Source organism: Microcystis sp. (assembly GCF_048564745.1).
GTDB classification, from domain to species: domain Bacteria; phylum Cyanobacteriota; class Cyanobacteriia; order Cyanobacteriales; family Microcystaceae; genus Microcystis; species Microcystis ichthyoblabe_A.
Map to the genome: position 1 here is coordinate 1 of NZ_JBLZRT010000030.1, position 81,923 is coordinate 81,923.

Annotated in this window: 84 protein-coding genes and 3 pseudogenes; 34 read left to right on the plus strand and 53 right to left on the minus strand. The window is 43.7% G+C overall.

The window, feature by feature from the left end; all coding sequences use genetic code 11:
* Window positions 1-689 precede the first annotated feature (689 nt).
* The 4 genes from ACOCD9_RS04695 to ACOCD9_RS04710 form a co-directional block, all read right to left on the minus strand.
* Window positions 690-1,676, minus strand: coding sequence for an NAD-dependent epimerase/dehydratase family protein (locus tag ACOCD9_RS04695; RefSeq protein ID WP_419546567.1), 987 nt, complete (start codon window positions 1,674-1,676; stop codon window positions 690-692).
* Window positions 1,669-2,781 carry a glycosyltransferase family 4 protein gene (locus ACOCD9_RS04700; RefSeq protein WP_287699865.1) on the minus strand — a complete coding sequence of 371 codons (1,113 nt, stop codon included), beginning with the start codon at window positions 2,779-2,781 and terminating at the stop codon, window positions 1,669-1,671. The genes ACOCD9_RS04695 and ACOCD9_RS04700 overlap by 8 nt, the downstream gene beginning before the upstream one ends.
* A gap of 51 nt (window positions 2,782-2,832) precedes the next feature.
* A complete protein-coding gene (locus ACOCD9_RS04705; protein ID WP_287699864.1) occupies window positions 2,833-3,909 on the minus strand; it encodes a glycosyltransferase family 4 protein in 1,077 nt (358 codons plus the stop codon).
* Window positions 3,910-4,084: 175 nt separating this feature from the next.
* A complete protein-coding gene (locus ACOCD9_RS04710) occupies window positions 4,085-5,047 on the minus strand; it encodes a glycosyltransferase family 2 protein (protein WP_287699863.1) in 963 nt (320 codons plus the stop codon).
* A 519-nt stretch (window positions 5,048-5,566) separates the two neighbouring features.
* On the opposite strand from ACOCD9_RS04710, the gene ACOCD9_RS04715 reads away from it, so the two are divergent.
* Both ACOCD9_RS04715 and ACOCD9_RS04720 read left to right on the plus strand, forming a co-directional pair.
* Window positions 5,567-6,235, plus strand: a complete 669-nt coding sequence (locus ACOCD9_RS04715) for a lysophospholipid acyltransferase family protein (RefSeq protein WP_287699862.1) — start codon at window positions 5,567-5,569, stop codon at window positions 6,233-6,235.
* Window positions 6,236-6,388: 153 nt separating this feature from the next.
* Complete coding sequence (locus ACOCD9_RS04720; protein ID WP_002783765.1) at window positions 6,389-6,733, plus strand: hypothetical protein; 345 nt, start codon at window positions 6,389-6,391, stop codon at window positions 6,731-6,733.
* Here ACOCD9_RS04720 and cbiB read toward each other — a convergent pair.
* Genes cbiB through ACOCD9_RS04735 form a run of 3 tightly spaced genes read right to left on the minus strand, consistent with a single transcriptional unit; the run spans window position 6,704 to window position 8,551 of the window.
* Window positions 6,704-7,684 (minus strand): adenosylcobinamide-phosphate synthase CbiB, encoded by a 981-nt coding sequence (gene cbiB, locus ACOCD9_RS04725; RefSeq protein ID WP_287715218.1) that lies wholly within the window; start codon window positions 7,682-7,684, stop codon window positions 6,704-6,706. The two genes, ACOCD9_RS04720 and cbiB, sit on opposite strands and share 30 nt — an antisense overlap.
* Window positions 7,685-7,686: 2 nt before the next feature.
* Entirely contained in the window at window positions 7,687-8,160 is a 474-nt protein-coding gene (locus ACOCD9_RS04730; protein WP_104395972.1) for a GFA family protein, read from the minus strand.
* Window positions 8,108-8,551: an Rrf2 family transcriptional regulator gene (locus ACOCD9_RS04735; protein ID WP_002738021.1), complete on the minus strand. Its 444-nt coding sequence runs from the start codon at window positions 8,549-8,551 to the stop codon at window positions 8,108-8,110. The genes ACOCD9_RS04730 and ACOCD9_RS04735 overlap by 53 nt, the downstream gene beginning before the upstream one ends.
* A 300-nt stretch (window positions 8,552-8,851) precedes the next feature.
* Here ACOCD9_RS04735 and ACOCD9_RS04740 point away from each other — a divergent pair, with 300 nt between their 5' ends.
* On the plus strand, window positions 8,852-9,241 hold the full coding sequence (locus tag ACOCD9_RS04740) for an AbrB family transcriptional regulator (RefSeq protein ID WP_002737568.1): 390 nt from the start codon (window positions 8,852-8,854) through the stop codon (window positions 9,239-9,241).
* A gap of 163 nt (window positions 9,242-9,404) precedes the next feature.
* Here the strand turns inward: ACOCD9_RS04740 and ACOCD9_RS04745 are convergent.
* The 5 genes and pseudogenes from ACOCD9_RS04745 to glgX form a co-directional block, all read right to left on the minus strand.
* Window positions 9,405-9,585: pseudogene (locus ACOCD9_RS04745) on the minus strand (transposase); the annotation flags it as partial.
* 236 nt (window positions 9,586-9,821) lie between these two features.
* A complete protein-coding gene (locus tag ACOCD9_RS04750; protein WP_419546570.1) occupies window positions 9,822-10,571 on the minus strand; it encodes an SIMPL domain-containing protein in 750 nt (249 codons plus the stop codon).
* 462 nt (window positions 10,572-11,033) lie between these two features.
* Window positions 11,034-12,332: a phosphopyruvate hydratase gene (gene eno / locus ACOCD9_RS04755; protein ID WP_287740792.1), complete on the minus strand. Its 1,299-nt coding sequence runs from the start codon at window positions 12,330-12,332 to the stop codon at window positions 11,034-11,036.
* A 46-nt stretch (window positions 12,333-12,378) separates the two neighbouring features.
* Entirely contained in the window at window positions 12,379-13,140 is a 762-nt protein-coding gene (locus tag ACOCD9_RS04760) for a DUF3887 domain-containing protein (protein ID WP_287699860.1), read from the minus strand.
* A gap of 115 nt (window positions 13,141-13,255) precedes the next feature.
* Window positions 13,256-15,334, minus strand: a complete 2,079-nt coding sequence (glgX, locus tag ACOCD9_RS04765) for a glycogen debranching protein GlgX (protein ID WP_419546571.1) — start codon at window positions 15,332-15,334, stop codon at window positions 13,256-13,258.
* Between the two features lie 178 nt (window positions 15,335-15,512).
* Between glgX and ACOCD9_RS04770 the strand changes: the two genes are divergently transcribed.
* Entirely contained in the window at window positions 15,513-16,292 is a 780-nt protein-coding gene (locus ACOCD9_RS04770; RefSeq protein ID WP_419546573.1) for a hypothetical protein, read from the plus strand.
* Window positions 16,293-16,504: 212 nt separating this feature from the next.
* Here ACOCD9_RS04770 and ACOCD9_RS04775 read toward each other — a convergent pair.
* The 5 genes and pseudogenes from ACOCD9_RS04775 to ACOCD9_RS04795 all read right to left on the minus strand — a co-directional run.
* Window positions 16,505-17,416: pseudogene (locus ACOCD9_RS04775) on the minus strand (formylglycine-generating enzyme family protein); the annotation flags it as partial.
* A 105-nt stretch (window positions 17,417-17,521) separates the two neighbouring features.
* Window positions 17,522-18,481: a caspase family protein gene (locus tag ACOCD9_RS04780; protein ID WP_419546574.1), complete on the minus strand. Its 960-nt coding sequence runs from the start codon at window positions 18,479-18,481 to the stop codon at window positions 17,522-17,524.
* Window positions 18,474-18,851: a Pepco domain-containing protein gene (locus ACOCD9_RS04785; protein ID WP_419546575.1), complete on the minus strand. Its 378-nt coding sequence runs from the start codon at window positions 18,849-18,851 to the stop codon at window positions 18,474-18,476. The genes ACOCD9_RS04780 and ACOCD9_RS04785 overlap by 8 nt, the downstream gene beginning before the upstream one ends.
* Window positions 18,852-19,589: 738 nt before the next feature.
* On the minus strand, window positions 19,590-19,775 hold the full coding sequence (locus ACOCD9_RS04790) for a hypothetical protein (protein WP_002757942.1): 186 nt from the start codon (window positions 19,773-19,775) through the stop codon (window positions 19,590-19,592).
* Between the two features lie 2 nt (window positions 19,776-19,777).
* The gene (locus ACOCD9_RS04795) at window positions 19,778-20,245 is read right to left on the minus strand and encodes a type II toxin-antitoxin system VapC family toxin (protein WP_149988197.1); all 468 of its coding nucleotides are present in this window, start codon (window positions 20,243-20,245) and stop codon (window positions 19,778-19,780) included.
* Between the two features lie 168 nt (window positions 20,246-20,413).
* Between ACOCD9_RS04795 and ACOCD9_RS04800 the strand changes: the two genes are divergently transcribed.
* A complete protein-coding gene (locus ACOCD9_RS04800; protein ID WP_353737337.1) occupies window positions 20,414-20,596 on the plus strand; it encodes a hypothetical protein in 183 nt (60 codons plus the stop codon).
* A gap of 19 nt (window positions 20,597-20,615) precedes the next feature.
* Here the strand turns inward: ACOCD9_RS04800 and ACOCD9_RS04805 are convergent.
* Window positions 20,616-20,774: pseudogene (locus tag ACOCD9_RS04805) on the minus strand (phage tail protein); the annotation flags it as partial.
* Window positions 20,775-21,101: 327 nt separating this feature from the next.
* Between ACOCD9_RS04805 and cobS the strand changes: the two are divergent.
* The gene (gene cobS, locus ACOCD9_RS04810; RefSeq protein WP_419546577.1) at window positions 21,102-21,860 is read left to right on the plus strand and encodes an adenosylcobinamide-GDP ribazoletransferase; all 759 of its coding nucleotides are present in this window, start codon (window positions 21,102-21,104) and stop codon (window positions 21,858-21,860) included.
* On the opposite strand, the gene ACOCD9_RS04815 is transcribed toward cobS, so the two are convergent.
* The 9 genes from ACOCD9_RS04815 to ACOCD9_RS04855 form a co-directional block, all read right to left on the minus strand.
* A complete protein-coding gene (locus ACOCD9_RS04815) occupies window positions 21,857-22,318 on the minus strand; it encodes a PPC domain-containing protein (RefSeq protein WP_287699853.1) in 462 nt (153 codons plus the stop codon). The two genes, cobS and ACOCD9_RS04815, sit on opposite strands and share 4 nt — an antisense overlap.
* 294 nt (window positions 22,319-22,612) lie before the next feature.
* On the minus strand, window positions 22,613-22,834 hold the full coding sequence (locus tag ACOCD9_RS04820; protein WP_287699852.1) for a DUF4278 domain-containing protein: 222 nt from the start codon (window positions 22,832-22,834) through the stop codon (window positions 22,613-22,615).
* A gap of 93 nt (window positions 22,835-22,927) precedes the next feature.
* A complete protein-coding gene (locus tag ACOCD9_RS04825; protein ID WP_104396596.1) occupies window positions 22,928-23,983 on the minus strand; it encodes a potassium channel family protein in 1,056 nt (351 codons plus the stop codon).
* A gap of 33 nt (window positions 23,984-24,016) precedes the next feature.
* On the minus strand, window positions 24,017-24,874 hold the full coding sequence (locus tag ACOCD9_RS04830; RefSeq protein WP_419546580.1) for a DNA-formamidopyrimidine glycosylase: 858 nt from the start codon (window positions 24,872-24,874) through the stop codon (window positions 24,017-24,019).
* Window positions 24,875-24,978: 104 nt separating this feature from the next.
* Complete coding sequence (locus ACOCD9_RS04835) at window positions 24,979-26,322, minus strand: cytochrome c biogenesis protein (RefSeq protein WP_419546582.1); 1,344 nt, start codon at window positions 26,320-26,322, stop codon at window positions 24,979-24,981.
* Window positions 26,323-26,372: 50 nt separating this feature from the next.
* Window positions 26,373-27,101 carry a cytochrome c biogenesis protein CcdA gene (locus ACOCD9_RS04840; RefSeq protein WP_287699849.1) on the minus strand — a complete coding sequence of 243 codons (729 nt, stop codon included), beginning with the start codon at window positions 27,099-27,101 and terminating at the stop codon, window positions 26,373-26,375.
* An 18-nt stretch (window positions 27,102-27,119) separates the two neighbouring features.
* A complete protein-coding gene (locus ACOCD9_RS04845; RefSeq protein WP_110579853.1) occupies window positions 27,120-27,482 on the minus strand; it encodes a VOC family protein in 363 nt (120 codons plus the stop codon).
* A gap of 2 nt (window positions 27,483-27,484) precedes the next feature.
* Window positions 27,485-28,441 (minus strand): ABC transporter permease, encoded by a 957-nt coding sequence (locus ACOCD9_RS04850; RefSeq protein WP_419546584.1) that lies wholly within the window; start codon window positions 28,439-28,441, stop codon window positions 27,485-27,487.
* Window positions 28,442-30,175 carry a peptide ABC transporter substrate-binding protein gene (locus ACOCD9_RS04855; protein WP_419546586.1) on the minus strand — a complete coding sequence of 578 codons (1,734 nt, stop codon included), beginning with the start codon at window positions 30,173-30,175 and terminating at the stop codon, window positions 28,442-28,444.
* A 581-nt stretch (window positions 30,176-30,756) separates the two neighbouring features.
* Here ACOCD9_RS04855 and ACOCD9_RS04860 point away from each other — a divergent pair.
* The 11 genes from ACOCD9_RS04860 to ACOCD9_RS04910 all read left to right on the plus strand — a co-directional run bounded on the left by ACOCD9_RS04860 (window position 30,757) and on the right by ACOCD9_RS04910 (window position 36,672).
* The gene (locus ACOCD9_RS04860) at window positions 30,757-31,587 is read left to right on the plus strand and encodes a hypothetical protein (protein WP_002803245.1); all 831 of its coding nucleotides are present in this window, start codon (window positions 30,757-30,759) and stop codon (window positions 31,585-31,587) included.
* Window positions 31,588-31,900: 313 nt separating this feature from the next.
* The gene (locus tag ACOCD9_RS04865) at window positions 31,901-32,161 is read left to right on the plus strand and encodes a hypothetical protein (RefSeq protein WP_002803247.1); all 261 of its coding nucleotides are present in this window, start codon (window positions 31,901-31,903) and stop codon (window positions 32,159-32,161) included.
* Entirely contained in the window at window positions 32,158-32,568 is a 411-nt protein-coding gene (locus ACOCD9_RS04870; protein ID WP_002803249.1) for a type II toxin-antitoxin system VapC family toxin, read from the plus strand. Before ACOCD9_RS04865 ends, ACOCD9_RS04870 begins: the two co-directional genes overlap by 4 nt.
* Window positions 32,569-33,125: 557 nt before the next feature.
* On the plus strand, window positions 33,126-33,503 hold the full coding sequence (locus tag ACOCD9_RS04875) for a DUF433 domain-containing protein (protein ID WP_287699845.1): 378 nt from the start codon (window positions 33,126-33,128) through the stop codon (window positions 33,501-33,503).
* A complete protein-coding gene (locus ACOCD9_RS04880) occupies window positions 33,500-33,892 on the plus strand; it encodes a hypothetical protein (RefSeq protein ID WP_002791850.1) in 393 nt (130 codons plus the stop codon). Before ACOCD9_RS04875 ends, ACOCD9_RS04880 begins: the two co-directional genes overlap by 4 nt.
* Window positions 33,893-34,195: 303 nt before the next feature.
* Window positions 34,196-34,474 carry a type II toxin-antitoxin system RelE/ParE family toxin gene (locus tag ACOCD9_RS04885; RefSeq protein WP_002791849.1) on the plus strand — a complete coding sequence of 93 codons (279 nt, stop codon included), beginning with the start codon at window positions 34,196-34,198 and terminating at the stop codon, window positions 34,472-34,474.
* Window positions 34,475-34,479: 5 nt separating this feature from the next.
* Window positions 34,480-34,761 carry a HigA family addiction module antitoxin gene (locus tag ACOCD9_RS04890; protein ID WP_238141989.1) on the plus strand — a complete coding sequence of 94 codons (282 nt, stop codon included), beginning with the start codon at window positions 34,480-34,482 and terminating at the stop codon, window positions 34,759-34,761.
* Between the two features lie 301 nt (window positions 34,762-35,062).
* Window positions 35,063-35,326: a hypothetical protein gene (locus ACOCD9_RS04895; protein WP_419546587.1), complete on the plus strand. Its 264-nt coding sequence runs from the start codon at window positions 35,063-35,065 to the stop codon at window positions 35,324-35,326.
* A gap of 30 nt (window positions 35,327-35,356) precedes the next feature.
* Entirely contained in the window at window positions 35,357-35,779 is a 423-nt protein-coding gene (locus ACOCD9_RS04900) for a hypothetical protein (protein WP_287699843.1), read from the plus strand.
* A 29-nt stretch (window positions 35,780-35,808) separates the two neighbouring features.
* Entirely contained in the window at window positions 35,809-36,354 is a 546-nt protein-coding gene (locus ACOCD9_RS04905; RefSeq protein ID WP_419546589.1) for a hypothetical protein, read from the plus strand.
* 63 nt (window positions 36,355-36,417) lie between these two features.
* Window positions 36,418-36,672 (plus strand): hypothetical protein, encoded by a 255-nt coding sequence (locus ACOCD9_RS04910; RefSeq protein WP_104396587.1) that lies wholly within the window; start codon window positions 36,418-36,420, stop codon window positions 36,670-36,672.
* A 126-nt stretch (window positions 36,673-36,798) separates the two neighbouring features.
* Here the strand turns inward: ACOCD9_RS04910 and murB are convergent, their stop codons facing one another.
* The 3 genes from murB to ACOCD9_RS04925 form a co-directional block, all read right to left on the minus strand.
* Entirely contained in the window at window positions 36,799-37,677 is an 879-nt protein-coding gene (murB, locus tag ACOCD9_RS04915) for a UDP-N-acetylmuramate dehydrogenase (RefSeq protein WP_287699842.1), read from the minus strand.
* 98 nt (window positions 37,678-37,775) lie between these two features.
* The gene (gene murC / locus ACOCD9_RS04920; RefSeq protein ID WP_287699841.1) at window positions 37,776-39,203 is read right to left on the minus strand and encodes a UDP-N-acetylmuramate--L-alanine ligase; all 1,428 of its coding nucleotides are present in this window, start codon (window positions 39,201-39,203) and stop codon (window positions 37,776-37,778) included.
* Window positions 39,204-39,436: 233 nt separating this feature from the next.
* Complete coding sequence (locus ACOCD9_RS04925; RefSeq protein ID WP_104396584.1) at window positions 39,437-40,123, minus strand: hypothetical protein; 687 nt, start codon at window positions 40,121-40,123, stop codon at window positions 39,437-39,439.
* A gap of 194 nt (window positions 40,124-40,317) precedes the next feature.
* Here ACOCD9_RS04925 and hisD point away from each other — a divergent pair, with 194 nt between their 5' ends.
* Window positions 40,318-41,622: a histidinol dehydrogenase gene (gene hisD, locus ACOCD9_RS04930; protein WP_288136587.1), complete on the plus strand. Its 1,305-nt coding sequence runs from the start codon at window positions 40,318-40,320 to the stop codon at window positions 41,620-41,622.
* 297 nt (window positions 41,623-41,919) lie between these two features.
* On the opposite strand, the gene ACOCD9_RS04935 is transcribed toward hisD, so the two are convergent.
* Complete coding sequence (locus ACOCD9_RS04935) at window positions 41,920-42,324, minus strand: type II toxin-antitoxin system VapC family toxin (RefSeq protein WP_185241568.1); 405 nt, start codon at window positions 42,322-42,324, stop codon at window positions 41,920-41,922.
* Complete coding sequence (locus tag ACOCD9_RS04940) at window positions 42,321-42,545, minus strand: AbrB/MazE/SpoVT family DNA-binding domain-containing protein (protein WP_223212298.1); 225 nt, start codon at window positions 42,543-42,545, stop codon at window positions 42,321-42,323. The genes ACOCD9_RS04935 and ACOCD9_RS04940 overlap by 4 nt, the downstream gene beginning before the upstream one ends.
* 154 nt (window positions 42,546-42,699) lie before the next feature.
* Between ACOCD9_RS04940 and ACOCD9_RS04945 the strand changes: the two genes are divergently transcribed.
* Window positions 42,700-43,035, plus strand: coding sequence for an excalibur calcium-binding domain-containing protein (locus ACOCD9_RS04945; RefSeq protein ID WP_419546591.1), 336 nt, complete (start codon window positions 42,700-42,702; stop codon window positions 43,033-43,035).
* Window positions 43,036-43,086: 51 nt separating this feature from the next.
* On the opposite strand, the gene ACOCD9_RS04950 is transcribed toward ACOCD9_RS04945, so the two are convergent.
* Window positions 43,087-44,160, minus strand: coding sequence for a Gfo/Idh/MocA family oxidoreductase (locus tag ACOCD9_RS04950; RefSeq protein ID WP_419546593.1), 1,074 nt, complete (start codon window positions 44,158-44,160; stop codon window positions 43,087-43,089).
* Window positions 44,161-44,393: 233 nt separating this feature from the next.
* Here ACOCD9_RS04950 and ACOCD9_RS04955 point away from each other — a divergent pair, with 233 nt between their 5' ends.
* Both ACOCD9_RS04955 and ACOCD9_RS04960 read left to right on the plus strand, forming a co-directional pair.
* Window positions 44,394-44,966: a shikimate kinase gene (locus tag ACOCD9_RS04955; protein ID WP_419546594.1), complete on the plus strand. Its 573-nt coding sequence runs from the start codon at window positions 44,394-44,396 to the stop codon at window positions 44,964-44,966.
* Entirely contained in the window at window positions 44,966-45,286 is a 321-nt protein-coding gene (locus tag ACOCD9_RS04960; RefSeq protein WP_419546596.1) for a cupin domain-containing protein, read from the plus strand. The genes ACOCD9_RS04955 and ACOCD9_RS04960 overlap by 1 nt, the downstream gene beginning before the upstream one ends.
* 185 nt (window positions 45,287-45,471) lie before the next feature.
* Here ACOCD9_RS04960 and hemW read toward each other — a convergent pair whose 3' ends face one another.
* Window positions 45,472-46,644, minus strand: coding sequence for a radical SAM family heme chaperone HemW (gene hemW / locus ACOCD9_RS04965; protein ID WP_419546597.1), 1,173 nt, complete (start codon window positions 46,642-46,644; stop codon window positions 45,472-45,474).
* Between the two features lie 352 nt (window positions 46,645-46,996).
* On the opposite strand from hemW, the gene ACOCD9_RS04970 reads away from it, so the two are divergent.
* The gene (locus ACOCD9_RS04970; protein ID WP_194018187.1) at window positions 46,997-48,076 is read left to right on the plus strand and encodes a PIN/TRAM domain-containing protein; all 1,080 of its coding nucleotides are present in this window, start codon (window positions 46,997-46,999) and stop codon (window positions 48,074-48,076) included.
* Window positions 48,077-48,194: 118 nt separating this feature from the next.
* Here the strand turns inward: ACOCD9_RS04970 and ACOCD9_RS04975 are convergent, their stop codons facing one another.
* Window positions 48,195-48,473, minus strand: a complete 279-nt coding sequence (locus ACOCD9_RS04975) for a hypothetical protein (protein WP_002736942.1) — start codon at window positions 48,471-48,473, stop codon at window positions 48,195-48,197.
* A gap of 244 nt (window positions 48,474-48,717) precedes the next feature.
* Between ACOCD9_RS04975 and trmFO the strand changes: the two genes are divergently transcribed.
* Both trmFO and ACOCD9_RS04985 read left to right on the plus strand, forming a co-directional pair.
* Complete coding sequence (trmFO, locus tag ACOCD9_RS04980) at window positions 48,718-50,055, plus strand: FADH(2)-oxidizing methylenetetrahydrofolate--tRNA-(uracil(54)-C(5))-methyltransferase TrmFO (RefSeq protein ID WP_024969897.1); 1,338 nt, start codon at window positions 48,718-48,720, stop codon at window positions 50,053-50,055.
* Window positions 50,056-50,115: 60 nt separating this feature from the next.
* Entirely contained in the window at window positions 50,116-50,613 is a 498-nt protein-coding gene (locus ACOCD9_RS04985) for a 2TM domain-containing protein (protein WP_061433123.1), read from the plus strand.
* 333 nt (window positions 50,614-50,946) lie between these two features.
* Here ACOCD9_RS04985 and mutS read toward each other — a convergent pair whose 3' ends face one another.
* Together mutS and ACOCD9_RS04995 are read right to left on the minus strand one after the other, a co-directional pair.
* Entirely contained in the window at window positions 50,947-53,595 is a 2,649-nt protein-coding gene (gene mutS / locus ACOCD9_RS04990) for a DNA mismatch repair protein MutS (RefSeq protein WP_419546598.1), read from the minus strand.
* 337 nt (window positions 53,596-53,932) lie between these two features.
* On the minus strand, window positions 53,933-54,679 hold the full coding sequence (locus ACOCD9_RS04995; RefSeq protein WP_419546600.1) for a metallophosphoesterase family protein: 747 nt from the start codon (window positions 54,677-54,679) through the stop codon (window positions 53,933-53,935).
* Between the two features lie 281 nt (window positions 54,680-54,960).
* On the opposite strand from ACOCD9_RS04995, the gene hemF reads away from it, so the two are divergent.
* The 3 genes from hemF (at window position 54,961) to ACOCD9_RS05010 (ending at window position 59,814) form a co-directional block, all read left to right on the plus strand.
* Entirely contained in the window at window positions 54,961-55,983 is a 1,023-nt protein-coding gene (gene hemF, locus ACOCD9_RS05000; RefSeq protein WP_419546601.1) for an oxygen-dependent coproporphyrinogen oxidase, read from the plus strand.
* 215 nt (window positions 55,984-56,198) lie between these two features.
* Window positions 56,199-57,173, plus strand: a complete 975-nt coding sequence (tilS, locus tag ACOCD9_RS05005; protein ID WP_419546603.1) for a tRNA lysidine(34) synthetase TilS — start codon at window positions 56,199-56,201, stop codon at window positions 57,171-57,173.
* Window positions 57,174-57,513: 340 nt separating this feature from the next.
* Window positions 57,514-59,814, plus strand: coding sequence for an ATP-dependent helicase (locus tag ACOCD9_RS05010; protein WP_419546604.1), 2,301 nt, complete (start codon window positions 57,514-57,516; stop codon window positions 59,812-59,814).
* On the opposite strand, the gene ACOCD9_RS05015 is transcribed toward ACOCD9_RS05010, so the two are convergent.
* On the minus strand, window positions 59,779-60,018 hold the full coding sequence (locus ACOCD9_RS05015) for a DUF6737 family protein (RefSeq protein WP_016514583.1): 240 nt from the start codon (window positions 60,016-60,018) through the stop codon (window positions 59,779-59,781). The two genes, ACOCD9_RS05010 and ACOCD9_RS05015, sit on opposite strands and share 36 nt — an antisense overlap.
* A 126-nt stretch (window positions 60,019-60,144) precedes the next feature.
* On the opposite strand from ACOCD9_RS05015, the gene ACOCD9_RS05020 reads away from it, so the two are divergent.
* The gene (locus ACOCD9_RS05020) at window positions 60,145-60,711 is read left to right on the plus strand and encodes a hypothetical protein (protein WP_287699830.1); all 567 of its coding nucleotides are present in this window, start codon (window positions 60,145-60,147) and stop codon (window positions 60,709-60,711) included.
* Window positions 60,712-60,745: 34 nt separating this feature from the next.
* Here the strand turns inward: ACOCD9_RS05020 and ACOCD9_RS05025 are convergent, their stop codons facing one another.
* The 3 genes from ACOCD9_RS05025 to ACOCD9_RS05035 form a co-directional block, all read right to left on the minus strand.
* The gene (locus ACOCD9_RS05025) at window positions 60,746-61,627 is read right to left on the minus strand and encodes a 4-hydroxybenzoate solanesyltransferase (RefSeq protein ID WP_287699829.1); all 882 of its coding nucleotides are present in this window, start codon (window positions 61,625-61,627) and stop codon (window positions 60,746-60,748) included.
* 227 nt (window positions 61,628-61,854) lie between these two features.
* Complete coding sequence (locus tag ACOCD9_RS05030; protein WP_004163102.1) at window positions 61,855-62,352, minus strand: DUF427 domain-containing protein; 498 nt, start codon at window positions 62,350-62,352, stop codon at window positions 61,855-61,857.
* Between the two features lie 264 nt (window positions 62,353-62,616).
* Window positions 62,617-63,132: a DUF1499 domain-containing protein gene (locus ACOCD9_RS05035; protein WP_419546607.1), complete on the minus strand. Its 516-nt coding sequence runs from the start codon at window positions 63,130-63,132 to the stop codon at window positions 62,617-62,619.
* 70 nt (window positions 63,133-63,202) lie between these two features.
* Between ACOCD9_RS05035 and ACOCD9_RS05040 the strand changes: the two genes are divergently transcribed.
* A complete protein-coding gene (locus ACOCD9_RS05040) occupies window positions 63,203-63,406 on the plus strand; it encodes a hypothetical protein (protein WP_002791803.1) in 204 nt (67 codons plus the stop codon).
* Between the two features lie 72 nt (window positions 63,407-63,478).
* On the opposite strand, the gene ACOCD9_RS05045 is transcribed toward ACOCD9_RS05040, so the two are convergent.
* Entirely contained in the window at window positions 63,479-63,943 is a 465-nt protein-coding gene (locus ACOCD9_RS05045; RefSeq protein ID WP_002778570.1) for an SRPBCC family protein, read from the minus strand.
* A 250-nt stretch (window positions 63,944-64,193) separates the two neighbouring features.
* Here ACOCD9_RS05045 and ACOCD9_RS05050 point away from each other — a divergent pair, with 250 nt between their 5' ends.
* Window positions 64,194-64,403, plus strand: a complete 210-nt coding sequence (locus ACOCD9_RS05050; protein ID WP_419546609.1) for a hypothetical protein — start codon at window positions 64,194-64,196, stop codon at window positions 64,401-64,403.
* Between the two features lie 81 nt (window positions 64,404-64,484).
* Here the strand turns inward: ACOCD9_RS05050 and ACOCD9_RS05055 are convergent, their stop codons facing one another.
* The 3 genes from ACOCD9_RS05055 to ACOCD9_RS05065 form a co-directional block, all read right to left on the minus strand.
* Window positions 64,485-67,103, minus strand: a complete 2,619-nt coding sequence (locus ACOCD9_RS05055; RefSeq protein WP_419546611.1) for a formylglycine-generating enzyme family protein — start codon at window positions 67,101-67,103, stop codon at window positions 64,485-64,487.
* A 72-nt stretch (window positions 67,104-67,175) separates the two neighbouring features.
* Window positions 67,176-67,814, minus strand: coding sequence for a hypothetical protein (locus ACOCD9_RS05060; protein ID WP_123230537.1), 639 nt, complete (start codon window positions 67,812-67,814; stop codon window positions 67,176-67,178).
* Window positions 67,815-68,048: 234 nt separating this feature from the next.
* Window positions 68,049-70,361: a transglutaminase TgpA family protein gene (locus ACOCD9_RS05065; RefSeq protein ID WP_419546613.1), complete on the minus strand. Its 2,313-nt coding sequence runs from the start codon at window positions 70,359-70,361 to the stop codon at window positions 68,049-68,051.
* 163 nt (window positions 70,362-70,524) lie between these two features.
* Between ACOCD9_RS05065 and ACOCD9_RS05070 the strand changes: the two genes are divergently transcribed.
* Together ACOCD9_RS05070 and ndhD1 are read left to right on the plus strand one after the other, a co-directional pair.
* Window positions 70,525-71,262: a phycocyanobilin:ferredoxin oxidoreductase gene (locus ACOCD9_RS05070; protein ID WP_287699825.1), complete on the plus strand. Its 738-nt coding sequence runs from the start codon at window positions 70,525-70,527 to the stop codon at window positions 71,260-71,262.
* Window positions 71,263-71,673: 411 nt separating this feature from the next.
* Window positions 71,674-73,257 (plus strand): photosynthetic/respiratory NAD(P)H-quinone oxidoreductase subunit D1, encoded by a 1,584-nt coding sequence (ndhD1, locus tag ACOCD9_RS05075; RefSeq protein WP_016516375.1) that lies wholly within the window; start codon window positions 71,674-71,676, stop codon window positions 73,255-73,257.
* A gap of 139 nt (window positions 73,258-73,396) precedes the next feature.
* Here the strand turns inward: ndhD1 and ACOCD9_RS05080 are convergent, their stop codons facing one another.
* The gene (locus ACOCD9_RS05080) at window positions 73,397-74,161 is read right to left on the minus strand and encodes an ABC transporter ATP-binding protein (protein WP_287699824.1); all 765 of its coding nucleotides are present in this window, start codon (window positions 74,159-74,161) and stop codon (window positions 73,397-73,399) included.
* A gap of 256 nt (window positions 74,162-74,417) precedes the next feature.
* Window positions 74,418-75,230 carry an inositol monophosphatase family protein gene (locus ACOCD9_RS05085; RefSeq protein WP_287699823.1) on the minus strand — a complete coding sequence of 271 codons (813 nt, stop codon included), beginning with the start codon at window positions 75,228-75,230 and terminating at the stop codon, window positions 74,418-74,420.
* 61 nt (window positions 75,231-75,291) lie between these two features.
* Here ACOCD9_RS05085 and scpB point away from each other — a divergent pair, with 61 nt between their 5' ends.
* Together scpB and ACOCD9_RS05095 are read left to right on the plus strand one after the other, a co-directional pair.
* Window positions 75,292-75,810 carry an SMC-Scp complex subunit ScpB gene (gene scpB, locus ACOCD9_RS05090; protein WP_287658883.1) on the plus strand — a complete coding sequence of 173 codons (519 nt, stop codon included), beginning with the start codon at window positions 75,292-75,294 and terminating at the stop codon, window positions 75,808-75,810.
* Between the two features lie 135 nt (window positions 75,811-75,945).
* A complete protein-coding gene (locus ACOCD9_RS05095; RefSeq protein WP_287699822.1) occupies window positions 75,946-76,296 on the plus strand; it encodes a DUF760 domain-containing protein in 351 nt (116 codons plus the stop codon).
* Between the two features lie 296 nt (window positions 76,297-76,592).
* Here the strand turns inward: ACOCD9_RS05095 and ACOCD9_RS05100 are convergent, their stop codons facing one another.
* The 6 genes from ACOCD9_RS05100 to ACOCD9_RS05125 all read right to left on the minus strand — a co-directional run bounded on the left by ACOCD9_RS05100 (window position 76,593) and on the right by ACOCD9_RS05125 (window position 81,694).
* Complete coding sequence (locus tag ACOCD9_RS05100) at window positions 76,593-77,456, minus strand: NAD(P)-dependent oxidoreductase (RefSeq protein ID WP_419546617.1); 864 nt, start codon at window positions 77,454-77,456, stop codon at window positions 76,593-76,595.
* Between the two features lie 25 nt (window positions 77,457-77,481).
* Entirely contained in the window at window positions 77,482-78,141 is a 660-nt protein-coding gene (locus tag ACOCD9_RS05105; RefSeq protein WP_419546622.1) for a class I SAM-dependent methyltransferase, read from the minus strand.
* 13 nt (window positions 78,142-78,154) lie between these two features.
* The gene (locus ACOCD9_RS05110) at window positions 78,155-78,997 is read right to left on the minus strand and encodes a DUF6671 family protein (RefSeq protein ID WP_419546619.1); all 843 of its coding nucleotides are present in this window, start codon (window positions 78,995-78,997) and stop codon (window positions 78,155-78,157) included.
* A gap of 117 nt (window positions 78,998-79,114) precedes the next feature.
* The gene (locus tag ACOCD9_RS05115; RefSeq protein ID WP_287699867.1) at window positions 79,115-79,972 is read right to left on the minus strand and encodes a S1 RNA-binding domain-containing protein; all 858 of its coding nucleotides are present in this window, start codon (window positions 79,970-79,972) and stop codon (window positions 79,115-79,117) included.
* Between the two features lie 96 nt (window positions 79,973-80,068).
* Window positions 80,069-80,803, minus strand: a complete 735-nt coding sequence (locus ACOCD9_RS05120) for a dienelactone hydrolase family protein (RefSeq protein WP_287699818.1) — start codon at window positions 80,801-80,803, stop codon at window positions 80,069-80,071.
* A 75-nt stretch (window positions 80,804-80,878) separates the two neighbouring features.
* Entirely contained in the window at window positions 80,879-81,694 is an 816-nt protein-coding gene (locus ACOCD9_RS05125) for a Cof-type HAD-IIB family hydrolase (protein WP_287699817.1), read from the minus strand.
* Window positions 81,695-81,923: the final 229 nt, after the last annotated feature.

The following is an 81,923-nucleotide window of genomic DNA, read 5'->3' on the forward strand; positions in this document are numbered from 1 at the left end:
TTAAGAGGGGATTGAAGATTTTTCTGGCTAGGGCAAATTTAATATTTCTTCTACCCTGCTCGGTTTGCATACGGTTAAGTAATTTTTTTCAACATTGTCAACCTTTACACTACTAATATTTACTGTCATGTTTTGTCGTCAAAGCCAACTGGGAACTGGCCTCCTTGATCAAACTATTACTAGCTGGTTGTTGCCTATTAAATCTTGACAAAATACTGATGCGGCAGCCTGTCACCCATAATGGGCAATTTAATTAACCGACCAGTTCAAGACCAGATTCAATGGGCATATTGGGTACATCCTACCCGATGATCAACTTCTTGTAAAGGTAATTAGTCAGTGCAATAATAACCGTTAATTGAGAATGGACAAAAACCTGACAGGGACTCTATTATAGAGTCCGCCACAGTAAGCCAGTCGCGGAGGAGAGCCGGAGCTGCGGAGCCGGGGGAAACAATCCATAACTGGGTTTTTAAAGTTGGATTGAGAGTTAATCATACTATCAAAAACGGATTTGGTATGAATTTATCATAAAAACACTATCAACCATGGATTTGGCATTAAGTAGCTAGACACAATTAACTACAGATATCTAACCACTTCTTGCATGAGTGCCTTTTGCCTTTTGCCTATCTTAACCAAGAAGTTAATTTTGTCCTATTGCTTATTGTCCCTATCTGAGCTTATCACTAATTTTCTGGCTGAATGGTTCGAGCTAATCCTTGCTCTAAAGTAAAGGGAGGTTGCCAATCCAGGGTTTTTTGAATATGGCTAGAGTCAACGGTAAGAGAACCAAGCAAGCGATCGATACTATAGGTGTTAAAAGGGAGGTTTTTCCCTGTTATGGATTCTATGCTATCACCCAGATAACCTAAGAATCTAAGTAGGGTAGTGGGGACGGGCAGCAATTGACAGGGTTGTTGAATTTGTTGAGCAATGAGTCGAATTAATTGGGGAGTAGAAACAGCTTGGTTATCGCTAATTAAAAAAATTTGATTAGCGGCATTAGGATGATCTAAACAGGTAATAATGGCAGCAACTAAGTTACCCACAAAGACAAAACTACGACGATTTTTTATTGCACCAAAAGGTAAGGGTAATCCCCGTTTAATTAGTTTCATCAAGCGCTCCATATTACCCGGATTACCAGGACCGTAAACTAGAGTAGGACGAAGGATCGTCCAAGTCATGTCACTATCTTTGGCAAGGTTAATTAAAGCTTGTTCTGCTTGCAATTTACTACGACCATAGGGACTATCAGGGTGACAGGGAGAATTTTCTGTGAGTATCCTATCGCTTTGAGTTGTCATCGCACCGATAGAACTGATAAAAATAAAGTGTTTAACTCCTGCTTGAATTGACTGTTGAACCAAGTTAGCTGTACCTTGAGTATTAACCTTAATAAACTCCGCTTCTGGATTGGGAATAGTTTCGTTGATAATATGAGCGCGAGCCGCTAGATGGATGACTATATCAATTCCCTCAAGAGCCTCTTGCCAATTAGTTTTTTCATCGATATGGCCAACTTTGATAGTTTTAATTGGGATAGATAAGGACTGAGACAAATTCTTTCGTACTGCTGCAGTAATCTGGAATTTCTGCTGAGACAAAATTGGCAGAAGATAGCTACCGATAAAACCTGTTGCACCCGTAATTAATACTTTATTCTCAATCATCATGTTTTGTGTTTTCTGCTAAAACTTGTTCATAAACCTGAAAGGTTTTTTCAAACATCTTCTCAAAAGTATATTCTGTTTCGTAGCGTTTGCGTCCTGCCGCTCCCATTTTAGCTCTGAATTGTTGATCAAGAACTAATTGTAATAGTCTCTGGTGTAACGTGTTAACATCTCCCCTCGCTACGGTGTATCCGGTTATTCCTTCCACAATGGCTTCCGATGCTCCACCCACATCTGATACAATTACTGGTAATCCCGCTCTCATGGCTTCGATTGTAGTGCGAGGAAACCCTTCCCAATTAGATATTAAAGTAAATACTTGGGCTTGAGCTAAGACTTCAGCTACATTATTGCGAAAACCTAAAAAGTTAACTCTGTCGATAATTTTTAGCTCCTTGGCTAAGGTTTTAATTTTTTCTAAATCCAGACCGTCTCCGACTAAATCTAAATGGGCTTCGGGAACATTTTGAAAGGCTTTCAGTAAGGTTACATGGTCTTTTTGCTGATCAAATCTTGCCACCATGACAACACGAACAGGGTTAGCATTACTAGGATTAGCTCTCAATTCTGCTGGTAGATCTGGCATCCCATTATGAATGGTCAATAATCGCTGCGGTTGCATACCAGTTTTTATTCCAATTAATCGATCTTGTTCCGAAACACAGATAATTTTATTAGCTAAAGGTTCTGTGATTTTTTCTGACCACTGATAGATAGTTCGACTCGGCTCTGGTACACCTCCTGTAAAAGCCCAACCATGGACGGTAAAAATGCAAGGAGTCTTGCTTTTTCTGGCCGCTAATCGTCCTAAAATTCCCGCTTTACTAGAGTGAGTGCTGATAATATCTGGTTGGAATTCTGCAATAATTTGTTTGATAAAATTCAAGGTTTGCCAGTCTTTAATTAAGTTAATTTTTTTGCCAAAGTGTTGACAAGATACATTGGTTATGCGATGACTGATCAGATCGTCATTATAAATGCCTTTTATTCCAGTAACAACTAAGACTTGATGGTGAGAATCTTGCAAAAATCTCGCTAAATCCCGTACATGAACCTGTGCGCCTGCAACGGTATCTGCTCTAGTAATAACAAAAAGTATTTTCATTTCATGTATGGTTTCGATTCTTGATTTATGGATAATTTTAGAAAAACAGTTTTAGGTTTTTAAAACTTGATTAGCTTTTTGCAATAGCTGCAACATTTTAGGGGCGGTTATTTGAATATTATACTTATCTTCGACAATTTTTCTGCCAGTCCATCCCATGGTTTCTCTTAAATCTCGATCATTTTTCAGCTTTTGAAAAGCTTGCAGCCATTCAGCTTGACTACTAGCTTGAAAGCCGTTGATACCCTCCTTAATAATCTCTGCGTTAACCCCCACTGGTGAACCAATAACTGGGCGAGTAGATGCCATATATTGGATTAGTTTAAATCCGCATTTTCCTCGCTCAAATGGCGTATCGGTAAGGGGCATAATCCCCACATCAAATTGTTGCATCTCTTTCACCTCGGTTGCCTCAGACCAAGGCTTAATTTCTAAAGGTATATCCTCTAGATTTATCTCTTTGGCACCGATAGCAACGACTTTGGCAGCACCATCTCGACAAATCTCTTTTAAAACAGGATAAAGTTCTTGTATATAATCGACAAACTTCAATGGACTTCCTATCCAGCCGATGGTAAAGACTTCATTTTGAGGAGCTTTTGATAAGGGATAGCGATCAAGATCGACGACGGTGGGTAATATTTCTACCCATTTAGCTCCTGCTTGTGTTGCTCTGTTAGCTAAGTAATCATTTCCCGCAATCACTAACCGAGCATTCTGCATTACTCGATCGATTTTCTGTGCCAATAGCCATCTAACTATAGGAGCAGAATGTTGATCGTAACGGTGGAATACTGCGTCATCATAATCAACTAAATAAGGTGTTCTTCCTCTGAGCAACAGTAATTCTAGCCAAGCTGGTAGCCAAGGTAATGCTTCCTTTTCCAACCAGATTAAATCGTATTTTTGAGATTTCAACAGCAGCGAAATTCTCTGTTGATAAGCAGATAATAATCTCGATAAAGGGTATTTTTTCCCTAAGTAGCGAGTTCTAAGATAATCATTATCTAATAAAGGAGCGGTCTCAACCGCTATTCCCTCTTTTTTCAAATAAGGCAAATATTGGTAGGTACGATAGCGGCTACTAGCACCTAAAGTATCATAGCGACTGAATAACAAAATTTTCATTATCATTGGGAATTAGGGTGATGGACTTTACCATGTATGTCCCTAGACAATTGAACGCCTGATTAGACTAGCTGCTGCCTAGTACATTCATTGTTGACACTACATTATCAATTTATTTACTTGCTCACAAGTATCATTTCATACATTTATCTGTCTTTGATTTTTCAATAATTATTTATTGGCGACTATACCAGTATAAAAAAAGCAAATATTCTTTAATCATTTGTAAAATAAAATTAGGAGCCTTGCTCTTATTACTTCTTTTTAAAGCAATTGAAGCACAATGTAAATAGACCATAGACAAAGCCCTATGCTTGAGTTTTTTCGTCTCTATATTGTTGTCATAATTATTTTCAAAAAAATCATTGTACATTATTGGAAGTTCTTGTATCCAGTGCTTTGCCTGCGCCCTTGATACGGATTTAGAATCCAGATGATGCCGAAAAAAGGCAATAACACCGGTTATATATTTTAAATTATATTTGGTGGCAACACGGAGAAAAAATTCTCGATCAAGAACAAAGTTCCATCTGGGATTGAGACCTCCTATGTCACTGATAACAGTACGTCTCCACATACTGCCCTGTTGAGGAATTGGTACTGTGTAGTTTTTGAGCATTTCATCTATAGTAGAATTTTTCCCATAAAGTCTAGATTTATTATTTTCTGAACCTTGGTCTATATCTCCATAAACAAAACTGACATCGGGATGATTTTCTAATTCTTTGGCCATTTTAGCTATAGCTCCTGGATACAAATAATCATCCGAGTTTAGCCAGCCGAGAAATTCTCCAGTGGCCTTCTTAAAACCTTTGTTAATGGCATCTGCCTGTCCCTTATCCACTTCACTAACCCAATAGGCAATCCATGGCCCATATTTGCGAATGATATCTACACTGCCATCCTTGCTGCCGCCATCAATAACGATATATTCCAAATTAGGATAGTCCTGCAATAAAACAGAACGTATTGTTTCCTCCAAAAACTGTGCCTGATTGTAGGAAGGAGTAACTATTGTCACCTTGGGATAGGCAGAACTATCAATGCTATTTGATGGTATATCTTCTGTTGTCCAAGGCCAACCAGTTTTGTTAGGTGGCGGTGGTGGCAGTTCAATTAACCTAGAACAATTGGTCATTCTCGTAACTATCTTAAGGTTTATGAGGCTTTATTATAACAAACTTTGTCAATAAAAGAGTGATTTCCTCTCAAGAAATTACCAGAGGATCAATTATCTGCTGTCAGAGCTTGGCATTGTTAAACTCTGCCGAAGGTAAATTTGTTCTCGGAAATCACCTAATAATTATATGCTTACCCTGCTGGCGGCGGACTTACCGGCTCCTACTCAAGAGCTACAATCTAGCTGTCAATAGCCTTTGAGATGCGCTTACCCTGTGTTGTCTTGGCATCTTGTCTGTTAATTTAGCATAAAGAGTAACGAAGAGCCCTTTTTTCAGTACCCAAGCAAAATTAATTACACACCTTGCTAATCCTTTTGCCGCTCTCAACCCTAGATAAGTAATTATGCCAGTTAAGAAAGCGGCACGCTTAACCTTTCCCTAACCCATAAATTGCTATACATTTTAATTGTGTGAGGAGTGAGAAGAAAGCAAAGTCCTTGGGGTCGAAACACGGCAAGACTCCCAAGGGCTTTTCCATGTCTAGGGAAAAATTGTCAGTCATGAACCAGCCTCAAGAGCGAGAACCTTTTGCCAGTTTAGTTTTATATCATCTCTTTAAATGGTCGTTCGTTAGCCCAACCCTACACGGCTATTTTCGCGGTCGCGTTTACGGAGTGGAAAATGTCCCCCGTCGTCATCCTCTGATTATCGTCTCCAATCACGCCAGTTACTTCGATCCACCCCTATTATCCTGTGCCGTGCGTCGTCCCGTAGCTTATATGGCTAAAGAGGAATTATTTACCATCCCGATTTTAAAACAGGCGATCGCTCTTTACGGGGCCTATCCCGTCAAACGCAGCAGTGGTGATCGCGGGGCAATTCGGGCGGCGATGGCAGCCTTAGCAGCGGGCTGGGCAGTGGGAGTGTTTCTGGAGGGAACCCGCACCGAGGACGGATTAATCCATCAACCAAAACTAGGCGCGGCGATGATTGCCGCTAAAGCGGGCGTTCCCCTGTTACCCGTCAGTTTGTGGGGGACAGAAAAGATTTTTCAAAAAGGGTCTTCTTTTCCCCATAGTATCCCCTTAACCATTCGCATCGGGGAAGTGCTGCCGCCACCGATTTCTAGCAAAAGAGAGGCTTTACAGGCAGTTACCGAGCGCTGTGCCGAAATTATTAACGGATTACACGCTCTCGGACGCTAAATCTTTGCCTTTTGCATGAGTAGAAAACGGGTTTCTCGGAGAAACCCGTTTTCTGTGCGTTACTCAACGGATTTAGTCTTAGATTTCTTTCTCCTACACTTTCAAGTCGGGAATCTAGGCTAAAATTGGCATAACTCGACCATCGCCTCGACCATGTTCTTTTTTGTCCTCGGCTTCAATCTAGGCTTAACTTTATTTAATTGCTTTCTAGTCTGGAAATTGTGGCAATTGCGGCGGATTTTAGGGCGAGTGACCAAAATTTTAAACCGGGTGGAACGACGTTTACACCACATTTTTTACCCCGCCCCCGAATATATTCTCATCGCCGGGGCGAAAACCTATTATCTCCGACAAAACTATCAACGCCTCTGCGGACAGATACAGATACTGCAATCCCTATTCTTGACCTTCTCCCTGATTATCCGTTACTGGCAGCGTCAATCCCGTCAACGCCGTCGCCTGTGGTCGCTAAAATTGAGCAAAATCTCTAGCAACTAAGCAGCTAACAGCGATCGCCAACCAAAGTAATACACAAGTACGAGTTAAATGCAAAGCCTGTTCGACGGTTTTAACGGTAATCGGGTTGAGGTCATCGCCCAATAAAGGTTTTTCCACAATCTGGCCCCGATATTGATTTTTACCCCCCAATTGCACCCCCAAAATCGCCCCATAGACGCATTCACTCCAACCGGAATTAGGACTAGGATCCCGACGGGCATCGCGCCAACAAATGCTTAAAACCCGCCCCGGCTGGCCCGAAATTAGGGCGAGAGTTAATACCGTCAAACGACAGGGTAGCCATGTCAAAACATCCTCGCTTTTGGCACTAAACCAACCCATATGGGTGTAGGGTGGCCGACGATAGCCAATCATCGAATCGAGGGTACTAGCGGCTTTATAAGCGCAAGCGAGGGGCACTGGTCCCACCCCCAGAAAAGCACCGAGAAGGGCATAAAAAAGCGGCGCGGTAACTCCATCCACACCATTTTCACTGACAGTTTCTAATAGGGCGCGGAGGATTTCTTCCTGGCTGAGATTATCTGTGTCGCGACCAACGTATAAACTTAGTTGGCAACGAGCTAGGGTGATATTTTCAGCTTGTAAAGGTGCGATGACGGTTTCGGCAGCCCTGCGTAAACTTCTACCGGCTAAACAACTAGCCAAGAGAATCATTTGTACTAGGCAACTCAGCAGCAAATTGACCTGACCTAACCATTGGATTCCTAGCCAAGTTAAGACCCCAGCCAAGATAATTAAACTCAGTCCCAGAATTATGCCCGCTAAACGTTGGCAAATTTTTTCCCGCGTCCAATTAAGGATAACTTTTGTGGCAACGGCAATAATCGCCCCCATCACCTGCACTGGATGAATCCATCCCCAGGGATCGCCGATCAGATAATCTAAAACTGCCCCTAATACTAAAATGATCGCCGTTGCCGTTTCCTTCACAATTACTCCCTTTTGCCATCGATATCCCGAATTTTCTCAATATTGTCTTCCCAGTTAGCCCCATCAAAGAACTGGATCTGAAAATCGCCTAAGACATTGCCATCCAAACAGCGCAGGTTTATATCTATAGCGTCAGGATGGGAGCGGGGACGATAGAAAGGATGAATACCACAAACACGACAAAAATAATGTTGGGCTGTGTGGGTATTAAATGTATAGGTACTTAAAAAATCTTCACCGCTTAGGAGGGTAAATTGTGCTGAAGGAACAATCAGATGCAGAAAACCTTTTTTCTGACAAATCGAACAATTACAGTCTAGAGCTTGATCATGCTTGATCGCCACTTGAAAACGGATCGCTCCACAGTGACAACCTCCCCCATAAATCTTTGCTTGTTTTGTTGCTGTCATAACTTCTAAACTACTAAACGATAAAGCTGGTTTCCTCTCCCCTAGCGGCGATCCAGCTACGCGCATCGTAGTATAAATCCGCTAAGGTAATCTTCCCTAGGGCTTCTTTTAATTTCTCGTGGAGGTGTTTCCAGATAGTAAATGTCACCCAATCTTCTGCCTGTTCGTCCCTGGGATGATAACCTGATAATGGCTCGATCGTCTCTCCCACTGCCTCCAAAATTTGCCCCAACGAGATACGATTTGCCGGCCTAGCCAATTGATAACCCCCTTGCGATCCCCGAAAGGAACGAACTAACCCCGCTCGTCGCATTTCTATCAGCAATTTCTCTAGATAAGCAGCCGGTATATCTTGACGCAGGGCGATCGATTTTACCGATACGGGAGTTCCCCTCGGTTGTAAACTAAGATCCAGCAAGGCTTTAACACTATAGTGACCCCTAGTTGTTAGCTTCATTATCCCTCATTTTTACCTCTTTATCTCTATCCTAGCCCCTGCTCTCATTGATGACAGAAAGGCTAACCTCCCTTACCCCGGCATCTCGATCAACATTGATAAATTCTGTTAAGATTTTGATCGAGAGATAGAGTCTAATCAATTACAATCAATTTCCCCAAGCAAGTGACAATTTTTAGTTTATACCGTGTAAGATAAGTGTAGAGATCAATCGTAACCCGATTGTTTCTGGTCAGGGGGAGCAATTCTCCTCGACTAGCCTTGATGACCCTAACCTTTACTTATCTACTGCAAACTTAAATGAACACAACTACTAATCCAGAACCCCTGACCGGCCTCGAACTAATTGAGAAAGTTAAACAGCTAGGCAACCTCAGCAAAGAAGAAAAAGCCCGGGAATGCGGCTACTATACCATGACAAAAAATGGTATTGAACGCGTTAATATGATGAAATTTCTCAATGCTTTAATCGATGCTGAGGGAATTGACTTAGATAGCAGTGCCAATGGTCATGGACGAGGTGGGCGCTCGGCCAGCTACCGGATCAGTGTCCAATCAAATAATAATCTCCTGATCGGTTCGGCCTACACCAAAAAAATGGGACTCAAACCGGGAGATGAATTTGAAATTACTTTGGGGAGAAAACATATTCATCTCAAGCAAGTTGGCGCCAGCGACGACGACGAATAGCCATAATTAAGGAGAGAGCCGTTTCACTCTCTCCTTGCAGATAGGGTCTGCTGAAAAATTCACTCCAGAAATCATGCTATTGAATGCCACTGATTTGTCGCCCAATTGATAAGTTTTACTTAGGCAAAACAAATTTAAACATGATTTTTATTAAAGAGAAAGACTATCTTAGTTCATTTGTTCGCAAAAAAGCCAGAAAGACAAAAAAAGCCCAAAAAAACTGCCGAAGCAGTTGGGAAAGATTGACAACCAAAAAGATAATAGCAAGGACAGTTCCTGAAGTTTCAGGTAGTTTTGTCATGACCAGATTGAAACTAAAATCTTCTCTTAGCTTGTCCGGACTTTCTGGGAGCATCTCAGATGTGCAGAAATAACGACAATCAACAATGATCAGTCATCCTTAAATTAGTACGAATGTATGAACAACCGCATCTAAGCATCCCACTGCAAAAGCTAATCTGCGGCGGGATTGAGGAAAAAATCGCCATTAAGCGCGAATTTTAGAAGATAGTTTTCTTGGAAAAATCCCCACTGGGTAGATTGACAAAAATCAGATGCACCCCTAGGTAAAGACTCTAATTCACTCGATCCCGAACGTCACCGAAACCACTGCGGTAATATCTTTGTCGATCGAGGAAGTGTCGTAAATTCCCGAATCGCTCACGTCAGTGGAATTGCGCGAGGTGATCTGAAAAACTCCCGTTTTCGCATCGCGCACCCTTCCCACCCGACTGCCGGTACTACTAGCGATCGCCTCAGCCCTCGCTCTCGCATCTTTGGTCGCTGCCGCCACCATTTCCACCCGCAGCTTATCCAGTTGGGTGTAAAGATATTGGGGAGGTTCAGAGACGAGGTTAATTCCCTCCTCAATCAATTCCGTTACCTGCCTAGAAAGTTCCGTGTAACGGGCCACATCGCTCGCTCGGATCTCGAAGCGTTGGGTGAGACGATAGGCGAGAATTTGTCCGGTTTCCTGGCCGTTAACTGTTACTTCGGGAATCGCCATCGTCTCGATCGCGTTGGTGGTGATTGCGTCTTCGGGAACTTGTTTTTCTTTGAGATAAGCTCGTATCCGCTGGGTTTGCCGGATCAGATCGCGGTAGGCATCCTGAGCGCTGGGTTGTTGACTGGAAATCGATAAACGCCAGAGAAGATAATCGGATGTAATCGCCCTTTTGGCCGAACCAGTGACGACAAAAACATCGCTCGCCCGTTTCACCGCCAAGAACGAGCGTGCCGCTATCCACGAACTCAAGACGAGAGCGATCGATAGCACCGATAAACCCGCGAACACCTGTGGGAAACGTCGAAATATAGAACTGTCTTTCATCATCCCCATCCTAGAAATCCGACGTTTCTATCCTATGCTAGTAGCAAGTGCCTTGAAATTATTATTTACAAAAATCAATGGAAGTCGCAATCTGACGCGATGCTTTCCCTTCCCCAAAAACTCCCTAGCGCTGACGGCGACAACGCCCGATAAGTTCAGCTTGACCATGGAATGGGCTTTATCCCCCTCTGTTTAACCCGAACTGTGGTTAAATAAATACTTCGCCGAAAAAGGTTCCAGCGAAGTACCACAATAGTCAGTGACCAGTTATCAGTTATCAGTACCTTTACTATAACACCTTTGATCCAAAAATCATAGCTTGGTGCAAAAAAAAGGCCACAAATAAATACTTCGCCGAAAAAGGTTTCAGCGAAGTACCACAATAGTCAGTGACCAGTTATCAGTTATCAGTACCTTTACTATAACACCCTTTTTCGATCACTGCAAGACTTTTTGCAAATTTTAGGCCAAGAATTTTGGACCCAGGCCGACTTTCGGCGCGTACACCGCCCGATCGCCCAATTCTTCTTCGATGCGTAATAAGCGATTATACTTAGCCACCCGTTCACTGCGACTGAGAGAACCAGTTTTAATCTGTCCGGCATTAGTAGCCACCGCCAGATCCGCGATCGTGGTGTCTTCCGTTTCTCCAGAGCGATGACTAATTACAGAACGATAACCGTGACGGGTAGCTAGGGCGATCGTTTGTAGGGTTTCCGTCAAAGAACCGATCTGATTGAGTTTAATCAGGATCGAGTTAGCAATACCCAGATCGATCGCTTTTTGCAGACGGATGGGATTAGTCACCATCAAATCATCGCCCACCAACTGAATCCGCGCCCCCAGTTTATCGGTCAATAATTTCCAGTTATCCCAATCTTCCTCGTGTAAACCGTCTTCAATAGAAATAATCGGATAGCGATCGACTAAACTGGCCAAAAAATCCACCATTTCGGCGGGAGAATGGGCCGAACCATCGTAGAGGTATTGACCATCCTTATAGAATTCACTGGCGGCCACATCCATAGCTAAAGCCACCTCCGACCCCGGTTTATAACCAGCACGTTCGATCGATTCGATTAAAATATCCAAAGCTTCCTGATTTGAAGCCAAATTAGGAGCATAACCGCCCTCATCGCCCACACCGGTCAGTAATTTGCGTTCGTGCAAGGCCTTACCCAAAGCGGCGAATACTTCCGCTCCCCAACGCAAACCTTCCTTAAAAGAATCGGCCCCGATGGGGAAGATCATAAACTCCTGAAAATCGACGTTATTATCAGCGTGAGAACCACCATTGATCACGTTCATCATCGGGACGGGTAGTACATTGGCCATCGGACCGCCGAGATAACGATAGAGAGGCAAGCCCAGATCCGCCGCCGCCGCTTTGGCCGTGGCTAGAGAGACGGCTAGGATAGCATTAGCCCCTAATTCTCGTTTATTGGCCGTGCCATCGCGATCGATCATAGCTAAATCGATACTAGCTTGGTCGAAAGCATTCATCCCCTCCAAAACCGGGACAATTTTTTCGTGGACATTGCGAACCGCTTTCAGGACACCCTTACCACCGTAACGCTGGGGATCATCATCGCGTAATTCGTGGGCCTCAAAACTACCCGTAGAAGCGCCACTGGGAACCTGGGCCAAACCGAGCGCCCCCGATTCTAACAGCACTTCCGCTTCGATCGTGGGACGGCCGCGGGAATCTAGAATCTCCCTAGCTGCGATCGCTTCGATGGGAACTTCGATTTTATCTAACATAACTTATCGTCTCCAACTCAATTTACGGGGTAATTTCGGCTGATTACTAATTGCCTAAAGGGAAATCCACGTTGACAATCTGCTTTTGATCATCAAAAACGAGGATTAAAGTATCCGTCAGTTTTTCAAATTGAATCGTCACCAACACCAAATCCACGCCGTCCGTATCCGAACCTTTTCTGACCTGAGTTCCCACAACCCGACGCACAGGGCCGGTACGCTTAAGTAAATTTTCCCAAGCGCCTTGCACTCTGGTGGGGAAAACCTCAGCTTTGAGAAAAGGGTGTAGATAGCCTCTGGCCAGGCCGTAGTCTTTATTGACCAAAGCCTTGACAAAAGCATCGCCAATCTCAGAAATACTACGAAATTCGGGAAAATCGGCGGCAATTACCTGACCAGCTCGGTTAAAGGTAACTATCACATCGTCGGTAACTTTCTCAAATTCAACGGTGACAATCACCAGATTGGCATTGATAGCATCGAGTAGCCTGCTTTTGACAATGCGCTTAAACGGTCCAGTATGGTCAGTGACTTGGCTTTCCCAGACCTTTTGCAGTTTTTCGGCAGTCCAGAGGGGTTTTAGTTGGGGTGACAAAGCTGCGATCACCTTGTCGTATTGTTTAGTTCCCAACCATTCCACTATCTGCCGAGCTTGCTTTTCTTCCCGAACGGGATCACCAAGAGTGATCGCAGTCGGTTCTAGGTTCGCCTGTACTGGTGAAACGCTGAACGGAGTCCAAGGCAGGGAAAAACCAATTAAACACAAAGAGAGAATCGATACCCGTTTCGCTAATGAAAGCCGCATCATTTCAGCTATTGCTCCGCAAATAAATAACGTTTTTCCACTTGACGATTGAATTGATGCCATTGTTCATTAGTTAAAGCATTCAACATCGGTCGATCGAGCAATATCTCTCCTCTTGTTATACTGATTTAACGATTAAAACTACCGCCGAACGCGCTTGCACCCGATAATTTTCCGATTCAATAGCGGCGGCGGCATCTAAATCACAGGCTGCCTCGGACAATTGCCCAGCAGTATCAATGACGCGATGCCATTTTTCCCCTTGTCCCAAGGGTGGTAACTGGAAGTTGAGAGATTCCCAGTAAGCGTTGAGCATAATGTGTAAATACTCGTTTGCCTTAGGATGACGCAGGGAAAAAGCTAAACTGCGGGAATCTTCCGACCAATCGGGTTTACTCAACTGTACACCATGCCAACTGAGATGGGGTTCAAGACTGGTATAGGTGACTTCTAGCAATTTTTCTTGACGGAAAAGAGCTAATTTTTTATTAAAATCGATCAGTCTCCTTACGAAACACCAAAGATCGAACTCTTGCTCTACCGCACTCCAATCGAACCAACTTAACTGGTTATCCTGACAATAGGCGTTATTGTTGCCCTTTTGGGTGCGTCGCACTTCGTCCCCCATCAACAGCATAGGTGTTCCTTGGGAAATGAACAGGATCGTTAAGAGATTTTTTATTTGTTGCAGTCGCAGGGTTTTAATCGCCTCGTTATTGGTTTCCCCTTCTATCCCACAATTCCAGCTAAAATTATCGTTGCAACCGTCCCGATTCTCCTCGCCGTTAGCCTCGTTGTGTTTCTCGTCGTAGGACACTAGATCGTTAAGGGTAAAGCCATCGTGACAGGTAACAAAATTTATACTTCTATTGACATCAGTGTTAGGTCTGTGGTATATGTCGGGGCTTCCTAAAATCCGCGCCGCTAATTTGCTGACTATGCCGGTATCTCCCCGGACAAAAGCGCGCACATCATCGCGAAAAGGACCATTCCACTCGGAAAACCAATCGGCAAATTCGACAAATTGACCGACACTATACAATCCTGCTGCGTCCCAAGCTTCGGCGATTAATTTTGTGCCAGCTAAGACCGGATCCGATTCGATCGCCCAGATAATGTTATAACCTTTTTGCAGGATCGGTTCCCCGTCCACATTGCGCGATAATACGGCCGCTAGGTCAAAGCGAAAACCATCGACGTGCATTTCCGACACCCAATAGCGCAAACAATCGAGAATCATTTTGCCAACAATGGGATGACTGCCCTTGAGGGTGTTACCACAGCCGGTATAGTTGCTATAGAGGCTTTTATCGACCGCATCGAGGATGTAGTAGGTGCGATTATCGATACCTTTCAAGGAAAGAGTCGGCCCGATTTCGTCCCCCTCGGCGGTATGATTGAAAACCACATCGAGAATCACTTCGATCCCCGCTTTGTGTAACGCTTTCACCAGATCCCGAAATTCATTCAAAGGACCGATCGGTGAGCGATCGCTACTGTAACCGGCATGGGGCGCAAAAAAGCTGATCGTGCTATAACCCCAATAGTTAGTTAACCCCGGCATAGCGGCAGCGGGATCAAAGTAATGAATCGGTAACAATTCCACGGCAGTAATGCCTAGGTTTTTCAAATAGGGTATTTTTTCGATTAATCCCGCAAAAGTACCTCTTTTTTCCTCGCTAACGCCGGAATTCGGGTTACGGGTAAAGCCACCGACGTGCATTTCGTAGATAAAACTGGCAGAGTAGGGAGTGCGTAGCGGTTTGTCATCTTCCCAATCGTAGCGGCCCGGATCCACTACCAGACCCCGCAAAGCTCGATGACAATTATCGCCTTTTTCGCTGGCAGCTTGTCGATCATAAATTTCCGCACCGACAATCGCTTTCGCATAGGGATCGAGAACTACTTTATCAGGATCGAAGCGATGACCCTGGGCCGGATTATCCGGACCATAGACTCGATAAGCATACACTTGACCGACTCCAATGCCGTGAACGAAAATATGCCAATAGAAAAAGGTGCGGTTTGTTTGCGGGGTGAGGAGAATAGTCTGGCTAGGTACGGGAGAATTAGCATCATCAAATAATAATAATTCGATCGCAGTAGCATACTTAGAAAATAGTGAGAAGTTGACACCATCGGCCAAGACAGTCGCACCGACGGGATGGCTTTTACCGTGATCGGTTTCTAAGGTCATTGTCAAGAGATAAGAAGTGATTAGGAGTAGTATAAGATTATTCGGCGTTGCTGAATCAAGGGATGAATGCTAACTGTGTATCGCATCCAAAAGTTAGTTGGAGTCTAGGTTTTAAAAATTTCACCAAAGAAGATTAAGATATCCAATCAGCAACGCTGGCGTTATACCGATTAGAGCCATGACCACAGAAAGACAAAAACTTTACGAGCTAAACGTAGTCAAGCTATTTCGTGATGCAGGAGGATTGAGCCACTACGCAGAACTGCACGTGCCAGATCACCTGGAAAGACCCGATATCATAGCAAGAATTGATTCTATTACGATTGGAATCGAAATCAGGAATCTATTCAATGACGAGAAAGATAGGTCTGGCAGTCGCGACCGTAAACGTCGTGGCATATATGAATCTGTAGTTAAAACTTGTTCCCATATTCATTCAAGGCGTAGCGACAAATGGATTGATGTCCAGGTATCCTTTAGCAGTTATGTTGATGCTGACCTGATCGCAAGGCGAAAAAGAAAAGAGAAAATAGCTGAGATGCTAGTGAAATTGGTTGAGAAGTATGATCCTAAAATTGGAGATTATTTCACCTTGCGTGCTGAAAAGTTGTGGGGGCCGGATTGGCCTGAAGAAATCAACTATGTTCGCGTAATGCGACTTGAAGGGGATAACCCCCCTCATTGGAGTTACACAGATAGCTTTTGGGTCGGTGAAACAACAGACGAACTAATACAAAATGCGCTTGACGACAAAGAACCAAATATTCTGAAATGGCGTGATGGATTTGATGAGGCATTGCTTTTACTTGTTTTAGATGGCAGCGTCGGCGCAAGTACGCTTCGCCCGCATGAGCAGTTGATGAATAATGAGTATCTAAGCTCTTTTGATCGAGCCTGCGTCATGGAGTTCGATGGGAAGAGTTACAGAGAACTGCGTCTGCGAAGAGCTAAGGTATAACGCAGTGCGATCGCCGATCTTGTCTGGTGCGTTCCCTAACCTGGCCCCCACTGCTCCAGCGATCGATTTTGGGTAGCGCACCCCGCACATTCTATCCCCTAATAGCGATCGCTAAATAAATTTCTCAAAAAAATCGACCCGCCTAAGGGCGGGAAAGAAAAGAAAAAAGAAAAAATAGGGAATGAGGGTAAAAGGGGAAAAAGGGAAAAGGGTTAGAGAGTTCTCCCGAATACGCAGACTACCCGAAAACCGAGAAAGTTGTAGCGGTAGCCGCGGCGGAAGACGTCGCTGCGAATCGCGGAACGGCAGATAACAGGACCGTAGCCCCAGGAACCGCCCCGCAGAGGAGAACGATTATCATTACCATTTTCTATCCAGACACTGCCATCCGTCGGCGCAACATGATAATTATCGTGCCAAGTATCGGCGCACCATTCCCAGACATTGCCGTGCATATCGTACAGCCCAAAAGCATTGGGCGGAAACTGCCCCACGGGAGTCGTTTGTTCTCGATATTCTCCCTTCGGTTCCCCGGCATAGGCATTGCTGGCACGGTAGTTAGCCAATTCCCCCGTAATGGTTTCCCCAAAGTAGAACGGGGTAGTCGTCCCAGCGCGACAAGCATACTCCCATTCCGCCTCACTGGGAAGCCGATATTCCCTTCCTGTCAGCTTGGATAATCTCCCACAGAACTCGACCGCATCGTACCAACTGACTTGTTCGACGGGACGGCGATCGCTATCGGGACGGTCTTTAAAATGGGCCGGGTTGAGATCAAGGTTGACCCTTCGGCTTCGCTCAGGGTCAACTTTTAAGTCGGTAAGGGAGGCGATCGCTTTCCACTGGGCCTGGGTGATGGGGTATTTACCCATGAAGAAGGGTTTAATCGTTACTTCATGTTGTGGTCTTTCCCTTCTATATCCTTCCCAATCAAATTTTTTCACCAGTCTTTCGATTTCCTCGTCTTCCGTTCCCATCGTGAATGTACCCCCCGGGATGGCGACCATTTCTAGGGTGATGCCGTTGCCCAAATCTTGGGCGAAATATTGGGACTGCTTCGACTCTTTTTTGATTTGCTCACCCTTCGCATTTACTCCCACGATCTCAAAGTTAAATACCTTGAGTCCAGTTTCTTGAGAAGGTTTAGGGGTCGATGACCTATTTCCCTCAGACCCCTTGACGTATTCGCGACCCCTAAAAGGAATCGAAAGCGACTGTAACATATTTTTTTACCACTCTATAGTCTCCCAATTAATTTTGGGAGCAGTAGAAGGAATCGAAGACTGTCTTAGAGCGATGCGCTTGATAGCTTCGATCGCCTCTAAATCGCCACGAGATGCTCCTAAGACACGAATCCATAACTGTTCAGCTAAGTCAAGATCGCCCCTATTTTCTGCTAAGGAAGCCTCATGCTTTAGGGGTTGCACGTCCCTAAGCGTGGCAACTTGTTCTAACAAAATAAAATAGAGCTTGTGGGGCGGTTCTGCTTTTAGATAGGGATTCTGTCTCGGTTTCCCATATCTAGCGTTAGTTTGCTCGACTTGACGGCGCAGATATTCGTATAGACGCTCGACCGTAGCACAATTGGCTTCTCCTTGCCGCCGCAATCCTTCCAGCAGCGTATGAGTAAATGAGCCTTGTTGTAACTCATCGATCTCCCAAGATTGCTGATTGGCAGTACAGGAATAAAAGGTTATGACTCCCTGATGCTCCTCCTCTCCAATGCCCAGACCGCCTCGGCTGTCTTCATCTCGACAGGCATCTAAAAATAGTACGACGTTATCGGCCCCAGACCGCCGCAGCCGCTCGGTGACATAATCCACCGATACAGCCGTTTCTCTTACATTACCCGGATCACTATCCGGCAGCATCAGATAGTCTTTGTCTTGATAGCGCCTGCCATGACCAGCAAAGAAAAACCAGAGATTGTCTCCAGACTTAAGCAGGGGAGTCTCGAACTGCTTCTGAAGAAACCGCTTGAGACGACCGTAGGTTGGCTGCGTGGGAATGGGGGGACTAGCAGGAATGGGTGGAGAATCTTCGGTAAAGAGAAATATCCCACTGCGATCGAATCCTCCCTCCCCTTCACACCAAGCTTTGATCGCTTCCGCGTCTTGCTTGGCGTATTTCAGCGGCTTGAGGTTGTCATACTCGTTGATGCCGATCGCTATCACCCAGTTTTTAGCCATCTTTTCTCTTGAACTTAAACGTCATCGCTCCTTTACCTCCTGCTTTGCCCCCGATCCCAAACAGGCTAACTTGTCCTTCCCCATTAATTTCTACAGACAGTTCCACTTCATCGAGCCGGATTTTAGCGCTCGGAGGATCGGCTTCATCGAGCATTTCCCGCATCGCTTTGAGAAAGCCCTGCATTTCTAGCTTCAGTTTGGACACATCCACTTGACTTCTTTCGGTGGCCGCAACTTCGGGCGATTTTTCCTTTTCACCGAGCCGTCCCCCGATATCACTGCTACTTCTAGCGCCGGTGGGCGTTTCTCGAACATCAGATTCACCCGTAATGATCCATATTTTGCTGGGAGTCGCAATATCTTCGGTCATTGTGTTGATTTCCCCTAAATGTTATCTCACTTGCCTTTAAGCAAACTTTCTAAGTAGGTAGGCGTTAAAAATTATCAGATGCCCCCCTTATCAAGGGGGGACTAAGGGGGGATCGGCACCCCCCTTATCAAGGGGGATCCCCCCGCCTATCGGCACCCCCCTTATCAAGGGGGGCAGGGGGGATCGGCACTAAAATTCATTTTTAATTTAATTATAACCAGCTACTTAACTCTATTATATTTCTCTCGACCTCCGCTACTCGCTGACTCAACGGTACAGTGTCGGCACAGCCTCAATAAGCGACGATCGCAATACAGCGACAGCGATCGCACTGAATATTACTCTCAAATGGAATGATCGCAAGAAGTTTTCCTATAACATTACAATAAGCGTGTTATGCCGAATTATTATAGGCGTTCTCATGTTTTGATAATCCCACAGGGTCGCCGATACAAAATTAAGTTATACTTCATCTTTATGAGAAACGATGCCAGACTGGGAGCAAATTTGGGGGGGATTTACTACCATATTTAACTTCATTTGTCAAGAAATTCGCTCATTTTTAGGTGCGGCATCGCACTTAAACCCACAGCTGCAATTAATGTGCATGGTGCGTTCCCCAAAATCGATCGCTGGATCAGTAGGAACCACATTAGGGAACGCACCCTAGGGAGATAGCGTACTGCTACGCAGTGCCTTCGCCATCGCACTATAGATTTAGCGGTTCCATTGAATGCTTTAGCCGGCGGTCGGGTGCAGTGATTTATTAGACGCTCGCTTAATTGGCAACCTAACTAATCTATCTTTATGAGCCAGTTGCTTCTGCTTTAAGTCATTAAAAATAGCTCTTAAGTCATATTGAAACGATTGAGCGTATTCTTCTCTATACTTGTGAATTTCATCGAGAATTTCATTTTTATACATGACTAAACCTCTAGGTTATATCCAATAAGCTCATAAGGAGTGCAAATAACTGGCAATATATATCCGAGATCAGAACTAATCTGAGCCAGCTTACGCTGAATTTGGGCATTTGCCATGTGCTTGCAGTTCCATGTTAGCAAATAATCTAAGTTATAGACGGTTGCTAATGCCATATGTAAAGCGTCGTTAGATGCCTTTAGGGGCAGATTGCTTTGAGTCAGAAACGCTTGCGAAAGTTCAAACGCATCTTCTGTAAGTTCGAGAAGCATTAGGGATTGTAACAAGTTTAACCGTTGAGCGGCGATTATCGGATCTCCCTTAGCTGCCTCATCTTCAACGATCTCTGATGCGTAAAGCGTAAATGAGCTACTATGTTCGTTCCACCAATCTTGGGTGATCTTGATATTAGCAGCAACGATCAGATTGTCAGTGGGTCTGGCGGTTAAATGCCCAAAAATACTTGTTTCAATATAGACGCTTCCATTAACGGCAACCTAGAATATCTTTTCGCTCTCTATCCTACCTTATTTAATCTTGGTTTTGAGGGTGTTGGGTAACAGCCGCCAACCCAACCGACAGGATCAGCGTACTGCCACGTAGTGCCTTTGGCATCGCACTTAGACTCACAGCTGCAATCAATCTGCATGGTGTGTTCCCCAAAATCTATTGGTGGAGCAGTAGGAGCCACATTAGGGAACGCACCCTACAAGATCGGCGATCGCACTGAATTTATTTTTCCCGAATTGGATTTTCCGGAAATGGATATATACCCTCCAGACAAATTATATATCGTGATTCTCCGTCGCCATCAACATCCTTGACAGTAGGCAATTTAGGCAACGCAAAACTCTTGGATCCATCACCTCCGTATTTGGTCCTAAGTATGGAGTACAGCGCCTGATAGCCAGATATCGGTAGCTTAGATCCGTCACAAAATGCCCAGCCTGCTGGCGCAAAATCCCCTGCAAAAAGCAGAATCTGTCCGATCAAAAAATCCATGTTTTCTTCTTTCTCCAAACAGTGTTGACTTTTTTAGGTTGTGATCGTCTTTCTTATTTCAACTCGACCTCATCCCTTGAGCCAACTACATATTATACAGAAACTTTCCGTATCTCACGCCAAATACACATTTTTTAATAAATCTTTCCGTATATTCCTCTCCTATAGAGCGATCGCAAGAACTCTTCCTATAAAATTACAAGTAACCGTATTATACCGAATTATTATAGGTGTTCTCAGATGTTTTGAAAATCCCACAGGGTCGCCGATACAAAATTAAGTTATACTTCATCTTTATGAGAAAAGCTGCCATACCGGAATCTAATTTTGGGGAGATTGAGTACCATATTTAACTTCATTTGTCAAGAAATTCGCTCATTTTTAGGTGCGATCGCTTTTTACACGATTATTCCGGTTCCGATTGCCTGGCCGGATTTTGGTAGAATTGCCCGATGGATTCCCTTAGTGGGCTTATTTTTGGGTTTAATTTTGGTTTTGCTCGATATAACTCTAGCTGGTCTGGGAATGCCACCCCTGACTCGTGCGGTTGTCCTTGTGGGGGTTTGGGTTTATCTAACGGGAGGACTACACCTTGATGGAGTTAGTGACACGGCCGATGGTTTAGCTGTCACCGACCCCCAGCGTCGTTTATTGGTCATGGCCGATAGTGTTACCGGGGCCTTTGGAGTCATGGCCGTGACCATGGTTTTGCTGCTAAAAATCGCCGCTTTGACTGATTTAAGCGATAATCGAGCCTTAGCTCTAATTTTAGCACCAATTTGGGGACGTTGGGGGCAAGTAATGGCGATCGCTCTTTATCCCTACCTCAAACCCACCGGTAAGGGAGCCTTTCATAAAGTGGCTTTTTGTCTGCCCTGGGACTGTGGGGGAGTAATTTGGGGGTTAATCGCCCTATTTGGTGGTCTAAGCTGGGGAAGAATCGCCATTAGTGCCGGAATCGCCCTCGCTCTGCTTACTGGTTACTGGTTATATCGTCGTCTTCGCGGTCACACCGGCGATACCTACGGTGCGGTGGTGGAGTGGACAGAGGCTCTATTCTTGGTTTTTTTGACAATAATTAGCTAATTTTTGCCCTCCACGGCCCGTAAACGGGTTAATTTCAGGGTAAATTTTCCCCCACCGGTTTCTCCGAAAGCTCTCACCCGAATAATATATTTACCCGACTCGGTAATGCGCGCAAAGAGGAGAGCATTAGTGCCACCATCGGGACCATCATCATTTTCTGCTACAGTGGAACCATCGTCGGCCAGGAGAATTAAAACTCCATCAAAGTTTTCCGATTTCAGATCGATGGCCACCTGATCGTCCTTTTCCAAATCTACGGTATAATCTCTGGCAAACCCCCCCTCACCCGTGGGAATATCTTTGTCGGTGAGAGTATCGTTAATTTCTTTATTGAGGATGAGGGGGACGGGACTATAGATTTTTTCTGCTCGCACCGGTAAAGATTGACCGCTTAACCAGAATAAAGTGAGCAAGACGCATAAACTAGAATAGCGACCAGTCAAAGGAAATCTTGTCATAGGGGCAGGTATTCGTTTTCTCAATCTCCCTATTCTACAAAAAACTGATAACTATCAGCAGTTCGACAAAATTAAATTCACACCCCAGAAAGGGGGAACACCAGAACTGCGGAACTGCGGAAGGGAAAAATATGTGTAATTAATTTTGTTAACTATGAAGATATATTCCTTGCTGGCAAAACAAGTAAAAAATCCCCCTTGTAGCAAGAGGGAAGATAAAAACCGTTTAAGGTAATTGCTGTGATCATTAATTGACAATATTTAAAAGAGATTGATTGAAAAATGAACTAGAAGTTAAAAACTTAAAGAGGGTCTTTCCGTGGGCAAAGAAGCTAGAGATTGCATGATATGATAGGCTTGACCGCGATAGGTAACGGCTACCTGTTTCTCAATGGTTTGAACGACATCACGGTTTTTTAAATAGGGAACACCACGATAGCCTAAAATCATCGGACTGGAAGCAACGGTGGCAGTGGGATTTTTGTCGTAAGGAATGCCGCGATAGGTTAATTTCATAGCTGTCCCTGGAGATAATTAGTGAGTTAGTTTTATCTCCATCGGTAGCGAAATTAATTCCAGAAAATCTCAACTTTTTTCTGGGTAACTATCCTACCAAGAAGACCCCCGATAGCGCATTTCTCGACGCAAGGCATAACGACGGGCAAAATTGGGAACATCGCCCCGATGACCTAATAAAATCACCGTATCGCCTTGCTGTAGAATGGTGGAATTGTCGGGATGGGCGATGACACGACCATCAAATTGACGGACAGCGACGATAATAAAAGCACCCTGTCCCCGCACTTCCATCTGACTGATGGGTTGTCCCAAAAAAGGCGAGTCGCTTAAAATCGAGTATTCTTCAAATTGCAGGTCGATATCGGCTAATAATTCGTTAAGATTGCGCCTACCTTCATCTTCCTGTAAAAAATCGATTGCGGCCGGATGGGTGATTAAATGAGCCATTCTCTCCGCTCCAATGGTAGCAGGTAAAACCACTTGATCGGCTCCGGCTAGTTTTAATTTTTTCTCGGTGCTGGGATATTCTCCCCTGGCGATGATGTATAGTTGCGGACTGAGTTCTCTTGCGGTTAAAGTGATGAAGACATTTAAGGCATCATCGGGCAACACCGTCGCTAAAACTCGCGCTTTGTCGATGCCGGCTTTTTGGAGAATACTTTCATCGGTGGCGTTACCATTAAGAGTTATGTAACCTTTTTCCTGAGCTAATCGAATGCGATCGGGGTTATTATCGACGATAATAAAAGATTGGGCGGTTTTTGCCAATTTAGTCGTTAGAATGCGTCCTATGCGCCCAAAACCGCAGATTATGACGTGATTTTCTAAGCATTCCATCTCTTTATTCATCCGGCGATCGCTAAAGGCTTTGTTAATTTCTCCCTCGGTGAGCATCTGAAAAAACCCTCCCACCACATAAACGGCCGAGGTGGTCCCACAGACGATAACTAACATGGTAAAAGCTCTCAGACTGGGAGTGTTAATCGGTTTAACTTCCCCGAAACCTACCCCAAATATGGTGATAATCACCATATAAACGGCATCGAGAAAACTCCAACCGTAGGCCATATAACCGATAGTTGCCCCGACTACCGTAGCGAGAAAAAAACTCGCCCCGATGATGATCCTTTTCAGTGAACTTTGCATCGATTTCCGTGACCTGACAATCTAGCTATCAGCTTACAACTGTTTACTAATTACTGTTGAGACTTGACATTGGGGACAAAAATGAGCCGAGCGCCCACTTAATTTAATTCTGGCAATAGTTGCACCGCAAAGACGACAATTTTCGCCAGTACGACCGTAAACCCAGGCCATCGAGCCATAATTGCCATTAACTCCCGTAACGTGGAGAAAATCGCTAAAACTGGTGCCGCCTTCAGCGATTGCAGTTTCTAATACAGAAATAATGTTTTTTGTCAATAAGTCTATTTGCTCAATTTTCAAAAGATTAGCGGCAGTTTGGGGATGGATACCACTTTTAAAAAGAACTTCATCCGCGTAGATATTACCAATTCCTGCCACCACATTTTGATCGAGGAGAAAAGTTTTAATCGGACGACGACTTTTTTGACAGTGACTATAGAGGTAATCGGGGGTAAAATTGCGATCAAAGGGTTCCAATCCCAGTTTTTTGAGAGCAGTAATCACGCTTTCTGGGGTTTTATCGGCGGCAATCCACCAAATTTTCCCGAAAGTGCGGGTATCGACAAAGCGCAATTCTTGCTGATTAGCAAAAAAGAAGCGTAAGCGCGTATGAATCGGCAGGGGAGTGGTATCTTTTACCCAGAGCAATTGTCCGGTCATACGCAGATGAACCCCGATACTGCTACCATTATCTAAATTGGCGAGGAGATATTTGCCTCGGCGCTGCCAATTGGTAATCGTGGTCTGAGCAATTCCTTGCAGAAAAGTTGCCTCACAATTAGGATAGGCTAGGGTACGCTTTAATAATACTTCCCCACCGATAATTTTTTTGCCCTGGGTGAATTGATTTAACCCGCGACGCACCGTTTCTACTTCTGGCAATTCTGGCATATAAGTAATTGAACAAAATTAAGTTCTTGGTTAGGGTAGGCAAAAGGCAAAAGATAGATAAACAGAACTTTTTATCGGGAAACGACACCAGATTAACGTCAATTCTACTTTAACTTTAACATTTCAATGGTATCAATTATTTCCCGTTCAAAACCGACTTGAGCGCGATTAGTTTTACCACCAATATAAAAGCGATCGCCCGATTGTAAAGCCCAAATTTGGGAATGGGAAAAGTAACTCATTACCACTCCCATCATCAATAAAGCAAAACCTAAATAGACAATCGGTACTCCCGGATCTGCCTTAATTTGTAAACCTGTACTGCCCACTAATTCGACTATTTTTAGATTAACTCCATTGATAGGAATCGTCATTCCTTCTCGTACCGCAGAGGTTAAATCTCCCTTAGCATCATAGACAATTACCGTACCTTGTAGATCTCTGGTTAAAAGAGAAACTCCCTCACTAAGATCGGTTTTAGTCGGAATCCAAGTTCCCCAGATTGGTCCATTACCTTTGGTGTCTAAACTAGCCATCGGTAGCTGTAGGATCGGACTATTATTCACCTGTACTTTTACCCCGGCAATCCCCCAACTGGTTTGATAAAAAGTCACCCCTTTATGGTGCAAAGGTTGGTTAACTTGAATAGTTTTGCGATCAATCTCCTCTCCTTGATTATCGATCACCGACAAATCAGAATAGAATTGTTCTACGTCACCTTTAGGACTATAATCAATCCAAAAACGATTAACTTTAATCCCCCAATCCTTAGGGAGAGAATTTTTAGATAAGGGTCCAGCTTCAATAATATTTTTAACCTGAAAACTATCGCCACTAGCTACCATTTCTTGAGCGAAAAACCCCGTTAACGCTCCCCAGATCGACCCTGCTAAAATAATTAACATGGCTGCATGAACGATAATCGGACCGATTTTACCAATCAGACCTTTACGAGCATAAAGACTGTTATTTTCTAGAAAAACTTTGTAGCCTTTTTTTTCTAATAGAGGTGTGAGAGATTCTAGGGAACCGGTTTCTAATTCGGCACTTAAAGCTAGTTTTTGAAATTGGCGAGATTGTTGATAAAATTGCCATTTTCTGGCCGCTTTTAAAGCGGGTAATTGTCGTCGGAAGGTACAAGCGGTTAAACTGGAACCAAAGAGAATTAATAATGATAGATACCACCAAGTGCTATAAACATGATTTAATCCCAATAGTAATAAAACTTTCCAAGTCAGAAAGCCAAATAAAGCGGGTTTCTCAGGATAATTAGCTTGGTAAAAAGATAGAGATTGACCCTGTTCGATTACCGTCCCAGAAATGCTAAAAATAGCGATTAAAAGTAAGAGGATAATTGCTAATCGCAGATCGGCAATAGTCTGGATAAATTTACGTCCCCATTGAGGCGGTCTATTCTTTAAATTTGAGGAAGTTTCCGATATAGTCATAGTTAAAAGTTTTGCAATTCTAGCCAATTATCTATCATAACTCTCCACCATCACAGCAGACGGGATAATAAAGAAAAAACTCCAAAACCGATTAATAAAACCCCACTGACAGGATTAATCCACCCGGACCATTGACGCAGAGAAAGAAAGCTTTTCAGCGAGGCAGTAAAAGAACCGACGATAATTAGGGGTAAAACATAGCCGGCAGTGTAGGATAACAATAATCCCCCTCCTAAGCTTAAATCTCCCGTATTTGCCACCCATGCCAATAAAGTTGCCAGAACTGGCGTACTACACGGAGAGGCGATTAAACCAAATGTTAAACCAAGAAGATAAGACCGCAAAATCGGGGGAAAATCGCTGGTAATCCAATCGGTAGCGCCAAGGGAGGGGAAGCGCAGGGGTAATAATTCCAAGAGGTTTAACCCCATCAAAATAGCGATCGCACTGACGATAATTGGTAAACCGATCCCCACCTGTCCATAGACTTTTCCTAAAGTAGCGGCAATTAGTCCCAATCCCGCTAAGGTGGTGGCTAATCCCAGGGAAAACCATGTGGACTGCCAAAAAGCCGCTAAACGACCTTGATTTTCGTAACCCCCGATATAAGCGACGGTAATCGGCAACATCGACAGCATACAGGGGGTAAGACTGGTGAGTAAACCGGCTAGAAAAATCACGGCAATACTGACAAAACTAAGGTGAGTTAGTTGGGAAGTCACTAAGCGATCGGCGTATTGTTCAAGGTGATAGAGTTGAGTCTGTAATTGGTCTAACATATCGGGGAATTTTTCAGGCTAAATTTGGCTCATTTCTAGGATATTACCATCGGGATCGCTGACAAATAATGCCTTTCTACCCGAGGCACTCATTTGAATTGTATAACCTTGACTTTCTAGATAGTTACCCATGGCTGTCACATCATCAATAGCGAAGGCAATATGAGGATTGCGTCCCCATTTTTGGGGATTGGGACGGTAGTTTTGATAATTGGTATCGACAATTAAATGAATTTGATAATCTCCCACTTGATACCAAACCCCATCGTATTGAAAAGGGCGATCGATTCTAGTCAATCCTAGAACATTTTCGTAAAAGTTAACAGCTTTTTCTAGCTCCGTGACTAAAATCGCCGTGTGTAAGGATTTTGTGATGTTCATAGTTAATATCTGACTCGCGGATCGAGCCAACTATAGGTTAAATCGGCAATTAAGTTAAAGATAACAATTAAAATCCCATAGATAAAGGTAATCGCCATCACTACGGGGGTATCACTGCGGGAAATAGAATCAATTAATAAAGCACCGATACCCGGCACACGAAACACTTGTTCTGTGACTAAAGCACCGGTAAAAATTGAGGGAATATCAAGAGCAATCAGGGTGACAACGGGGATTAAAGCATTGCGAACTATGTGCTTAGTGAGGACAGAAAAATTAGTTAGTCCCTTGGCTAAGGCAGTTTTAACGTACTCTTGGTGAATTTCTTCAGTTACGGAAGAACGCACAAAACGCATCAACATCGCCCCTTGATATAAGCTTAATACAGTTACGGGCATAATTGACTGTTTAACCTGCTCGATCAAACTATTAAAATCACTGATTTCTAGGGTACTGTTATAAAAAGATGGTAGCCAGTTTAACTGCACACTAAAGATAATAATTAATAATAATCCCGTCACAAAGGTGGGTAAAGAAAAGCCAAGCATCGAAAAAGTAGAGATGATTTTGTCTAACCAAGAATAGCGCTTGACTGCTGAAATTACGCCTAAAGGAAAAGCAATTAAAACCCCGAACATATAGGCAATACCGACAATCCAGAGAGTTGTGGGTAAACGCTGCCAAATGAGGGTAAAAACTGGGCTGCGACTGGTGAAAGAATAGCCCATATCTCCTTGAAGAAATGCTAACAACCACTTGACATAACGCACGGGAAGCGGTTGATCTAATCCGAGACTTTTGCGAATATTTTCTCGCACCGCTTCGGTGATAGCGGGATTAGCTGCAAATTCCCCCATCGGATCCCCCGGTGCTAGGGCCAAAATGCCAAAAACCACCATACTAATGGCTAAAAGAGTGGGAATCGAAAATAATAATCTTCTCAGAAAATATTTGAGCATTTATTTACTACGCTTCCAGTCCTTGATGTTCCAAGTATTTCTATCCCAGGGAGTTAATTTAAACCCCGACAAACTATTGCTAATTGCCACCACATCGGCACGATGAACTAGGGGAATAATCACAAAATCATTAATTAACATATCATTCATTTTAATCGCTATTTCTCTCCGTTTTTCTGGGTTTAATTCTTGACTAAAAGCTTGCCATAATTTATCGTATTCAGGATTACAATAACGAGCATAATTATCCCCGGCCCAACCATCAGCTTTTTGGGGAATTTCGCTACAGGTAAAGGTTTTAAAATAGGCTTTTGGATCGGGACTATTATTACCAGTAGTGTACATTTGTAGGTCAGCATAAAACTTTTCTACCGTGTCATCGTTAGCAGGATCGCTAGAAAAGAAAATACTGGCATCAACAGTTTTTAATTCTACTCCTACCCCGATCGCTTGTAAACTTTGTTTGATAATTTCTTGGGTTTTCTGACGGAGAGGATTGACAGTGGTTTGAAAAACTAATTTCATTTCTACCCCATTTTTATCCCTAGTGCCATCACCATTACTATCTTTCCATCCCGCATCATCTAGTAATTTATTAGCCTTTTCTAGATTAAATTCATAGCTAGTATTGGGCGAATTATATTCCGATGGCATCACAATAAAATTAGGAGTTGTTTTCCCAGTAATACCATAAAGCTGCGTGGCAATAGTATCTCTATCAACGGCTAAAGATAAAGCTTCTCTTACTTTTACATCACTCAAAAAAGGATGGGGAAACTTAATACTAGACCTCTCACCTTCAGGAGTAGCTTGATTAGGATCGCTCAAATTAAATAAAACTCGTTCAATCAAAGAACCGAAACTAGATATTAACTGACCCCGACCCACTTTTTCTAAATCACTTAAAACCTTAGCCTCTACTTGCAAATTATAGGCATAATCCGCCTCCTGTGTCTGTAAAACCGCTCGTGCCGCAGAAGTGGCATCACCTCCTCCTTTTAATTCTATTTTTTGAAAACCCAATTTATCCGCTTCTCGAAAGAAAGAATTTGGTTCATAAACCGCCGTATCTCCCGGTTTAAATTCTACCACTTTATAGGGGCCAGTTCCCACCGGTAATAAATTAGCGGGGGCCTGGCGTGCCGTTTCATTGCTATACTTTTCATAGAGATGTGCTGGTAAAATCATCCCTTCTGTCCCCACAAAAACTAATGACCACGCGGGATTAACTTGCTTAAAAGTTATTTTAACCGTATGGGGATCTATCGCTTCCACAGTTTTAACTATTTCATAATTGCCAGCGCTAGTAGAACCAGTTTTTGAATTGGTGATAAAATTATAGGTAGCGATGACATCTTTGGCAGTAAAAGGAGTACCATCTGACCATTTAATATCTTTTTTTAGCTTCCATGTCACCGATTTACCATCCTGGGCAACTCCCCCATTTTCAATAGTAGGAATTTCTGCCGCTAAAAAAGGAACTAATTCCCCTTTTTCATCGAAACTAGCCAAAGGTTCTAAGGTAATGCGACTCGCTTCTGAGTCTTTAAATCCCGTGGAGAGATGGGGATTTAAAATCGTCGGTGCTTGCCAATATAAAAGTTTTAAAGTTTCTGAATTATTATTGGTCGTTGCTGGGGGATTATTAGCTGTTTGTTGACGACAAGCACTAAAAACCAGCGTACAACTAAGGGATAAAATTAACAGGGGCAAGAAAAGCGATCGCTTAAACATTTTTAATGACAATCAATAATTCAACAGGGTGACTTAGGTGATTCCCTACCCCACCAATAACAAGTTATCAGACATTGAGTCTTGATCTCGATCGATTAATTGATTATTTGCCTTTATCCATTCCTAGTCAAGTTAAATCGTTCGTGCCATAATAGCGGGCCTGTACTAGACAATAAAATTCTAGGCACGGCAACGAAATGGGTTCTTCGGTTTGTGTTATGCAATGTACGGGGGTTATAAGGGACGGAACCCTTATAGAGAAAGACGTTTGGCGATTTTTGTCAATTGTTTTTGATCTAGAGCGAACTAATCAATTAAATCTCTTGCCAGATAAGGATTTAGTTTATTTATGCCACCCTATCGAACCATAACAAGTAACGAAGAGCCAGAAAATCCGTATTTGGGGTGTTGTATGGAAAAAATCCGTCTAGTATATAATTGGTGTGGTAGCCATCGCCGTGGGGTGCGTTCCCTAATGTGGCTCCTACTGCTCCACTAGCAGTAGGCTAATCTGGCTAACACGCTTTTGGGCGCGATATACGGAAAAGTTCTGGCGATCGCTTTGAGTTAGTAAGGATTAAGTGCAGAAACTATCAGACCCACAATCCTTAGCAGATGAGATTCGCTTGAGAAAGTCGAGTTTCATTGTTATTGATGGCTACTCTGGCACAGGTAAGTCTACTATTGCATCATTAGTTTCTAAATTGCTTGATACATCTGTAGTATCTTTAGACAGCTATCTAATTCCAAATCAGGGAACATATCTACCTAGCATTAGATACGAGCTTCTAAAGCAAGCTTTACAGAATCGACCTCTTATTGTAGAAGGAATTTGTGCGCTAGAAATACTATCTCAGTTGAATGAAAGTTATGATTTATTAGTTTACATTACTGCTTCAGTTAAATTGACTAATCAAAACGATAAAATTGCAAGAGAAATTGATGAATATCATGAGCGATGGCATCCTAAGCAACGTGCTGATATTTGTTTCGACAATAACAAACCACTAGATTTATTGAGGGAAGCAATGCCTACCGATAGAACAGCTATTGATATAGCCTACATTAATGCTAAGACGCGATTTGCCATTGTCCTTGCTTGCGGAGGCATATTAAGTCTTATCGTTGGTCTCATTGTTCTCCTCAATGGTGTCAAAGGTCAAGATGAGACTGTAGTGAAAATAGGTGATTTTAACCTTTCCGCTAAAGGCTTAGGGGCTGTTATTATGGGGACATCAAGTGTTTGGGCATTCTTCTCATATCAGTCAAGACCAAAGTACTCTCACTCAAGGGAACTCACTGAAGAGTTTGATCCAGATTCTAATCGCACATATCGACGCGAAGTTGAATCCTCAACGATGGCAGGTGCAGATGACCGCAGTAATGCAGATGACCGCAGTAATTCTGTCTAACAAGCGGCTGCACTCGGAACGGATCGTTACTCTATTGGTTATAATGCAAAAAATCATCGCCGTCCGGTGAGCCGCCAGCCGTTAGCCGTAGGGTGCGTTCCCTAATGTGGCTCCTACCGCTCCACTAGCAGTAGGCTAATCTGGCTAACACGCTTTTGGGCGTGATATACGGAAAGTTTCCGTTTAGCTAAATCCCCGGCAATCCCTGTACTGTTCTCTCCTATCAACCAGCAATTTAAAATCGTGATAGCTTAGGAACTAAACGCGATTAACGTTACGCTCACAATAAAGAAAACTGTATAGAGGAGTTCCTATGACAACTCGTGATACTGCGATCGCCAAATTGCACCAACTCTCCGAGCCACTCTTGCAAGAGGTGAGTGACTTCATTGATTGTATTATCCACAAACATCAAGCTAAACCTGATACCAGCCAAACTGCTGAAAAAATTGTCGAGAGATGGTCACAATGGTTTGAGACGGTGGATCATTTAGACGTAACGCCACTTCAACCAGTCAGCAACTATCAGCAACTCCTGCTCAAAAAATATCGGCAACAAGGACTAGAACTATGATCCTGTGCGATGCCGGAGTCCTACTTTGTCTTGTAGATCGAACTCAGTCTCAGCATAACGCCTATAAAAACGCAGTCCTCCGATTAGAAACGCCCCTTTTAACAACTTGGTCATGCCTGACCGAAGCCATGTACCTTGCGCTGCATCGGGGTGGTTGGCAAATGCAAAAACAACTGGGACAGCTTCTTTTAGACAAACTGCTGGTGGTTTACGATATTCAGGAAAGTGATTACAGTCGTTTGTTGGCATTGATGGAGCAATACCGTGATCGCCCCATGGACTTGGCGGATGCAACCCTGGTCTTGGTAGCTGAAAAGACAGGATATCGGCAAATTCTCACAATCGATTCAGATTTCCTGTTTTATCGGATTACAAACAAAGAAAGCTTTGATATCATTCAAGTGTAATGATCGAAGACCTGCTTCCAACGGCGTATAACTCCACCGTTAGACTGCTCCCACTGTCAGTATGATCGCAATCTTGTAGGGTGCGTTCCCTAATGTGGCTCCTACCGCTCCACTAGCAGTAGGCTAATCTGGATAACACGCTTTTGGGCGTGATATACGGAAAAGTTACAGCAAAAAAGGAGGTTTATTATGGCTGAATGACTAGCAGTTGATGTTTCGAGAACTTACGAATCTGGTATGCTTGGCAAGCGAGGAGACGATAAATTTCCTTGCACCGGAGCAAGAATAACACGGGTGGAATTCCACAAAGAGGTTTCCAAACACCGTATTACTCCCTTTGATGATGGCATAGGACGGGGTGACGCTCACACAAATGATACTGAACTGCCAGATGTTGGAGTTCACTACTGGCTAGATGCAGGAACGAGGCTGAAATACATTTTGAAGGTCTGGGTTGAGGATTAAGGATTTTGTGAATCAGTCGTTAGGGGGCGTTGGTTCCCCTTGCTTTTTTTGTGCGCTACTATGGAATTAAATGATTAAAAGCTAAGACTGCTATGGCACTGGCATCGAATGGACAAACAGCTATAATCCGCACAGAGCGAGGGCTTACAATTGCGGATACTCGTATTACTCTGTATGACGTAATGGATTATCTCAAAGCTCAGTATCCACCCAAGTTTATTCGTGATGCCTTCAATCTTACAGATGCTCAGATTCATGCTGCCCTTTCCTACATTGAAACACATCGAACAGAAGTGGAAGCAGAGTATCAGGAGATTTTAAAGACTGCCGCAGAAACTAAACAATTTTGGGAAGAGAGGAATCGCGAACGTTTTGCTCGGATCGCTGCTACTCCTCCTCGTCCAGGCTATGAAGCGGTTAGAGCTAAACTTCAGGAACGGAGAGCAAAGCGGGAAGCGAAGAAGCAATGATTGTTCTGGCTGATTACAACTTGAATCGGCAGGCAATTCTGATCTCTGGAAGTCTTGTTGTTAGCGGGTTATTAGATCTCGCTCTAATTCGGTTGAGGACATTTGAAGACGTTGGCTTACCCGCAGACAGCAATGATCGAGTAGTTTGGAGATTTGCCCAAACCAACGGGATGCTCTTACTTACAGCAAACCGGAATGCGAAGGGTGAAGACTCGTTGGAACAAGTAATGCGTGAAGAAAATCAACCGACTTCATTTCCGATCATTACGATTGGCGATCCGGATAGGGTCAATGAATCTGACTATCGAGAACGCTGCGTTGAAAGGCTTGTAGAAATTGTGATCGATATCCAAGACTATATGGGGGCTGGTCGGTTGTTTATTCCATAAGGTGATTGGCGCATCATATCTGTTGGTGACACGGCATAACAACCCCAATGCACTCCGACCGACGAAAGCTAATCAGTGTGATCGCCGATCTTGTAGGGTGCGTTCCCTAATGTGGCTCCTACCGCTCCACTAGCAGTAGGCTAATCTGGCTAACACGCTTTTGGGCGTGATATACGGAAAGTTTCCGTATAATCAATAGTCCAGTAGTCGTAACGCACCACCCACGAGATATATTAAAAATAGTAGGCGTTATTTTTTTATCGTTGGGTTGTAACCAGTAACGTTATGGGTTACACTTAATGGATGATAGTCAGTTTCAAGCATCGAGGACTAGAGCAGTTCTTTGAGTCGGGAACCACCCGAGGCATTCAGGCAAATCATGCCCAACGAATTCGGCTGATTCTGGCTCGTCTCAGTGCTGCAACTTCACCGCAAGACATGAACTTACCCGGGTTGGTACTTCATCAACTGGCAGGGCAACGTAAAGGAACCTGGACGGTGAGAGTATCTGGAAACTGGCGGATCACTTTCACCTTTGACGGTGTTGATGCTTGTGATGTCGATCTTGAGGACTACCACTGATGAAAATGCATAATCCACCACATCCTGGTGAAGTTCTTAAAGAACTTTGTCTCGAACCTTTGAATCTGACTGTGACTGAGGCTGCTGAAGCATTGGGTGTAAGTCGAAAAACCCTATCTGCCATCTTAAATGGTAGGGCAGGTATTAGCCCCGAAATGGCAATTCGCTTAGGGAAAGCTTTCGATACATCTCCTGAAAGTTGGCTCAATCAGCAAATGCAATACGATCTATGGCAAGCAGAGCAGACAATTGGCAATATCAAAGTCAAACGGCTATCAGTTGTCTAACCAGGGTTTGCAGCCGACGGACTCAACACCCCAGTGCGATGCCGAAGGCACTGCATAGCAGATCGCCGATCGCGTAGGGTGCGTTCCCTAATGTGGCTCCTACCGCTCCACTAGCAGTAGGCTAATCTGGCTAACACGCTTTTGGGCGTGATATTCTGTGTTTGTATTCCAACACTTCGTTAATCGATAGCTATATAGAACCCAGCCAATGAGTATGAGTGAATCCAACGAGTTTGACATCACAACGCCAGAAAAACGGCATAAAGCGCTTACCTTCTTGTCGCAGAATAGTTAGCTTGCAATGGTGCCTTTGGCGCTTCCAGTAGCACTTGTTTTGGACGGTATTTCCCTTCTTACATCAGGTGCTAACGAAAAAGAGATTGCAGAACAAAGAAAAGTAGCGATCGACATTATTCGAGCAGGAAAAGAAAATGGTGTTGATGAAATAGAGATTACAATGTCTCGGAAAGCTGGTGTTGGTCTATCTTCAGACGTTGATGGTGTCCCAATTGAGTTTATTGTCGGTGCTTCAGGTACAATGAAGCTAAAGGTAAAATACAAGTAGTGGGTGATGGCGAAACTCTACTATCGTGGCATGGCAGAGCAAAACGACAGACCCAAAATTGGTCGTAGTGCCAGATTATTAGGGGTTAGACCTAATATCGATATAAACATTCAGCAAATGCCAGTAGGTTGCCTAGATGAACAAAGCTATTTGTTACCAGAGCCACAGCGTCAGTTGCATGGCGATCTTGTAACGGTTGCCATTAAGGACACAAAGGGAATGTCTGTTGCCCTATCCATTGAAGGTTTACCAGCATTTCGCAAACCTGCCAGTTTTGGTGGAACTGGCAAAGACCCTTTATGGCAAATTGACGATAGCCATATCACAGGGGATTTACAGGCTGTCCAAGATAGCCCAACTCACGTTAGCATCATGCCAAGAGTTACAATGGCTCTAGAAAAGTACGAGGCAGCATTGGCAAACACCCAAAAATATTGGGAAAAGGTTGATTAGTGGCATACACACAATGGGAGGCTATCAAAATGGCATGGATATTTAGTCTATCGGCAGAATGTGGTTCGGATGAGAGCAACGCCCATAAATTTGCTCAGCATTTTGAGGGAATATCATGGTTGCTGTCAACTGGTCGCCATTGCCAGTGTCACACAGATATATTCCAAGACATAGAAGAAAATTGGTGGTGTCGTGTTTCACCAAGTAATCTTAGCGAAGTGGGAATAGACAGCCCTGAAAGTGCATATTCAATGACAGAGTTAGGTATCTTACTATATCAGTCCCTACGATTTGCTCCCCCATTCCGTTATGCACTGGTTGGTGTTGAAGTCGATGAATTTAGAACTTACAGCGAGCTTATCGAAGAATCATCTAACTTATCTATCCCAGGACTGGTTTTAGCAAAACCACTCGAACAAGAGCTAGGAATATTGCCAGTATTGCGCCCCTTTAGTTCTAGTTATGTTTGGCAACCCTACGCAGGAGAAGTCTACAATCCGCTTATGGTATCCCAAAACTTAAAAAATAAGCTTAATGAACTGCTTAAGTTAACCTCACAAGCGAAGACGGCATAACTAGACCGTTACACTGCTCCCACTGTTAGTATGATCGCAATCTTGTAGGGTGCGTTCCCTAATGTGGCTCCTACCGCTCCACCAATAGATTTTAATGATATTTATCAATCTCAGGTGCGCCCCCAAGTCGAGGAGGGCAATCATGGGAAGATTGTAGCAATCAACATTGAAACAGGGGTTTTTGAAGTGGCAAAAGACAGCCTCACAGCTTTCGATCAACTTTTAGCCCGATTGACCGATGCTCAAATTTGGTTCGTAAGAATCGGACATCGAGCAGTTCATCGAGTCGGTTTGATTGGGGCAAATTTATTTCAATGATTATAGGCAACGTCAATGCTAATCGTGAGGCAATTATTCAGATTGCAGTTCTAGAGGATTATAAAAATATTTGCCGTCGCACTCCAGCCCATCGCGGCTGAGTTCAACCGTTATCGAGAAAAATAGTTAAATCCCGTCAAATTCCCCTAAAACTTTCACCTCTGGTTCTAACCAGAGGGACCAGCGATCGAACACTTGTTCCTGCACATGACGAATTAAACGCAGAATATCCGAGGCTTTTGCTGAACCAATATTCAGGATAAAATTAGCGTGTAATTCTGATACTTGCGCCCCACCAATTTGATAACCTTTTAATCCCATTTCCTCAATTAAAGCCCCGGCAAATTGCGGTTTAGGATTGCGGAAAACACTACCACAACTAGGACGATCATAGGGTTGGGTATTTTTGCGATGGCGTAAATTATGGGTAGTAATTGCCATTATTTCCTCGCAATTATCGGTAGCTTCTAACTGAAATGTGGCTTCGACAACTAAACGTTGATTCCCTTGCAGAGAAGAACTGCGATAACTATAATTTAAATCTTCTTTGCTTAAAGTTTCTAACTGACCATCGGGATTTAATACCAGCGCCCGCACTAATCGATCCGCCACACAGGAGGTATGTGCGCCCGCATTCATCACCACAGCACCCCCCACCGTACCGGGGATACCCACCGCCCATTCTAGGCCCCTCCAGCCCCTTTTTGCCGCTCTCCAAGCTATTTTTGGCAGGGGTTCCCCCGCCGCTGCTGTAATCGTAGCAGTTTCGGCATCAAAACAACTCGATCGCAGATGGCGAGTATTGAGGACAAGTCCGGGTAAACCTCGATCGCTGATTAGTAAATTTGAACCAGCCCCCAAAACAGTCAAGGGTAAATCTTGCGATCGCCACCAAGCGAACACTTCTCTTAATTCCTCTAGATTAACTGGTTCGGCATACCATTGCGCTCTTCCCCCCACCCGGTAGGAAGTGAAATCAGCTAGAGAAACAGAGGATTTAATCATAGGGTTTTAGGGGTTGGGGAGCATTTTCAGTGAACAGTAATCAGTAATCAGTAAACATAATAACTGATAACTGATAACTGATAACTGATAACTGAATCCTATACTCTAACTGCTAATTGTTCGCGGTAATGAGAGAGCATTTCGGGGATAACTTGATTGAGATTGCCAGCGCCGAGGAACAGAGCCAGATCCCCTGGTTGGAGAATTTCTAGCAGGAATTGACCTAAAGAACTCAATTCGGGGTGATAGTAGGCGTTTTTATGGTGTTTTCTCACCTGTTCAGCCACTTGCTGCCCAGTGACGTGATTGATATTCACTTCCCCGGCACTATAAATATCCGTTAAGACTACCACATCGGCGGAACTGAAAGCGGAGCCGAATTCCTCCAAAAAGGCAGTGGTGCGACTGTAGCGATGGGGTTGGAAAATAGCGATCGAACGTTGGTACTGTTTGCCTTCTACCTTCAATTTTGCCGCCGCTAAAGTGGCTAACAATTCGCTAGGATGGTGGGCATAATCATCGATAAAAGTAATGCCGTTTGCCTCTCCCTTGTGTTCAAAACGGCGTTTTGCCCCGGCAAAAGTAGCGATCGCATCGGCAATAACGGCAAATTCTAAACCGAGATAACGTCCGATGGCCACCACTGCCAAAGCATTACTAATATTATGTTGCCCGGGGATTTTCACTTCCATTTGTCCCAAATAACTGCCTTTTTCCCAGACGGAAGCTTTCATCATTCCCTGTTCATAGATAATCTCGCTGACGGTGTAATCCGCACCTTTTTCGGGATCGAGACTATAACTAATCGTGGGACGGAAATGCTCGGCGATCGTGTCACAATCTAAACAAGCGACTAAAATCTGGCACTGATGGGCGAATTCATGGAAAGTATCGATAACTTCGCTTAAATTATGGTAATGATCCGGGTGATCTAGCTCAATATTAGTGATTACGCCGATTTTCGGGGCGTGCTTGGTTAGGGAACCATCGGACTCATCGGCCTCTGCCACTAAAAAACGACCTTGACCAAGACGAGCGTTACCTTCCCAAGCGTCCACCTCACCACCGACAATGATCGTGGGGTCTAATCCCGCTTCTAACAAAACGTAACCGATTAAGCTGCTAGTGGTGGTTTTGCCGTGGGTTCCAGCAACGGCTATACTGTCATAATCAGCGATTAAAGCCGCTAAAACGTCGCTACGGTGAAAAATTGGGTATCCTAAGTCTCTGGCCGCTTGATATTCCTTGTTATGGTCATTAATCGCCGTGGAGCAGATTACTTGCGGAACTGTTTGGCTACTGTTTTGAAGGCCAGGAGAATGAAATAAAGCTAAATTATTTGCCTCTTGACGGTGGAAAATCTGCGCTCCCGCTCCCTGTAGCCGTTGGGTGATATGAGTAGGACGTAAATCGGAGCCAGACACGGGTAAATTGCGTTTGGCTAAGATATAAGCGAGGGCTGACATCCCAATGCCGCCAATACCGATAAAATGGAAAGGTTGGCCGTTAAAATTAACTTTTTTCACTTTTTTCACTCCTCAAACCCACGATTATATAAGTTTTAAACTCGATCGGTAGTAAAGTCAACCTCATGATAGGGGCATTTGAGCAGAATGCCAAAATGTTGCCCAGTCTCCTTGCACAATCCTTGACGCAGAATTAAAATTTTTTCTCCCAATTCCTTTTTTTACCCAGCTTTGCCAAACGTCCCAAAAATCGGTAAAACCCTACACCCCACAAGCTGCCCCCACGAACCTAATTAGGGCAGCCATTCTAGTAAAATTCCCACGGAGCTATCTTTACGAGCGCGGGAATTTTGGGCTTGAATATCGGCAGCTAAACGTAAATTAGAGGTAATCGCATAACCAAGAGAAAGAGTAGTTAATCCCACCTCGTTATCACCACCGGGGGAGATAAAACTCTGACTAACGGTGATATCTGCGGCTCCCGTGCGAGAAAGGGCTAATTTGAGCTTTAATCCTAAGTTAAGCCCATCGGTGCTGTAATTTCCTGTTTGAATGTAACGATAGCCCACCATGGGAGCTAGATTGACATAATCACCCAAAGGGAGGAGATAGTATTGTAAATTTCCTCCTATTGCCGTCCTTTTGCCGTTAAAAGCCGTCTGATAATCGCCGCTTAGGGTTAAACTGGTTTGACCGAAAAACACATCTTCTACCCCCAAAATCACGCCACTGGAATTATCGCTAGAAGGAAACTCTGCATATCCTAAACGGATACGAGTGCGAAAACTAGGATCGCGGCGAATATCTTCGGCGATATCGGGTATTTTTTCTAACCAACGCTCTAAAACCGGGCTTTCTTGCCGAATTTTCGGATCTAGGTCTAAATCCGTTTCTGCCCACACAGCACCACTCGCCCCCCATAATAAACTAAGAGCGATCGCATTTACAGAACAGCAAGAGAGCTTAAACATGATCTGCATTATACCCAAGGAGGCAGGGGGCAAGAGGCAAGAGGCAAGAGAAAGAATCTGGCAATAAAGCTTTTAGCTTAACAAATTACTGGTTACTGTTTACTGATCACTGAAAAGCCGGCACTCCCCCAAAGGTTACAATAAAAGAAAGATCAGATTCCCCGTTATTCTTGAGAGGACGGGGGGCAGTAGGAGCAGCAATAGTGGTTAGAATATTAAAACTTTCGCAATTAAGTAGCGCGGAACGGGCAAAACTTCAGAAAAGAGCCGAGTTAGATATTGATAACGCCCTCAAAGTCGCTCAAACGGTGATAGAAACCATCCGCGAGCGGGGGGATGCCGGCGTTGTGGACTATGTGCGGCGTTTTGACTACGAAGGTGCGACGGTAGAAAATATCAAAGTCAGCGAGGCAGAATTTGAGCAGGCTTTTCAGTTAATTGAACCGGAAGTAAAAACTGCCATTCAACAGGCTTTCCGGAATATTCAAGAGGTACATCGTCGCCAAATGCCGGAAGAAACACTACTGGCAGAAATTGAACCAGGTGTCTTTGCCGGCGAAAAAATCTCTCCTATCCCCAATGTGGGTTTATACGTTCCCCGGGGCCGCGGTGCTTTTCCCTCGATGATGTTAATGTTAGCCATCCCGGCAATGGTGGCAGGAGTGGAAAGAGTGGTGGTTTGCACTCCCCCCGATAAACAGGGCAACGTGGAGCCGGTTTCTCTGGTGGCGGCACGCATGGCTGGAGTCAGAGAAATTTATAAGTTAGGGGGCGTACAAGCGATCGCCGCTTTGGCTTTGGGAACAAAAAATATTAAAAGGGTTGACAAAATTACCGGTCCGTGCAGCGTCTATGGGGCGGCGGCCAAGCGGTTACTGTTCGGTACTGTGGATGTGGGTTTGCCGGCAGGTCCAAGTGAGTCGATAGTTTTGGCCGATGAGTCCACCGATGCCCGTTTAGCGGCCTTGGATTTATTAATTGAAGCGGAACACGGGGCGGATTCGGCGGCTTTATTAGTCACCCACTGTGAAGATTTGGCGATCTCTGCTAGTGAATATGCACAGGAATACCTGCAAAAACTCCCGGATTGGCGACGGGAATTCTGTGAGGCGGGTTTAGCCGCCTATGGGGGCATAATTTTAACCGATAGTTTGCAGCAATCCCTCGATTTTGTCAATGAGTACGCCCCAGAACATCTAGAGGTTTTAGTTAGTAATCCTTTTGCCATTCTGGGCAAGATTAAAAATGCTGGCGAAATTCTCTTGGGAAATCATACTCCTTCCTCTATGGCTACCTACGCCATCGGAGTCAATGCTGTGCTGCCGACAGGAAGTTTTGCCCGTTCCTATTCGGCGGTTTCGGTTTATGATTTTCTCAAGCGCTCCACTTTGGCTTATGTCACCCCTGAAGGCTTTGAAAAGTTAAAAGAAACCACGAAAACTTTAGCCGAGTACGAAGGTTTTCCCGCCCATAAATTAGCAATTCAACACAGGGAAATTTTACTCTAAATACAGGGAATAGGAAACAGGGAATAACTTAGATATGTAGGCAAGCTTATTTTTTAAATTCAGAACGTAGGTTGGGCTTCGGCCGTGAGCTCAGCCGAACGGTTGAAGCATGAAAACCAACGCCCGCATGGGTTACGCTACCGCTAACCCATCCTACAAATAATTGTGCCTCCCTACTTAAAACACCTGAAGAAATTGCTAAAACTTACTCATCTTTGAGCTTAGAACAAGTTTATGCAACAATTTTGTACTGTTTGCATGAGCAAGAAAAAATAACCAATTATTTAACCGAATTGTCTAAGGTGTAATCAGCAAGACTGAGGGAAAGTAAGTTCGGTAGCGGTTGACATCTCTCGTTAGTAGGGGCATGGCAGTGACAGCAGCGTGAGCGCCGATGTAGAAATCCGGTAAGGGAGAACGTCGCTCACCTCCACGACGACGATATTCCAAAAAGCTTTGTCCTGCTAAAAAAGCTGCAGCATAGGGTAAAGAATCTCGGCGAAAGAAGTCTTCTGGTAGGGCTGCTTCTACCTCCTCGGGTTGATTAAACCCGATTGAGATTTCTGCATAAATAATTGGGTTAATCACTAAATTTCCTTGCTCCGCATAGTTTGTGAGCATTTGAGCCGACCACTCAAACCATTGCGGGTCTTCGGTTACAACATCAAGAATGACGTTGCTATCTACCAGAATGTCGGTCATGAGTCACGGGTCGCTTGCATGATGTCGTTGGTTGTTAGACGGCTAGTTGCTTTGCCACGGATAGCGGCAATCAGTTGCTTTCCCCGGCTTAGGGTTCTAGGCTTGCGAATTTGCAAGATATCCCCAATCACTTCCAGCTGGATTTCTGTACCGGGTAACAACCCAAGCTTTTCTTGAATATCAGGGGGAATAGTGATTTGTCCGTTAGGGCTAATTTTCATGGTGTTTTTCTGCATATACTAACAAATAATCGGAAGAGTCAGTGCCACTGGCTGCTTGACCCCCCCCCAAACGTTTACCTGGGAATAACTCTGATTTATTATCCTGTCTCCTATCTGCTACTATGATAAGAGCAGAGAATCAGGCAAGCATTTTATGAAAAAAGTACTTGTTATTTTAATTCTGTCTTTTCTGAGCGAACAAATATCAATAAAATCACCAATTTCTGGCAATCAAACCCTCAATAATTTAGCCGTAGCTAACAACAATAATCGTCCCACTCCCCAGAAAAAACCTAGTCCTTCTCCACAGTTTCGGTGCGATGGTAGAACTCACTGTTCCCAGATGACCTCCTGTGCAGAAGCGACTTTTTTCTTGAGAAATTGCCCCAATGTCAAAATGGATGGAGACGGTGATGGAGTTCCCTGTGAAAGTCAATGGTGTGGAAAAAAATCCTCAGAAAAATGTTTGGAAAGTTCTCAAAATAACTAATTTTGGTTCCTCACCCCAATTCTCTCATTTAAAGAATCGGGGTAGAAACAATTAAGAAGCAGTAATCACGGGAGAATTAAGATATTGATAATTCCAGTCCGATTGTTGCCAAACGCGACCATCAAGGGCAATTTGTTCGATTAAACTAGCTAATCGTAAAGCTTTTAAAGCTTGTTCCCCACCGACAGAAGGTTGGTCCCCACCGCGCACACAATGAACAAAATGTTCTAATTCCGCGTGTAGGGGTTCAATATTACTGGTATAAACTTTTTCAATTAAACCATCTTGACGGTAGAGAACTTGACCGTAATCGGTGCTATAGTTAGCGGTGGTTTGCCGGTGAATGAGAATTTCATTATTGAGAAAATCCGCTTCCGTGAGAGAATTTTTACAGTGGGCCGCTAAACGGCGAATCTTGCGATGAGTCACCTTACTAGCGGTTAAATTAGCCACTACTCCATTACTAAAACCAAGGGTTGCAGTGACATAATCGAGATAACCGGAATCAGTGGCAGCGCGACTACCACTAGCGGTTAATTTCACCACGGGAGCCGAGACTAATTCTAAAATTAAATCTATATCGTGGATCATTAAATCTAACACCACCGACACATCATTAGCGCGTTGGGAATAGGGACTCATGCGATGGGATTCAATCGCTAAAATCTCCTCGGTTTTCAAGACCTTCGATAACTCTTGAAAAGCGGGATTAAAACGCTCGATATGACCCACTTGCAGAATACAATCGTGATCGGCTGCCGCATTGACTAAAGATTCCGCTTCACTAATACTAGCAGCGATCGGTTTCTCGATCAAGGTATGTACTCCCGCTTGCAGACAGTCCATCCCGACTCGATGGTGTAACCGCGTGGGGACAGCGATACAAACCGCATCTACCCTGGGTAAGAGATCTAAATAATTTTCAAAAAAACGGACTCGGTATTTACTGGCAGTTTCCAGACCCTTTTCGACGTTGACATCGGCCACCCCGACGAATTCCACGTCTTTTAATAAACTCAGGATGCGACTATGGTGTTGTCCCATGTTACCGACCCCGATAACCCCGACTTTAATCGGTTTGAGTTGATTTCTGTTACCCGGAAAGTTTGCTGGTTGATTGGACATGAATTTTAGACTCCTGTGTTCACACTCCTCACACCACTTGATTAAATTAATCAAGCTGATTTTGTCGATGAATTACCAAGATGGTATCATGGTTATCCAGATTCTGACACGATGTCGGTGTCAATGGGGGTTCTGAGAAGATTTTCTGATTTCATCTCGCGGTTTTTACTCCCAAATGCTTATCAAAACATCGTCCCTGAGTAGCGAGGACTACATTCGGCTAAATTTTAACTATGGACAATTCAACGGATTTTAACTCCTTACGGGGATTAAGTGTTTTTTTGCTAGGAATGATGGGATCTGGCAAATCCACCCTGGGAGAGTTGCTTTCCCGACGGTTACAATATCGTTTTTTTGATACAGATATATTAATAGAAAGGGTCGCGGGAAAGAAAATCAGGGAAATTTTTGCCGACGAGGGAGAAGCGACTTTTCGGGAGTTAGAAACCCAAGTTTTAGCCGAATTATCCTCTCTGACTAAAACTGTGATTGCCACCGGGGGAGGGATGGTTTTAAAACCGATGAATTGGAGTTATCTTCGTCACGGTTTAATGATTTGGTTAGATGTTCCTCTCGAAGTCTTGGTTAAACGTTTAAAAAAAGATACCTCTCGTCCCTTGCTTCAGTCCACTGATTTAGAAAGTAAACTGGAATTATTATTAGAACAAAGACGAGGACTTTATGCAGAAGCAGATCTTCGGATTATTGTTTCTGACCTAGATAGACCTACTGATATCGTTGAGAAAATTTTAACAGCAATACCGACGGTGATTAAAGATTTTCATCCAGAAAGGAATAATAACTAATGATAGCAGCTTCAATTTTTGATTTACCTGAACTAATTCCCGACCGAGAAATTCTGGAAATTTTGGACCAAAGTCAGGCTATTCGTCTGGAAAGAATTATTTCCACTGGTCAAACCACTCCCCGGGGTCAATGGTACGATCAATCTGAGTTTGAATGGGTGATTTTATTACAGGGATTTGCTGAGATTAGTTATGAAGATGGCAGCCAAGTTAATCTGCAAGCGGGGGATTATCTCCTGATTCCTCCTCACCAAAAACATCGCGTCGAATTTACTAGCAATAATCCCCCTTGTATTTGGTTAGCTATCCATTATCGCTAGTAAGTAGGTAGGTGTTAAAAGTTGTCAGACACCCCCCTTATCAAGGGTGGATTAAGGGTAGGGTTGATTCATGAATCAACCCTACTATGAATCAACCCTAGTATTAAGGGGGGATTAAGGGAGGATCGAAGCTAAAATCCATTTTTAATTTAATTATAACCAGCTACTTAAAATATAGTTTCTAACTATTGCCAGCGATCGAATAAATCGGTTAAAACTAGATTAGAAAACAAAAAACCTTCGGGGTCGCTTAATCTGACCCTGCTATCCCCCTCAATTATTACTAAATTACGCTGTTTATGCGGCTCTAAAACCTCTAAAATTGCTTTTTTGATTTCCGAACCAAAATTAGCTTCAATCGCAGGTAAACTCACCCCTGACCCTAACCTTAACCCTAGCATTAAGGTTTCGAGAAGATCATCAATCAAGCTATTTTTCTCCACGTCAATCTGACAGCCTTCTTTTACCCAAGCGAAATAGTCGCGACTTTTGCGCGGACGGGTAAAACGTTGTTGATGAAGATAACTAGCAGCCCCCATACCAAAGCCATAATAGGGACGATTTTCCCAGTAAACTCGATTATGTCGGCATTGATAACCCGGTTTAGCATAGTTAGAAATCTCGTAATGTTGATAACCGGCTAAAGCTAGTTTTTCACCGGCTAAAACATACATTTTCGCCGTGGTTTCATCATCGGGTAAGGGTTTTTTTCCCGGTTGATACTGTTTACCGAAAGGAGTAACCGCTTCTAAGACCAAATCGTAACAGGAAAGATGGGCCGGTTGCAGTTCGATCGCTTTTTCTAGGGAATTTTCCCAATCTGTCAGGGTTTGTTGTGGCAATCCCGAAATCAAATCCAAACTATAGTTAACTATTCCCAATCCCTGAATTAATTCCACTGCCTGATAGATATCCTTAACGGTATGCGATCGACCAGAAACCTGTAATAATGGTTCTTGAAAAGCCTGTACTCCTAGACTAACCCGATTGACTCCCGCGCTAACATAACCCTGTAATTGTTCTAAACTAAAGGTAGCTGGATCAATCTCCATAGAAATCTCTATATCAGCTGCAAAATCAAACTTTTTGGCTAAAGTATCCAGAATTGCTCTTAATAATTCCACCGGTAATAGGGAAGGAGTCCCCCCCCCAAAAAAAATCGTTTCTAGGGGTTTCCCCGTCCCCTGACTAAGGCTAATTTCTTCTTGTAATATTTCCACATACTCCACCACAGGGGGAAAAGTCGCCGGATTGGTGCGATTACCGACGACAAAAATCGGGAAATCACAGTAAAAACAGCGCCGACGACAAAAGGGAATATGAATATAAACCGAGGTTATGGGGTGAAAATAGGACATTACAGCAGTTATCAGTGAACAGTAATCAGTAATCAGTGAACTCATACAGCCTTTCTCGTCAAGGTGAGGTACAAACTAAGCCTTGCTAATCAAGTATTTTAGATGCAAGAACGAACCTCATCTATCTGAGAAACGCTGTAACTCCTATCTGATGACTGATAACTGATTCAAGGCTGACGGCTATAATTTCGTTTATCTTCGTTAAGATGTATTATGGCTGGGGAGAACATCTCCTAGAATGAAAGCAACTTTCCCGACACAAATTAGGAGAGGCCCACGGATATAATGTAAAAGTATCCATACTGATTATTTTCTACCGTCATTCCCCTCTATCCCCTCTGGTATTATCCCCATGCTTGATGCCGTCATAATTTTACTATTCGTCTTCGCTATTGCCAGTATTGGTTATAGTGGTGTGGACTTGCTGCCGGTTGCTGTCCAGTCGCAAATCAGCAATATTGAAGCTTTACGCTGGTTATCAGCGGGTTTTGCCTCAATTATTGGTTTAGCTCTTGGTTTAGTTGCCCAAACTACCTATCGTCGTCTAGAAACCCAAGTAAGACAAACTCCGATCGAAGTTATTTTAACCCGTTCCGTCGGTCTAGTTATCGGTTTGTTAATTGCTAATCTGATCCTAGCCCCGATTTTCTTCCTACCGATTCCCAGAGAATTCTCGTTTATTAAGCCGATAATCGCCATTTTAGGCAGTATTATGTTTTCCTATCTGGGGGTTAGTTTAGCAGATACCCACGGTCGCACTTTTTTGCGTCTGATTAACCCCAATAGTATGGAATCAATTCTAGTGGCAGAAGGGACCCTGCAAGCGGCCGCCACCAAAGTTGTGGACACCAGTTGTATTATCGATGGTCGTATCGAACAATTGTTAGACACGGGATTTATCGAAGGACAGATACTAATCCCCCAATTTATTCTTCAGGAATTGCAACAGTTAGCGGATGGCAGTAACGACCAAAAACGAGTCAGAGGAAGACGCGGATTAGACATCTTAAACCGGATGCAGCAAGAATTCCCCGAGCGCATTATCATTCATCCGGCCGATTATGAGGATATTAGCACCGTAGATGCTAAATTAGTCCATCTTGCCCAAGAAATTAACGCCACCTTGCTCACGAACGATTATAATCTCAGTAAAGTGGCCAATCTGCAAAAAGTCACCATCTTGAATGTCAACGATCTCGCCCAAGCAGTACGCCCGATCTACTTACCCGGGGATACTTTGGATCTGAAAATTCTCAAAGCAGGAAAAGAACCCACCCAAGGCATCGGTTATCTAGAAGATGGCACGATGGTGGTGGTAGAAGAAGGAAAAGATTATCTAGGGGGAGAATTGCGGGTAGTGGTGACATCTGCACTGCAAACCTCGGCCGGACGGATGATTTTTGCTAAACCCCAAAATTCCCTAATTGCCTAAAGGTAATAAAACCCAAAAAAGCCTCAAATACAGAGCCAGAGGGGATTGTATTTGAGGTATTTTATTTTTTAAGGGAAGTTAAGTCACCAATCGAACTATCTAGCCAATTGATACCTAATTAAGCTGGTTTATTGATTACAGCCATGGACTGACGAGCAAAACCGAAATAACTATCCCAGAATTGTTTCTGACTATCGAGGGCAACTTTGGTGGCGGTTTCTTGGGCGGTTAGGTAGGATTTCACCCATTCTTGTTGATATTCGAGGGATTTAACCAAAGTTTCCGGAAACTCAAACACTGGTGTAGTCGTGGGAAGACCATTACCCCAAGCGGACAGAAGCATTTTCTGCCATTCGGCTAGGTATTTTTGGTATTCCTCAAGATAATTGGTGTTCATAGAAGTCAAACCGCTAACTAGCCCATCTGGAAGGAGATGGTGAGAAAGTGGGGCGGTGTTGCCACCTTCTCGAAAGCAAAAACCGTGACGAGATAAAATATAATATTCCATCCCTTTCTTATATTATAACCTGAGTTTGTGATCGGCCCAAATCTTCATGCGATCGCGTTCAGCCCAGCCCTATTTTTTTGGTGACTCGGAACTGACGCTAAAATAGTCCTACTCTAGCCATTTTCTCCCAACTATGATCGATCGCCCTATTCATGTAATTGGTGGAGGATTAGCGGGGACTGAGGCGGCGTGGCAGATAGCCCAAGCAGGTATTCCCGTGATCCTGTACGAAATGCGCCCAATTCGCTCTAGTCCCGCCCACCATAGCCAATTTTTAGCCGAATTAGTCTGTAGTAACTCCTTTGGTGCCATGGCAGTGGATCGCGCCACCGGGTTACTCCATGAAGAATTACGACGCTTAAATTCTCTAGTTATTGCCCAGGCCGATCAGCACAGTGTCCCCGCAGGAGGGGCTTTAGCGGTTGATCGGGGGGTCTTTAGTCGAAATTTGACGGAAATCTTGGCTAACCACCCTCTAGTCACCTTAAAACGTCAGGAGATCACGGAAATTCCCCGGGATGGTATCGTCGTTTTAACCACTGGACCGTTAACCAGTGCTGCTTTAGCCGCAGATTTGCAAAATTTTGCCGGTCTGGACTATCTGAGCTTTTTTGATGCCGCTAGTCCGATTATTCTGGGGGAATCGATTGATCGATCGATCGCTTTTCTGGCCTCCCGTTACGATAAAGGTGAGGCCGCCTATCTCAATTGTCCCATGGATCGGGAACAATACCTGCACTTCTGGCAAGAGTTAAAACAGGCAGAACAAGCAGAATTAAAGGATTTTGAGCGAGAAAATGCCAAATTTTTCGAGGCTTGTCTGCCAATCGAAGAATTAGCCTGTCGGGGAGAGGATACCATGCGTTTTGGTCCCCTGAAACCGGTGGGATTAGCGGATCCCAGATATCCGGATCAACGTCCCTACGCAGTTATACAGTTGCGAATGGAAGATAAAGCGGGCCAATTGTGGAATATGGTGGGATTTCAAACTAATTTAAAATGGGGTGAACAAACACGGGTTTTCCGTCTGATTCCGGGGTTAGAAAAGGCCGAATTTGTCCGCATGGGGGTGATGCACAAAAACACCTTTATCAATTCTCCCCAGTTATTATCCTCCAGTCTCCAGTTTAAATCGCGACCGACGCTATTAGCGGCAGGACAGTTAATCGGCACGGAAGGCTATACGGCCGCGGCTGCTGGGGGATGGTTAGCGGGAACTAATGCCGCTCGTTTAGCTTTAGGATTAGAAACGGTGACATTGCCAACCACAACTATGATGGGGTCATTATTTGAGTTTATCAGCAGTGCCGAACCGAAACATTTTCAACCGATGCCGCCAAATTTTGGCATTTTGCCGAATTTTACCAGAAAAATCCGCAATAAACGGGAACGTTACGGTCAATATGCCGATCGCTCTTTGCAGGATTTAGAAGCATGGTTGAATCAGTTAAAAACTCCCTGTCTCGTCTAACTGTCAATCGCTAATCGATCGCCCATAATAGAGAAGGAAACTATTTCTTTCTCTATCGCTATGCCAAACCCCGATTTTTTCCCTCCCCAATCCTACAGTCAAGAGGATGTGCAGGAAATTCTCTATTTGGCTATCTCCCGTCAAGGGGATAAGGGAGAAATTACCCGTCAACAGTTGTTAGAAATTGCCGACGATTTAGCTATTGAAGTTAAAGACTTAGAAGCGGCGGAAAAGGACTGGCAAGAGTCAAAAATGGTCAGTTATAAACGGCAAGAATTCGATCGCTTTCGTCGCGAGGAGCTAAAAAATAAAACCGTTCGCTATCTGATTATTAATAGTTTTTTTATTATCATTAATTTAATTAGTGCTGGAACAATTTCTTGGGCAATTTATATCTTTTTGCTGATGGGTTTACCTCTTTCTCTCTCGGCTTGGAAAACTTTCCAAAATCAAGGAATTGCCTACGAAGAGGCATTTAAACGCTGGAAAATTAAGGAGGAAATGAAAGAGTCTTTTACCAATCTTTGGACACAAGTTAAAAAGTTTTTACAGTTTTAATACTGTTGAAAAAGGAAGATTTTTAAGGGGAAAACTCTCTTCTAAAATCGGGCGTTACTTTCGATTTTTTCCCTCAATCCAAGCTTTTGGGGGGTTCTACCCCCCAAACCCCCCGTTGGGGGCGTGGCGCGGCCACTGAGCCTGTCGAAGTGCCGCCCCCAAACCCCCCGCGCATTAGTTTTTCGGTGGGATGCTTACACGCGATTGTTCATATATTTGTACCAGTTTAAGAGTCACTGATAATTGCTGATTATCGGTGTTTCTGCAAATGTGAAATGCAGCCTTTTTGTGAACCACAGAGACACAAAGGACACAAAGTTGAGTTTTCCACGACTACTTACCGTCATCAAAAATATCTAACTGCTGCAGAGAGGGGGAATTATCCGACTTAACCGGTTTAATTTTCTTAATTCCCTGACGCAAACCGATGGCAATTTTACTATGTTTTTCGATTTGACCCATCACCTGCATGGCACGATCGATCACAGAAGCTGGTAAACCGGCTAATCTTCCCGCTTCGATACCATAGGATTTATCTGCGCCTCCCGGTCGTACTTGGTGCAAAAATACTATCTCATGGGGTAATTCTTTGACCGTTACCTGATAATTAGCCACATTCTCTAAAATTGAAGCTAATTCGTTTAGTTCGTGGTAGTGAGTGGCGAAAATCGTCCGCGATTGCAGTACCGTGGCTAAATACTCCGCTACAGACCAAGCTATGGATAAACCGTCAAAAGTGGCTGTCCCCCGGCCAATTTCGTCTAGTAATACTAATGATCTGTCTGTGGCGTGATTGAGAATATTGGCGGTTTCGTTCATTTCCACCATAAAGGTGGATTGGCCAGTAGCGAGGTCATCCACAGCCCCCACCCGGGTGAAAATGCGATCGCAGATGGAGATTTTGGCCGACTTTGCTGGGACAAAACTGCCGGTTTGGGCCAACAATTGAATTAATCCCACCTGTCGCAGATAACAACTTTTGCCACTAGCATTGGGACCGGTGAGAATAATCAAGTCGGGGTATTCTAAACCTTCCTGATTGCCCAAATTAATCGAATTCGGCACAAAAAAGCCGGCCCCAAGGGATTGTTCCACCACGGGATGACGACCATCTTTAATATCGATAAGACGACCATCGGCGATTTCTGGGCGACAATATCCCTGATAAACGGCGATTTCTGCCAATCCGGCCAACACATCTAAAGCGGCGACTTTTGTGGCTACTTCCCGGATTTCTGGGGAAAATTCGGCCACTTGACGGCGTAAATCGCTAAAAATCTCGTATTCTAATTTATTTAATTCATCTACTGCCGTCAGAATTATATTTTCTTTCTCCTTTAACTCGGTGGTGATATAACGTTCCTCATTGACTAAAGTTTGCTTACGCACATAATCTTTTGGGGCGAAATCGGCTTTACTGCGGGGTAAACTGATATAATAACCGAAAGTTTTGTTATAATTAACCTTAAGATTACTAATACCCGTTCTTTCTTTTTCTGTCGTCTCTAGATTCTTAAACCAATCGATTACTTCCTGATAGTCGCGCCGCAGGGCATCCAATTGGGCATCAATTCCCTCACGAATCACCCCCCCTTCCTTCAGATGCAGCGGAGGAGATTCCACCAGATGCGCTATCACCTGCTGGCCTAATTTTTCTAAATCGGCGGGAATTTGCTGTAAAGCTTTCAAATAGGGCGAATTTCCCGAAGCAACCAAAGCCGCTAAATCGGCTAATTTGACTAAAGATGCCGCTAGGGAAAGTAAATCGCGGGCGTTAGCCGTTCCTGCGCCAACACGACCGCTTAAACGTTCTATATCGTAGATTTCCCTTAATTTTTGCCGAATATCTTGGCGCAAGGAGGGATTATCCTTTAACTCTTGGATAGTATCCTGACGAGCGCGAATACCGCGAGAATCTAAGAGAGGTTGCAGTAACCAACGACGTAAAGCGCGACTACCCATGGCTGTACAGGTACGATCGATCGCCCATAATAGAGAACCATAGAAGCTACCATCGCGCACCGTTTGGGTAATTTCAAGGTTACGACGGGTTTGCCCATCTAAAATCAAAAATTCGGAGATAGAGTAGGTTTTTAAAGGTTGTAGGGGGACTTGATTGGCTTTTTGGGTATCTTCAATGTATTCTAATAAGCCCCCAGCTGCGCGAATAGCGAGGGGTAAATGTTCGCAGCCCATCCCCTCTAGGGAACGCATTTTATAGGTGATTAGGAGACGATTTTTCGCCTCTGTGAGAGTAAAGATATTTTGGGGACGGAGAGAATAACAAAAACTATCGGGTAAACAGGGGGGGAGATGGTCGGATTTTTCCCCGGGGCGCAAAATACGGTTTAAATCGGGGGCATTGATGGGAAAAAGGATTTCCGAGGGCTGTAAACGGCTTAATTCTAGGCTTAAAGCCGTTAAATCGCTGGCTTGGGTGGTGTAGAATTCTCCGGTGGAGATGTCTGCATAGGCTAATCCCCAATTTTCTCCGGTAATCACCACAGCAGCTAGAAAATTATTCTTTTTTGCGTTTAACATTCCCTCATCGGTGAGGGTTCCGGGGGTGAGCAGTTTGGTGATAGCGCGTTCTACGAGTCGTTTTTCGGCGGCTGCTTCCGTTGAATCCTCTACCTGGTCACAAATCGCCACTGCATAGCCTTTTTCCACCAATAAACGACTATAGCGCTCTAGGGCGTGGTGGGGAACCCCGGTCATGGCGACTCTCCCAATCCCTTTACCTCCCTCTTTGCTGGTGAGAACTAATTCCAATTCTCTGGAGATAATCACCGCATCCTGAAAGAAACACTCGAAAAAATCGCCCACACGATAGAGTAAAAGAGCATTGGGATAGGTTTCTTTTACCTCCACATAATGCTGGTACATGGGGGTGAGTTTATCGCGATCGAGTCCGCGATAATCACGATGGGGATCTTTATTGGTAGCCGGTGGTTCTAAGGGAAAATCCGAGGGGAGAGTCATGGGTGAAGGAAAGCTGGACAATTCTTTATTCAATTTAAGTAGGTAGGCGTTAAAAATTATCAGATGCCCCCCTTATTAAGGGGGGACTCAGGGGGGATCTCCCCGCCTATCGGCACCCCCCTTATCAAGGGGGGCAGGGGGGATCGAACTTAAAATCCATTTTTAATTTAATTATAACCAGCTACTTACCGCTCTTGAGAACCTACGATCAAAGAATCCCAATAGCCTAAGCTGCTGGTTCGCGTTATCCAACCCAGGGATTAATATCTGAGCTATCTGGGGAGATTTCGCGTCACTCCCCGTCCGAGAATTATATTTTTGTTAATAACAGTTATTTTTAAGGGGTGAGCTGCACTCTTTTGGTATAGAACTCGTCGGGATTAATTGAGGTGGTTATATCTTCTAAATCGAATTTTCGCAGGGTTTTATCTTTGGTATTGACCTGATAAACCAAACGATTAGTGATATCTAATCCAGTTAACCAATTACTGTGGGGATGATAAGCTCCCGTGTCGATATCTAACCAACCGGCACCGGCGACTAATTGCCCCGGACTTACCCCCGGAAAAGTAAAAGTAATCGTGTGGCCAGTGATAATTAATTTATCGCTAAAAAAAGGTTCTGGCATACTGTGGAATTCATCGCGGATCCAACAAAAATGAGTGGCATCTTGTTCTTCGAGGGGTAAATGGGGATAAACCCCGGCATGAACCAGCCAAATATCACCTAAATCGAGGTAAAGAGGCAAGGTTTTCAGCCAATCGATGTGATCTTGCGGTATTTTGTGGTTATAGCTCACGAGAGTGGCATGACCGCCACTATAAAGCCAAGCCGGCAACATTTCCCCCATCATTCCTTGCTTGCCCAACACTTCTAGCAGCATCTGTTCATGATTGCCCAATAGACAACGATAGCGGTGTTGACGGACAAATTCAACCACTTGGGCGCTATTGGGACCACGATCAATTAAATCGCCCAAGAAATAAACTGGTTCCTTTTCTTGAGGCGCGATTGCCTCCATTAGCTGCAAAAGAGCATCGTATTGACCGTGAACGTCACCGATGATGATTCGACGGGAGGACATGGTGGTAGAAGTTGGGTATCTGTGTTATTGTCCCTGGAGCGGGACTAATTCTAATATGCCCAGTTGAGAATTAAAAATTAACATTGATTTAGGGATTAGGGAAATGGGGAAATGGGGAAATGGGGAAATGGGGGAATCCAACTAAAACCCTAAAACCCCAACCCCCAACCCCCATCACCCAACACCTAACCGGTCTAAATGTTAAGTTAAGTATCGAAGAGCGTCCGTTTCATCACCCAGTAGTAATATAATCACTGAGTTATCAATTTTGATCCTTGAGTATGACTGCATTCACCACAACCCCCACCCTTGCCAATTTGCCGGCCAGTGACAGCCGTAGCCGCGTCAGTGAATTTATGAAATCCCTACAGGATGAAATTTGTCGGGGATTAGAAGAAGTGGATGGAAAAGCAAAATTTATCGAAGATAGTTGGCAACGGCCCGAAGGTGGCGGCGGACGTTCGCGAGTTTTGCGGGAAGGGGCAATTTTTGAACAAGCAGGGGTGAATTTTTCGGAAGTTTGGGGGAAAGAATTACCTCCTAGCATTGCCAAACAACGGCCCGAGGCTGCCGGTCATCAATTTTATGCCACGGGAACCTCGATGGTTTTACATCCTCGCAATCCTTATATTCCCACGGTTCACCTCAATTATCGCTATTTTGAAGCTGGCCCAGTTTGGTGGTTTGGCGGTGGTGCCGATTTAACTCCCTACTATGGGTTTGAAGAAGATGCTAGTCATTTTCATCGCACTTTTAAACAGGTTTGCGACCAACATCATCCCGAATATTATCCCGTTTTTAAACGCTGGTGTGATGAATATTTTTATCTCAATCATCGTCAGGAAGCCAGAGGCATCGGCGGGATTTTCTTTGATTACCAAGACGGTTTAGACCCTCTCTATCGGGGTCCTTTTGCCGAAAGTGATGCCGCTATCTATTCAGAAAAATTATCTCCCCAACAACCGCGCAACTGGGAAGAAATTTTTAGTTTCATTAATGACTGTGGCCGGGCTTTTCTACCCGCTTATGTTCCCATTGTCCAGAAACGGCGCTCGACGGAATACGGTGACAGAGAACGTCAGTTTCAACTCTATCGTCGCGGTCGTTATGTAGAATTTAATTTAGTTTATGATCGTGGCACAATTTTTGGGCTGCAAACTAACGGTCGTACCGAGTCGATTTTGATGTCTTTACCTCCTTTAGTCCGTTGGGAATACTGTTATCAACCTGCACCAAACACCCCAGAAGCAAAACTCTATGATGTCTTCCTAAAACCCCAAGATTGGGTTAATTGGCAAGGTTAAATCAGTTATCAGTTATCAGTTATCAGTTATCAGTTATCAGTTATCAGTTATCAGATTATAGTTTTAAGTGGACAGTGTTAGGTGAAAACTTCGCTAATTTCTTTTCACTGATTACTGTTCACTGAAAATACTTCCCAATTCATAATTCATAATTCATAATTCCCTTCTCCTTTTCTGGTTATCTGTCATTTGTCAAGTAAATAAATCTAAAAATTTTGGCTAATTTTTGGACACCTCTCCATACTCGTCTGGAAACCACAGTCAAAAAGGGACAATTACTACCTAAAAATGCGTCTCTGTTAGTGGCATTGTCGGGAGGTCAGGATTCTCTATGTTTAGGTCAATTATTGCTGGATTTGCGCTCTCGTTGGGGTTGGCAACTGGCGATCGCTCATTGTGATCACCGTTGGTCTTACGACCGAGGATTAGTGGATCATGTGCGGAAAATCGCCGAAATTTGGCAATTACCCGTTTATATTGCCACCGCACCCCCGATGGCGGAAACGGAAGCCAAGGCCCGACAATGGCGTTATCAAGCTTTACAAACAATCGCCCAAGAACAGGGTTTTAATTATCTTCTCACGGCACACACGAGGAGCGATCGAGCGGAAACTTTTCTTTATAATCTCATGCGCGGAGCCGGTAGTGATGGACTTTCTGCCTTAACTTGGTTGACAAGTTTAACCCCGGATATTTTTTTAGTCCGTCCCCTCTTAAATGTCACTCGCGGGGAAACTTTCGCTTTTTGTCAAAGTCGAGAATTACCGATCTGGTACGATCAAGCTAATGAGAATTTACGCTATGCTCGCAATCGCATCCGTCTGGAATTATTACCCTACCTGCAAACTAATTTAAATCCCCAAATTGAAAAACATCTCGCCCAAACTGCTGAAATTTTGGAAGCAGAAAGCGATTATTTAGATAGTATTGCCCGGGATATTTTTCGTCAGGTTATCGATCTAGATCAACAAAGACTCGATCGCTCCCCTTTACAAATTCTACCTCTAGCGATACAAAGACGAGTGATTCGTTTATTTTTAGCTCAATATTTACCCTCATCACCTAATTTTGCCGAAGTTGAGTCAGTGGTTAATCTTATTACTGGTGTTAATCGCGATGCCACTTCCTCCTTAACCGGCAAAATTCGGGTAGAAGTACAACAAAATTGGCTACATATCAGTGATCAGTGATCAGTTAAGTAGCTGGTTATAATTAAATTACAAATGGATTTTAGGTTCGATCCCCCCTGCCCCCCTTGATAAGGGGGGTGCCGATAGGCGGGGGGATCTGAAAGTTTTCAATACCTACCTACTTATCAGTTATCAGTGATCAGATTACAGTTTTAAGTGGACAGTGTTAGGTGAAAACTTCGCTACTTTCTTTTCACTGATTACTGCTTACTGTTCACTGTTCACTGAAAAAACCTATCTCCCCATTCTAGTTATCTGTAGCTAACTTTTACAGCAATTAGTTTAAAGATAAACTAAAATAGTAATACAATTAAACTAAAAATAAAATTAGCGTGGCATAATGAGCGAAACTAAAGTAATTAATCGAGAAAGTTTACTGGTCAATCTCCGGCAACAACTGCGAGCCGGACAACAGGAATTAGCCGATTGGCAAGGGGGAAAAATGGCCATTTCTGCGGTGCCGGGGGCGGGAAAATCCCACAGTTTGGCCGTAGCTGCCGCTATGGTTATTGCTCGTGAGCAACTGCACGCTAAAAAACAGTTAATTATTGTCACCTACACGCGTTCGGCTGCCGCTAGTATTAAAGCTAAAATTAAACAACGCTTGCAAGATTTACAACTTTCAGCCCAAGGTTTTAGCGTCCAAACTCTGCACGGACTGGCCCTACAATTGGCCCGTCGTTACCCGGAATTATCGGGATTAGACCTCGAATCTTCTACCTTAGTTATTCCGACTCCTAGCCACAGAATTATTAGAAACTCGGTGGAAAAATGGCTAATTGCCGACCCAATTCGTTATCAAAAGTTATTAGAAGGAGTGGAATTTGATGGGGAAGAAACAGAAAGATTACGCCGTCAATCGGTGCTGAGAACCGAAATTTTACCTAGTCTTGCCTATACGGCCATTCATGAGCTAAAAAGTTCGGGATTATCACCGCAGCAAGTTTGGGAATTAAGCCACTATACCGACGATAATTATCAAATTCTCGCTATTGCTAGTGGTTTGTACCAACAGTATGAAATCCTGATGCGTCAGAAAAACTATATAGATTATGATGACATGATTTTAGGAGCCTTGCGAGTATTAGAGGAAGAAAAAATTCGCCGACAATGGCAAAAATCTGTCTTTGGAGTCTTTGAAGATGAGGCACAGGATTCTAGTCCTCTCCAAGAAAAACTAATTACTATTTTAGCAAAAAATAATGACGGGGAAATACCTAATTTAATTCGCGTCGGCGATCCCAATCAAGCCATTAATTCCACCTTTACCCCCGCCGATCCTGTTTACTTTAATTGGTTTTGTGAAAGTTGTCAAAGCGAAGGCAATTTATCGACTATGAACCAAGCAGGTCGCAGCAATACTAAAATTATTGAAGCTGCTAATTTAGTTTTACAATGGGTCGATCGAGATTGGAAACAGGGAAAAGATAATCATAAAGTTACCGAGGCTCCTTTTCGAGTTCAAGCGATTCTTCCCGTCAGCGCCGAAGATCCCCAACCTAATCCAGTCAAGGAGGGAAAAGGATTAGAAATTTATCAACCCGATGACATTTATCAAACAGTAGAATTAATTGAAAAACGTCTAGTTAAATTACTTCAAGAAAACCCTCAACATAATGCCGCTATCCTCGTTAGAGAAAATCGACAAGGACACTTTTTTGCTCAAAAATTCGCCCATTTTTATAAAAGTTATCAAATCAGAATTTTTGAAGCTAATGAGATCGATCGCTTTTCCCAAATTCCCGCCGAAATGCTGAAACTATTGGCTTTTGTCGAACGTCCCCACTCTCCCGATTATCTCAAAGCGGCTTTAGAAGTGCTACAATTGAGGGGTTTAATTACTGCCCAAGACTTAAATCCTTTAGTTACCTATCCCGAACAGTTTCTCTATCCCACTCCCCTCGATCCCGAACTGAAATCTAACGAAAAAATTGCCCGTCGTTATTGCTGCAGTTTACTAAAAGCTAGATTAGAATTACCCCATTATCAACTCCTGTCTTTTTTTGCTATGACTCTCCAATATTCGGGGTCAGAATTAGCAACTTTGCAAAAATTAACCGCCCGTATTTATCAGGAAACTGCTGGTAATAGTTCTCTGAAAAACACAATTAATACTCTTAATGAAATTATCGCCTCTGAGCGCTTTGAAGGGGTGGAAGAAGATAACGACGATTGTTATACTCGTCCCGGACAACTGACGATTATTACTATGCACAAAGCCAAGGGTTTAGACTGGGATTATGTTTTTATTCCCTTTCTTCACGAAGATATTATTCCTGGCAAACCTTGGGTACCCAATGGGGCGAAATTTTTGGGAGATTTTACCCTCGCAGAAGTGGCACGAGCGCAAATTCGAGCAGCGGTTCATCAACGCTATTTAAACCCCGACAGCATACCAATTATTCCCCCACCTTTAAGCGCTTGGTTAGAAGCTGGACAACTTAAAAAAGCTGAAGAATACCGACTTTTGTATGTAGCGATGACGCGAGCAAAAAGACTTTTATGGATGTCGAGTGAAAAAAAAGCTCCTTTTCGTTGGAACACTTTTCGCGGAGATGAAAGTAGTCAATTACAGGATAAAAATCCCTGTCCTGTCTTTCCTGTTTTAATCAATGCTTTCCCCGATTCTTTCTGTGTTTAACTGTTGCTGCAGCGTCCGCGGATAAAGAATTAGGAAGACAAACCACCAGAGGAGTATAGGAATAGATAGGAGTAGGGTTAACCAGAGACGCTGAGTTAAAAACCAACACCCAGCAATTAGGGTAATTCCTGTCAATAAAATCGACCAAGGTTGACACCAACGGGGTTTGTGGTCCCAAACGCTACTAGATTTCGAGTTAGACATTGGTTAAGGGGCGGTAATTTACTAACTTGATTTTATCGTACCTGACTATTCAGATCACTGCTACAATTTTGGTTAATTCTATCGATAGAGTTTCTTATCTCTAGACAAACTAAGCTAAATTTTCCTATGATTGATGTCTTTTATCCGATTCCCAAGCTGTTAGATACTATTCTGACGGAGATTTATGCCGAAAATCGCCGTAAACATGAAGAAAGAATGACCGAATTGCAAATAATCTCTAATTCTTCCCTTCGCGATGCCTACGCTCAACAGCTATTATTAGATCGATTTCTTGCTCCCGTGGAAAATGCTCAACATAGCATTCAAAATGCCGCTAAACACGCTCAGTACATGGCAGAAGTAGTTAATTATTATCATCATGACCATGGCTGTAGTCAAGAGCAAGCTCAAGAAATATCCCGTCAATTTCGGGCTTTAGCGGTTAAAATTTCTCAAATTGACTCTCTTTACGATTTAAAAATCATTTATCAAGTGGTTACTGTTTTCACCCAGCAATTATCAAGATTTAAACACCGAGAAAGAAATTATTCTTGGGAAAGGGAAATCAGAAAGGGTATTTTAGATCCCTTAAATACCTGCATTGCTGTGGAGAAAAATTTTCAAAGACGGGTAGCTTTGATGACTGGTGAACACCCATCAGCTACGGTAATGGGATTATTAGAGTCAGAATAGACAAACTGACTCTAGGGACATTCTTGGGGGAGTTTTAATACAAACTTCCCCCAATCATAGCCGCTAATAAAATAAAACCGACCCAAACATTTTGACCGAACATTTGACCATAAACTGGTTTAGGTAAATCCGATTGACGTAACAGCCGGTATTGACGCCACCAAGCGATCGCCGCTAGACCCAACCCTAGCCAAAAAAAGGCTGATAACTGCATTTTTTGCCCCTCCCAAGCCAATAAACCCACTGTTAGGGCAAAAAAGACCCCCACGGCTTCCGGAGCGTATTTGCCGAAAAATATGGCACTGGAGTTAATACCAACCTTGAGATCATCCTCTCGATCGGATAGAGCATAAATTGTATCAAATGCCAATGTCCAAAAAATCACCGCTCCCCATAATATAAATGTATTACTATCTAACGACCCGGTGACGGCACTCCAACAGATTAAAACCGCAAAACCCCAAGCGAGAGAAAGAACCAATTGGGGTACAGGAAAAAAACGCTTGGCGAGAGGATAGCAGATAATCAGGGGAACGGCGGCCACACATAGGCAAAAACTCAAGAAATTCAGATATAAAGCTAAAATTGCGGCGCAAAAGAAAGCAATCAGAGCGATAATCAAACCAACCTTGATCGATAAAGCTCTGGCCGCTAAAGGACGGTTACGAGTGCGATCGACCTGTGGATCTATATCCCGATCCCAAAGATCGTTAACCACACAGCCGGCGGCGCTAGTGGCCAAAGTTCCCAAAACGATCACCCCGATCAAGGGTAGCGGTGGCACCCCGTCTGCCGCCAAAAATACCGCCCATAAAGCGGGAATCATCAAAATTAACCTACCGGCGGGTTTATCCCAGCGCAAGAGGCGAATAATCGTCATCCAAGTGGGTTCTAGATCGGGTTGGGATATAGTCATAATTTCTCGTAAAAAGTAGAAACTAGGAGTTAAGGGGATGTGGGGTGTGGGGTGTGGGGTGTGGGGTGTGGGGTTTTGGGGAAGTGGGGAAGTGGGGTGTGGGGTTTTGGGGAAGTGGGGTTTTGGGGAAGTGGGGTGTGGGAAGAATAAATAAAAATAATCTCCTGACGACCGGCTCCTGACTCCACCAATAAACTTTTTCAGCAAACCCTACTTACTTAACGTGATTACCAGCCCCAACTATTGGGAACGCCTTTAAACGGACCAACCACATCGGAGGTTATCCATCCCCCGTAAAAGTTGCCCGGTTGCGGTTGTACTAATTCCCCATCGGCATAACAAGCGGTCATTTTGGCGGGATAAAAAGCCAGATAATTCTTAATTGCCTGAAACTCTGGTGTCGGGTCCGGATAATACCAAGCGGCGTTAATTGCCTGTTGATCCCCAACGGTGATATTGTAATATCCAGCTAGACCTTTCCACTCACAAAAAGACTTTTCTGCTGTGGCTTGCAGGTATTCCATTTTAATATCTTGGGGCGGTAGATAATAAACTGGAGGATGACTGGTTTCTAGAACTCGATAACTGCTTTTAGTATCGGCAATTATCACACCATTAAAGATAATTTTTAGGTGTTTAGGTGATAATTCTAGGCGCGGGGGACGAGGATAATCCCAGACGGATTCCTGTCCTGCTTTTGCTGGTATCGGTTGGGGACGAAACATAATTTTTCTTATATTATTCTCCGAGTCAGTATTCTCTGAGTCATTTCACCGTTTACTGATTACTGATTACTGATTGGGTGCATCTCCTATTGGTGACTTTCTCTGACATATAGGTGAGCAGCAGAAGTCATTTAAAGAGGGCGAATACAATTCGCCCCTACAATAATAATATTATCGCACCAATGGTAGGGGCGCATCGCGTGCGCCCAAATGTAGTATAGATATTTCTACAAAATTGAGATGCACCCGATTACTTTTCACTGTTTACTGTTTACTGATCACTGAAAAGAGTTTTCTCAGGGTTTCCACTCGTTCTCGATTGACATTTAAATCCGATTCTCCTAACCGGGAGGCCGAGCGAACATCGATCGCATTTTTGCTAGGATTAAGAGAAAATTCTAGATCATCGACAAATCCCATCCATTGACTGCTAAATTCGGCGTAGAGATAGTTACTATCTTGGTTAATAATTTTAGTTCTCGGTTGGGAGGCGATAATTTTAGCTAATTGCTCGATCGCTTTTTCACCGCTACCCTGATAACTAAGGAGTTCGATCGCATGAGCCTGATCCTGACTCTGACTACTAACACAATTAGGAGTGACCGGACAAGGGGCCAGTTTACCTTCCCTGACTCCCAAATAATCGGGACGATTACCGGCGAATAAACTGACGCTATCGGGAGCAATTAACCTAATTCCTAGCCAAATGAGCAGTATTCCTAGGAAAATAAACGGGGTTAGCCGGAAAGATTTTTTCACCGTGTCGGAAGTTTCAGTCATGCTAGTCTCACAGAATCACTTCAATTAACTTAACATTGATAGGTGTGACAATATCAGGAGATAGAATAAGATGTTTCTCGATGAATTACAACCCGTTGTTAAAGAACTGATTCAACAACCGATCGCTTTTTTCGGTGGTTTTGCCTCTGGATTACTGCGCTTGAAACTTTCGGACGATCCCCTCAAAAAATGGTTAGAAGAGCAGGGATTAGTCAGTTTTAAGGACAATAATCAGGATAACGGCAACAGTCCCCAGTCGATCTCGATCGATTAGGGATCGGGGGTTAGCTGTTGGGGGTGAGGGTATTCTTCCATACCCAACCCCCCCGCTTACCACCCCATCAGCTTAACTTGTTGCTGAAAGTAGATAAATTTCCTCGGCTACTCTTTTTAAGCGTCTTAATTGCGCTTCCATATCCTTTTTAGTCCATTTGGCGGCGAATTGCTGGAATCCCCACCCCACAACTGGATTAGGAATCGCAAACTCAAAACGATTGATGAGACAAGTGCCGCCATCATTGGGTTGACATTCCCAGCGATCGCATCCGCGAAAAAAGCCTTCAAATTGCCAGACAATTAACCCCGGTTCCCTCTCAATCACCGTACTTTTCAGCGTTGGCTGAATTAGGGGAATTTGAATCAAAAAACGACTTCTCCCACCGATATCGGTCTTCCAATCCCCGATAGGTTCACAAACTAACACCGGATTCAACCAACGACGCATTAACTCTAAATCCGTGATACAACGCTCTACCGTCGTGGCACTAGCTTTAATCTGAATTGATTGTTCAAATACTTGACAAGATGACATTGATCTGCTTATAAATTACTGGCTGAGAATTATCGGTAGTCGGACAAAAATAAAGTTAACTGTGCAGACAAGGCAACAGTAAGGGTTTCGGCCTTGGTTACATTTCTTAACATAGTCTTGTTTATAGCCTTTCTCATCAAGATGAAGTGTAACCTAATTTGCTATGGACGACCGGCGATCGACTCCCCAAAACGAAAACTTCCTACCTCACCATTAAGATAACTGCTCTCAAGCTCACTTTTTCACTAGCTTGACAAATTCTCGAAAACGTTGGCGTAATCTCTCGATATTAACTGATAATAACATTGGTATCGAGAACAAAGCGTCTAGTCATCGCGTCTTCATCGGCCCGCGTCCTGTAGGGGCGAAGCATTCGGGCAGTAACCTATCGGTGAAACCGGAGATTTTCTATCCGAATGCTTCGCCCGTACTTTTTCAGCAAGCCTTAAACACCTCCTGAGCGTTAGTAGCAATCTCGGCCCGTCGAGCTTCAATCCGGCGCTTGCGGATTAACTCGCAAGTATGGAAGCCGTGATAAATTCTATGGAACACAAACAACACGAAAACCTATAGTATGATCGACGCAGTTAATGTGATTGCGTCTTGAACTACGAGAAAAAGAGCAACAGTCATTCTGTGAACTAGAAAAACACCCTCCTCTGACAACTTTTACATTACTTTCGGTATTCACTGCTGAACCATCAGAAGGATGCCCATAATAACCATCTATCCAGTCATCTTGACACCATTCCCATACATTTCCTAGTAAATCATATAAACCCCAAGGATTCGGTTTCTTCTGTCCTACTATGTCTGTATCTCTAATATCCCGTAGTTTTTCGTAGCCTCTTTTACTATTATATTGACAAACGCTGATCAAACCATATTTTGCAATATACTCACACATATCTCCAAAAAAATGTTTGGTGGTAGTACCTGCTCGACAAGCATATTCCCATTGAGACTCTGTGGGTAATTGATATTTTTTGCCTGTTAATTCTGATAGTTTTTGACAAAATTCCTGTGCCATACTCCAAGAGACAAAATTTACAGGACGATAAGGAAATGATTTAATTACGTTATCCGCTCCATTTCTGGGGTATCCGCAATGTTCGATATTGTCTGGTCTACTGTAATCTGGTACGTATTTTGAAGGGTTGTCACCCATAACTGCCTCATACTGAGCTTGAGTAATAGGATATTTACCCATGTGAAAAGCTGGTACTTTAACTTTATGAATAGGACTAGCTGCATCATGATCGGGAAAAGATTGTAGATAATACTTATGCTTGAAATCATTATAACCATCCGAACCCATCATAAACTCACCCGCAGGAATGGAAATCATTTCTAATGCCAAATCACCGGGCAACATTTCCGTAAAATTATCCGCAGGATTCTGCTTACTGGTCTTTAACTTTTCCTCCACAACCATCGGCTCCCCCAGCGCCGGTAAGTGGGGAATATTACCAAAACGATTTAATAATTGCCAACCTGCCAAAAGACTATTAATCCCCGCGCTTTGACTTCCATCAATCCCGTCCGCATCTTTAACCTTCTCTAGTAGCAACTTCAAAGACTCTAAAAACGGCTTATCTTCTTGATAAATGATCCGTTTCAAAAGCTGACAATCAGCGTCATTGTCGAGATCAAAAACCTTGTCCGAAGGCGCATTATTAGCTCGTAACCAATCCGAAAAAGCCTTATTACCTTGCTCTAAAGCCAAATACTGATACTCGCTCGGTAAATTAGCCAAAGATAACGCCAACTTCATGCGGATTTCAGGCAAACAAGAGGGAGCATCCGATTTTAAAGTATCGTAAAACTGCCCGTAAGCTTTGACAACGGTTGAAATTCCCATCTGCCAAAACTCCGACGTTAAAAAAGAATGATTCTTGTACTTTTCCAACAAATAGGGAATCAAGCTCGGTAACAAAGGCGTATTTTCCCAAGAATTTCCTAAAAAGAGAATATCCGCATAAAGTCCAATGACTAAACAGTGCCATACTGCCAAATACTCATAAAAACTCTTGTAATCTTGGTCGGTGATTTTATACTCTTTGCCGATTGGCAGATTAGAAGTATCAATGCCATGCTTTTCTAACTCTTCTTTTTCAGCTAACTCCTTGTAGAAAATTTGTAAATTCTCCTCGTTCACTCCGCCCATATTTTTAATATAAGCTTCATCCTTACCCAGAGCTTGTAACTTCTGGCGAGTCACTTCCCACTCCAAAGCCCTTTTTTTCGCTGAATTATTCAGTAAATCAGCAACAGATTGACCAGATAAAATCGTCGCTTGTGTGTAAGAAACATCGCCCCCCGACCAATAACCCGCACGAAAATTGAGTTCCCCCAAGGGAATTTCAGACTCTAAAACTAAAATAGGAATACTTTTTAATTGTGCATGAAGCGCTTGCAAAGCCGACCCACCGCCCCGCTTATTGGATTCCCAAGCTTTATCTAATAACTGGACAGGATATTGCTTACTATTCAAATAACCCTGATGAAGAAATTGCTCAATTTCCTTAGACAAAAACCCTTCATAACTAGCTTGATAGGGTTTGCCTGAACTGGGATCGTAATCTAAGCTAGGGGGTGCAAGTAGCACTTTTAAAGGCATTATGCCATGAGCGAAAGAATTTTCCAGTAAATCAGATGCTAAATTGGCGATAGGCGATTTATCTTCCCTAAGCCTTTCCCGCATTTGTATTAAAGCATTTTGATGCTGAATTTGGGTCAAATCACGCTGAAAATCTTGCTGTAACTGCAAAATATCATACTGAATCTTCTTTTCCTGCTCAAAACGCCATTTTTGAAAATCCAGATTTTTTTGATTAATCGCAAAGTTAACCTGCGCCCGAAAAGCCTCAATTTCCTTCGCTCTTTCGTGGTTAAGTTCAGCTAATTCTCTTTGAAATTCTTGATTTTCTCTTTGTTGCAATACGGAAAATTTTAATTGATTATATTGCAATTCTGCGGAATGCTTTCTACTTAATCGAGCAATTTCTTCGGAAGAATCCCGATTTAGCCGACTGATACTTTCAGAAGATTTACGATTTTCTGATGCTGACCAAGCATTATTTCCACTCGATACCAGCGCACTAAAAGCTGCACCACCGGCATAAATTAAGGCATCAGCAGCTATCTTATCTAAGGGCATATTTTAAAATTCTCCACAATAAGTTAATGATAATTACTTTTGAGCAAATACGAGATTTTTCAAGGCTGAAACTTAAACTTTTTTCGCCTGTTCCCTTAACTTTTGAGCTTCCGCCTGATATTTCTCAGATTCAGCCATCGCATTTTGGGCTTCTTTCCCATGACTAGAGGCATCTGACTGGTTTTTATGCTCACGATGCCAATCGGCTTCTTTACTGTGACTCTGAGAACTACTTAAACTATCGTTAGCTTTTTTCTCTAGTTCATTGGCTTTACTTAATAACTCAGAAGCCGTCTCAGAACCAGATCGCTGTGAAAGATGATCCCAATGGGAAGTATGATCTGCGTGGGAATATTGATGGTCTGGGAAACTGTTAGCATGATGAAGGTGATAATCTGCTAAGTGCTGGTTCTCAAAACCTTGATCAAAATGAGAAGGATGATCAACTTGAGAATATTGATGGTCTAATAAACCATTAGCGTGATGGGGTTGATAATCTGCTAAACCCTGATGCTCAAAAGCATTATGGATATGATGAGGCTCATAAATGCTGATATTAGATGGGACAAAGGGATCGTGGTGAACTCCCAAATTAGGGTCGTTTAACAAATCTTGGTGGTCGTGCAAATCCAGCGACGAATCCGCATGAGTATGTAAAGTGTGGGTAGTATCGGACTGATGAAGGTTATGATCAAAGGCTGGTAGATCCATGATGATATCTTGTCAGTGGAGGAATGAGTATTTGTTTAGGCTAGGGAATAACTTGATCCAGATAAATTACCCCAATCCTAGCATATTTATTTTAGTCGAAGCCATCGGATTAGTGCAATGTGATCGCCATTTATCAAAGGATCGCCAAGTAATACTAAATCCAGTTATTAAAGACTAATTATTTAGGATTTGCTGAAAAACTTTTTGCCGCAAACCCTAACTATAGGCTCAAGCTCACTTTTTCACCAACTTGACAAATTCTCGAAAACGTTGGCGTAAACTCTCAATATTAGCCGATTTACCGCCATAACGCCAATCAACGTAGGCGCGAGCAATCTCCTCGATAATATTCGCCACTGGCGGCGGTTGGACGCGGCGGGCGGCGGTGGCGTATTCTAAAGGGGTTTGAGCGGGATGTTTACCATAACCGGCTTCTGTTAAGATTCCTAACATTTGCTGGTATAAACGCTCGATTGGTGGTAGTTTTGCTAACTTGCGACTCCTACGCCAACGATGGAACTGTCGCCATCCTAACCAACTAGCGTAGGCGAAGACGACCCCCACTAAACCGCCGAGAATTCCCCCGAAAAGACTGCCGGAAATAAAGCGCCATAACCAGGCCAATAACTGACCGATAGTAACGATAACATTTTCCCAAATCAGACCGAGAAAACCCGTGACTGGAGAGGGCAACCATCCGGCCACCCATTGCCAAAATTGCTTGAGGACGCTAAAAGGTTCCACTTCCTCAAAGGATGGGGGAATTAATTCGTGGCCTGGGATAGGATCGAAAGTGTACCAACCGTAACCGGGGAAAAACACCTCTGTGATAGCGTAAGCGTCCGTATTTTGGACAACATAAAAGCCAGTGAAAGGATTAAACTGGCCAGGGGCAAAACCGGTGGCTAATCGGGCAGGAATACCGATCGAGCGTAACATAATCGTTAACACGGTGGAAAAATGATCGGCGTAACCCCCCTGAAAACGAAACAAAAAGGCCGAGACTAAATCCTCATTTTCGGCTAAAAAGGGCAAATCGGCTTTTAATTCGTAGTTTTGCTTTAATGCTTGGGCCAAATATAGGGCCTTCTCGTAGGGAGAGGTTAAGGGTTTGGGAGATTTGGCCAGCAATTCCTCGGTTTTTCGGCGGACTTTCGGGGCAATTTCGGCAGGAATTTGTAAATAATACTTGAGAATAGACTTAGGGTAGGTTTCTGGGGCCGATCGCAGTTGGCTGCGATTGCGTTCCGGCACTTGTGAGATTACAGTATAAGTTAGCCCTTCTGCTAACCCTCCCGGCGACCTTAAGCTATTTTCTCGGTCCAAAGATACCTGTCGAGTGGGAAAAAAGAGAAACTGGGGCGAAGTAAGGGCAGGGATAATATTCGGTAAACTGGAGACAATGCTGTAGGTTTGGACTACCTGATGGGTTTTGGCTTGGGTTGCGGGTAGTGGCACAAAAAAGCGATAGGACCAACTACTGCGATTTAAATCCTCTAATTCTTGATCTCGCGAGATTTGCCACCCTTGACCAGTATAGCGATCAAAGGCCATCGCCCGCCAGAATCCGGGGGCTTGGGAACGTACCCGCATGACTGTCTGGGGAGTCATACTTCCCCGCAAATTTTGGTTGATTTGGGTGTTAAAGCCGTAATAAAAGGTAGAATCTAGCTGTCCTGACCCTGTAGTGGGACTATTACCGCCATTTACGCCACCCTTCCCCGTTTCACCCTCGCGCACATAGCCGGGGTTAACGATTTGTCTGTCTCCCTGTTCAAAATCCTGATTTTCCATACCTCCTGGACTATTGACGGGAAAAGATTGAATTTGATAACCCGGAAAACGCGGCATCAGAGCAAAAATTGTCAATCCCAAGAGGAGAATTGTCAGAAAGAAAATCCCGAAACGTTTGGGAGAAAGGGGGGAATTTTGCGGGGAAACTAATTTTTTTGTGGCTAGACGCGGGGGTTTCTTTGAGAAGAAAGGGAGACTCTGATTGAGATTATCTAAACCTAAACGAGAACGGTAGTCTAAAACTAGGGTAGGTAGGGATAAAAGCAGAAAGAGGATTAACCAAGGCGCAAAAGCGAGGGTTTGAGAGATTGTCCCAGCGACTCCCAAGAGAATTAAACCGATTACCATAGAATAACCTAAATCTTTGCGTCGGGGCAGGTCAAAACTATGGAGAATTTGTAATTGAATTAATAATTGTGTTAGGGCAATGCGACTATCCTGCATCGCAACGATATCACCCAAGAATAGCGCCAACACTACCAACATTCCGATCGCTATACAAAATTTTGCCCCGATATTGCGCTTTTTCCTGCGTCGCCAACTCCAGATTCCGCCGATAATACTGATAGGAACAGCCCAAATACTGGTATAACTATCAGTAGCCACATCGGTGGCGATAATACCGACGATTACTAACGCTTGCACCAGAATTCTTAAAATAATCGATTCCTCGGTTTCTGGCAAGGGAGAAGATTCTATCTTTTGCCAGAGGGTTTTTAAGGAAGGTTTTGGACGAGCGGCACTGCTAACCATAGGCTAAATTGGGAGAAGGACAAAGAAGTTAATTTTATATTTCCCAGTTCTAATCTCGATCGCTCCATGGGGTAAAGTGGATTTTAGATGTCAGGAGATAGGAAAATAGGGAGATAGGGAGACGATAACTGATTACTGATTACTGATTACTGATAACTGACCTATGATAGCCGTTACCAACCCTGAAATTTTACCGTTGCTTCATCCCCTGATTGGACAATTAGCCACAGCAATTCTCTCCCACTGGGAAAATTATCTTGATTTGTCGCCCTTTGAGTTGCCGGAAGGTTTAGGCTATGTGGAGGGACGTTTAGAAGGGGAAAAATTAATTATCGAGAATCGCTGCTATCAAACCCCCCAGTTCCGCAAAATGCACCTAGAACTGGCTAAACTGGGCAATGGTTTGGATATTCTCCACTGTGTCATGTTCCCCCGTCCAGAATATCCGCTGCCGATGTTTGGATGTGATATAGTCTCCGGCAAAGCGGGAATCAGTGCCGCTATTGTGGATCTTTCTCCCACCAGTGGCGATAAAACTCTCTCTAGTGCCTATAATGAGGCTTTAGCGGCTTTACCTGCGGCCGATTTCGCCCAAGCTCGTGATTTGCCTCCTTGGGGTCATATTTTCTCCCAATATTGTCTGTTTATTCGTCCCGAAACCGCCGCCGAGGAACGACAATTTTTACAAAGAGTTACAGATTTCTTGACAATTCACTGCAAATGTGCTAAGGAAAGTCAGCCTCTTTCCGGGGAAGAAGCTGGCATTTATTTACAGGGACAACGGGATTATTGTAGTCAACAGCAAAAAAACGATAAAACTCGGCGTGTACTAGAAAAAGCCTTCGGTTGGGAATGGGCAGAGCGTTATATGACGGGTGTTCTCTTTGATTTGCCCGATTAAGTAGGGAGGCACAATTATAGCGTTTTTCAGTCTGCTGAGGTACAAAAGTTATGGGTTTTAGGCAAAAGGCAAGAGGCAAAAGTCAAAAGGGAAGAAAAATATGTGTACCTCACTAGCTTAGGAAACGCTATATTTGTCGGATGGGTTAATGGTATAAAACCCTACACCCCACACCCCACACCCTGCCCCCACCGAAAAACTTTTTTAGCAAACCCTAATTAGGCCAGCAGTCTCTTGAAACTTAACAATATTAACAGACAAGGACGGGAAAATAATTGCTAGATTGATTTAGGTACAGTCAAATGTAACCGCGAGAACAAGAGAAAAAAGGTGGTTTTGCTAGGTAAAACCGTCAAAAAGCCTTAGCTTAATTTCTCGATTCTGACGATTAAATAAATATTAAAACAGCCGATGAATCTAACGAACTTTCCTTGGTTAACTGCCATCATCCTTTTTCCCATCGTCGCCGCTTTATTGGTTCCCATAATTCCCGATAAAGACGGTAAAACCGTGAGATGGTTTGCTCTGACGGTGGGATTAATCGACTTTGCCCTAATTATCTACGCTTTCTATAGCAGTTACGATTTCGCTAATCCCAATCTGCAATTAGTGGAAAGTTACCAATGGTTGCCAGAAATTGACCTAAGATGGTCTTTAGGAGCCGATGGCCTCTCCATGCCTCTGATTATCTTAACGGGATTTATCACCACTCTGGCTATCTTAGCGGCTTGGCCGGTCACTTTTAAACCGAAACTATTCTACTTCCTGATGCTGTTGATGTACGGGGGACAGATTGCGGTGTTTGCCGTGCAGGATCTGTTACTATTCTTCCTCGTCTGGGAATTAGAATTAGTCCCCGTCTATCTCATCCTCTCCATTTGGGGCGGTAAACGCCGTCTCTACGCAGCCACCAAATTTATCCTTTACACCGCCGGAGGCTCTCTCTTCATCCTTGTAGCGGCGCTGACGATGGCTTTTTATGGCGATACCGTCTCCTTTGACATGGTGACTATTGCTGGTAAAGACTTCCCCCTGAAACTGCAATTATTCCTCTACGCCGGTTTCCTGATTGCCTACGGGGTAAAACTGCCGATTTTCCCCCTCCATACTTGGCTGCCGGATGCCCACGGCGAAGCCACTGCCCCTGCCCATATGTTACTAGCGGGAATTTTGCTTAAAATGGGTGGTTATGCGCTCTTACGGATGAATATGGGGATGTTACCCGATGCTCACGCCGTTTTCGCCCCCGTTTTAGTGATTTTAGGGGTAGTTAATATTATCTACGCCGCCTTAACCTCCTTTGCCCAACGCAATCTTAAGCGCAAAATTGCCTATTCTTCCATCTCTCACATGGGATTTGTCCTGATTGGTATGGCTTCCTTTACCGATATTGGTACAAGCGGGGCGATGTTACAGATGATTTCCCACGGACTGATTGGGGCGAGTTTATTCTTTATGGTCGGTTGTACCTATGATCGCACCCATACCCTGATGTTAGACGAGATGGGCGGTGTCGGCAAGAAAATGAAGAAAGTTTTTGCCATGTGGACCACCTGTTCCCTCGCTTCCCTCGCTTTGCCCGGGATGAGCGGTTTTGTGGCGGAATTAATGGTATTTATCGGTTTTGCCACCAGTGATGCCTATAGTCCCACTTTCCGCGTTATTATCGTCTTTTTAGCAGCTATCGGTGTCATTCTCACCCCGATTTATCTCTTGTCCATGTTGCGAGAAATTCTCTACGGGCCGGAAAATAAGGAATTAGAAGAACACCATGCCCTAGTGGATGCGGAACCCCGGGAAGTCTTTATCATCGCTTCTCTATTAGTGCCAATTATCGGCATTGGACTCTATCCCAAAGTAGCCACGACAATTTACGATGCTACTACCAATAAATTAACCGCCCTAGCGCGTAATTCTGTCCCCAGTTTAGTGCAACAGGCAAAGGCAAAAACCGCTAGTTTCTCCCTTTATTCCCTAAAAGCCCCCGAAATCTAAAAAGTTATCAGTTATCAGTTACCAGTTACCAGTTATCAGATTTGAGTTTTAAGTGAGCAGTATGTATTAAGTGAGCAGTATTAAATAGTAGTTTCCCACTGTCTTTTCACTGTTCACTGATTACCGAAAAATTCCCACCCTACCCAATCACCTCATGTAAATCCGTCGGTGCGAGATTAGGATAAACCACTTCACCATCCTTAAACCAGATAATGCGCTGAGAGTGACGCGCCACATCAGCCTCGTGAGTTACCATGACGATAGTAATGCCACTGTTATTCAATTCCGAGAAAATAGCCATCACCTCTTGGGTAGTTTTCGAGTCCAGCGCCCCCGTCGGTTCATCAGCAAGTAATAATATGGGTTGATTGACAATTGCCCTAGCAATAGCGACGCGCTGCTGTTGTCCCCCCGATAATTGATTGGGTTTATTGTGCAGTCGATTATCTAATTTTACCCTCGTTAAAGCAGCGATCGCTCTTTCCTTTCTTTCTTGGGGAGGAACCCCACCATAAATCATCGGTAACATGACATTTTCTAGCGCACTCATCTGGGGTAAAAGATGGAATTGCTGGAAAACAAAGCCGATTTTACGATTGCGAATCTGAGCTAAATCCCCATCCGGCAGCGTGGAAACGTCGAGATTTTCTAGATAATAGGACCCCGAGGTGGGACGATCAAGACAGCCGATAATATTCATGACCGTGGATTTTCCCGAACCCGATGCCCCCATAATAGCGCAATATTCCCCTTTTTTTAGGCTTAAATTGATGTTATTAAGGGCTTTAACCATGGTTTCGCCACTGCCGTAGATTTTAGATACATTTTCGAGGCGAATAATTACTGGCTGATAGACTTCGGCTTTATCGTTGCGTTGGCTGAGAGAGGAAGTATCAAAACTCATGAAATAAATTCGTGGGGGCAGGGTGTGGGGTGTAGGGTGTGGGGTGTAGGGTTTTAGCGATTTTTAGGGGGTCAATTACCTAATTTTCAGGCAAAAAGTGCCTAAATTTCCCCCCTGATCACTCCAAGGGCTGGCAGTTTTTGATTTCAAACAAGCTTAAAGATATTATCCAACAAGGTTTTTAGATTTATTCAGCCAGCCCTAAATAAAGATAAAACCAATAAATGCAGCTATTCTAACCTGAGCAATTCTCCATTCAAGCAACATCCTTGAGAAAACCGACTAAAGGCAAGAAAACCGGCGCTAAATTCGATCGAGCCACGGCTAAACAGGGATAGGATCGATCGCTATAATTTTCCCCCACCTGCAAGGGAAAAATCTTTTCTCCTAAAGAGATAAATACCCCGCCGGCGGCCTGTAGAATTGCCCAGACCGCAGCAATATCCCAGACTTTTGGGGTTGCTTCCACTCCTCCCAAGACAGTGCCATCGGCAACCAAAAGCAGATTATAACTAGCCACTCCTATCATCCGCACTTTGCAGGGAAAGGGACTTTTTAATATATCTGTACTACGAGCGCAGAGATTGAAAAGATGATTTTTGCTGGGAAAATCTTCGCTGGTGTGAATCGGTTGACCATCCCGGTAGGCCCCCTCTGGACCAGTTAAACCCGTCTCACCGTACCAATAACCATAATAGGACTGTTTCAGGCAGGGCAGATAAACAAATCCGAACACGGGAGTCCCCCGGTAGAGAAGTCCCAGGGAAATGCCCCAGATGGGAATACCGCGAGTAAAATTAGTTGTACCGTCGATCGGATCCACGACCCAACACCATTCTTGATCCGGGAAAATATGGGTAGTTTCCTCGGTTAGGACTCCATGATCCGGGAAAGTGCTGGCAATTAGCGATCGCAATTCCCGATCAGACCAACGGTCGGCAGCCGTCACTAAAGTCCCATCTGCTTTATTGGTGGCCTGTAATTTGCCAAAATCAGCCAGTAAGCGATCGCCAACCTGGCCGGTAGCCTGATAACAAAAGTCTAAAACCTGACTCCAAAAAGTTTCCATAATTTTCTAGTTCGTCTTCTAGTAGAATATCAAATCATTGTCTAAACTTAGGTAGTCGAGATTGAGCGCGGAACCCCACCAGGAGATCAGACTAGCTACCCGTCTAGAAGCGATACTTTACCTAAAAGGGCAGCCTGTCCCCTTAACCGAGATGGTGACATTAACCAACAGCGATCGCTTGACGGTGGAAGATGCCATGATCGAGTTAATGTCCGATTATGCTCACCGGGATAGTGCCTTGGAAGTGGTGGAAACCCCCCTCGGTTATAGTTTACAATTGCGGTCAGCTTATCAGAATTTGATCGAAGACCTGATCCCGGCCGAATTAGGCACGGGAACTCTCCGCACTTTAGCAGCGATCGCACTAAAAGAACCAATTTTACAAGCGGATTTAATTAATTTACGCGGCAGTACGGCCTATCAACAGGTTCAGGACTTGGTAGAACGAGGATTTGTGAGAAAACGCAAGCAAAATGAAGGTAGATCCTACTGGTTAGAAGTAACCGATAAATTTCATCAATATTTCGAGGTTGACAATCTTAGGGAACAGGGTATTCTGGAAGCTACCGATCAGGAATAAGGAGAGAGGGTATATTATGGGTAAATATTTCTGATCACTGAGCTAAACTTGAGGAAGATGGGGGGGGACTTCGGGCAATCAAGAAGAGCGATTTGTTAACCTAAATCTAATAACCACTACAGTGTGGGAGTTCTGATGACTTTTAATCCTGATTTTTTTCCCTGGGAAACCGAAGAACAAAATGATAACGGTCTGATGCAGTATCTACAGCAGCAGCATCCTGAAACCCTTGAGAGAATAGCCCAATCCGTCAGTAGCGAAATTAAAGATATTATCTCGCAAAACGTCAGGGGATTGGTGGGAATGTTGCCCTCAGAGGATTTTGCGGTACAAATTACCACCGACCGCGAGAATTTGGCGAATCTTCTCGCTTCAGCTATGATGACAGGTTATTTCCTCGGTCAAGTGGAGAAGCGCCATCATTTAGAATCAATTTTGTTAGCTACAGAATCAATTAAATTGGGCAAAAAACCAAAAATAGATTAATCTCGATAGAGACACTTTCACCGGTGTCTCTATCACTTTATTAACCCCCTTTGGCAAAACTCACCATCACCAAAATCGAGAGCAGGATACCGGGGACAAGTAAACCCGCTAATAATCCAAATTCAGTCAACGTCATAGGAGAATATGCCCAAAATTCCATCACTTCCCACTCTAACCCCCTCTTCTGGCTACCTCAACAAAGCTTAAGGAAAATTTAAAGCCTTTTATCGGTTTTTCTCCTATCAGTTGTCCGACTAGACAAACCAAAGAGATTCTTTTTGATGTTGCCAAGTGGTCTATAATTCTTTTTTCAGCGCCTCATATAAAGCTGAATAATCTTGCTCTGCTAATCCCATTGCTAAAGCTTTTTCCAGAAGACGCTCTACTCCTGTTAGGGGAAAAGTGGTTAAATCTAACTTCTCCGATTCCTCTAAAAAGAGATTAACATCTTTGAGTAAATGTTTAGTGGGAAAATTAGGGTTAGCATAATTTTTCTCTAACATTCTCGTTAATTTTTTGTCAAAAGTAGGCGCATATAAGGCACTTTGACGCAGGATAGTCATGAACTTTTCTAAATCTACTCCTTGGCGGGATAAAAAAGCTAAACTTAAACCAAAAGCGCTGGTTAGAGAGGCAATTAATTGATTTAAAGCTAATTTTAACGCCGCAGCGGTTCCCACTTCCCCGATTAACATCGGTTCTTGACCAAAATGTGCTAATAAATTTGACCATTGATGGAACTGTTTCTCCGTTGCTCCCACCATAACTAAGAGAGTCCCCTTTTTAGCTTCGGGAATACTTCCTAACACGGGTGCTTCTAGATATTCTCCCCCTTTAGCCACAATTTGATCTCGCAGTTGTTTACTTTCAGAAGGGGCAATGGTTCCCATCTGGATAATAGTCCGATTATTGAAGTTAGATTGCTCAGAATTTAATCCTAAAACCTCTCGGATAGCGGCGGCATTAGTTAACATTAAAATCAGACAATCTGCCTCTTGAATGACTTGTTCAGGAGAGTTAACTGTTTTGGCTCCCAACTGCTGTAAAGCTGTCAATTTTTCTAAGGTGCGATTATAGGCAATAACAGAAATTCTCTGATTTAATAATCTTTCTACCATTGGCGTTCCCATTAATCCTGTTCCCAAAATTCCAACTTTCATAACTCAATTTTTCCTGATTTAGTGATTAATTTTTACTTGTTTTTATGGCTGTCCAATGACGTTCGGAAGACTGATAAATTTTAACATTTTCTAAGCCCGACTGCTGGATTAAATCGGCGATTTCTGCTAGGGTAAAAGCCGCTCGCAGCGAGTCTTGAAATAGTTGCGCTTGTCGGGGAGAAAAATTAGGATCGATTTCCCTCACCATCCCCTGGATTATTTCCTCGGAATCAGGACGGAATAAATCTCTTAAAAAAATGCCGCCATTCGGTTTTAAAACTCGCTTAATTTCGCGTAAAAAAGGCAGAGGATTTTCGAGATGGTGGATTAAACTATTAGAAATAACTAAATCAAATTGCTCGGATTGGTAGGGAAGATTTTTTCCATCAACTTTCTCCAATTTGATCTGTTCTTGACAGTTAGCATTAAGGATATTTTTTTGACCAATTTCTAACATAGAATCGGCAAGATCAATAGCGATAATTTGCCATTGGGGACGTAGTTGACTGATCATAATCGGAATGCGCGCAGTACCGGTTCCCACATCTAACACCCTAGCATTAATACCGGCTAATTGTACGGCTTCTTTAGCAAAATTAGTATTAACTTCCGTGAAGTCCATGGCATCATATTCGATCGCTTCTTCCCGATCATCCATTACTTCCGGTTCTAAAATTCTTTCCATAGAAAAGCTATCTTTAAGGATTACAATATTCACAATACATCGGATCGGCGTTTTTTTGACCGTTGGGAAAGAGTTTTTCCTCTCGATAATCACACCTTTGACAACCGTATAGTTCCAGTTTAATTAAAGAGGTGGGAAAGTGACATAAACCACAGGGTAAACCCGCTTTTCTTTCGATAATATCAAACCCCGGACAACCACAATTAGGACATAATTGATTAAGTTTTTGAACCAGATTTGCTGTCGCAGCTGCAATCGCTTTCATCCGCGTGGGATTGTGCATAGCGCGCATATCGGTTTCTAGGTGTACTTTGCCGTTTTTGTCAAGAATATCTTCAACAATTTTAACTAAATTTTTCTGGTCAGTAATTCCCTTAAAAATCTGCTCAGAGTCGAGAGAATTTTTATCAAACATCACCACTAAACCATGACTAGGAAACCCTATTTTTTCGGCAAATTCTAAAGCATCTGCTAGATTAGTGACAGTTTGGTGAGCGTGATTAGTTTCCGTGACTATTGCTTGACCAATTATTTCTAGATTATGGACTCGATCGAGCAATAAAATCAATTCACGATTACAGGAAACTAACGGCAAGTTGGGATAGGGATAAAAACTACCCTCACTGGCAATTCCGATATCGTATCCCGAAAGCTCGATCGCTTCTTGTGCTTTCCTGCGAGCGGTTTCAATTTGTGTTCCGATGCGCTTAATATTTCGGGTAAAAGTGCCAAAGCGATCGGTATTAAAATTATCGGATACAATCACCTTAAGACCTATTTTTTCCTCTAAAATCGGTGCAATTACCCGCTCTTTTCCGTGCATAGTCCCTAAAATTGCTATCCGATCTTGAAACATCTTTGTCAAGTAAAAAGGAGACAGGAGACAAATTCACCTGATGACTGATGGTGGGTTACGGCGAATACTAAATAGGTGGTAAAATATCTAAATTATTGCCGCCTAACCCACCCTACGCTAACTTTCTGGGTTTTTTCCCTGAGCTTGTTTTAATCTTTCTGCTGCTGTTTCCATGACTTCTGCAAAGTTTTCGAGAATTTCGCCGGGGTGCGCTTCCAGGATTTTTGTAGATAGGGAAATGCGGTTTTTATATTCGTCAATTTCCGCGACTACCACTTGAATTGCTTGACCAACTTTAAAGAAAGTCATGGGAGAATTAAAAGAGGCTCCCGTCACCTGTTTAGCATGGAGCAATCCCGTCACTCCACCGCAATCGACAAAGACACCGTAGGGTTGTAATTTAACCACAGTGCCACTTAATAATTTACCCACAGCTAATTGACTGATAGCGTTAGCGCGAGCAATTTCTCGCTGAGATAAAACTAATTTATTATTTTCTTCATCGATTTGAATAAAAGTTGCGGTTAAAAGTTGTCCGATCAGGGAATCTAAATCATTTTTTTCGATTAAATGGGAGCGAGGGATAAATCCTTTTAATCCTTCCACCTCCCCCGTCACTCCCCCCTTATTCACCCCCGTGACGCGCAGCTGCACCGACTTGCCACTTTCAGAGATTTCCCTGACATTTTCCCAAGCTTTTTGCAGTAATAATTGCCGCAAAGACAGGGTTACTTGTCCTTCCGCATCCTGTCCACGGGTAATCAGAAAATCGAATTCTGCACCTATGGGTAAAGCTTCAGCAATAGAAATAACATTTTCCAGGGAAATTTCCCTTAAAGGAATAAAAGCGGAGGATTTGCCGCCAATATCGATGTATGCTCCATCGGAGGTGTGTTGATCGACTCTCCCGCGCACGATCTGCCCTTTTTCAAATTGATAATCGTATTGATCAAGAGCTTTGGCAAAATCGTCCATGGAAAAGGCTGGGTTCGGTGTCATGATAAATAGAATGGTTACAAATGTGATTTCGAACTGCTTCCAGTGTAAGCTGAAGCTTAAGGAGTCAGACCATTAAGATTTAAGAAGGCTAAATAACTCTAGCACATGACCCCAGGCAGATTTAGCCGCCTTAGCATTATAACTAGCCCTTTGGTCGCAGAAAAAGCCATGGTCGGCGTTTTCATAGCGGAAAACTCGATGGGGGATTTGATAACGGGTTAATGCGTTTTCTATCTCATCCACTTGCTTTTGAGGAATACTGGTATCCAACACCCCGAAAAATGCGTAGATTGTCCCTTTGATTTGGGGAGTCACCTTCACTGTCCCTTGACCACCCCCAGGGGTTCCCGTGGTGATTCCTGCACCGTAAAAAGAGGCAGTAACTTTGATATCCTCTAGAGTGGAGACAAGATAAACCACATGACCACCAAAACAAAAACCGATCGTGCCGACACCGGTTTTTTGCACCTGTGGCAAAGTATAAAGATAATCGATGGTAGCCTGGATATCGCTGAGTAATTCGGCTGCTTTGGTTTGTTCTTTGTACTGACGACCGATTTCGATATCTGCCATACTGTACCCCGTTTCAAAACCGGGAGCAAATCGCTGATAAATGGCAGGAGCGATCGCTATATAGCCTTCTTGGGCAATTCTGCGGGTGATATCGCGAATATGGTCGTTTACGCCGAATATTTCCTGAATTACGATAATTGCTGGATAAATTCCCACTCGATCGGGAATGGCTAAATAGGCATCTATGTCAATATCTTTGTTAGAAATCGTAACAGTTTGCGTATTAATAGTCATAATTTTCTCGATGAAAAGGGTGTTGGGGTTTTAGGGTGTTAGGGTTTTAGTTGAATTTCCCCATTTCCCCATTCCTCAAATTAAAACAAACTTTGCCAAGGCTGCGGCCACCCCATTTAAGTCTACACTGGGGGCAACCCAATCAGCTTGATCCTTAACAGCTTGGGGAGCATTACCCATGGCAACACCGACACCCGCATAGGTGAGCATAGAAACATCATTAAAATTATCACCGATCGCCATGACGTTTTGCGGTTGTAATCCTAGGATATCTTCGGCCAAAAATTGGGTGGCGCTTCCCTTGGTAGCCTCAACGTGGGTAACTTCAAAAAAAGTCGGACTCGATTGGGTAAAGTATAAATCTTGATTTTGATAGCGTTGCTGTAAATGCTGCCAAATCTCGGCGATAAATTGCTTATCTTCCCCCATGGCCAGGATTTTAGTAGTTTTGTGGGCAACTTTGCGTAAATCTCCCACTGCTTCGGCAATAATACCCGATCGCTGGCGATAGAATTCCGTTTCCGCGTTTAATTGCCGCACATAAAGCACATCGTCCATATAAAAATTAAGGGAGATTTTCTCCTTCCATTGGGGTTGTTCGAGATAATCTAAAAGATCGATCGCCAAGTCAGGGGAAATGGGAGTATGTCGATGGTGAACTTGGGAAATAGGATCTTGAATCCAAGCGCCATTGTAAGCAATTAAAGGTAAAGTCGATTTAAGGCGTTGATGAAAGCGTAAAGCCGAGCGGTACATCCTACCAGTGCCAATAGCGACGCGAATTCCCTTTTTTTGGACGGCCGAGACAGCTTGCACCACAGCCGGATTAACCTGATTGTTATCACCGGCGATCGTTCCATCCACATCGACAACGATTAAGCGAATATCCACAGTCTTTTCCCATTCAACGGTAACAGTTAACAGTTTGCCACTTCCCCCATCAAAAAGGGTAAATCTTGGTATTCAGCCAAAGCATAGTTAGGGTCTGCTGAAAAAGTTTGTTGGTGGGGGCAGGGTGTGGGCTTCGGCCGTGAGCTCAGCGTTCGACCGAGCTCACGCCGAGGTCCGAACGGGTGTGGGGTGTGGGCTTCGGCCGTGAGCTCAGCCGAACGGGTGTAGG

Excerpts from the sequence above, each read along its gene's own strand:
- ACOCD9_RS05120 (WP_287699818.1), bottom strand. The coding sequence starts at position 80,803 with ATGACTATTAATACGCAAACTGTTACGATTTCTAACAAAGATATTGAC.
- ACOCD9_RS05010 (WP_419546604.1), top strand. The coding sequence starts at position 57,514 with ATGAGCGAAACTAAAGTAATTAATCGAGAAAGTTTACTGGTCAATCTC.
- ACOCD9_RS04940 (WP_223212298.1), bottom strand. The coding sequence starts at position 42,545 with ATGAAAATTAGCCCTAACGGACAAATCACTATTCCCCCTGATATTCAA.
- ACOCD9_RS04960 (WP_419546596.1), top strand. The coding sequence starts at position 44,966 with ATGATAGCAGCTTCAATTTTTGATTTACCTGAACTAATTCCCGACCGA.
- ACOCD9_RS04735 (WP_002738021.1), bottom strand. The coding sequence starts at position 8,551 with ATGAAGCTAACAACTAGGGGTCACTATAGTGTTAAAGCCTTGCTGGAT.
- ACOCD9_RS04700 (WP_287699865.1), bottom strand. The coding sequence starts at position 2,781 with ATGAAAATACTTTTTGTTATTACTAGAGCAGATACCGTTGCAGGCGCA.
- ACOCD9_RS04885 (WP_002791849.1), top strand. The coding sequence starts at position 34,196 with ATGATAGTCAGTTTCAAGCATCGAGGACTAGAGCAGTTCTTTGAGTCG.
- ACOCD9_RS04825 (WP_104396596.1), bottom strand. The coding sequence starts at position 23,983 with ATGCAAAGTTCACTGAAAAGGATCATCATCGGGGCGAGTTTTTTTCTC.
- ACOCD9_RS04900 (WP_287699843.1), top strand. The coding sequence starts at position 35,357 with ATGGCAGAGCAAAACGACAGACCCAAAATTGGTCGTAGTGCCAGATTA.
- ACOCD9_RS04715 (WP_287699862.1), top strand. The coding sequence starts at position 5,567 with ATGTCTAGGGAAAAATTGTCAGTCATGAACCAGCCTCAAGAGCGAGAA.
- ACOCD9_RS04710 (WP_287699863.1), bottom strand. The coding sequence starts at position 5,047 with ATGACCAATTGTTCTAGGTTAATTGAACTGCCACCACCGCCACCTAAC.
- ACOCD9_RS05110 (WP_419546619.1), bottom strand. The coding sequence starts at position 78,997 with ATGTTTCAAGATCGGATAGCAATTTTAGGGACTATGCACGGAAAAGAG.
- ACOCD9_RS04830 (WP_419546580.1), bottom strand. The coding sequence starts at position 24,874 with ATGCCAGAATTGCCAGAAGTAGAAACGGTGCGTCGCGGGTTAAATCAA.
- eno (WP_287740792.1), bottom strand. The coding sequence starts at position 12,332 with ATGTTAGATAAAATCGAAGTTCCCATCGAAGCGATCGCAGCTAGGGAG.
- ACOCD9_RS05020 (WP_287699830.1), top strand. The coding sequence starts at position 60,145 with ATGATTGATGTCTTTTATCCGATTCCCAAGCTGTTAGATACTATTCTG.
- ACOCD9_RS04790 (WP_002757942.1), bottom strand. The coding sequence starts at position 19,775 with ATGTATAAAAATGAAATTCTCGATGAAATTCACAAGTATAGAGAAGAA.
- ACOCD9_RS05030 (WP_004163102.1), bottom strand. The coding sequence starts at position 62,352 with ATGTTTCGTCCCCAACCGATACCAGCAAAAGCAGGACAGGAATCCGTC.
- ACOCD9_RS05035 (WP_419546607.1), bottom strand. The coding sequence starts at position 63,132 with ATGACTGAAACTTCCGACACGGTGAAAAAATCTTTCCGGCTAACCCCG.
- ACOCD9_RS04720 (WP_002783765.1), top strand. The coding sequence starts at position 6,389 with ATGTTCTTTTTTGTCCTCGGCTTCAATCTAGGCTTAACTTTATTTAAT.
- ACOCD9_RS04835 (WP_419546582.1), bottom strand. The coding sequence starts at position 26,322 with ATGACTATATCGGAAACTTCCTCAAATTTAAAGAATAGACCGCCTCAA.
- ACOCD9_RS05045 (WP_002778570.1), bottom strand. The coding sequence starts at position 63,943 with ATGTCATCTTGTCAAGTATTTGAACAATCAATTCAGATTAAAGCTAGT.
- ACOCD9_RS04850 (WP_419546584.1), bottom strand. The coding sequence starts at position 28,441 with ATGCTCAAATATTTTCTGAGAAGATTATTATTTTCGATTCCCACTCTT.
- glgX (WP_419546571.1), bottom strand. The coding sequence starts at position 15,334 with ATGACCTTAGAAACCGATCACGGTAAAAGCCATCCCGTCGGTGCGACT.
- ACOCD9_RS04870 (WP_002803249.1), top strand. The coding sequence starts at position 32,158 with ATGATCCTGTGCGATGCCGGAGTCCTACTTTGTCTTGTAGATCGAACT.
- ACOCD9_RS05070 (WP_287699825.1), top strand. The coding sequence starts at position 70,525 with ATGATAGCCGTTACCAACCCTGAAATTTTACCGTTGCTTCATCCCCTG.
- ACOCD9_RS04875 (WP_287699845.1), top strand. The coding sequence starts at position 33,126 with ATGGCACTGGCATCGAATGGACAAACAGCTATAATCCGCACAGAGCGA.
- ACOCD9_RS04895 (WP_419546587.1), top strand. The coding sequence starts at position 35,063 with ATGGTGCCTTTGGCGCTTCCAGTAGCACTTGTTTTGGACGGTATTTCC.
- trmFO (WP_024969897.1), top strand. The coding sequence starts at position 48,718 with ATGATCGATCGCCCTATTCATGTAATTGGTGGAGGATTAGCGGGGACT.
- ACOCD9_RS05055 (WP_419546611.1), bottom strand. The coding sequence starts at position 67,103 with ATGCCCTTAGATAAGATAGCTGCTGATGCCTTAATTTATGCCGGTGGT.
- ACOCD9_RS04750 (WP_419546570.1), bottom strand. The coding sequence starts at position 10,571 with ATGAAAGACAGTTCTATATTTCGACGTTTCCCACAGGTGTTCGCGGGT.
- ACOCD9_RS04925 (WP_104396584.1), bottom strand. The coding sequence starts at position 40,123 with ATGCAGATCATGTTTAAGCTCTCTTGCTGTTCTGTAAATGCGATCGCT.
- ACOCD9_RS04845 (WP_110579853.1), bottom strand. The coding sequence starts at position 27,482 with ATGAACATCACAAAATCCTTACACACGGCGATTTTAGTCACGGAGCTA.
- hemW (WP_419546597.1), bottom strand. The coding sequence starts at position 46,644 with ATGTCCTATTTTCACCCCATAACCTCGGTTTATATTCATATTCCCTTT.
- mutS (WP_419546598.1), bottom strand. The coding sequence starts at position 53,595 with ATGACTCTCCCCTCGGATTTTCCCTTAGAACCACCGGCTACCAATAAA.
- ACOCD9_RS05085 (WP_287699823.1), bottom strand. The coding sequence starts at position 75,230 with ATGGAAACTTTTTGGAGTCAGGTTTTAGACTTTTGTTATCAGGCTACC.
- ACOCD9_RS05025 (WP_287699829.1), bottom strand. The coding sequence starts at position 61,627 with ATGACTATATCCCAACCCGATCTAGAACCCACTTGGATGACGATTATT.
- ACOCD9_RS04975 (WP_002736942.1), bottom strand. The coding sequence starts at position 48,473 with ATGAACACCAATTATCTTGAGGAATACCAAAAATACCTAGCCGAATGG.
- ndhD1 (WP_016516375.1), top strand. The coding sequence starts at position 71,674 with ATGAATCTAACGAACTTTCCTTGGTTAACTGCCATCATCCTTTTTCCC.
- ACOCD9_RS05015 (WP_016514583.1), bottom strand. The coding sequence starts at position 60,018 with ATGTCTAACTCGAAATCTAGTAGCGTTTGGGACCACAAACCCCGTTGG.
- ACOCD9_RS05040 (WP_002791803.1), top strand. The coding sequence starts at position 63,203 with ATGTTTCTCGATGAATTACAACCCGTTGTTAAAGAACTGATTCAACAA.
- ACOCD9_RS05100 (WP_419546617.1), bottom strand. The coding sequence starts at position 77,456 with ATGAAAGTTGGAATTTTGGGAACAGGATTAATGGGAACGCCAATGGTA.
- ACOCD9_RS05080 (WP_287699824.1), bottom strand. The coding sequence starts at position 74,161 with ATGAGTTTTGATACTTCCTCTCTCAGCCAACGCAACGATAAAGCCGAA.
- ACOCD9_RS04740 (WP_002737568.1), top strand. The coding sequence starts at position 8,852 with ATGAACACAACTACTAATCCAGAACCCCTGACCGGCCTCGAACTAATT.
- ACOCD9_RS04880 (WP_002791850.1), top strand. The coding sequence starts at position 33,500 with ATGATTGTTCTGGCTGATTACAACTTGAATCGGCAGGCAATTCTGATC.
- ACOCD9_RS04730 (WP_104395972.1), bottom strand. The coding sequence starts at position 8,160 with ATGCGCGTAGCTGGATCGCCGCTAGGGGAGAGGAAACCAGCTTTATCG.
- ACOCD9_RS04760 (WP_287699860.1), bottom strand. The coding sequence starts at position 13,140 with ATGATGCGGCTTTCATTAGCGAAACGGGTATCGATTCTCTCTTTGTGT.
- ACOCD9_RS04905 (WP_419546589.1), top strand. The coding sequence starts at position 35,809 with ATGGCATGGATATTTAGTCTATCGGCAGAATGTGGTTCGGATGAGAGC.
- ACOCD9_RS04865 (WP_002803247.1), top strand. The coding sequence starts at position 31,901 with ATGACAACTCGTGATACTGCGATCGCCAAATTGCACCAACTCTCCGAG.
- hemF (WP_419546601.1), top strand. The coding sequence starts at position 54,961 with ATGACTGCATTCACCACAACCCCCACCCTTGCCAATTTGCCGGCCAGT.
- ACOCD9_RS04955 (WP_419546594.1), top strand. The coding sequence starts at position 44,394 with ATGGACAATTCAACGGATTTTAACTCCTTACGGGGATTAAGTGTTTTT.
- ACOCD9_RS05065 (WP_419546613.1), bottom strand. The coding sequence starts at position 70,361 with ATGGTTAGCAGTGCCGCTCGTCCAAAACCTTCCTTAAAAACCCTCTGG.
- ACOCD9_RS04950 (WP_419546593.1), bottom strand. The coding sequence starts at position 44,160 with ATGTCCAATCAACCAGCAAACTTTCCGGGTAACAGAAATCAACTCAAA.
- ACOCD9_RS04855 (WP_419546586.1), bottom strand. The coding sequence starts at position 30,175 with ATGTTTAAGCGATCGCTTTTCTTGCCCCTGTTAATTTTATCCCTTAGT.
- ACOCD9_RS04820 (WP_287699852.1), bottom strand. The coding sequence starts at position 22,834 with ATGAAATTAACCTATCGCGGCATTCCTTACGACAAAAATCCCACTGCC.
- ACOCD9_RS04815 (WP_287699853.1), bottom strand. The coding sequence starts at position 22,318 with ATGACAAGATTTCCTTTGACTGGTCGCTATTCTAGTTTATGCGTCTTG.
- ACOCD9_RS04695 (WP_419546567.1), bottom strand. The coding sequence starts at position 1,676 with ATGATTGAGAATAAAGTATTAATTACGGGTGCAACAGGTTTTATCGGT.
- ACOCD9_RS04840 (WP_287699849.1), bottom strand. The coding sequence starts at position 27,101 with ATGTTAGACCAATTACAGACTCAACTCTATCACCTTGAACAATACGCC.
- ACOCD9_RS04995 (WP_419546600.1), bottom strand. The coding sequence starts at position 54,679 with ATGTCCTCCCGTCGAATCATCATCGGTGACGTTCACGGTCAATACGAT.
- ACOCD9_RS05115 (WP_287699867.1), bottom strand. The coding sequence starts at position 79,972 with ATGGACGATTTTGCCAAAGCTCTTGATCAATACGATTATCAATTTGAA.
- ACOCD9_RS04945 (WP_419546591.1), top strand. The coding sequence starts at position 42,700 with ATGAAAAAAGTACTTGTTATTTTAATTCTGTCTTTTCTGAGCGAACAA.
- ACOCD9_RS05105 (WP_419546622.1), bottom strand. The coding sequence starts at position 78,141 with ATGGAAAGAATTTTAGAACCGGAAGTAATGGATGATCGGGAAGAAGCG.
- ACOCD9_RS04705 (WP_287699864.1), bottom strand. The coding sequence starts at position 3,909 with ATGAAAATTTTGTTATTCAGTCGCTATGATACTTTAGGTGCTAGTAGC.
- ACOCD9_RS05095 (WP_287699822.1), top strand. The coding sequence starts at position 75,946 with ATGACTTTTAATCCTGATTTTTTTCCCTGGGAAACCGAAGAACAAAAT.
- ACOCD9_RS04970 (WP_194018187.1), top strand. The coding sequence starts at position 46,997 with ATGCTTGATGCCGTCATAATTTTACTATTCGTCTTCGCTATTGCCAGT.
- ACOCD9_RS04935 (WP_185241568.1), bottom strand. The coding sequence starts at position 42,324 with ATGACCGACATTCTGGTAGATAGCAACGTCATTCTTGATGTTGTAACC.
- murB (WP_287699842.1), bottom strand. The coding sequence starts at position 37,677 with ATGATTAAATCCTCTGTTTCTCTAGCTGATTTCACTTCCTACCGGGTG.
- ACOCD9_RS04780 (WP_419546574.1), bottom strand. The coding sequence starts at position 18,481 with ATGGCTAAAAACTGGGTGATAGCGATCGGCATCAACGAGTATGACAAC.
- ACOCD9_RS05060 (WP_123230537.1), bottom strand. The coding sequence starts at position 67,814 with ATGGATCTACCAGCCTTTGATCATAACCTTCATCAGTCCGATACTACC.
- ACOCD9_RS04785 (WP_419546575.1), bottom strand. The coding sequence starts at position 18,851 with ATGACCGAAGATATTGCGACTCCCAGCAAAATATGGATCATTACGGGT.
- ACOCD9_RS04985 (WP_061433123.1), top strand. The coding sequence starts at position 50,116 with ATGCCAAACCCCGATTTTTTCCCTCCCCAATCCTACAGTCAAGAGGAT.
- ACOCD9_RS04770 (WP_419546573.1), top strand. The coding sequence starts at position 15,513 with ATGACCACAGAAAGACAAAAACTTTACGAGCTAAACGTAGTCAAGCTA.
- ACOCD9_RS04890 (WP_238141989.1), top strand. The coding sequence starts at position 34,480 with ATGCATAATCCACCACATCCTGGTGAAGTTCTTAAAGAACTTTGTCTC.